Annotated in this window: 98 protein-coding genes, 3 pseudogenes and 1 riboswitch (1 of these 102 cut by a window edge); of the genes and pseudogenes, 57 read left to right on the top strand and 44 right to left on the bottom strand. The window is 72.7% G+C overall.

The window, feature by feature from the left end; genetic code table 11:
- On the bottom strand, positions 1–1,075 hold the 5' portion of the coding sequence (locus tag ACIBSV_RS34625; protein WP_331770560.1) for a PucR family transcriptional regulator ligand-binding domain-containing protein. It extends 581 nt beyond the left edge of the window; only the first 1,075 of its 1,656 coding nucleotides appear in the window; it begins with the start codon at positions 1,073–1,075; its stop codon lies beyond the left edge, outside the window.
- Positions 1,076–1,482: 407 nt separating this feature from the next.
- Between ACIBSV_RS34625 and ACIBSV_RS34620 the strand changes: the two genes are divergently transcribed.
- From ACIBSV_RS34620 to ACIBSV_RS34610, 3 genes are read left to right on the top strand one after another with little or no spacing between them, the layout of a single operon-like run.
- A complete protein-coding gene (locus ACIBSV_RS34620; protein ID WP_395870179.1) occupies positions 1,483–2,430 on the top strand; it encodes a DUF2877 domain-containing protein in 948 nt (315 codons plus the stop codon).
- Positions 2,414–3,892, top strand: a complete 1,479-nt coding sequence (locus tag ACIBSV_RS34615) for an FdrA family protein (RefSeq protein ID WP_395870177.1) — start codon at positions 2,414–2,416, stop codon at positions 3,890–3,892. The genes ACIBSV_RS34620 and ACIBSV_RS34615 overlap by 17 nt, the downstream gene beginning before the upstream one ends.
- Entirely contained in the window at positions 3,889–5,310 is a 1,422-nt protein-coding gene (locus tag ACIBSV_RS34610; protein ID WP_395870175.1) for a DUF1116 domain-containing protein, read from the top strand. Before ACIBSV_RS34615 ends, ACIBSV_RS34610 begins: the two co-directional genes overlap by 4 nt.
- Before the next feature lie 124 nt (positions 5,311–5,434).
- On the opposite strand, the gene ACIBSV_RS34605 is transcribed toward ACIBSV_RS34610, so the two are convergent.
- The 4 genes from ACIBSV_RS34605 to ACIBSV_RS34590 all read right to left on the bottom strand — a co-directional run bounded on the left by ACIBSV_RS34605 (position 5,435) and on the right by ACIBSV_RS34590 (position 9,161).
- Entirely contained in the window at positions 5,435–6,544 is a 1,110-nt protein-coding gene (locus ACIBSV_RS34605; protein ID WP_395870173.1) for an XdhC family protein, read from the bottom strand.
- 6 nt (positions 6,545–6,550) lie between these two features.
- The gene (locus tag ACIBSV_RS34600; protein ID WP_395870171.1) at positions 6,551–7,720 is read right to left on the bottom strand and encodes a VWA domain-containing protein; all 1,170 of its coding nucleotides are present in this window, start codon (positions 7,718–7,720) and stop codon (positions 6,551–6,553) included.
- A gap of 1 nt (position 7,721) precedes the next feature.
- The gene (locus tag ACIBSV_RS34595; RefSeq protein ID WP_395870169.1) at positions 7,722–8,639 is read right to left on the bottom strand and encodes an AAA family ATPase; all 918 of its coding nucleotides are present in this window, start codon (positions 8,637–8,639) and stop codon (positions 7,722–7,724) included.
- Positions 8,640–8,840: 201 nt separating this feature from the next.
- Positions 8,841–9,161: a hypothetical protein gene (locus tag ACIBSV_RS34590; RefSeq protein ID WP_395870167.1), complete on the bottom strand. Its 321-nt coding sequence runs from the start codon at positions 9,159–9,161 to the stop codon at positions 8,841–8,843.
- Between the two features lie 227 nt (positions 9,162–9,388).
- On the opposite strand from ACIBSV_RS34590, the gene ACIBSV_RS34585 reads away from it, so the two are divergent.
- Positions 9,389–10,675: a sensor histidine kinase gene (locus tag ACIBSV_RS34585; protein WP_395870165.1), complete on the top strand. Its 1,287-nt coding sequence runs from the start codon at positions 9,389–9,391 to the stop codon at positions 10,673–10,675.
- Between the two features lie 36 nt (positions 10,676–10,711).
- Positions 10,712–11,386: a response regulator transcription factor gene (locus tag ACIBSV_RS34580; protein ID WP_331770552.1), complete on the top strand. Its 675-nt coding sequence runs from the start codon at positions 10,712–10,714 to the stop codon at positions 11,384–11,386.
- A gap of 30 nt (positions 11,387–11,416) precedes the next feature.
- Here the strand turns inward: ACIBSV_RS34580 and ACIBSV_RS34575 are convergent, their stop codons facing one another.
- Together ACIBSV_RS34575 and ACIBSV_RS34570 are read right to left on the bottom strand one after the other, a co-directional pair.
- Positions 11,417–12,157 carry a nucleotidyl transferase AbiEii/AbiGii toxin family protein gene (locus ACIBSV_RS34575; RefSeq protein WP_395870162.1) on the bottom strand — a complete coding sequence of 247 codons (741 nt, stop codon included), beginning with the start codon at positions 12,155–12,157 and terminating at the stop codon, positions 11,417–11,419.
- 371 nt (positions 12,158–12,528) lie between these two features.
- Positions 12,529–13,848 carry an aromatic acid exporter family protein gene (locus ACIBSV_RS34570; RefSeq protein WP_395870160.1) on the bottom strand — a complete coding sequence of 440 codons (1,320 nt, stop codon included), beginning with the start codon at positions 13,846–13,848 and terminating at the stop codon, positions 12,529–12,531.
- 762 nt (positions 13,849–14,610) lie between these two features.
- On the opposite strand from ACIBSV_RS34570, the gene ACIBSV_RS34565 reads away from it, so the two are divergent.
- Positions 14,611–14,895, top strand: a complete 285-nt coding sequence (locus ACIBSV_RS34565; protein ID WP_395870158.1) for a hypothetical protein — start codon at positions 14,611–14,613, stop codon at positions 14,893–14,895.
- 135 nt (positions 14,896–15,030) lie between these two features.
- On the opposite strand, the gene lanL is transcribed toward ACIBSV_RS34565, so the two are convergent.
- Positions 15,031–17,643, bottom strand: coding sequence for a class IV lanthionine synthetase LanL (gene lanL, locus ACIBSV_RS34560; RefSeq protein ID WP_395870156.1), 2,613 nt, complete (start codon positions 17,641–17,643; stop codon positions 15,031–15,033).
- 176 nt (positions 17,644–17,819) lie between these two features.
- A complete protein-coding gene (locus ACIBSV_RS34555; protein ID WP_331770546.1) occupies positions 17,820–17,990 on the bottom strand; it encodes an SflA family class IV lanthipeptide in 171 nt (56 codons plus the stop codon).
- Positions 17,991–18,401: 411 nt separating this feature from the next.
- On the opposite strand from ACIBSV_RS34555, the gene ACIBSV_RS34550 reads away from it, so the two are divergent.
- Together ACIBSV_RS34550 and ACIBSV_RS34545 are read left to right on the top strand one after the other, a co-directional pair.
- Complete coding sequence (locus ACIBSV_RS34550; protein WP_395870154.1) at positions 18,402–21,221, top strand: AAA family ATPase; 2,820 nt, start codon at positions 18,402–18,404, stop codon at positions 21,219–21,221.
- Positions 21,222–21,301: 80 nt separating this feature from the next.
- Positions 21,302–22,123 carry a phosphatase gene (locus tag ACIBSV_RS34545; RefSeq protein ID WP_395870152.1) on the top strand — a complete coding sequence of 274 codons (822 nt, stop codon included), beginning with the start codon at positions 21,302–21,304 and terminating at the stop codon, positions 22,121–22,123.
- Positions 22,124–22,187: 64 nt separating this feature from the next.
- On the opposite strand, the gene ACIBSV_RS34540 is transcribed toward ACIBSV_RS34545, so the two are convergent.
- Positions 22,188–22,616, bottom strand: a complete 429-nt coding sequence (locus ACIBSV_RS34540; RefSeq protein ID WP_395870150.1) for a DUF5997 family protein — start codon at positions 22,614–22,616, stop codon at positions 22,188–22,190.
- A 58-nt stretch (positions 22,617–22,674) separates the two neighbouring features.
- Between ACIBSV_RS34540 and ACIBSV_RS34535 the strand changes: the two genes are divergently transcribed.
- The gene (locus ACIBSV_RS34535; RefSeq protein WP_395870148.1) at positions 22,675–23,445 is read left to right on the top strand and encodes a LysR family substrate-binding domain-containing protein; all 771 of its coding nucleotides are present in this window, start codon (positions 22,675–22,677) and stop codon (positions 23,443–23,445) included.
- 85 nt (positions 23,446–23,530) lie between these two features.
- On the opposite strand, the gene ACIBSV_RS34530 is transcribed toward ACIBSV_RS34535, so the two are convergent.
- Positions 23,531–24,787 carry an MFS transporter gene (locus ACIBSV_RS34530; protein ID WP_395870334.1) on the bottom strand — a complete coding sequence of 419 codons (1,257 nt, stop codon included), beginning with the start codon at positions 24,785–24,787 and terminating at the stop codon, positions 23,531–23,533.
- Positions 24,788–25,243: 456 nt separating this feature from the next.
- On the opposite strand from ACIBSV_RS34530, the gene ACIBSV_RS34525 reads away from it, so the two are divergent.
- The 3 genes from ACIBSV_RS34525 (at position 25,244) to ACIBSV_RS34515 (ending at position 27,059) form a co-directional block, all read left to right on the top strand.
- Positions 25,244–25,750 carry an LAETG motif-containing sortase-dependent surface protein gene (locus tag ACIBSV_RS34525; protein ID WP_395870146.1) on the top strand — a complete coding sequence of 169 codons (507 nt, stop codon included), beginning with the start codon at positions 25,244–25,246 and terminating at the stop codon, positions 25,748–25,750.
- 260 nt (positions 25,751–26,010) lie between these two features.
- A complete protein-coding gene (locus ACIBSV_RS34520; protein ID WP_395870144.1) occupies positions 26,011–26,490 on the top strand; it encodes an RNA polymerase sigma factor in 480 nt (159 codons plus the stop codon).
- Positions 26,487–27,059 (top strand): hypothetical protein, encoded by a 573-nt coding sequence (locus ACIBSV_RS34515; RefSeq protein WP_395870142.1) that lies wholly within the window; start codon positions 26,487–26,489, stop codon positions 27,057–27,059. The genes ACIBSV_RS34520 and ACIBSV_RS34515 overlap by 4 nt, the downstream gene beginning before the upstream one ends.
- Before the next feature lie 12 nt (positions 27,060–27,071).
- Here the strand turns inward: ACIBSV_RS34515 and ACIBSV_RS34510 are convergent, their stop codons facing one another.
- Positions 27,072–27,425 carry a LysE family translocator gene (locus ACIBSV_RS34510; RefSeq protein ID WP_395870140.1) on the bottom strand — a complete coding sequence of 118 codons (354 nt, stop codon included), beginning with the start codon at positions 27,423–27,425 and terminating at the stop codon, positions 27,072–27,074.
- Positions 27,426–27,556: 131 nt separating this feature from the next.
- Positions 27,557–29,311, bottom strand: coding sequence for a glycoside hydrolase family 3 protein (locus ACIBSV_RS34505; protein WP_395870331.1), 1,755 nt, complete (start codon positions 29,309–29,311; stop codon positions 27,557–27,559).
- Positions 29,312–29,490: 179 nt separating this feature from the next.
- On the opposite strand from ACIBSV_RS34505, the gene ACIBSV_RS34500 reads away from it, so the two are divergent.
- From ACIBSV_RS34500 to ACIBSV_RS34485, 4 genes are all read left to right on the top strand, one after another.
- The gene (locus tag ACIBSV_RS34500) at positions 29,491–30,558 is read left to right on the top strand and encodes an Lrp/AsnC family transcriptional regulator (RefSeq protein ID WP_395870139.1); all 1,068 of its coding nucleotides are present in this window, start codon (positions 29,491–29,493) and stop codon (positions 30,556–30,558) included.
- Positions 30,559–30,822: 264 nt separating this feature from the next.
- On the top strand, positions 30,823–31,146 hold the full coding sequence (locus ACIBSV_RS34495) for a helix-turn-helix domain-containing protein (RefSeq protein WP_395870138.1): 324 nt from the start codon (positions 30,823–30,825) through the stop codon (positions 31,144–31,146).
- The gene (locus ACIBSV_RS34490) at positions 31,143–31,646 is read left to right on the top strand and encodes a hypothetical protein (RefSeq protein ID WP_395870137.1); all 504 of its coding nucleotides are present in this window, start codon (positions 31,143–31,145) and stop codon (positions 31,644–31,646) included. Before ACIBSV_RS34495 ends, ACIBSV_RS34490 begins: the two co-directional genes overlap by 4 nt.
- Before the next feature lie 143 nt (positions 31,647–31,789).
- Positions 31,790–31,975: a YegP family protein gene (locus tag ACIBSV_RS34485; RefSeq protein WP_395870136.1), complete on the top strand. Its 186-nt coding sequence runs from the start codon at positions 31,790–31,792 to the stop codon at positions 31,973–31,975.
- A 67-nt stretch (positions 31,976–32,042) separates the two neighbouring features.
- Here ACIBSV_RS34485 and ACIBSV_RS34480 read toward each other — a convergent pair whose 3' ends face one another.
- Positions 32,043–33,593, bottom strand: coding sequence for an MFS transporter (locus tag ACIBSV_RS34480; RefSeq protein ID WP_395870134.1), 1,551 nt, complete (start codon positions 33,591–33,593; stop codon positions 32,043–32,045).
- Between the two features lie 227 nt (positions 33,594–33,820).
- Here ACIBSV_RS34480 and ACIBSV_RS34475 point away from each other — a divergent pair, with 227 nt between their 5' ends.
- The 3 genes from ACIBSV_RS34475 to ACIBSV_RS34465 all read left to right on the top strand — a co-directional run bounded on the left by ACIBSV_RS34475 (position 33,821) and on the right by ACIBSV_RS34465 (position 36,140).
- Positions 33,821–34,813 (top strand): Lrp/AsnC family transcriptional regulator, encoded by a 993-nt coding sequence (locus tag ACIBSV_RS34475; protein ID WP_395870132.1) that lies wholly within the window; start codon positions 33,821–33,823, stop codon positions 34,811–34,813.
- 137 nt (positions 34,814–34,950) lie between these two features.
- Positions 34,951–35,109: a hypothetical protein gene (locus ACIBSV_RS34470; RefSeq protein WP_395870130.1), complete on the top strand. Its 159-nt coding sequence runs from the start codon at positions 34,951–34,953 to the stop codon at positions 35,107–35,109.
- 74 nt (positions 35,110–35,183) lie between these two features.
- Positions 35,184–36,140, top strand: a complete 957-nt coding sequence (locus ACIBSV_RS34465; protein WP_395870128.1) for a zinc-binding dehydrogenase — start codon at positions 35,184–35,186, stop codon at positions 36,138–36,140.
- On the opposite strand, the gene ACIBSV_RS34460 is transcribed toward ACIBSV_RS34465, so the two are convergent.
- Together ACIBSV_RS34460 and ACIBSV_RS34455 are read right to left on the bottom strand one after the other, a co-directional pair.
- The gene (locus ACIBSV_RS34460; protein WP_395870126.1) at positions 36,135–37,034 is read right to left on the bottom strand and encodes a LysR family transcriptional regulator; all 900 of its coding nucleotides are present in this window, start codon (positions 37,032–37,034) and stop codon (positions 36,135–36,137) included. The genes ACIBSV_RS34465 and ACIBSV_RS34460 overlap by 6 nt on opposite strands.
- A 146-nt stretch (positions 37,035–37,180) precedes the next feature.
- Positions 37,181–38,146, bottom strand: coding sequence for an NADP-dependent oxidoreductase (locus tag ACIBSV_RS34455; protein ID WP_395870124.1), 966 nt, complete (start codon positions 38,144–38,146; stop codon positions 37,181–37,183).
- Positions 38,147–38,783: 637 nt separating this feature from the next.
- Between ACIBSV_RS34455 and ACIBSV_RS34450 the strand changes: the two genes are divergently transcribed.
- Both ACIBSV_RS34450 and ACIBSV_RS34445 read left to right on the top strand, forming a co-directional pair.
- Positions 38,784–39,008 (top strand): hypothetical protein, encoded by a 225-nt coding sequence (locus ACIBSV_RS34450; protein ID WP_331770523.1) that lies wholly within the window; start codon positions 38,784–38,786, stop codon positions 39,006–39,008.
- A 253-nt stretch (positions 39,009–39,261) separates the two neighbouring features.
- Positions 39,262–40,368: a glutamate--cysteine ligase gene (locus ACIBSV_RS34445; RefSeq protein ID WP_395870122.1), complete on the top strand. Its 1,107-nt coding sequence runs from the start codon at positions 39,262–39,264 to the stop codon at positions 40,366–40,368.
- A 132-nt stretch (positions 40,369–40,500) separates the two neighbouring features.
- Here the strand turns inward: ACIBSV_RS34445 and ACIBSV_RS34440 are convergent, their stop codons facing one another.
- The 3 genes from ACIBSV_RS34440 to ACIBSV_RS34430 all read right to left on the bottom strand — a co-directional run bounded on the left by ACIBSV_RS34440 (position 40,501) and on the right by ACIBSV_RS34430 (position 43,453).
- A complete protein-coding gene (locus tag ACIBSV_RS34440) occupies positions 40,501–40,812 on the bottom strand; it encodes an NIPSNAP family protein (protein ID WP_395870120.1) in 312 nt (103 codons plus the stop codon).
- A 146-nt stretch (positions 40,813–40,958) separates the two neighbouring features.
- Positions 40,959–42,602 carry a GMC oxidoreductase gene (locus ACIBSV_RS34435; RefSeq protein ID WP_395870118.1) on the bottom strand — a complete coding sequence of 548 codons (1,644 nt, stop codon included), beginning with the start codon at positions 42,600–42,602 and terminating at the stop codon, positions 40,959–40,961.
- A 320-nt stretch (positions 42,603–42,922) separates the two neighbouring features.
- On the bottom strand, positions 42,923–43,453 hold the full coding sequence (locus tag ACIBSV_RS34430) for a GNAT family N-acetyltransferase (RefSeq protein WP_395870116.1): 531 nt from the start codon (positions 43,451–43,453) through the stop codon (positions 42,923–42,925).
- Between the two features lie 469 nt (positions 43,454–43,922).
- On the opposite strand from ACIBSV_RS34430, the gene ACIBSV_RS34425 reads away from it, so the two are divergent.
- Together ACIBSV_RS34425 and ACIBSV_RS34420 are read left to right on the top strand one after the other, a co-directional pair.
- Entirely contained in the window at positions 43,923–44,993 is a 1,071-nt protein-coding gene (locus ACIBSV_RS34425; RefSeq protein ID WP_395870114.1) for a LuxR C-terminal-related transcriptional regulator, read from the top strand.
- Positions 44,994–45,469: 476 nt separating this feature from the next.
- Positions 45,470–45,913: a hypothetical protein gene (locus tag ACIBSV_RS34420; protein ID WP_395870112.1), complete on the top strand. Its 444-nt coding sequence runs from the start codon at positions 45,470–45,472 to the stop codon at positions 45,911–45,913.
- A 77-nt stretch (positions 45,914–45,990) separates the two neighbouring features.
- Here ACIBSV_RS34420 and ACIBSV_RS34415 read toward each other — a convergent pair whose 3' ends face one another.
- Positions 45,991–46,248 (bottom strand): substrate-binding domain-containing protein, encoded by a 258-nt coding sequence (locus ACIBSV_RS34415; protein ID WP_395870110.1) that lies wholly within the window; start codon positions 46,246–46,248, stop codon positions 45,991–45,993.
- A 354-nt stretch (positions 46,249–46,602) separates the two neighbouring features.
- Here ACIBSV_RS34415 and ACIBSV_RS34410 point away from each other — a divergent pair, with 354 nt between their 5' ends.
- The 4 genes from ACIBSV_RS34410 to ACIBSV_RS34395 all read left to right on the top strand — a co-directional run bounded on the left by ACIBSV_RS34410 (position 46,603) and on the right by ACIBSV_RS34395 (position 49,120).
- A complete protein-coding gene (locus ACIBSV_RS34410) occupies positions 46,603–46,821 on the top strand; it encodes a hypothetical protein (RefSeq protein WP_395870107.1) in 219 nt (72 codons plus the stop codon).
- 173 nt (positions 46,822–46,994) lie between these two features.
- Positions 46,995–47,435 (top strand): GNAT family N-acetyltransferase, encoded by a 441-nt coding sequence (locus ACIBSV_RS34405; protein ID WP_395870329.1) that lies wholly within the window; start codon positions 46,995–46,997, stop codon positions 47,433–47,435.
- A gap of 386 nt (positions 47,436–47,821) precedes the next feature.
- The gene (locus ACIBSV_RS34400) at positions 47,822–48,670 is read left to right on the top strand and encodes an SMP-30/gluconolactonase/LRE family protein (protein WP_395870104.1); all 849 of its coding nucleotides are present in this window, start codon (positions 47,822–47,824) and stop codon (positions 48,668–48,670) included.
- Positions 48,671–48,796: 126 nt separating this feature from the next.
- Positions 48,797–49,120 (top strand): putative quinol monooxygenase, encoded by a 324-nt coding sequence (locus ACIBSV_RS34395; RefSeq protein ID WP_395870102.1) that lies wholly within the window; start codon positions 48,797–48,799, stop codon positions 49,118–49,120.
- Between the two features lie 68 nt (positions 49,121–49,188).
- Here ACIBSV_RS34395 and ACIBSV_RS34390 read toward each other — a convergent pair whose 3' ends face one another.
- Positions 49,189–49,503 carry a DMT family transporter gene (locus ACIBSV_RS34390; protein ID WP_395870099.1) on the bottom strand — a complete coding sequence of 105 codons (315 nt, stop codon included), beginning with the start codon at positions 49,501–49,503 and terminating at the stop codon, positions 49,189–49,191.
- Positions 49,504–49,517: 14 nt separating this feature from the next.
- A riboswitch (guanidine-III (ykkC-III) riboswitch) is annotated at positions 49,518–49,580 on the bottom strand.
- 105 nt (positions 49,581–49,685) lie between these two features.
- Entirely contained in the window at positions 49,686–50,270 is a 585-nt protein-coding gene (locus ACIBSV_RS34385) for a TetR/AcrR family transcriptional regulator (RefSeq protein ID WP_395870097.1), read from the bottom strand.
- A 71-nt stretch (positions 50,271–50,341) separates the two neighbouring features.
- Here ACIBSV_RS34385 and ACIBSV_RS34380 point away from each other — a divergent pair, with 71 nt between their 5' ends.
- Positions 50,342–50,782, top strand: coding sequence for a DUF1707 domain-containing protein (locus ACIBSV_RS34380; RefSeq protein ID WP_395870095.1), 441 nt, complete (start codon positions 50,342–50,344; stop codon positions 50,780–50,782).
- A gap of 35 nt (positions 50,783–50,817) precedes the next feature.
- Here the strand turns inward: ACIBSV_RS34380 and ACIBSV_RS34375 are convergent, their stop codons facing one another.
- Positions 50,818–51,807 (bottom strand): DUF5937 family protein, encoded by a 990-nt coding sequence (locus tag ACIBSV_RS34375; protein ID WP_395870093.1) that lies wholly within the window; start codon positions 51,805–51,807, stop codon positions 50,818–50,820.
- 70 nt (positions 51,808–51,877) lie between these two features.
- Here ACIBSV_RS34375 and ACIBSV_RS34370 point away from each other — a divergent pair, with 70 nt between their 5' ends.
- Both ACIBSV_RS34370 and ACIBSV_RS34365 read left to right on the top strand, forming a co-directional pair.
- Entirely contained in the window at positions 51,878–52,789 is a 912-nt protein-coding gene (locus ACIBSV_RS34370; protein WP_395870092.1) for an aldo/keto reductase, read from the top strand.
- 117 nt (positions 52,790–52,906) lie between these two features.
- Positions 52,907–53,515, top strand: coding sequence for a hypothetical protein (locus ACIBSV_RS34365; protein WP_395870090.1), 609 nt, complete (start codon positions 52,907–52,909; stop codon positions 53,513–53,515).
- Positions 53,516–53,555: 40 nt separating this feature from the next.
- On the opposite strand, the gene ACIBSV_RS34360 is transcribed toward ACIBSV_RS34365, so the two are convergent.
- A complete protein-coding gene (locus tag ACIBSV_RS34360) occupies positions 53,556–54,917 on the bottom strand; it encodes a cytochrome P450 (protein ID WP_395870088.1) in 1,362 nt (453 codons plus the stop codon).
- 269 nt (positions 54,918–55,186) lie between these two features.
- On the opposite strand from ACIBSV_RS34360, the gene ACIBSV_RS34355 reads away from it, so the two are divergent.
- Positions 55,187–56,515 (top strand): lipase, encoded by a 1,329-nt coding sequence (locus tag ACIBSV_RS34355; protein WP_395870086.1) that lies wholly within the window; start codon positions 55,187–55,189, stop codon positions 56,513–56,515.
- A gap of 685 nt (positions 56,516–57,200) precedes the next feature.
- On the opposite strand, the gene ACIBSV_RS34350 is transcribed toward ACIBSV_RS34355, so the two are convergent.
- Positions 57,201–57,527, bottom strand: a complete 327-nt coding sequence (locus ACIBSV_RS34350) for a nuclear transport factor 2 family protein (protein WP_331770504.1) — start codon at positions 57,525–57,527, stop codon at positions 57,201–57,203.
- 140 nt (positions 57,528–57,667) lie between these two features.
- Here ACIBSV_RS34350 and ACIBSV_RS34345 point away from each other — a divergent pair, with 140 nt between their 5' ends.
- A complete protein-coding gene (locus ACIBSV_RS34345) occupies positions 57,668–58,075 on the top strand; it encodes a glycosyltransferase family 87 protein (protein WP_395870084.1) in 408 nt (135 codons plus the stop codon).
- Between the two features lie 209 nt (positions 58,076–58,284).
- Here the strand turns inward: ACIBSV_RS34345 and ACIBSV_RS34340 are convergent, their stop codons facing one another.
- A complete protein-coding gene (locus tag ACIBSV_RS34340; RefSeq protein WP_395870083.1) occupies positions 58,285–58,512 on the bottom strand; it encodes a hypothetical protein in 228 nt (75 codons plus the stop codon).
- 127 nt (positions 58,513–58,639) lie between these two features.
- On the opposite strand from ACIBSV_RS34340, the gene ACIBSV_RS34335 reads away from it, so the two are divergent.
- The gene (locus tag ACIBSV_RS34335; protein WP_395870081.1) at positions 58,640–59,236 is read left to right on the top strand and encodes a TetR/AcrR family transcriptional regulator; all 597 of its coding nucleotides are present in this window, start codon (positions 58,640–58,642) and stop codon (positions 59,234–59,236) included.
- Positions 59,237–59,305: 69 nt separating this feature from the next.
- Here the strand turns inward: ACIBSV_RS34335 and ACIBSV_RS34330 are convergent, their stop codons facing one another.
- Entirely contained in the window at positions 59,306–61,570 is a 2,265-nt protein-coding gene (locus ACIBSV_RS34330; RefSeq protein ID WP_395870080.1) for a glycoside hydrolase family 3 C-terminal domain-containing protein, read from the bottom strand.
- A gap of 334 nt (positions 61,571–61,904) precedes the next feature.
- Between ACIBSV_RS34330 and ACIBSV_RS34325 the strand changes: the two genes are divergently transcribed.
- On the top strand, positions 61,905–62,375 hold the full coding sequence (locus tag ACIBSV_RS34325) for a nuclear transport factor 2 family protein (protein ID WP_395870078.1): 471 nt from the start codon (positions 61,905–61,907) through the stop codon (positions 62,373–62,375).
- 121 nt (positions 62,376–62,496) lie between these two features.
- On the opposite strand, the gene ACIBSV_RS34320 is transcribed toward ACIBSV_RS34325, so the two are convergent.
- Positions 62,497–63,282 (bottom strand): SDR family NAD(P)-dependent oxidoreductase, encoded by a 786-nt coding sequence (locus tag ACIBSV_RS34320; protein WP_395870076.1) that lies wholly within the window; start codon positions 63,280–63,282, stop codon positions 62,497–62,499.
- Positions 63,283–63,433: 151 nt separating this feature from the next.
- Between ACIBSV_RS34320 and ACIBSV_RS34315 the strand changes: the two genes are divergently transcribed.
- Entirely contained in the window at positions 63,434–64,075 is a 642-nt protein-coding gene (locus ACIBSV_RS34315) for a TetR/AcrR family transcriptional regulator (RefSeq protein WP_395870327.1), read from the top strand.
- Here ACIBSV_RS34315 and ACIBSV_RS34310 read toward each other — a convergent pair.
- Positions 64,052–64,984 carry a hypothetical protein gene (locus ACIBSV_RS34310; RefSeq protein ID WP_395870325.1) on the bottom strand — a complete coding sequence of 311 codons (933 nt, stop codon included), beginning with the start codon at positions 64,982–64,984 and terminating at the stop codon, positions 64,052–64,054. The two genes, ACIBSV_RS34315 and ACIBSV_RS34310, sit on opposite strands and share 24 nt — an antisense overlap.
- A gap of 140 nt (positions 64,985–65,124) precedes the next feature.
- Between ACIBSV_RS34310 and ACIBSV_RS34305 the strand changes: the two genes are divergently transcribed.
- From ACIBSV_RS34305 to ACIBSV_RS34295, 3 genes are all read left to right on the top strand, one after another.
- Positions 65,125–65,508 carry a MerR family transcriptional regulator gene (locus ACIBSV_RS34305; RefSeq protein WP_395870074.1) on the top strand — a complete coding sequence of 128 codons (384 nt, stop codon included), beginning with the start codon at positions 65,125–65,127 and terminating at the stop codon, positions 65,506–65,508.
- Positions 65,509–65,584: 76 nt separating this feature from the next.
- Entirely contained in the window at positions 65,585–66,391 is an 807-nt protein-coding gene (locus tag ACIBSV_RS34300; RefSeq protein WP_395870072.1) for a CmcI family methyltransferase, read from the top strand.
- Positions 66,392–66,902: 511 nt separating this feature from the next.
- On the top strand, positions 66,903–68,138 hold the full coding sequence (locus tag ACIBSV_RS34295; RefSeq protein WP_395870070.1) for a sensor histidine kinase: 1,236 nt from the start codon (positions 66,903–66,905) through the stop codon (positions 68,136–68,138).
- Between the two features lie 224 nt (positions 68,139–68,362).
- On the opposite strand, the gene ACIBSV_RS34290 is transcribed toward ACIBSV_RS34295, so the two are convergent.
- From ACIBSV_RS34290 to ACIBSV_RS34280, 3 genes are all read right to left on the bottom strand, one after another.
- Complete coding sequence (locus ACIBSV_RS34290) at positions 68,363–69,856, bottom strand: amidohydrolase family protein (protein ID WP_395870068.1); 1,494 nt, start codon at positions 69,854–69,856, stop codon at positions 68,363–68,365.
- Between the two features lie 142 nt (positions 69,857–69,998).
- Complete coding sequence (locus ACIBSV_RS34285) at positions 69,999–70,985, bottom strand: aldo/keto reductase (protein WP_395870066.1); 987 nt, start codon at positions 70,983–70,985, stop codon at positions 69,999–70,001.
- A 204-nt stretch (positions 70,986–71,189) separates the two neighbouring features.
- Positions 71,190–71,993, bottom strand: a complete 804-nt coding sequence (locus tag ACIBSV_RS34280; protein ID WP_395870064.1) for a peptidoglycan-binding protein — start codon at positions 71,991–71,993, stop codon at positions 71,190–71,192.
- A gap of 1,010 nt (positions 71,994–73,003) precedes the next feature.
- Here ACIBSV_RS34280 and lanKC point away from each other — a divergent pair.
- The 3 genes from lanKC to ACIBSV_RS34265 all read left to right on the top strand — a co-directional run bounded on the left by lanKC (position 73,004) and on the right by ACIBSV_RS34265 (position 79,720).
- On the top strand, positions 73,004–75,727 hold the full coding sequence (lanKC, locus tag ACIBSV_RS34275; RefSeq protein WP_395870062.1) for a class III lanthionine synthetase LanKC: 2,724 nt from the start codon (positions 73,004–73,006) through the stop codon (positions 75,725–75,727).
- Positions 75,728–75,981: 254 nt separating this feature from the next.
- Positions 75,982–77,784 (top strand): ABC transporter ATP-binding protein, encoded by a 1,803-nt coding sequence (locus tag ACIBSV_RS34270; protein WP_395870059.1) that lies wholly within the window; start codon positions 75,982–75,984, stop codon positions 77,782–77,784.
- A gap of 10 nt (positions 77,785–77,794) precedes the next feature.
- Entirely contained in the window at positions 77,795–79,720 is a 1,926-nt protein-coding gene (locus ACIBSV_RS34265; RefSeq protein ID WP_395870057.1) for an FAD/NAD(P)-binding protein, read from the top strand.
- 162 nt (positions 79,721–79,882) lie between these two features.
- Here the strand turns inward: ACIBSV_RS34265 and ACIBSV_RS34260 are convergent, their stop codons facing one another.
- The 3 genes from ACIBSV_RS34260 to ACIBSV_RS34250 all read right to left on the bottom strand — a co-directional run bounded on the left by ACIBSV_RS34260 (position 79,883) and on the right by ACIBSV_RS34250 (position 86,832).
- Positions 79,883–82,708 (bottom strand): BTAD domain-containing putative transcriptional regulator, encoded by a 2,826-nt coding sequence (locus tag ACIBSV_RS34260; protein ID WP_395870055.1) that lies wholly within the window; start codon positions 82,706–82,708, stop codon positions 79,883–79,885.
- Positions 82,709–83,198: 490 nt separating this feature from the next.
- Positions 83,199–84,875, bottom strand: a complete 1,677-nt coding sequence (locus tag ACIBSV_RS34255) for an FAD-binding dehydrogenase (protein WP_395870053.1) — start codon at positions 84,873–84,875, stop codon at positions 83,199–83,201.
- 715 nt (positions 84,876–85,590) lie between these two features.
- Complete coding sequence (locus ACIBSV_RS34250) at positions 85,591–86,832, bottom strand: sensor histidine kinase (RefSeq protein ID WP_395870051.1); 1,242 nt, start codon at positions 86,830–86,832, stop codon at positions 85,591–85,593.
- 503 nt (positions 86,833–87,335) lie between these two features.
- On the opposite strand from ACIBSV_RS34250, the gene ACIBSV_RS34245 reads away from it, so the two are divergent.
- The gene (locus tag ACIBSV_RS34245; protein ID WP_395870049.1) at positions 87,336–88,721 is read left to right on the top strand and encodes an aminotransferase class V-fold PLP-dependent enzyme; all 1,386 of its coding nucleotides are present in this window, start codon (positions 87,336–87,338) and stop codon (positions 88,719–88,721) included.
- Between the two features lie 42 nt (positions 88,722–88,763).
- The gene (locus ACIBSV_RS34240) at positions 88,764–89,546 is read left to right on the top strand and encodes a GNAT family N-acetyltransferase (protein ID WP_395870047.1); all 783 of its coding nucleotides are present in this window, start codon (positions 88,764–88,766) and stop codon (positions 89,544–89,546) included.
- A 94-nt stretch (positions 89,547–89,640) separates the two neighbouring features.
- On the opposite strand, the gene ACIBSV_RS34235 is transcribed toward ACIBSV_RS34240, so the two are convergent.
- Positions 89,641–90,570 carry a helix-turn-helix domain-containing protein gene (locus ACIBSV_RS34235; RefSeq protein WP_395870046.1) on the bottom strand — a complete coding sequence of 310 codons (930 nt, stop codon included), beginning with the start codon at positions 90,568–90,570 and terminating at the stop codon, positions 89,641–89,643.
- A 255-nt stretch (positions 90,571–90,825) separates the two neighbouring features.
- Here ACIBSV_RS34235 and ACIBSV_RS34230 point away from each other — a divergent pair, with 255 nt between their 5' ends.
- Positions 90,826–91,659, top strand: coding sequence for an aminotransferase class IV family protein (locus ACIBSV_RS34230; protein ID WP_395870322.1), 834 nt, complete (start codon positions 90,826–90,828; stop codon positions 91,657–91,659).
- A pseudogene (locus ACIBSV_RS34225) lies at positions 91,556–91,957 on the top strand (hypothetical protein); the annotation flags it as partial. The gene ACIBSV_RS34230 and the pseudogene ACIBSV_RS34225, both read left to right, overlap by 104 nt.
- Before the next feature lie 216 nt (positions 91,958–92,173).
- On the opposite strand, the gene ACIBSV_RS34220 reads toward ACIBSV_RS34225, so the two are convergent.
- The 5 genes from ACIBSV_RS34220 to ACIBSV_RS34200 are packed head-to-tail and all read right to left on the bottom strand — an operon-like array spanning position 92,174 to position 96,793.
- Positions 92,174–93,700, bottom strand: coding sequence for an NAD(P)/FAD-dependent oxidoreductase (locus ACIBSV_RS34220; RefSeq protein ID WP_395870044.1), 1,527 nt, complete (start codon positions 93,698–93,700; stop codon positions 92,174–92,176).
- Positions 93,700–94,122: a (2Fe-2S)-binding protein gene (locus tag ACIBSV_RS34215; protein ID WP_395870042.1), complete on the bottom strand. Its 423-nt coding sequence runs from the start codon at positions 94,120–94,122 to the stop codon at positions 93,700–93,702. Before ACIBSV_RS34215 ends, ACIBSV_RS34220 begins: the two co-directional genes overlap by 1 nt.
- A complete protein-coding gene (locus tag ACIBSV_RS34210) occupies positions 94,115–95,284 on the bottom strand; it encodes an NAD(P)/FAD-dependent oxidoreductase (RefSeq protein WP_395870040.1) in 1,170 nt (389 codons plus the stop codon). Before ACIBSV_RS34210 ends, ACIBSV_RS34215 begins: the two co-directional genes overlap by 8 nt.
- Positions 95,284–96,204 carry a dihydrodipicolinate synthase family protein gene (locus ACIBSV_RS34205; RefSeq protein ID WP_395870038.1) on the bottom strand — a complete coding sequence of 307 codons (921 nt, stop codon included), beginning with the start codon at positions 96,202–96,204 and terminating at the stop codon, positions 95,284–95,286. The genes ACIBSV_RS34210 and ACIBSV_RS34205 overlap by 1 nt, the downstream gene beginning before the upstream one ends.
- A 52-nt stretch (positions 96,205–96,256) precedes the next feature.
- Complete coding sequence (locus ACIBSV_RS34200; RefSeq protein WP_331770475.1) at positions 96,257–96,793, bottom strand: XRE family transcriptional regulator; 537 nt, start codon at positions 96,791–96,793, stop codon at positions 96,257–96,259.
- 465 nt (positions 96,794–97,258) lie between these two features.
- On the opposite strand from ACIBSV_RS34200, the gene ACIBSV_RS34195 reads away from it, so the two are divergent.
- The 8 genes from ACIBSV_RS34195 to ACIBSV_RS34160 all read left to right on the top strand — a co-directional run bounded on the left by ACIBSV_RS34195 (position 97,259) and on the right by ACIBSV_RS34160 (position 106,120).
- Entirely contained in the window at positions 97,259–98,881 is a 1,623-nt protein-coding gene (locus tag ACIBSV_RS34195) for an ABC transporter substrate-binding protein (protein WP_395870036.1), read from the top strand.
- Positions 98,862–99,983 carry an ABC transporter permease gene (locus tag ACIBSV_RS34190; RefSeq protein ID WP_395870035.1) on the top strand — a complete coding sequence of 374 codons (1,122 nt, stop codon included), beginning with the start codon at positions 98,862–98,864 and terminating at the stop codon, positions 99,981–99,983. Before ACIBSV_RS34195 ends, ACIBSV_RS34190 begins: the two co-directional genes overlap by 20 nt.
- Positions 99,980–100,894 carry an ABC transporter permease gene (locus ACIBSV_RS34185; protein WP_331770472.1) on the top strand — a complete coding sequence of 305 codons (915 nt, stop codon included), beginning with the start codon at positions 99,980–99,982 and terminating at the stop codon, positions 100,892–100,894. Before ACIBSV_RS34190 ends, ACIBSV_RS34185 begins: the two co-directional genes overlap by 4 nt.
- Positions 100,895–100,899: 5 nt before the next feature.
- Positions 100,900–101,928, top strand: coding sequence for an ABC transporter ATP-binding protein (locus tag ACIBSV_RS34180; protein WP_395870033.1), 1,029 nt, complete (start codon positions 100,900–100,902; stop codon positions 101,926–101,928).
- Positions 101,925–102,929, top strand: a complete 1,005-nt coding sequence (locus ACIBSV_RS34175; protein WP_395870031.1) for an oligopeptide/dipeptide ABC transporter ATP-binding protein — start codon at positions 101,925–101,927, stop codon at positions 102,927–102,929. The genes ACIBSV_RS34180 and ACIBSV_RS34175 overlap by 4 nt, the downstream gene beginning before the upstream one ends.
- Entirely contained in the window at positions 102,926–104,119 is a 1,194-nt protein-coding gene (locus tag ACIBSV_RS34170; RefSeq protein ID WP_395870030.1) for an amidohydrolase family protein, read from the top strand. The genes ACIBSV_RS34175 and ACIBSV_RS34170 overlap by 4 nt, the downstream gene beginning before the upstream one ends.
- A 98-nt stretch (positions 104,120–104,217) precedes the next feature.
- Positions 104,218–104,661, top strand: coding sequence for a DUF4440 domain-containing protein (locus ACIBSV_RS34165; RefSeq protein ID WP_395870028.1), 444 nt, complete (start codon positions 104,218–104,220; stop codon positions 104,659–104,661).
- Positions 104,662–105,115: 454 nt separating this feature from the next.
- A complete protein-coding gene (locus ACIBSV_RS34160) occupies positions 105,116–106,120 on the top strand; it encodes a LysR family transcriptional regulator (RefSeq protein WP_395870027.1) in 1,005 nt (334 codons plus the stop codon).
- Here ACIBSV_RS34160 and ACIBSV_RS34155 read toward each other — a convergent pair.
- Both ACIBSV_RS34155 and ACIBSV_RS34150 read right to left on the bottom strand, forming a co-directional pair.
- Positions 106,094–106,693: a GNAT family N-acetyltransferase gene (locus ACIBSV_RS34155; RefSeq protein WP_395870026.1), complete on the bottom strand. Its 600-nt coding sequence runs from the start codon at positions 106,691–106,693 to the stop codon at positions 106,094–106,096. The genes ACIBSV_RS34160 and ACIBSV_RS34155 overlap by 27 nt on opposite strands.
- 137 nt (positions 106,694–106,830) lie before the next feature.
- The gene (locus tag ACIBSV_RS34150) at positions 106,831–108,036 is read right to left on the bottom strand and encodes a hypothetical protein (protein ID WP_395870025.1); all 1,206 of its coding nucleotides are present in this window, start codon (positions 108,034–108,036) and stop codon (positions 106,831–106,833) included.
- 469 nt (positions 108,037–108,505) lie between these two features.
- Between ACIBSV_RS34150 and ACIBSV_RS34145 the strand changes: the two genes are divergently transcribed.
- The 3 genes and pseudogenes from ACIBSV_RS34145 to ACIBSV_RS34135 all read left to right on the top strand — a co-directional run bounded on the left by ACIBSV_RS34145 (position 108,506) and on the right by ACIBSV_RS34135 (position 111,162).
- Positions 108,506–109,906 carry a 2-oxoadipate dioxygenase/decarboxylase family protein gene (locus tag ACIBSV_RS34145; RefSeq protein WP_395870024.1) on the top strand — a complete coding sequence of 467 codons (1,401 nt, stop codon included), beginning with the start codon at positions 108,506–108,508 and terminating at the stop codon, positions 109,904–109,906.
- A 53-nt stretch (positions 109,907–109,959) separates the two neighbouring features.
- Positions 109,960–110,539, top strand: a pseudogene (locus ACIBSV_RS34140) (aldehyde dehydrogenase family protein); the annotation flags it as partial.
- A 65-nt stretch (positions 110,540–110,604) separates the two neighbouring features.
- The gene (locus tag ACIBSV_RS34135; RefSeq protein ID WP_395870022.1) at positions 110,605–111,162 is read left to right on the top strand and encodes a GNAT family N-acetyltransferase; all 558 of its coding nucleotides are present in this window, start codon (positions 110,605–110,607) and stop codon (positions 111,160–111,162) included.
- Between the two features lie 120 nt (positions 111,163–111,282).
- Here the strand turns inward: ACIBSV_RS34135 and ACIBSV_RS34130 are convergent, their stop codons facing one another.
- On the bottom strand, positions 111,283–111,471 hold the full coding sequence (locus ACIBSV_RS34130) for a DUF397 domain-containing protein (RefSeq protein ID WP_395870020.1): 189 nt from the start codon (positions 111,469–111,471) through the stop codon (positions 111,283–111,285).
- 593 nt (positions 111,472–112,064) lie between these two features.
- On the opposite strand from ACIBSV_RS34130, the pseudogene ACIBSV_RS34125 reads away from it, so the two are divergent.
- Positions 112,065–112,846: pseudogene (locus ACIBSV_RS34125) on the top strand (Fe-S oxidoreductase); the annotation flags it as partial.

Raw genomic sequence — 112,846 nt, 5'->3', positions numbered from 1 at the left:
CGCGCACCACGATGCCCCACGCGGTGGCGAAGCGTTCGTGGGCGGGCCGCAGGTCGTCCGACTCCGGGTCGAGGCCCTCGCCGGGTTCCAACTGCGCGACCACCACGGTCAGCGGGCGGTCGATCGCCCAGCCCAGCGACGCGCAGTGCCGCACGGTGTGCGCCGGGTCGCCGGCCCGGCCGGCCAGCAGGTCGCGCATGAAGTCGCCCTGGTACTTGCTCTCCACGGCGGCGACCGCGAGTTCCTTGGTGATCACCAGTGCCGCTGTGGCGGCGGCCCGTTCCAACACCTGGATGTCGCTCTCGTCGAGCGTGCGCCCGGCGGAGATCAGGACGACCCGGCCGTGGTCGAGGGCACCGGCCAGGATCGGCACCAGGGCCACCCCGGTGGTCGGGTCCTCCAGGGCCCGCGCGCCGTGCTTGAAGCGCTCCACCCGGAAGCGGCCGGTGGCGTCGAACACGCCGCGCCCGCTGGATGTGGCCGCGACCTGTTCGGAGGCCGACGACGCGAGCAGTCGCCCGTCGGGTGTGGTGACCATGACGGTGCCGCCCAGCAGGCGGCTGAGTTCGTCGGTGATCGCCTCCAGGCCGCCGCCCGCGAGCACCACACTGACCAGCGCGCGGTGCGCCTCCTCGGAGCGGGCCAGCACCGCGGCCTGCCGGTTGAGGATATCGGTGAGCACCTGGTTGAGAATGTCGTCGAAGGCGACGTCGTCGGGCAGCCGGATGATCGGCAGGCCGACCCGGTCGGCGGCCTCCAGCATGTCGGCGGGCAACTCGTCCAGGTAGCGGCCCAGCTTGATGCCCACCGCGGCGAGTCGGCGCGACTCCAACTCGGTCACCAGATCGCACAGGGACTGCGGGGTCTCGCGCAGCGGGTAGCCGGTGGTCAGCAGGAGTTCGTGCGGTTTGGTCCAGGGCAGGATGTCCGGGACCTCCATCACGTTGAGCCGCTGCACCACGCGGTCCAAGCCGCGCTCGCCGGCCATCAGCCGGGCGCCGGACAGGCTGGACAGGCTCAGCACGTCGCGCACCGCGACGCCGCGGACGAGCGTGCCGGTACTCGCGGTTCGCACCCCGCCCGGACTTCCACCAGGGCTTGGCAAATTACGCGAATTATCTGCGCCAAGGTTGGCAACTTGCTCCATTCGAGGACCATAGCCATTGGATTACGTTCACAACAGACATTGAGCCGGTCCGATTTGAGTGGCACCGGATGACAGGTCACACCGGGGCCCACCGCCCCGGAGACCTCGGCCACACCGTGTCGATCATCGACTCCGCACCGTTTCGACCAGGGGCGTCGTCGGGCCCGGCACCGGTGGACCCGGCGCCACTCGACCCGGCATCGCTCGACCCGGCAACACCCGGCACGGCAACACCTGGCACGACAGCACTCGGCACGACAGCACGTCGATCCCCGTACCACTTCGCGTCCGCTCCACACCACCTCGATTCCGCACCGTTCCCGGGAGGCACCACCGTGGTAGACCCGGGAGACAATGGCGATCCGGCGACGGTGACGATGCCGGGCTCGGCCTCCGAGCGGATCCGCGCGGCACTGTGCGCGTCGACCCGGCCCGCGCGGGTTCTCGGCGTCTTCCCGGCCGCGATCTACCTCGCCGACCCGGACGACACGGTCCTGGCCCTGTGCACGCACGACGCGGTCCGACTGCCCAACGCCCTCGTGGTCGCCGGCCGCAGCAGCGCGTCCCCCTTCCCCGCACTCGCCGGCCACCGGCACGCCCACATCGGCGACGGCCGCGTGCGCATCGGCCCGCTGCGGGTGCCGGCGGCCCGCTGGTGGACCCCGCCGCGCCCGCCCGCGCCGGGCGACACCGACACCCGCCGGGCCGGGCGCGCCACGCTGCGCACCGCACTGGAGCCGGTACGCACCGGCCTGTCCGCCGACGCGCGTGCCCACTTGGCCGAACTGGGCCGACACGTCGCGACCGACCCCGATCGCGCGTACGCCGCCGCGCTGCGACTGATCGGCCTGGGCCCGGGACTGACCCCCAGCGGCGACGACGCGCTGTGCGGCTTCCTGCTCGCGCTGCGCCTGCTCGCCCCCGACCGGGCCGGCGGCCGGCACGCGAGCGCCCTCGGCGCGCGCGTCACGGCACACGCCCCGGGCCGCACCACCGACCTGTCCGCCGCGCTGCTCGGCCACGCCGTCCGCGGCGACGGCTGCGGGCAACTGATCGACCTGATCGGTGCGGTGGGCCGGGACACCGACGTCATCCCTTGCCTGCGCCGCCTGTTGACGGTGGGTCACACCTCCGGCGCGGACCTGGCCCACGGCGTCCTGGCCGGGGCCGAGGCGGCCGACGCAGATCTCGCACCAGCGATCGCCGGAGCCCCTCGCGGCTGCGGCGGTCCCACCGAACTCCCGTACCCCGAAGGAAGGAGCGCCCGTGAGCAGCGCGCTTGAGCTGCGCCGCGGAACATACCGAGACTCGGTCAGCCTGATGCAGGTGAGCCGATCGGTATCCGCGGTGGACGGGGTCACCAAGGCGCTCGTCGCCATGGCGACGGAACTCAACGTCGGCCTGTTGGCGGGCATGGGCTTCGAGACCCCGGACGGCGCCGGACCCAACGACCTGATCGTGGCGATCCGGGCCGACGACGACGACGCGCTGCGGCGCGCCGTCGAGGTGCTCGAACAGGCCCTGGTCCTGTCCACCGGCGGCGGCACCGGGATCGGCTCCGCCGCCGGCGTCCCGCCGCGCACGATCCGTACCGCCGCCGGTGCCACGCCCGACGCGAGCCTCGCGCTGGTCTCGGTACCCGGACCGCACGCCTTCGCCGAGGCGATGGACGCCCTCGAAGCGGGCCTGGACGTGCTGATCTTCAGCGACAACGTGCCCGTCGAGCAGGAGATCCGACTCAAGGACGTGGGCCGCGAACGCGGCCTCCTGGTGATGGGCCCGGACTGCGGCACCGCGCTGGTCGGCGGCGTCGGCCTCGGCTTCGCCAACTCCGTGCGCCCGGGACCGATCGGCATCGTGGCCGCCTCCGGCACCGGATCGCAGGAACTGATGTGCCTGCTGCACGCGGCCGGCAGCGGCGTCAGCCACTGCCTGGGCGTGGGCGGACGCGACCTGAGCGAGGCGGTCGGCGCCCGCTCGACGCTCCAGGCGCTGGCGATGCTGGACGCCGACCCGGCCACCGAACTGATCGTGGTGGTTTCCAAGCCGCCCGCCGACTCGGTCGCGGCCGAGGTCGAGCGCTACGCCTCGACGCTGTCCACACCGGTGCAGTTGGCCTTCCTCGGGCAGGGCCGCGAGGACCTCACCGCCGCCGCGACCAAGGCGCTGGCCGCCATCGGACACGCCGGCGTCCAGGACCGGACCTGGCGTCCCGAGCGGACCGTGCCCACCCGTACCGGCGCGCTGCGCGGGCTGTTCTGCGGCGGCACGCTGTGCGACGAGGCGATGATCATCGCCGCCGACCGGCTCGGCCCGATCGCCTCCAACATCCCGTTGCGGGCCGACTGGGCGCTGCCCGCCGACCTGCGCACGGCCGGGCACCTGATGATCGACTTCGGCGACGACGGCCTGACCGCGGGCCGCCCGCACCCGATGATCGACCCGAGCCTGCGCCTGGAGCGGCTCGCCGAGGAACTGGCCGACCCGGCCACCGCGGTCCTGCTCCTGGACGTCGTCCTGGGACACGGCGCGCACCCGGACCCGGCCGCCGACCTGGCCGAGGTGCTGCGCGCCGCCGGACCGGACGCCCCCGCCGTCCTGATCTCGCTGTGCGGCACCGACCTGGACCCGCAGGACCTGGACGCCCAGGCCCGCACCCTGACCGCCGCCGGCGCCGAGGTCCACCTGTCCAATGCCGAGGCCGCCCGGCGCGCCGTGGCGATCGTAGAAGGGCTCGACGCGTGAGTGCTCCCAACCCCCGAGGCGGCACGCTGCTGACCCGGGACCCGTCCGTGGTGACGGTCGGCGCCGATCTGCTCGCCGACGCGCTGGCCGCGCAGGCCGTACCGGTGACCGCCGTCGACTGGCGCCCGCCGCTGCCCGGCACCGCCGACGCGCTGGCCGCGGTGCTCGCCGACGCGCGCCGCGAGGCGGCCAACAAGGTCGCGATCGAACGGGTGCTGGCATCCACGCCGCACCTGGTGGACGTCAAGCCCGCGAGCGAGGCGCTGGGTCTGAAGGCCGGCCAGTTCCGGCACGCCGGACCGCCGATCGACTGGGCGCGGGCGTCCGGGCCGATGCGCGGCGCGCTGATCGGCGCGGTGCTCTTCGAGGGCCTGGCCGACACCCCCGAGGCGGCGGAGAAGTTCCTCGCCGAGGGTCACGCCGAACTGGACTCGTGCCATCACCACCACGCGGTGGGGCCGATGGCGGGCGTGGTCAGCCCGTCGATGTGGATGTTCGAACTCGAGGACACCACGCACGGCACCCGCGCGTGGTGCTCGCTGAACGAGGGCCTGGGCAAGGTGCTGCGCTACGGCGCGTACGGGCCCGAGGTGATCGAGCGGCTGCGCTGGATGTCCGCGGTGCTCGGTCCGCTGCTGCGCACCGCGGTGCGCGCGGGCGAGGCGATCGACATCCGGGCGATCATCGCGCAGATGTTGCAGATGGGCGACGAGGGCCACAACCGCAACCGCGCCGGCACCCTGATGCTGCTGCGCGAACTGCTGCCGAACATGATCGACAGCGGCGCGCCGACCTCGGACATCGCCGAGGCGGCCCGCTTCGTCGGCGGCAACGACCACTTCTTCCTGAACCTGGACATGCCCGCCTGCAAGCTGGCGATGGACGCGGGCCGCGACGTGCCCGGCTCCTCGCTCGTGGTGGCGATGGCGCGCAACGGCACCGACTTCGGCATCCAGGTCTCCGGCACCGGCGACCGCTGGTACACCGGCCCCGCCGAGGTCCCGGACGGTCTGTACCTGGGCGCGTACGGCCCGGACGACGCCAACCCGGACATCGGCGACTCGGCGATCACCGAGACCGCCGGCATCGGCGGCTTCGCGATGGCGGCGGCACCGGCGATCGTGCGGTTCATCGGCGGCGAGGTGGACGACGCGCTGGCCGCGACCCGGCGGATGTACGAGATCACCCTCGCGGAGAACCCGGCCTACCAGATCCCGGTGTTGGACTTCCGCGGCACGCCGACCGGGATCGACGTGACCAAGGTGGTGCGCACCGGCATCCTGCCGCAGATCAACACCGGCATCGCGGGCAAGGTCGCGGGCACCGGTCAGGTCGGCGCGGGCCTGGTCACCCCGCCGGCGGACTGCTTCGTCGCGGCGGTCCGGGCGCTGGCGGAGGCGATACCGCCGATCGGCTGACCTTCGGCACCACCCGGCACCGCAAGGAGCCCGCCGCGCGAATCGCGCGGCGGGCTCCTTGCGGTGCCGGGTGGTGCCGCACGTGCGGCACGTGTGCGGCTCGGTCGCGGCGGCCGCGTGGTGCTCAGCGGTGGATGCGGCCGTCGGTCAGCGACAGCGGGCGGGCGGAGCCGCCGTGGCGGGCCCGGACGATCTCGGCGAGTACCGCGATCGCGGTCTCCTGCGGAGTGCGCGCACCCAGGTCCAGGCCGATCGGGGAGTGCAGCAGCGCCAACTCGGCCTCGGTCACGCCCGCCTCGCGCAGCCGCGACAACCGGTCCTCGTGCGCCCGGCGACTGCCCATCGCGCCGACGTAGGCGACCGGCATGCGCAACGCCCGGACCAGGACCGGAACGTCGAACTTGGGATCGTGGGTGAGCACGCACACCGCCGTGCGCCCGTCCACCCGGGTGTCCGCGAGGTAGCGGTCGGGCCAGTCCACCACCAACTCGTCGACGTCGGGAAAACGCTCCGCGGTCGCGAACACCGGGCGCGCGTCGCACACCGTCACCCGGAACCCGGCGAACGCGCCCGCGCGGGCCACCGCCACCGCGTAGTCGTTCGAGCCGAACACCAGCAACCGCGGGCGCGGCAGGTACGAGCGCACGAAGACGATCTCGTCCTGTCGTACGCCGAGCGCCTCGACCGGAACCAGCGCGTCGCCGTCCGGCCGGGCCAGCGTGGTGCGATCGTCCGCGAGCAACGCGCGCAGCGCGGGCACGAACGGACCGCTCCCGGCCTCGCCCGCGCCGTCCTCGTCCGCGCCGACCACCACCCGGGTGCCGAGCCGATCCGGGTCCGGGGCCGCGACCACGGTGGCGACCGCGATCGGCCGGCCCTCGCGCAGCGCGGCGATCAGCTCGGGAAATTCCGGATAGCGCGCCGGGTCGATCGGCTCGACGTACACCTCCAGGGTGCCGCCGCAGGTCAGGCCCACCATCAGCGCGTCGTCGTCGCTGATCCCGTACGCGGCGGTCCGCGGCCGGCCCTCGGCGATGACCTCCCGCGCGAGTTCGTACACGTCGCCCTCGACGCACCCGCCCGAGACGCTGCCCAGCGCCACGCCGTCGGCGGACACCGCCATCACCGCACCCGCGTCGCGCGGGGCACTGCGCAGTGTGGACACCACGGTCGCGAGCGCGAAGGTGCGCCCGTCCCCGTACCACGCCTCCAGGTGGTCGAGCAGTTCACGCATGGCCGTTCACCCGGTCCCTCGCTCGTCCACCAGCAGTGCACACAGTTCCTCCAGGGCCGCCAGGCTGTGCCCGGCGACAAAGTCGTCAACGTATGGAAGAGCCGCGGCCATACCCGCCGCCAGGGGTTGATACCCCTCTCGGGCACGGTGCGGATTGACCCAGATCACCCGATGCGCGAGCCGGTGCAGCCGGGCCATGCCCACCGCGAGCCGGTCCGGGTCGCCGCGCTCCCAGCCGTCCGAGGCGATCACCACCACGGCGCCCCGGGCCACGCCGCGCCGGCCCCAGCCCTCCAGGAAGGCGTGGAGCTGATCGCCGAGCCGGGTGCCGCCGCTGAAGTCGGGTACGGCGGCGGACGCCGCGGCCAGCGCCCGGTTCGGGTCGGTGTGGGCCAGCTCCCGGCTGATCCGGGTCAGCCGGGTACCGATGGTGAACACCTCGGCGCCGCGGCGGCGCCGAACCGCGGCGTGGCCGAAGCGCAGCAGCGCGTCCGCGTACGGCGCCATCGAGCCGCTGACGTCGAGCAGCAGCACCAGCCGGCGCGGCCGGACGACCCGGTCGGTGTAGCGCAGCCGGTCGAACTCTCCGGTCCGCAGCGCGGCGCGCACCGTGCGGGTGCGGTCGATCCGCCCGTGTCGGGCCGGCCGCCGGCGCCGGGTGCGCCGGGTCGGCGCGGCCGGGCGCAGCAGCGCGAGCAGTCGGCGCAACTCGGCACGCGCGGCCGGATCCAGCGCGGCGATGTCGCGCCGGCGCAGGATCTCGGTGCGGTCGGCGGCGGCGATCCGGGGTTCGTCGTCCGACTCCTCCCGGCGGGGCGGCACTTCGTCGGGGCCCGGCAGGCCCACGGCGCGTTCGACGTCGACGTCGGGTCGGCGGCGCCCGGGCGGCGGTTGTTCGCAGTCGAAGTACGCGGTGAACGCGGCGTCGTAGCGGGCCAGTTCCCCGGGCGTGGAGCACAGCGTGAGCCGGCCCGCCCAGTAGGTGGCCGGCCGCGCGTCGGCGCCCAGCTCGGCCGCGGCGGTCAGGAACGCCTGCACGCGCCCCGGGTCGGCGGGCACACCGGCGGCCCGGACGGTGCGCGCGAAGGCGACCAGCGTCTCCACCCCGTCACGCCGGGTCGGCGCCGCGGCCGCGGCGCGCACCGTATCCGCGTCCAGCGGACCGCGCCCGGCCATCTCAGCCGCCCGCCGCGAGCAGCCGAACCAGCCCGGCCGCCCGTACGCCGTCCAGGTCCTCCCGGTGCTTGAGCACCGCGCCGAGCGTGCGTGCGGCACTGTCGGGGTCGAGCTCGCGCACGCCGAGCACGAGCAGCGCGCCGGCCCAGTCCAGGGTCTCGGACACGCCGGGCGGTTTGACCAGGTCGGCCGCGCGCAGCCGCCCGACGGCACGGACCACGTCCTCGGCCAGCCGGGAGCTCACCTCCGGCAGTCGGCGGCGCACGATCGCCACCTCCTGCGCGTGGGCGGGGTGGTCGAGCCAGTGGTAGAGGCAGCGTCGCTTGAGCGCGTCGTGCAGCTCGCGGGTGCGGTTGGAGGTCAGCACCACCAGCGGCGGCACCTTCGCGGCGATCCGGCCCAGCTCGGGCACGGTCACCGCGAAGTCGGAGAGCACCTCGAGCAGGAACGCGTCGAACTCGTCGTCGGCCCGATCCACCTCGTCCACGAGCAGCACCGCCGGCGCCGCCTCGATCGCCTGCAACACCGGCCGGGCGATCAGGTAGCGCCGGTCGTACAGCCCCGCCTCCAGGGCCGCGGCATCGGTCTCGCCCGCCGCGCCGGCCGCCCGCAGGTGCAACATCTGGCGCGGGAAGTCCCAGTCGTAGAGCGCCTGCGAGGCGTCCAAACCCTCGTAGCACTGGAGCCGGAACAGCGGCACGCGAAACGCGGCCGACAACGCCTGGGCGAGCGCGGTCTTGCCCACCCCGGGCTCGCCCTCCAGCAGCAGCGGCCGACCCATCCGCAGCGCGAGGTAGGCGGCGGTGCCGATGCCGTCGCCGGCCAGGTAGTCCACGCCGTCGAGCCGGGCGACCACATCCTCGGGCCCACCCAGGCCGCCCGCGTCGACGCCCTCGTCGTCCCACCACGCCTGCGACACGGCACACACCCCTCGACACCCGTACTGCCCGGCTCGCCTCGACCCGGGGCCGTGACCGGCGACATGCACCCGCCGCGGCACCGGTGATCGTGTTCAGTACACGCTGTACCGGCCGAGCCCTCGACGGCAACATTTGCCAAACCGCCGGCCGATCGCTGCGTATCCGTGACCGCCCGGCGCGCGGCGCGCGGGTCGCGGCGATCAGCGCCAGGTGCGGACGTCGGCGAGACCGCCCGTCGCCAGGTCCGGTCTGCCCCAAAAGTCGCCGGAGCGGGTCGCGACCACCAGGATCGGCTGCCCCTCGGCGTCGAGGTGGGCGAGATGGAAGCCGATCACCCACGACGGCTCCGCGACCAGGTCCCGCGGTGGACGCAACCGCACCGACGCGGCGCCGTGCGCGGCGAACACGACGGCGTTGTCCGTGGGTGTGCCCGGTTCCGGATCCAGGGCCTCGACCACCAGGACCCGGTCCGCCCACACCACCACCGAGCGCGGCGGCCGATCCAAGGCCACCTCGACCACCCGCCCGTCGTGCCTTCAGCGCACGAGTCGGTCGTCGCCGGTCCCGTCGGGGACGATCGCGGGGTCGGTATCGGCGGGCACACGAACCAGTCTCGCACCACCGCCTCCGCCCGCGGTCGGCCGTCCACCCGCGTGGCGCTCGCCGTAGCGGTCTACAACCAGCGTGGTAGACGGGTGTGGACCGTCGGTTTGACGACGGCCCGTCGATCACGGGCTACGCTGCGCCGATGCGGGCCCGAACGGTGCGGAGCAGGCTGTCCGTCAACCTCCCCACGACGGTGGTGGACGCGATCCTCGCGCTGTCCTACATCGTGGTCAGTCTGCTGTTGGCCCACGAGGATCCCACCGGGGACTGGCGCGAGACCGACACGCTCGGTTTCGCGCTGATCGTGGTGATCAACCTGCCGCTGATCCTGCGCCGCCGCGCCCCGGTCCCGGTCCTGCTGGTCATGCTCGCCCTCCAAGTGGTCTACATCGCGCTGGGCTACTGGCCGGTGGTGAACTCGCTCGGCACGCTGATGGGGATCTACACGGTCGCCGCGCACCGATCGATCCGGACCATGGTCGGCTGCGTGGTGGCGGTGGGCGCCACCTGGCTGTACGCCGGACTGGCCGCGGACGGCGGTTCGATGACCACCGTCGTCGCCCAGATCCTGGTCATCCCGCCGGGCATCTGCTGGTTCGGCGTCGCGGCCCGGCGACTGAGCGAACGCAACGCGCAGTACGCGATCTTGACCGCCCGACTGGCCCGTGAGCAGGAGGCCCGGGCCCGCCGGGCGGTGACCGACGAGCGGGTGCGGATCGCGCGCGAACTGCACGACGTGGTCGCCCACCACGTGTCGGTGATCTCCGTGCAGGCCGGCCTCGCCGAGTACGTGCTGACCTCGGATCCGCCCACCGCCGAGGCGGCGTTGCGCACCATAGGCGAAACCACGCGCGAGACCCTGGACGAGATGCGCCGGATGTTGATGCTGCTGCGCGCGGACGAGGAGGACACGTCCGACGTCGACGAGGAACCGCCGGACGCCGCGCGCGGGCGGACCGCCGACGACCGGCTGGATCCGGCGCCGGGGCTGGCCCGACTCGGCGAGGTGGTGCGCCGGATCAGGGCCGCGGGAGTGGACGTGCGCTCCACGACGCTGGGCGTCGCGCGCCCGCTGTCCCCGGGCATCGAGCTGTGCGCGTACCGGATCGTCCAAGAGGCCCTGACCAATGTCCTCAAACACGCCCGTACCGCCCGGGTCGACCTGGTGGTGGACTTCGGTCCACACCACTTGCGGATAACCGTGACCGACGACGGGGGAGACGGGACCGCGAGTACCGCCCCGCAGGGGTTCGATCCGGGCACAATCGGTGGGGTGGCGGCGCACGGGTTGATCGGCATGTCCGAGCGCGCCAAGCTCTACGGCGGGACGCTTGTTGCGGGACGGCGGCCCACCGGGGGATTCGAGGTCGGTCTCGTCCTGCCGATCCCGGCCGAGCCCACCGCGTCGGCCGAGAGCGGGGATGCCTAGGCCGCCTCGTACCGACGTGACGAAGGGACCGACGGGGTGACCAAGGTGTTGGTGGTCGACGATCAGATCCTGATCAGGGCGGGCCTGGCCGCGTTATTACGCGCGGCCCCGGGGATCGACGTGGTCGGCGAGGCGTCCGACGGGGCCGAGGCGATCGACCTGGCCGCGAAGCTGCGCCCGGAGCTGATCCTGATGGACATCCGGATGCCCGAAGTGAGCGGCGTGGAGGCCACCGAGCGCATTCTGGCCGCCGCCGAGGGCACACCGCCCCGGATCGTGGTGCTGACCACGTTCGACCTGGACGAGTACGTCTACGCCGCGCTGCGCGCCGGGGCGTCCGGTTTCCTGCTCAAGGAGATCGGCCCTCAGCGGCTGTTGGCGGCGATCGACGCGGTGATGGCGGGCGACATGCTGTTCGCGCCCAGCGTCACCCGGCGGCTGATCGAGACCTACGTCGCGTTCGCGAGCGCGCCGACCGGCGACGTGCCGCCGGACCTGGAGACGCTCACCGGGCGGGAGTTGGAGGTGCTGCGCCTGGTCGGGACCGGGATGGCCAACAACGAGATCGCCGGCACCCTGGTGGTCACCGAGTCGACGGTCAAGACCCACTTCAACCGCGCGCTGGCCAAGTTGAACCTGTCCAGCCGGGCGCAGGCGGTGGTGCTGGCGTACGAGACCGGGCTGGTCACACCCGGCGGCCGACGCGGCTGAGCGACCGTGCGGCGGGGCGGGCGGCGCGATTCACACCGGTCCGCCGCCGGGAGCGTGCTCGTCCGGCTCGGCCAGCGCGGCCAGTTTGGCCAGTACCTCGGGGTCGAGCGCGGCGGCGATCGGGCGGCTGTGTCGGGCGGAGAGTTCGGTGAACCAGTTCTGGAACCAGGCGCGGACGGCGGCGGCCCGCGCGGCGGGCGGGCCGAATTCGGCGTCCTCGCGCTCGGTGACGTGCTTGAACGCGGTCAGGAAGTCCTCCGCGCGCAGCTCGGGATCGTGCGCCAGGGCCAGTTCGAGCAGCCGGCCGGTGTCGTAGCGGTCGGCGAGCGCGAAGACGTCGAAGGCGTCCCGCACCTCCGAGCGCAGACCCAGGGTGACCACCTTGGCCGCGACCAGATCGTCGGGGTGCAGCACCGGGACACCGTCCACGACGGTGGGCTCGTGCGTACGGGACGCGACGTGCAGGGTCAGCGGTGTGCCCTTCCCGCCCCCGGCCGGCCGCACGGTCATCCGGACGAAGGTCTTGGTGCCGGCCCTGCCGTCGACGCCGACCCGGCAGCCCGCGTCGGTCAGCGCCGCGACGATCGCGCCGCGGGCGGCGGAGAGCCTCCCGGCGTCGCGCGCGGCCAGGGCGAAGTCGACGCCATCGCTCTCCCGGTCCGACAGACCGCGCAGACGAAGACCGCGAGCGCCGGCCAGGGCGACCCCGAAGGGCTCGCCGGCCGCCGCGACGATATCGATCGTCGGTGGTGCTTCGGGGTTGTGTCGCACGATGTCCGGTCCTTGGCGTCGGGGCTCATCAGGGTACGTGCCGACCGGCGCGGTCACGGCGTCGGCTGGGCTACTCCGAGGGTTGACCCCACCGCGGCGAACTACCACGTCGGTTCGACCGACTCTTCCACCCGGGACGGGATGTCGTGGCGGACCTCGGCTGCTTGGCTTCACCCATGGCCGCTTGTCGGGGGTTGCCCCGAACACCCGGCAAGCGGCCGTTTCGACATGAGCTCGTGCACGGGGGTGGGCTCATTTCGGATCCAGGGGTGGCCGGGGCGCGGCTTGCGCACCGGCCACCCGGGCCGGGCTCGGGGCGGATCGGGGGGCGCGGCGAGCACGGGTCGCGGGCGGGCCCGGGCGGCGACCGGTCACCCGCGCCGTCGCAGTGTGTGTCGGTGCAGCCGGCGCGGGACCCGCAGCAGGCGATCGGTCGGCGTCACCACCCACCGGATGCCCTCCCGCAACACCGGACCGGGTCTGGCCACCGCGGCCCGGAGCCGGCGCTCCTGGGCCAGACGCCGGCGACGCTCCTCGATCCGCTGCGCCAGGTCGCCCGGAGTGCCCGCCGGCCGGGTCTCGTCGACCAGCTTGTCCACCGCGGTCAGCAGCGTCCCGTACAGCTCCCAGCGGTCCGGGTTGGTGATCGAGTCGGCGAGCAGGATCGCCTCGGTACGCAATCGGTCCTCCTCCGCCTCGGCCAGCCGTTCGCGCAGGGTGACCTCGGCCTGCGCGGAGTCCTCCGGACGGTCCTGGCCGTGCAGCACCAGCAGGTGGCCGTACGCCGCGAACAGCGCCGCCAGCGAGTGGAACAGGCTGCGCAGCGACTGTGCGGTGGCCAACGGGATCTCGGTGTACGCCGGTTCGCCGTGCTCGCCCGGCGCGTACAGCCCGCTCAGCGACCGGCACACCATGCGCAGCGCCACCGCGCTGATCTCGGCGGTGTCCAGGCCGCTGCGCAGCGCGAGCACGCGCACCGTGGCGCGTCGGCCACGCGGGTTGAATCGGGTGCCCTCCTCGGCCGTGGACAACGTCGCGTCCACCCGCACGATGTCCCGGTCGATCCGGCGCGCCTCCTCCAGCCAGCCGTGCGCCCGGTCGTGGGTGACGTCGTCGCCGATCTCCCGGGCCATGGTGTCCAGGAGCCGGGTCAGCGCGTCGAAGGCGGACATCACCGCCTCGTTCGCGGGCCGCACGTGCACGGGCGGGGCCAGGACGAGCGAGAACACCATGCCGACGGCGGCCCCGATCAAGGTCTCCGCGACCCGGTCCCACGCGGTGTCCCCGACCTGGCTGACGCCGAGCACGATCATCGCGCTGATCGCCACCTCGTTGATCGAGTCGCCCAGCCGGATCAGGTGCCCCAGACCGAGCGAGGCCAGCAGCAGCAGGGTCAGACTCCACCAGTTCAGCCCCACCGCCTCGCTGAAGAGCACCGCGATGAGCACACCCGAGACCACGCTGGCTACCCGCTGCACGCCGGTGGTGAACGTCGCGTACGAGGTGACCTGGACGACCAGGAGCGCGGTGAGCGGGGCCAGGATCGGCTGCGGATGGGCGCCGGCCAGGAACAGGGCGGCGACGTAGGACGTCACCGCCGCCACGGTGGTCCGCAGCACCTGCGCGACCAGCGAGGTCTCGCTCTCCTTGACCCTGGACAGCGCCGCGGCGAGATCGACTTCCGACGGCATTCGGCTCCTTCCTCCTCGGTCCCGCGCTCGGGCGGATTCCCCTTGTATGCCCTGTTCCGCAGCCGTACACCACGTGCCGTCGGGGTGGTGGAGGCAATCCGCGCGGCCGATGCCGATCCGGCGGGCGGGTGGACGCACCGCCGTGCGGCACCGGCCCGGCGGTCGGGGCCGGTCGGCGAACCGGCGCGGGATGCGCGGAGCCGCCTGGATTCCGGAGGGGGCGGTGGGGGAGGTCGCCGAGGTCGATCAGGGTCGGGTCGGCGCCGCGTTCGGTGAGTTCGGCGGCGCAGGCGAGGGAGTCGGCGAAGGGCACCTCCCGGTCGTCTCGGGCGCCGAACAGCGCGACGGGTACTCGCGGAGCCCATCCGCAGGTCGTGCCGTTCTCCCGCATGGCGGCGAGGAAGCGGCCGGCCTGCGCGCCGCGGCCGGCCGCGAACTCCGGGCGGAACAGCGCCTCGAGCCGGTCGGGCAACTCGGCCGGGATCTGCGGTTCGTTGTGCCGGCCATCGAACAGGCTCAGCACTCGGGCGACTTGGTCGTCTTGGAAGACGTCGGGGCGGTGGTACGGGGGTCGCGCGGAGTTCCGGACCGGTACCGGGTAACTCGGCGCGAGGTTGACGCCGCGCGCGTCACCGGTCGTGCCGAGCGCGGCCGGAACGCCGCCGGTACCGGCGGCCGTCCCGGTTGCGGGTCGTGCGTGAACGGCAAGGATGGGAGGTGATGCCCTCCCATCGAAGGCGTCGGCACGACTGGAGGACCGTGATGGCCATTCTCATGCAGATCGATCTGCCTGGGGTCGAGAAGGAACAGTACGAGCAACTCTCCGCGCGCGTGCGGTCCGGCGAGATCCCGGCGGAGGGATGTCTGGCCCATGTGGCGATCCCGACGGACGACGGCGTACGGATCATCGACCTGTGGGAGTCGCGGGCGGCGATGGACGCGTTCAACACTCGGCTGATGCCGGTGGCCGAGGAGTTGGGCTTCCCGCCGAGCCCGGCTCCGCCGCAGGTCACCGAGGTTCACGGCTACTGGGTCCCGGGCGCCTAGGGCGTGTCTTCAATCCCCCGCCGACCTCCACGACGCCCGGCACCGCATCCCCCTTCGGGCTCCTCGCCGCGCTCACGCCGCGGAGCCCGACGGGGGATTGAAGACACGCTCTGGAACCGAGACCCGTCCCGGTGGTCAGGACCCGGAGGCGGCTCTCGGCGGCGGTGCGCACAGGCGCTCGCCGCCCCGGTCGCGCAGCCGGCGCAGAAGCGACAGCACGCCCGTGCCGCCCCCGGCCCAGCCGGGGTCGGTACCGGCGAGCGTGTTGTCGGGGAACAACGGGCGCCGCGTGGTGCCGCCGCTGCGTGCCAGGATCAGCGACACCACATCCTCGGCGGCCCGCCAGTGCTCGTCGTCGCCGGTGACGAGCGCGGCGTCCACGAGCAGTTCGCCGACCCCGGAAAGACCGCAACATTGCGATACCAGGCTCATCCGGGGTGCGAGCGAATGGCACAACCGGGCGCAGCGCAGCCCGAGTTCGACCAGCTCGGGCTCCTGTTCGCGCGCGCCCGCCGCGAGCAGGACGGTGCCGATCCCGGCCATTCCCCGACACCAGGACGCGAAGTGCCGGGCGGCGCCCGGGCGAGCCGCCTCCGCGAGCAACTCGGGTGTGTGCGCGGCGAGTCGATCCAGACCCTCGCGTGCGGCGAGCCCGACCTCCGGGTCCGGGACCGGGTTTGTGCCCGCGCGGGTACGAGTGTCGTGGCAGGCGTGGAGGAAGTGCACGATGCCGGCCTCGCCGTGGGCGTAGCCGTGCGCGTAGGCCGCCCGTGACGAGGCCGGGGGCAGGTCGTCGGTCCCGGGCCACGCGTCGCGTGGTCGCTCCAGGAGGGCCTTGGCGCAGGAATCCGCCGCGGCCAGGTGCCGGGCGGCCTGCTCGATCCGTCCCGCCGCGTGTGCCTGGCGCGCCAGCAGCAGGTGGCCCGTACCGGTGCCCGCCGCACCACCTATCTGGTCGCCGGTGTCGTCGTACGGCAGGGGATCGGGCGGGAAGACCGGCAGGGGAACAACGCCGCCCGGCTGCGCGGCGGCGGCGCGCAGGAACAGCTCGACCCCGGTGCGGCCGGTGTACAACGCGCCGGAGAGCGCGTCGAGTTCGGGGTGTGTCGCGGTGCGGCGGGCGAGTTCGGTGACCGCCTCCGCGACGCCCGGGTGGTCGAGGTGGTGCAGCAGTTCCAGGCCCACTCCGGCCGCGCCCGCGTAGACCGTCAGCGTCGATCCCGGACGCGCGCCCGACGCGGCGGGCAGCGCGGCGGCGGCGGGTACGCAGCCGGCCACCGTGTGCGCGATCACGTCGTCCAGCAGGTCGGCGTCGACGCGAGGCGGCGTCGGCGAACGGCGGCCGTGCGCCGGCTCCGGCAGGCCGGCCCGCAGGCGCCGGGCGCAGGCCAGCCGCTCCTCGCGATCGAGGCTGAGCAGCCCGGCGACCAGGGCCCGGACCGGTCGGTGGGCGGCGCCGGGAAGCGCGGCGGCCAGGCAGGCCAGCGTACGATCGCGGTCCACCGCGCGGTCGGGGTCGACGATCACCGGATCCATCCCGGTCAGCGCGTAGTGCAGTGTCGCGCCCAGCGCGTACAGGTCGTCCGCCGGATCGGCCGGGCCGTCGGCGGGGTCCACCGCGAGGGTGTAGCCCGGCGTGCCGCCGGCCGGGCGGTGCGCGCGCAGTGCGCTGATGCCGAAGTCGACCAGTCGGCAGGTGCCGTCCGTGTCGAGGACCACGTTGCCCGGTTTCAGATCGCACATCACCACGCCCCGGGCGTGCATCGCGTCCAGTACGGTCAACAACCGGCGGGCCAGCGCGGACACCCGGCGTCCGGGCCGCGCGTCGCCCGGATAGGGGCCGTGTGTCAGGACGTCGCGGCGCAGGTCCGCGGGGCCGCAGTCGGTGGTGACCAGGTATTCGTCCTCGCCGTGGCGCACGTGGTCGACGACCCGGGGCACCCCGTCGAGATCGGCCAGCGCGGCCAGCACGGCGCGCTCGTGGCGCAGCCGGCCCCGGGCGTCCACGCCGTCGCCGTCCTCGCCCGCGTAGGCCCTGGCCTGCTTGACCACCACGCGTTCGCCGGTGGTGGTGTCGAGGGCGCGGTAGACGTTTCCGTGCGGGGAGCGGGCGATGCCGGAGGTGAGTCGGTATCGGCCGCCGACCAGCCGTGCGGCCCGCCCGGGGGCGGGCACGGCGGCACCGAACGGGTCTGCGGCCCACGGGGGTTGGCGGTATCGAATGCTCGCCCGGCCGGGGAAGCGCTGCCCGTCGGGGCCGGTCATCACCAAGTCGGCGGCGCCGGATCCGGTGGCCCGGAAGGGGCCGTAGCGGTAGTACACCGGCGCGTCCGGCCGAACCCGGCGGTCGCCGAGCACGCGCGGGCCGGCGCGACCGACCAACACGTCGGCCAGTTCCCGGCCCAGGACCGGTACGTCCTGTTCGCGCGGATACACGGTGGCCGCCTTGCCGACCACGGCCGGATCGCGCACCCCGGAGTTCAGTTCCTCCAACACGGTGGCGCTCACCGCGAACTTGGCCAGGCAGCGATAGCGCAGCAGCACCGGGACCACCAGGTCCAGGGTCTCGGGGAAGTCCTCGGGCCGGGCCGAGACGTGCAGTTTCCATCCGTGGTCGGGCACGGGCATGTTCGGGTCGAACAGGTGCAGCCAGACGTCGTCCGCGCTGCACCGCCGGGCGTGGCCGGCCACGAGCGCCTCGAGTCGCGTGCGCAGATCCTGCGCGGATCCGTGGGGGATCGACCGCACCAATGCCACCCCTCCCGCCGGCTCCTGCCGTTCCCGCGATTCCTGCCGTTCTGTGGTTCTCGCCGTGCTTGGATCCGCCGCGGGCAGGGGGTGCCGCGCGTGGGTGCCCCGGCGCGAGCCCGATCGGGCCGATGGGTGCCGATCGGGCCGTGCGCACCGGGTCGGTCGGGTCCGGGTCAGACCTTCCAGTCACATCCGACGCGCGTCGTCGCGGTGGGCCAGGGCTCGGGCAGACACGCCTCGATCCGCCGGTCCGGGTTCGACTCGTCCTCGAACTCGACCGCTTCCTCTTCCACCTCGACGTCGAGCGGTCCGGCGTCGCGGATCTCTACCTTCACGGGGCTCATATCGATCCTTCCTGCAAAAAGGCGGGCAGATCATTACACGAACCGAGCGACTTTCTGTTGTTCGGGGCCGCCGCGCCCACCTGTGCCCCCCGGTGCGGATGGGGCGGGTGGGCCGTCGTACCGCGCCAATAGTCTCCTCGTTGGACAACGAAAGGAGAACGTGCCGAATCGGCCGGCTTGTGGCGGGATTTCGCACGCGTGAACGGGATCGGCACAGGACGCGGAGCGGCGCTCGGTCGGGGCCGGGTGGCGGGACCGCGAGGGCGCTCGATGGCGGCCCGGTGGTGGCGCGCGAGGGGGTGGGCGCCGACCGTCTACGGTGAACCCGTGCCCGGGCCGGTCCCGGCCGCCCCACCCGCGGCGAGAGCCGGTGCGTGGGCGACCCGCACCTGCCCCCGGAGAGTTCCGCCGATGACCAGCACACCCCGCTCCCGGATCACCGACGCGTCGCGGGTGCGATTGTGGGGGCGAGAGGTCGAGCGGGCCGAGATCGCGGCGGTGATCGCACGTGCCCGCCTGGGCCGCAGCGCGGTGCTGGTGTTGCGCGGGCCGGCCGGCATCGGCAAGTCGACGCTGCTGGACGGGGCCGCGCGCGACGCCGACGGTCTGCGGGTGCTGCGCACCGCCGGAGTCGCGGCCGAGGCCGGCCTGCCGTTCGCCGCGCTGCATGGCCTGCTGCGGCCGGTGCTGCACCGACTGGACACGCTGCCCGATGTCCAGGCGGCGGCGCTGCGCGGCGCGTTGGGTCTGGCCCAGGCGGGTCCGGACCGGTACCTGGTCGGCTCGGCCGTGCTCGGCCTGCTCTCCGACCTGTCCCGCGAGCGGCCGCTGTTGTGCCTGATCGACGACGCGCACTGGTTGGACGTCGCCTCCGCCGAGGTGCTGCTGTTCACCGCCCGGCGGCTGGACGCCGAGGGCGTCGGGATGCTCTTCACCGCACGGGACGCCGCGGAGGGCTTCCCGTCCCGCGCGCTGCCCGAACTGACGCTGTCCGCGTTGGACCACGACCCGGCCGGGGCGCTGTTGGCCGAGCGGGTCCCGGATCTGACCCCGGCGGTGCGCGAGCGGATCATCGCCGAGTCCGCCGGAAACCCGTTGGCCCTGCTCGAGTTCGCCGCCGGACTCGACGCCGACGTGCGCACCGGCCGGGTCGACCCGCCCACCGCCCTGCCCGTCACCGACCGGGTGTCGGCCGCCTTCGGGGACCGGATCGCCCGGCTGCCCGAACCCGCCCGCGTGGTGTTGACCGTCGCCGCCGCCGAGGGCACCGGTGACCTGGGCACAGTGCTCCGGGCCGCGCGGGCGCTGGGCGCCGGCGCCGAGGACCTCGACGCGTGCGTGGCGGCCGGCCTGCTGCGCGGCACCGGCGCGACGATCGCCTTCCGACACCCGCTGGTGCGCTCGACCGCCTACCAGCGGGCCGGGGTGGCCGGCCGCCTGGCGGTACACCGGGCGTTGGCCGCGGCCACCGACGGCGAGCGCCGACTGTGGCACCTGGCCGAGGCCGCGGCCGGGCCCGACGAGAGCGTCGCGGCCGCGTTGGAGCGGGCGGGCGTGGACGCGCACGAGCGCGGCGCGACCGGGGCCGCCGCGCCGATCCACGAACGGGCCGCCCGGCTCAGCCCGGAGCCCGCCGACCGGGCCCGGCGCAGCGTCCTGGCGGCCCAGATGGCCGTGGTCGCGGGGCGTACCGAGCACGCGGCGGAGTTGGCCGAGCGGGCCCTGGCCGGGATCGAGGACCCGTTGCCGCGAGCCGGATTGGCCATGGTGCGGGCGACCGCGGCGAGCGAACGCGGCACCCCGCGCGGGGCGGCCCGACTGCTCATCGAGCACGCCCGGCCGATCGCGCCCACCCACCCGGAACTCACGCTGAGACTGCTGATCATGGCCGCCGGCAGCGCGTGGTCCGCGGCGGAGGACGTCGAACTGCGCGAACTGGCCGCCCTCGCGGCCGAGTCGGAGTCGGCCGCGGCCGCATTGCGGCCGACCGCCGGCGCCTCGGCGAAGCACGCCTCGGCGAAGCACGCGTCGCCGGCCGCCGCGATCACCGCGCTCGCGTACCTGGTCGACGACGATCCCGAGCGTGCCCTGCCGATCCTGCGGTCCTTCGTCACCGGTGTGCGGGTGAACCCGCCCGGCCTGCTGCTCACCCGGATCCTCGCCGGCAACCTCGCGGTACTGCTCGGCGACGACGACGCGGCCCTGGACCTGTCCACCACCGACGCGGCACGCACCCGGGCGCGCGGACAGGTCGGCGCGCTGCCCGGCGCGCTCCAGGTCCAGGCGCACGCCCAGGCGATGGCCGGCCTGCCGCACGACGCGGCGGCCACCATCGCCGAGGCGCTCACCTTCGCGCGCGACACCGGTCAGGTCTACCGGATGGCGCGACTTCGTGTGATCACCGCCCGGATCGCCGCCGAACGCGGCGACGAGGACGGGTGCCGCGCGGCGCTCGCGGCCGACGCCGACCTCGCCGGAGCGCCCGCGTTCGCCGGGGTCGCCGAGACGACGGCCGCTGCGGACTGCGTACACGCACTGCTCGATCTCACCCTGGGGCGCTACGAATCGGCGGTGCGTCGGCTGACCGAGTGCACGCGCGGGCCGGCCCGACACACCGCCGCCGTCGTGGCCGCGAACGCCGATCTGGTCGAGGCGGCCGTCCGGGCCGGCACCCCGGAGCGGGCCCGGGAAGCGGCGGCGCGGTTCGAGCGCTGGGCCCGGGCGAGCGGGACCCCGTGGGCGATGGCGGTCGCGCTGCGCTGTGGTGCGCTGCTTGCCGAACCGGACGCCGCCGACGCGCTCTACGTCGCGGCGATCGGTGAACACGAGCGGGGCGGGCGGCCGTTCGAGCGGGCGCGCACGGAACTGCTGCACGGTGAATGGCTGCGCCGGGCCCGGCGGCGCGTGGACGCGCGCGCCCCGCTGCGCTCCGCGCTGGCCGGCTTCGAGCGGTCGGCGGCGAGCCCGTGGGCCGATCGGGCCCGGAGCGAGCTGCGCGCCACCGGCGACGCGGCACCGGCCGACACCGGCGACGCGGACGTACTCGCCCGGCTGACGCCGCAGGAACTGCACATCGTTCGACTCGCCGCCGAGGGTGTGAGCAACCGGGACATCGCAAGTCGCCTGTTCCTGAGCCCGCGCACGGTCGAATACCACCTCTACAAGGCCTATCCCAAGCTCGGCATCGGCTCCCGCGGCGAGTTGTCCCGCTTCCGAACCTCGAGGTGCTGAATCGCTGGGCGCGCGGGGCACCGGTGGTGAGGGGGACCCCGCCCACCACCGGGCGGTTGTCGGGTGGGCACAATGGCGGCATGACGACGCCGAACACCCCTCCGTCCCGCGACGAGCTGATTCGGCACCTGGAGACGACCCGCATCGCGGGCCGGGTGGCCACACCGCGAGAGGTCAATCTCCGGCACTACGCGGAACTGGTGAAGGGCAACCGGCGGTTCTGGCTGGGTCTGGACCTGGGCGACCGCTGGAAGACCGAGGACGACGTGCTCGACGTGATGGTCGAGCGGGTGGGCGTGCGGGCGGACCCCGAGCACCGCACCGGTCAGGACACCATCGACGCGCGACTGACCCTGGACGGGCTCGATCGTATGGCCGCCGTCCTGCGCGACGCCGCCGCGCGCCGGCTGCGCGTACTGATCGCCACAGGACACCCCGGCGGACTGTTGGACGTACATCGGGCCATCGGTCGCGCGTTGCGGGCGGCCGGCGCCGAGATCCTCGACATCCCCCGCGGACTGCACACCACCGAGGGCGACGACGACACCAACGGCAGCGTGCGGCAGTTCGGTGGTGTGGCGGTGCTGGAGCGCGGGGCCACGCTGTGGCACACCCACGCGCCGCAGCCGATGAGCGCGATCCTGGACGCGCTCGCGGCGGCCGGGCGACCCTGGCCGGACCTGGTCGTCGCCGACCACGGCTGGGCCGGCCGTGCCGGGCAATACGGCATCCCCACGGTCGCGTTCGCCGACTGCAACGACCCGGCGCTGTTCCTCGGCGAGGTCGAGGGCACCGTCACGGTCACCGTCCCGCTCGACGACCACGTCGTGGACGCCCGCGACTACGAGCCGATGACCGCCTACCTGCTCGCGACCGCGGGCCTGGACCACGACACGCGATAGGGCCGGGCGGGCCACCGCGACGGCCGGGAACCGGTGTTCGGCTCCCGGCCGCGGTGCCGGTGGGTCAGGAACGCGCTCGGCGCGGCTTCGCGGGGCGCTCCACGGGCCGCTCCGCGCTCTTCTCCTTGTTCTTCTCCTTGATCCGGATCGTTTCCTTCCGGACCTCGGCCTGGGTGGCGCGCTCCTGCCGCAGCCACTCCGGGCCGTCCTCCTTCAGCGCGTCGATCTCCGCGGTGGTGAGCGCCTCGGTGATGCCGCCGCGGGCGAGGCCGGCGATCGAGACGCCGAGCTTGTTCGCCACGACGGGCCGGGGGTGCGGGCCGTTGCGGCGCAGCTCCTGGAGCCACTCGGGCGGGTCGCTCAGCAGCGCGTTCAACTCGTCGCGGGAGACGACACCCTCTTGGAACTCTGCGGGGGTGGCCTGGAGGTACACGCCCAGCTTCTTCGCCGCGGTCGCGGGCTTCATCGTCTGGGTGGTCTTGTGCGACGTCATGGTGTCAAGAGTAGCGACCGTGTGCGGTGCCTCCGATCATGGCCGCTAACCTGACGTGGTGACAGGCTCGCAAGTACCCACCCCGTTCCGGCTCGCGTACGTTCCGGGGGTGACCCCCACGAAATGGGTGCGGGTCTGGAACGAGCGGCTGCCGGAGGTGCCGCTGACGTTGATCCCGGTGTCCGCGGCCGACGCGGCCGACGTGCTGCGCGCCGGCGACGCCGACGCCGGGCTGGTGCGGCTGCCGATCGACCGGACCGAGTTGAGCGCGATTCCGCTCTACACCGAGACCACGGTGGTCGTGGTGCCCAAGGACCACGACGTCGCGGGGGTCGACGAGGTGCTCGCGGAGGATCTGGCCGACGCGCTCGTGCTGCATCCGCTCGACGACACCCTGGAGTGGGAGCGCCGGCCGGGGGTGCCCGCCAAGGAGCGGCCGGCGACCACGGCGGACGCGGTCGAACTGGTGGCGGCCGGGGTGGGCCTGTTGGTCGTCCCGCAGTCCCTGGCCCGTCTGCACCACCGCAAGGACCTGACCTACCGGCCGGTGTCCGACGCTCCCGAGTCGCGGGTGGCGCTGTCCTGGCCCGAGGCGCACACCACCGACCTGGTGGAGGAGTTCATCGGGATCGTCCGCGGACGCACCGTCAACAGCTCGCGCGGCCGGGCCCAGACGCCGGCCCAACCGAAGGCGAAGTCCCAGCGCCCCGACGCGAGCGGCGCCAAGCGCAAGCCCGGCGCCGCCGGTGGGTCGACCGGCAAGGGTGCCCGCGGCGGCCCCGGCGCCGGCAAGGGCGCCAAGCGCGGCAAGCCCCGCCGCCGCTCCTGACCTCCCGACCGGCCGCCGCGGTCCGCGGCGCGATCGGTCCCGAGCGCGTGGGCTTCGTAGCGTGCCTCACGCCTCGTAGCGTGCCTCACGCCTCCGCGGCGACCGCGCCGGGACGTACGACCGGTTCCTGCGAGCTCTCCGGGACCACGCGGAACAGCGCGATCGCGCCGACCAGGCTGACCAGACACATCGCCGCCAGATACCAGGTCACGCCGGTCGAGGAGGCGCCGGAGTTCAACAGCGCGGTGGAGATCGTCGGAGCCAGTCCGCCGCCGAGGACGGCGCCGAGTTGCAGGATCAACGAGGACCCCGAGTACCGGACGTGGACGGGGAAGGTGTCGGCGATGATCCCGCCCTGGACACAGTGCGTGATCGGAATGATGAGGCCCATTCCGGCGAGGGCCAACACGGCGAGCGCCGAATTCCCGGTGTTCAGCAAAGGGAAGAAGGCGAGACACCACGCCAGGATCGCGGCCGAACCGCCGATGAACATGGTGCGTCTGCCGTATCGGTCGGCGATTCGTGTCCACAGCGGAATACTCGCGAACCACAACACGGCGGCGGCCGAGATGCTCAGGATCAGGAATCTCTTCTCATAGCCGAGATGCTTGGTTCCGTACGACAGCGTGAAAACCATGAATACGTACGCGACGGCGGAATTGGCGACCACGGCGAGCAGCGTGAGGCCCAGGCGTGGGAAGCCGACCTTGAATGCCTCGGCGAGCGGAAAGCGGACCACCTCGCCCTGTTCCAGAGCATGATCGAAGGATGGGGATTCGGTGACCCGTAGCCGGATCACCAGGCCCACCGCGACCAGGACGAAACTCATCAGGAACGGGACGCGCCAGCCCCACGAGGTGAATGCGTGATCGCTCATCACCGTGCTGGTGGCGAGGAAGATCATGTTCGCCAGGACCAGGCCGGCGGGTGTTCCCATCTGGGGGAATCCCGCGTACAGGTTCCGCTTGCCGGCCGGGGCGTGCTCCATCGACATCAGTGTCGCGCCCGCGCCCTCGCCGCCCAGACCGATGCCTTGCACCACGCGCAGCACGACGAGCAGCACGGGCGCCCAGTAGCCGATCGCGTCGTAGTTGGGAATGGCGCCGATGAGGGTCGAGCCGATTCCCATCATCACCAGCGACACCACCAGGGTCGCCTTGCGGCCGATACGGTCGCCGAAATGACCGAAGACCAGTCCGCCCAGCGGTCGGGCGACGAATCCGACGGCCAGGGTGGCGAACGAGGCGAGAGTACCCGCCGCGGGGCTCAGCGACGGGAAGAACTGCTTGTCGAAGATGAGTGCGGCGGCGGTGCCGTAGAGAAAGAAGTCGTACCACTCCAGGGTGGTTCCGGCCAAAGTCGCGACGGCGGTTCTTCCCGCCGTCTTTCCACCGCCGTCGATGCCCTCTTTCGGAGCCGAATTACTCATGGGTGACCTATCCACTCGGGGGCGGGCGTTCACTCCGCAAAGCCGCTGCGGCGGCCGGTGTTCACAGTGCGTCACATGGATCCTGACCCCGGCGGACATGACATACAAATGCCGAATCCGAGGTCAGCCATATCCGTTCGGGTATGTGGCGCCCGTCTGTTCGCGCAGTCGTCGATGGTCCACGCCTCGATCCACCGAACGGATACGTGCCGAGGAGGGCGAACCGCGACGGGCGGCTCGGCGGCGGGTGAAAAAAGTTCGGCGCAATCGGGAACCCGGCGAGGGTCCGCGCGTCTGGATGTCCGTCACCGAGTGGTGGCGGCCGGCGTGTGCGCACGGCGGTCCGTTCGATGCTCGACAAGGAGAACGGTGTTCATTCCCTCCCCGCGTGTCCCTCCCCGCACGACCGCGTCGCCGCCCGCCGGCCGGGCCCGGGTTCGCGCCGGTCGCGTGCACGGCGCCGGTTTCGTTCTGGCGGCCTCGGCCGTGCTGCTGACGCAGAGCCCGGCGATGGCCGACGACACCTCGCCGGCGAGCCCGGCGCGCGTTTCGGACTCCCGGGCGGTCCCGGCCACGCAGCCGCCTCGGGACGCGGCGCCCGAGGCCCGCACCCCCAGCGTGCCCCCGACCGCGCGTCCCGGCGTCGGCACCGTGCCCCCGGCCGCGCGCCCCGGTGTCGCCACCACGCCGCCGCCCGCCGAGGCGCCCGGGCGGGCCGGCAACCCGGCGGCCACCCCGGCGCCGGCGGAACGCCGCCTCGCCGAGACCGGCGGTGACGACAAGACCGCGCTGTACATCGGCGGCGCCGCGGGACTACTCCTGCTCGGCGGCGGTGCCGTCGTGCTCGGCCGGCGTCGCGGCGGTACCGCGAGCTGATCGGTGCGTGGAACCGGCCGGTGGCCCTGGGACGTCGACGCCCCCGGGCCACCGGCCGGCCGCGGCGCCGACCCACGGCATCGGCAGTCCATCGGTACGCATCCGAGGAGTTCACGGCCATCCAGGAATCCCACGTCCGGGTCCACCGCGACCCGATCCCGGCCCCCCGGACGCCGCCCACCCCGGACGCGGCGCCCCGCCGGCGTGCCTTCGGCCTGTTCCGCCGGCGGACCCGGGAGGCCGGCGAGCCGCCGCCGACCATGACGCAGCTCTACCACGCGCACCGGATGCGCCTGGTGCGCCTGGCCACGCTGCTGGTGGACGACCAGGAGACCGCAGAGGACGTCGTACAGGAGGCCTTCACGGCGGCCTTCCGTCGGCACGGCGCGCGCCTGGGCGAACTCGACGACCCACCCGCCTACCTGCGGCGCTGCGTGGTCAACGGCGCCCGGTCGGTGCTGCGTCGACGGCGGACCGCGCGGGCCTGGATACCGCCGGTGCCGCCGCCGGTGGCCTCGCCCGAGGACGACGCGCTGCGCGCCGAACGCGACCGGCGACTGCGCCACGCGCTGGGACGGCTGACCCGACGGCAACGCGAGGTGCTGGTGCTGCGCTACTGGGAGAACCTCAGCGAAAGCGAGATCGCCGGCACGCTGGGCATACCGTCCGGCACCGTGAAATCCACCGCGAGTCGCGGGCTGACCGCACTGCACCGGCTGCTTATGGAGGACGAGGCGTGACTCGACACGGCGGTGAACCCCTGCGGTCGGGGACGCCCGAGCACACGGCCCTGGAGGCCGAACTGCGCGACTGGCTGGGCCGACGGGCCGACGCGGTGACCCCCGCGACGGTGCGCCCGCGCGAGGTGCCGTTGCCGATCGCACCGGCGCGGACGCGGCGCGTCCCGCTCCGACTGGCGGTGCCGGTGGCGGCGTTCGCGCTGGCCGCGGCCGGGTGGGCGGTGGCCGGCTCGATCTCCGCCCCGGACGCCCCGCGCCCGGTGACCGTACCGCCGGCCGGGCCCGCGCCGGAGACCGGCGGGCCGACCACGACCGCGCCCGCCTCGACGCCGGAGTCCCCGGCGGGCGTGCCCGCGCCGAACCCGAGTGCCGTCTCGACCGTGCCGCCCAGTGTCCCGCACGGCGGCACCGCGCCGCCCAGTGTCCCGCCCCGCACCGCGCCGCCCGATACCTCGCCCGATACCCCGCCCGGCATCGCGCCGGGCGGGCGCCGGGGTTCGCCCGTGGACAACCAACCACCGAGCAACGCACCGCCACCCGCGACCGGCGAGGGTCGGCGCCTGCGCTGAACGGCACCCCGGTCACCGCGCGACCAACAGTCCCAGCGCGAGGTAGACGCCGCCCACCAGGTACCCGGCCAGGTCCCGCCCGGGACGCCCGCCGCCCACCAGGTGCCGGGCGGCGTCCGCGGCGAACGTGTAGCCGAGCCCGACGAGCAGGCCGATCGCGGACACGCTCGCACCCAGGCCCACCATCCACACCCTGGCCCGGGTCGGCGACGCCCCCGAGGGCACGAACTGCGGAAGGAACGCGAGGAAGAAGAGCACGACCTTGGGATTCGGCACGTTCACGAGCACGCCGTCCAGGAAGACCCGCCGCAACGACCGCGCGGGCCCGCGACCCTCCTCGGGCACCTCCGTCGAACGGCGCAGCACGGTGCCTGCGCGTCCCGTTCGGCTTCGCGGACGACGTGCTGCACCGCATCGTGGACCGACTGACCTCGGCGTGGGCGGAATCGGCCCGGTCGTGAACACCGAAGCGACAGCCGGAGCGGCATGCGGCAGGGTCAGCGCACCGGGCCCGTGCTCGGCTCGCTCGTCCCGGCCGGCGGCGGCCCCGGGTGGCCGCAGCGGAACAGGGGGTCGCGGGTGTCGAAGGGCACGTCCTCGCGGGACTCCTCGACCGCGCGCATCGACGACGGCAGGTCGAACGGCAACCGCCCGTCGACCGGGGCGCGGCCGAACACCGCATCCAACACCAGGTCGTCGTCCGCGCCGAAATCGGCGAGCAACACGGATGCCACGTCCGCGAGTTCGGTGAGCACGGCGGGCCGGTCCAGGAACACGCAGACGGCGAGCGGGACGAGCGCGGCCAACTCGCGCAGGCGGGCCGACTCCGGCGCCGGGAACTCCAGCGAACCGGCGTGGAAGTACCGCTCCAGCAGTCCCTCGCGCGGCTCGTACGGGGCGTTCAGGCGCAGCACCGCGAGGTCCGCGTCCGCCGGCCGGTCCACGACCGTGCCGTAGCGCGATGCCGACTCCGGATCGATGTTCTCCACGTACACCTTGCGGTCCGGGCCGTGCGCCGGCACCTCGCCGTGCAACCGGACCAGGGAGCGCCGCTGCGCGCGACGACCCAGCGCACGGGTCCGCGGCCGGCCGACCAGTTCCTCCGCCGCGTCCGGGTCGACGTAGGGGTCCTCGAACAGGCCCAGGCGGAACTTGTCGCGCAGGATCCGCCGGGCCGACGCGTCGATCCGGGCCTCGGCGACCGCACCGGAGCGCACCGCGTCGACGATCAACCCGGGCCGGATCTCGCCGCCGAACTGGTCCACGTCCGCGTCCAGGAGCAGCCGCACCTGCTCGGCGAGCGGCAGGTGCTCCACCCCCCAGTTGCGCGCGGGCAAGTCGCCGACACCGGGAACCGGCATACCCCGCAACAGATTGAAGTCGGTGCACACCACGCCGTCGAAGCCGTACCGGCCGCGCAGCAGCCCGGCGATCACGTCCCGGTTGAAGCCCGAGCCGACCTCGGCGAGCCCGACGCCGACCGGGATCCCGTACGCCGGCATCACCTGGGCGACGCCCGCCGCGAGCGCGGCCTCGAACGGCCGCAGGTGGTGCTCGAATCGGCCACCCGGATAGACCTGGAGCCGGCCGTACGCGAAGTGCGGGTCCTCGCCGCCGGCCACCGGGCCGCCGCCGGGAAAGTGCTTGACCATGCACGCCACGCTCTCGGCGCCCAGGGCCGCGCCCTGCATGCCGCCGATGTACGCGGCCAGCATCCGTGACACCCTCTCCGCGTCCTCGCCGAAGGTGCCCGCGATCCGCGCCCAGCGCGGCTCGGTGGCCAGGTCGGCCATCGGATGCACCGCGACCCGGATGCCCACCGCGCGCAGCTCGCGCGCCGCGGCGGCGGCGAACTCGCGAACCAGCCCGGGATCGTTCGTGGCGGCCAGACCGATCGGCTCCGGCCCGCGCGAGAACCCGCCACCGGTGTGCGCCGCCGCCGGGTTGTCGCCGAACCCGTGCCGGGGGTCCGAGGACAACGTGACCGGGATGCCCAACCGGGTGCCGGCGGCCAGATCCTGGAGGTGGTTGTTCCACCGCGCCATCACCGGGGCGGTCGGGGCGGACATCACCAGGAAGTGGCTGACGCCGAGCCCGGTGAGTGCCTCGCAGTCGGTCGGGAAGGCGTCCGCCCGCCTGCCGGCGATCCGCCCGTGGCACATCAGCGCGGCCTTCTCGGCCAACGTCATCCGGGCCAGCAGGTCGGCGACCCGCTCCTCGATCGGCAGGCCCGGGTTCTCGTACGGCTCCATCGTGCCGTTGTGGTTCAGGTCCCGGAACAGGGTGCCGTCGTGCCGTCGGAGCGGTTTCACCGTACGTCCTCACTGCAGTCGTGGGCCGTCCATGGCACCGCCACGGACCCCCACCAGGGTTGCCGCCGTACGCGTGCCGGCATCGTGGATGCCGAAAGTGATCCCGAGAGGCCCGGCTGATGCAGGAATCGAAAGCGGCGCTCGGCCCGGAAGCGCTGGACGAACTCGACCTCGCGCTCGTCCACGCGCTGCAACTGTCGCCGCGCGCGACCTGGACCGAGCTGGGACCGGTGCTCGGCGTCGACCCGGTCACCCTGGCCCGCCGTTGGCGCCGCCTGGAGCGCAGCGGCGCCGCGTGGATCACCTGCCACCCGGGCGGCGGTCCCGGGGCACTCGGCGGCACGAGCGTCGCGCTGGTCGAGATCCGGGTGGCTCCGGGCCGGATCCCGGAGGTCTCCGCGCGCCTGGCCCGGCATCGACACGCCCTCAACGTCGAGTACCTCACCGGCAACCGCGACCTGTTGATCACCGCCGCCGCGGCCGACGCCGACGCGCTGGCGCAATACCTGCGGATCCGGCTGCCGTCCGTCCCGGGCATCACCGGCATCCGGGTCCAGCTCCCGCTGCGCCTGTACAAGGACTCGGGCGCGTGGCGGCTGCGCGCTCTGGACCGCGAGCAGCGCGACCTGCTGAGCGGCCCGCCGCGCATGTCGAGCCGGCCCACCCGGGCACTGGACGACGCGGACCGGGCGTTGCTGCTCGAACTGGGCCCCGACGGGCGACTGGGTACCGCGGAACTGGCCCGCCGACTGGGCACCAGCGGCGTCACGGTGGCCCGCCGGCTGGCCCGGCTGACCGCCGGCGGGCAGGCCGGATTCCGGGGTGAGGTGGCCCGCTCGCTCACCGGCTGGCCGGTCTGCGCGACCTGGTGGCTGCGGGTGCCGGCAGCCGAACTGGACGAGACCGCCGCCCGGTTGACCGCGTCGGCCGACGTGCGCATGTGCGCCGTGGTCACCGGCACCGCCAACCTGGTCGTCGTGGTGTGGTTGCGCCGGGCGGCGGACGTACCGACCCTGGAGGCCGAGTGGTCCGGGCGTTTCCCCCGGGTCGAGGTGGTGGACAGCGCGGTCACCATCCAGGTGATCAAGCAGATGGGCCGCGTGGTCGGCCCGAACGGGCACGCCACCGGTTTCGTGCCCCTGGACATCTGGTCCGACCCGCTGGCGGACACGGAGGTGCGGCCATAGACCCGCAGGCCGGTTCCGCGCCGGGCCCCGACGACCCTTCGACCGGGTCCGCACCCGGTTCCGAAGATCCGCAGGCGGGCTCCCCACCGGCTCCCGAAGACCCGCAAGCCCGTTCCGGACCCACCCCTGAAGATCCGCAAGCCCGTACCGGACCCGGTTCCGAGGTTCGACGCGTTCGTGTGACGCGGCAACTTTCCCGCACAGAGGGATGATTGTCCTCCTTGTGCTCTACCGCTCCCGCAAGTGGCGATCTACTCTGCGGAGATGAGAGATGTTGCGCCTGGGGTGCGTGGGACGAGAACGGCGGAGCCGATATCCACCCGGGACTCGGATTCGAACGAACCGATCCGGATGATCGTGGTGCGCAACGTGCGGATGCTCGCACGGCGCGACGGCTACACGGACGGTGCGATCGGCGAGGCACTGGGACACGGCCGGTCCTGGGCGTGGCGTCGCTTCACCGGTGAACTCCCCTTCGACCTCAACGATGTGGAGCGTTTGGCCCAACTGTTCAAGGTGGAACCCGCGCACCTGCTCGCCCCCGCCCACACGTGGGCACCGGACCCGGCCCGAAGGGTTGTCTCATGAGCACCGATCGTCGCCCGAGCAGCCGGCGCAACCGGAACGACGCCAAGCACCGCGGCGACCGGGTCACGGCGCGCCCCACCCGCCACACCGACGGGGCCTCCGTCCCGGCGATGTCCTCGGAAGTGATCGAGGCCGCGCTCTACCGCGCGGCCGAGGGCAGCCACGCGGACCAGGCGACCACGTACATCCTCACCGAGGAAGGCTCGTTCGTGCGCCGCCCCGAGTTGTACGCGGTATGCCTGGACTGGTCCGACGACGGCCGCTACGCGGCGGTGCGCTGGCGGACGCTGCGCGAGGTGGTCACCGCCTCCGACGCGCAGTTCCCGCCGGGGGCGTTGCGCACGATGCTGCTCCTGTGCTGTTCGCTGCACGACGACGGTCCCGCGCCGCTGTCCCGACTGTCCATGCTCGACTCGACCAACGCGCGGATCGTCTCGCGCGGAATCCACATCGCCACCGGCGCGCTGCCGCTGCGCCAGGCGCTGGGCAACGCACCGTGACCCCGAGATGACACTCCCGATCGAGGACCCGCGACCGCCCGAGGCGGCTGCCACGACCGGGGCCTCGACGGGCCGGTGCGGATGCCGGCGGGCGCGCGTAGCGAGACCATGGTAGGGGCGACGCGATCACGGAGGTGTGTGTGATGGCCGCCAAGTTCGAGATGTACACCGACAAGGCAGGCAAGTTCCGGTTCAGGCTGAAGGCCGGGAACGGGCAGATCATCGCCGTCGGTGAGGCCTACGAGACCCGCGCGGCGTGCATGAACGGGATCGACTCGGTCAAGCGCAACGCGCCCACCGCCAAGGTGGTCGAAATGGCCCACGCCTGACGCCCGCGGACGGCCGCGAACACGCGCCGCCCGGGGCACTTCCCGGGCGGCGCGTGCCGGTGTGACGTCACCGCGACGCGGATGCGGGTGCGGTCTCGGAGTCGGGTGCCGGCCGCCGGTCCGGGGGCGCGGCCGCGGTGGCGGGTGCGGCCCGACCGGTCAGCAGGACCAGTGCGCCCGCCGCGATCCCGAGTACCCCGCAGAGCACGAACGTGCGGTCCATTCCCGCCGCGAACGCCTCGCGCAGGGTGCCCAGTACGACATCCCGGGAGTCCGCGGGCGCCGCCGCCGCGATCTCCTGGGCCCGGCCGCCGCCGAGCGCCTCGGCGGTGGCGTGCGGGTCGCCGCCGACCGACCCGGCCTCGCGCAGCGTGTGGGCCGCGCCGTCGCGGAAGAGCACACCCACCACGGCGATGCCGAGCGCGAAGCCCAACTGTCGGAAGGTGTTCAGCGCGCCGCCGGCCATCCCGGCGCGCGCGGGCGGGACGGCGGCCAGCGCCGCGCCGGCCAACTGCGGCATGACCAGGCCCACTCCGACCCCGCCCAGCACCAGGCCGGGAGTCAGAGCCGCCCAGCCCGATCCGGCGTCGACCAGGGTCAGTGCGAGGCTGCCGACGCCGATGAACACCGCGCCGATCCCGATCGACCATGTGGGCGCCACCCCGAGCAGGAACCGGCCCGCCAGCGCGGACACCACGAACGAGGTCGCGGCCAGCGGCAACAGTGCCAGTCCGGCCTCCACCGGGCCGTACCCGAGCACCGACTGGAGCCACACCGACATCTGCGGGAAACCGGAGAACGCGGCGAACTGGATCAGCAGGCCGGCGGCCATGATCGCGCCGAACGACGCGCGGCGGAACAGCGCCAGGTCGATCATCGGCTCGGCGACCCGGACCTCGGTCACCACGAAGACCACGAACGCGAGCGCGGCGCCGGCGAACACGGCGAGGGTCCCGCCCTCGGTCCAGCCGGCTCCGCCCGCGCGGACGAACCCGTAGGTGAGCAGTGCCGCGCCGAGGGTGAAGGTGAGCATGCCGATCGGGTCCAGTCGCGCCGAGCGGTTCCCGTGCGACTCGCCGAGCACCCGCCAGGCCATCAGCGCGGTCGCCACCCCGATGGGCACGTTGATCAGGAAGATCGCCTCCCAGCCGAGATGTTGCGTCAGCAGGCCGCCCAGAATGGGCCCCATCGCGGCGGCGGCCCCGCTGATCGATCCCCACACGCCGAACGCGACGCCTCGGTCGCGGCCCTGGTAGGCGTGCCCGAGCAGGGCGATCGTGGTGGCGAACATCGCCGCGCCGCCGACGCCCTGCAGTGCCCGCGCCGCGATCAGCGTCGCCGTGTCCAAGGACAGCGCGCACAGCAGCGACGCGGCGGTGAACAACATCGTGCCGAGGACGAAGACCCGCCGTCGGCCGACCCGGTCGGCGAGCGACCCGGCGCCGAGCATGAGCGCGGCCAGGGCGAGGGAGTAGGCGTCCAACACCCACTGCAGGTCGGTGTACGAGGAACCCAGGTCGGCGCCCATGTCCGGCAGGGCGACGATGACGATGGTGACGTCGACGAGCAGCATGAACGATCCGAGACAGACCGCGACGAGCGGTCCCCATTTGCGCACGATGACTCCTTGGCGGAACGAGCCGAAGCGACCCGATGGGTCGGATGGGCTGCATGGCTTTGCTGAGGGTCGCGTCGGATCCCGACCGGACGGGGTCGGGCGAGACGCGGGCGGCGCGGGCCGTCGTCCGCTCGGCGCCGCTGACGGAAACAGTCGCGTATTCGCGTGACCCGGTCGAGTGCGAAGCTTCGATACGGCGGATTCCCATCATTGCTAGGCTTCGGGTGATGGGATCCATCGAATTCGACGCCGTCGACCTGGCCATCCTGCACGCGCTCGACATCGACGGTCGTGCACCCTTCGCGCGGATCGCCGAAGTGCTGTGCGTCTCCGACGCGACCGTGCTGCGGCACTATCGCCGCATGCGCGCGAGCGGCGCGATCCGGGTGGTACCGATCACCGATACCCGACGCACCGGTCAGACGTCGTGGGTCCTGCGGGTGCGGTGCGTGCCGGACGCGGTGGACGCGGTGGCCCAGGGTCTGGGCCGGCGACCGGACGTGTCCTGGTTGCAAGTGCTGGCGGCCGGCACCGAGGTGATGTGCGTGACCCGAGCGAAGGGCCCCGAGGCCCCGGGGGGCGAACTGTCCCGGCAACTGGGCCGCGCGGCCGGGGTGATCGGGTTGGAGATGTACTGCCTGCTGCGCGTGGTCGTCGGTGGGCCGACGACGTGGCAGGGGCAGAACATCGGCCTCACCCCGGCCCAGGTCGACGCGTTGACCCGGGCCGCTCCGCAGCCGTCGTGGGACACGCCGGTGCCCGCGTGGGTGGACGGCGACCGCGAACTGTTCGCGGCACTGGCCCGGGACGGCCGCACCTCGTACGCGGAACTCGCCCGAGCCTGCGGAACCTCGGAGTCGGCGGTGCGCCGGCGGGTGGAACTGCTGCGCGGCACGGGCGTGCTGTTCTTCGAGGTGGAGACGGACGCGGCGAACCTGGGCTACGGCCTGTGCGCGTTCCTGTGGATGAATGTGCGCCCGTCCGCCCTCGACGCCGTCGCCGAGGTCGTCGCGGCCGACCCCCGGGTGGTGTTCGGGGCCGCCGCGACCGGACGCGCGAACTTCCTGGCGAGCGTGCTGTGTCGCGACACGGCGGACCTGTACGACTTCATCGCGGAATCGCTGGGCTCGGTCGAGGGCATCACGAGCGTGGAGACCACGCCGATCGTCGAGACGCTCAAACGCGAGGGCCCGATGCCCGGAGCGCGTGCGCGCCGCTGACCGGGCGCGGATCGTTTAGCGCGACGCGCCGTTCCTTGTCGGATCCGGCGTTGTTCGGTTCGCGCCGGCCGACGAGGGTTGAGGGGTGCCTCCGTCACGACCGCGACGGGGGTGTCTTTCCGCACAGGAGCGTCCTCATGCCCGGATATTTCGAACCCCTCACCGTCGGCAAACTGGAACTGCCCCATCGACTGGTGATGGCACCGATGACGCGCAACCGCGCGAATGACGCGGGGGTGATCTCCCCGGCCGTCGCCGCGGGCAACCGACCGCACCTCGCCGACACCCACCGGTGATCGGCGTCCACCCCGTCCCCGGCGCGCGCTCCCCGCGCGCCGGGGACCGACCGGGAAGCACACGGGAAGCACACATGCGAGCACTCATCCACGGCCCGCAGGGCCTGCACGCGGCCGACGCGCCGGACCCGCGCCCGCGAGAGCACCAGGTACTGGTCGCGGTCGCCGCCTTCTCGCTCAACTTCGGTGAGATCGCCTATCGGCCGAGCGGCGAACCGACCGGACACGTCCCCGGCTGGGACGCCGCCGGGATCGTCGCGCGCGCCGCGGCCGACGGCTCGGGACCCGAGGTGGGCACCCGCGTGGTCACCTTCGGCTGGGACGGCGCGTGGGCCGAACTGCGCGCCGCCGACACCACGAACCTGGCCGTCGTCCCCGAGGCGGTCGACCTGGGCGTCGCCGCCGCCCTTCCGGTCGCCGGCGTCACCGCTCTCCAGGCCGTCCGCCGACTGGGCTCCGTGCTCGGCCGCCGAGTCCTGGTCACCGGCGCCTCCGGCGGCGTCGGCCGGTTCGCCGTACAACTCGCCGCGCTCGCCGGCGCGCACGTGATCGCCTCGGTCGGTTCGCCCGAACGGGCCGAAGGACTGCGGGAGTTGGGCGCCGCCGAGATCGTGCCCGGACCCGGCGCGTTGTCGACTCCCGTGTACGGCGTGCTCGACAACGTCGGCGGGCCGCAACTGGCCGAGGCGTTCTACCGGCTGGAGGCGGACGGGGTGGTGCAGGCGATCGGCCGGGCGGCCCGGCAGCCGACCACCATCGACTTCGAGGTGGCCGGTACCAACTCCGCGCGCGGCCGACTGGAGAACTTCAACGTCGCGACCCCCTTCGCGGACGACCTCGCGGTGCTGCTCGGGTTGCTGGAATCGGGTCGACTGAGGCCGCAGATCGGCTGGCGGGGCCCGTGGCAGCAGGCCGAACTCGCCGCCGACGCGCTGTTGTCCCGCCAAGTCCGGGGCAAAGCGGTGCTGGACGTCCCGATCACCGGGCAGTGGGCGGCGCAGCAGCGGGGAGTGCGGGACGCCGGGTCATGACGCGGTACGGGTGCGGCTCAGCGCGACGGCCCGGTCGTTGAACGCGCGCACCCGTTCCGTCTCGTGGGCCTTGCGCCAGATCAGCCCCCATTCGATCGGCGGGGCGTCGGCGATCCGGACGTAGCTGACGTCGGGACGGACGTAGAAGCGGTTCACCTGGTCGCCCACGGTGAACGCGCCCTCGCCGGCACCCACCAGGGCGAGTGCCTCCAGGAAGGTGGTGGCGGGCCGGCCGTGGGCGATCGGCCGGCCGGCGGGGGTGCGGGAGGGGACCCGGTCCTCGGCGACCGAGGACGGGCAGTTGGCCGGCATGCGCAGCAGCGTGACATCGGCCAGATCCTCCTGCCCGATCTCGGCGCGGGAGGCCAACGGATGCTCGCACGGAAGCGCCAGGTAGCGGGTCTCGGCCCACAGGGTGGGTCCGATCACCAGATCGGGATCGGCGAACGGGCGGGTGACCAGCACCAGATCGGAGTTGTGCGCGCGCAGCCCGGCGATCGAGGTGTTCATCTGGAACTCCTGGAGGTCCACCTCGGAGGTCGGGTGCTCGGCGCGGAAGGCACGGATCACCTCCAACAGGAATTGGCCCCCGGCGGCGCCCAGGAAGCCGACGTGCAGCGGGCCGTCGAAGCCCCGGGCGGCCATGATCGCCTTCCCCACGGCCCGCTCGATCTGCTCGTGGCCGGGCCGCAGGTCGTCGTGGAACCGGCAGCCGATCGGGGTGAGCGCGACCCGGCGGCTGGTGCGCTCGAACAGCCGGGCGCCGATCCCGCGTTCCAGCTTCGCGATGGTCTGACTCATCCGGCCGGTGGAGATGCGCAGCCGCTCGGCGGCACGGCCGAAGTGCAATTCCTCGACGAGGGTGAGAAAGGCCTCGATTTCGTAGCGTTCCACGGATCCTCGTCCAGATCGTCGTGCAGGGCCCGAGCATGATCTCAGGTGGGCTCGGCGGGCGGTCGTCAGGGCGTGTCCGCGATCGCCCGGCGGGGATCGCGGGCACGCTCCGGGCCGTCGCGGGTCGGCGCGCGACCGTGCCGGCGTCAGTGCTCCAGCCGTACCAGCATCTTGCCGATGTTCTCGCCGCGCAGCAGTGCGATCAGCGCCTCCGGGGCCCGCCGCAGGCCGGGGAGCACGGTGTGCCGGGTGCGCAGGGTGCCGTCGGCCAGGAGGGGCGCGGCCAACTTCGTCCATTCCTCGGCGAGCCCGAAGTACGAGGTGACGGCCATGCCGCGCAGGGTGAGCTCCTTGGTGGCGGTGGCGAAGATGTTGGTGGGTCCGGGCAGTGGTCCGGTGGCGTTGTACCCGGAGATCGCTCCGACCACGGCGATCCGGCCGCCGACCCGGGCGGCGTCGATGGCGGCCTCCAGGTGCGCGCCGCCGACGAGTTCCACGGTCAGGTCGACGCCGTCGGGGGCGGCCCGGGCGAGGTCCTCGCGCAGTCGGCCCCGGGTGTGGTCGATGCCGACGTCGAAGCCGAACTCCTCGGTGAGGAGTCGGGTCTTCTCCGCCCCCTCGGTCGAGCCGATCACCGTGGCCGCGCCCAGTCGGCGGGCCGGTTGTCCCGCGACGCTGCCGGTGGCGCCGGCGGCGGCCGAAACGTAGACCACGTCGCCGGGTTGCACGGGCAGTACCCGGGTCAGCGTCGCGTAGGCGGTCAGGCCGGTACTGCCCAGCGCACCCAGGTGCGTCTCGACCGGGGCGAGCGCGGTGTCCACCGCGGCGACCGCGTCGGCGCCCAGCACGGCGTACTCGCGCCATCCGGCGAAGTGCGACACGGTCGTGCCGACCGGGAGGCCCTCCGCGCGCGAGGCGACCACTTCGCCGACGGCGCCGCCGGCGAGCGGCTCGCCGATGACGAACGGCGGCACGTACGCGTCGGCGTGCATCCATTCGCGGGTGAACGGATCCACCGACATCCAGGTGTTGCGCACGAGGACCTCGCCGGCTTCCGGCTCGCGAACCTCGATCCGGGCGAACTCGAAGTCCTCCGCGCGGGGTTCGCCCACGGACGACTCGCCAGGCGTACTTCGAGGCCGTCGCGACGGTGGGTGGGGGAGGGCATGCTGCTCCGATGCTCGAATGGGGTGGGGGCGGGCCAGTCACCGATCCCGACCGGGCCGCGCCGCCGACGTCCTCAACTCTCCACCGGCGCACCCTCCCGATCAACGTCGATCCGCCGCGCCTTCGTTGACCCACGCTCAACGATCGCGTGGGCCCCGACACCGACGCCCCGGACGCAGCCCGACCGGTCCGCTTCGAGCGCGCGAACCGGGACCCGGCGGGGAGTGGGAGCTCCGGCCGGGACGCGGAGGCGCCGCGCCCGGCCGGGGTGTGTCTGGCCCGAGAGTCGACCCCACCTCGATCGCCTCCCGGTACGCCGCCGGGTCACCCACCGAGATCAGCCGCAGGTCCTCGCTCTCGGCCACGCCGTGCCGCGTCGTGTCGCGCGTCACCGAGGGTGAGCCGGGCGTACCGAACGGGGGTGGCGTTCACCCGCGCGGCCCAAGCCGTCGACCGGGATTGTGCCTGATCGGGTGCCCGGAGCCCCGGATCACCCGCCGTCCGGGAAGCGCTGGGCGTGCGGGCCGAGCCCACAGCGGATTACATGGTGAGGTCGATGGATCTCACGACACGGGAGCGGACATGCACGTGATGAGAGCGGTCCAGGACGCACAAAGCGTGGTGTGGCACGCGATGGAGAGCGAGGACGTCGCGATGTGCGGGGTGACGTTGCCCCCCAGCCGGGATGTGGACGGCGCCCGGCGACGGGAGACGTTCTGCGGCCCGTGCATGAGCGAGGTCGAGCGGACCATAAACCCCGTCGCGAAACTCTCCGACGACTGTGCCGACGAGGGGACGCCGGTCTGAGTCACGAGTCCGACCAAGGGCGCCGCGCCTGCGGCGCCCTTGGCGTGCGAGTCGCGGATCCACGCGTCGAGGCGGGGACGCGGCGGATGGGCGTCGGGTGGACGCCGCTCGGCCGACGGGGGCGGCGGGGCGTCGTCGGTGGTCACGGTTGGAAGGAGTCCACGATGGTGTGCTCGACCTCGGGGCAACGGGTGGCCCCCGTACGCCGCACGCTCGCTCGCGGAGCCGTGCCCGTCGTGGTCGGGGGGCGGCCGTGATCACGCTCGGCGTCGAGGAGGAGTACCTGCTCGTGGATCCCGTCGACGGCCTGCCGGTGCCGATGGCCGAGACGGTTCGGGCGGCGGCGGACCTGCAACCGGCGGTGGCCGGCGGCGAGATCCAGCCCGAGTTGTTGCAGATGCAGGTCGAGGTCGCCACACCGGTGTGCGAGACGCTCGACGAGGTCGGCGGCCACCTGCTGCGGCTGCGTCACTCGGTGGCCGCCGCGGCCGAACAGGCGGGATGCGTCCTGGTCGCGTCCGGGTCCTCGCCCTTCGGCCCCGGCCCCCCGGCCGAGGTCACCGACCGGATCCGCTACCGGTCGCTGCATTCGGACGCCCCGCGCCTGGTCGACGAGATGTTCATCAACGGGATGCACGTCCATGTCGCGGTCCCCGATCGGGACGCCGGCGTGACCGTGCTCAATCGGCTGCGCCCGTGGCTGCCGCTGCTGGTGGCGATGTCCGCGAACTCTCCGCTGTGGGAGGGGGGCGACACCGGCTTCGCGAGTTGGCGCACGATCGTCTTCGGCCGCTGGTCGGTCAGTGGGGTCCCACCAGCCTTCGTCGACGCGAACGACTACGACGCCAGGATCGACGACCTGCTGAACGCGGGCGTGCTGCGCGACCGGGCCCGGGTCTACTGGCAGATCCGGCTCTCCGACCGCTATCCCACGGTCGAGGTCCGGGCGATGGACGTGCAGCTCAGGGTGGACGACGCGGTGATGCTCGCCGGCATCGTCCGGGCCCTGGTGACCACCGTGCTGCGGGAGGCGACGGCCGGGCAGCCGTCGCCTCGACCCGCCCCCGAGCTCGTCGCGGCGGCGCAGTGGTACGCCGCGCGGCACGGTCTGACCGACGTGCTGGTCGACCCGTACACGCCGCACCGCCTCAAGGCCGGTGAGCTGGTCGGTCGGTTGATCGAGTACGTCACCCCGGCTTTGGCGGATACCGGGGACGCCCGTCAGGTCGACGCGCTGGTGCACCGGCTGATGCGGGAGGGGACTGCGGCCGATCGGCAGCGGGAGGCCTTCCGGCGCGGGGGACGGGACGAGTTGCTGCGGTTGCTGGTCTCCGAGTCGACGATGTCCCACCGGCACTGAGAGGCGATGTCCCACCGGTGCTGAGATCGGGCGCCGTCGGTCCCCGGCGTGACGCCGCATCTCGTCGCGGGGCCGGCCCGGTGTGGCACGGGAGCTTCCCGACGGTGGTCGGTCGACGCCGCGATCGCCGGGTCAGGAGCCGGCGTCGAGCGGGCGCAGGAAGCGGCGTTCGTAGCGCTTGATGCAACCGGTCTCGCGGGCGAGTCGGATCGCGTCCTGGCACTCGGGGTCGGTCGCGCTGTCGACGCGGTATTGCTCGTAGGCGGCGAAGCCGGGGAAGGAGAAGAGCGCGTAGGCGATGTCGCTGTCGCCTTCGCTCGGCAGGAAGTAGCCGTGGTGGGTGCCGCCGAAGCGGTTGACCAGGCCGACCCAGCGCCGGCCGTACTCCTCGAAGTCCGCCAGTTTGTCGGCGTCGATCTCGTACTTCAGATGAATGGTGATCACGCGCACATGATGCCGCGTGCCGCGGGGCGCCGCGACGTCGGCCGCGCGGTGTGTGGTCCGGGGCCGGCCGGAGTGCTCCGGACGGCCCCGGGAGTGTGCTCGCACCGGGGGGTGAGGGCTCACCGGGGCGCGCGGTCAGGCCGGCGTCACAGGTCGGTGGCGATGATCTTCTCGATGTTGCGTTCGGCGAGGGCGGTGATGGTGACGAACGGGTTGACGCTGGTGTTGCCGGGGATCAGCGCGCCGTCGATCACGTACAGCCCGGAATAGCCGTGCAGGCGACCGTAGTTGTCGGTGGCCTTGGTCAACACCGCGCCGCCGAGTGGGTGGTAGGTGAGGTGGTCGCCCCAGATCTTGTACGTGCCGAAGAGGTCGGTCCGGTAGATCGTCCCCTCCTTCGCGTTGATCTTGTCGAAGATGGTCTTGGCCATGTCGATGGACGGCTGTTTCCAGGAGGACTGCCAGTTCAGGTCGACCTTGCCCGTCGCCGCGTTCCAGGAGAACCGGGCGCGGTTCGGGTTCTTGGTGATCGACAGGTAGAACGAGGCGTAGGTCTCGATGCCGGTGGGCAGCGGGGCCACCTCGGCGAACGCGCCGCCGGCGTTCCAGTTGTCGATGCCGCCGGTGGGGATGGAGGACTGGAGGGAACCGGTGGGATCCCACAGGTGGTTGGCCCGGCCGCACATGACGTTGCCGTTGTCGCCCCAACCCTGGCCGATCTCGCTGTTCAGGGCGGGCAGTGCTCCGGTGGCCTTGAGCCGGACCAGCAGCTTGCTGGTGCCGACGCTGCCCGCGGCGAAGAAGACCTTGTCGGCGACGACGGTCTTGGTGACCGTGGTGGCACCGCCGGTGTCGATCCGGTCGATCACCACGGTGTAGCCGCCGCCGGCCGCCGGGGAGACCGAAGTGACCTTGTGCAGTGAGGAGATGGTGACCCGGCCGGTGTCCCGGATCCGGGCGAGGTAGGTCTTCTGCAGGGACTTCTTGCCGTAGTTGTTGCCGTAGAGGATCTCACCGGCCAGCGCGGACTTGGGGACGACGCCGGCGGCCTCCTGCTTCATGTAGTCCCAGTCGTACACGGTGGGCACGAACACGAACGGGAAGCCGGAGCGCTGGGCGTGTTTGCGGCCGACCCGGGCGTACTGGTAGCAGGCGGTGGTGTCGAACCAGGCCGGGTCGATGGTGGCCACGCCCAGACCGGCGTTGGCGCGCGGGTAGTAGGTGTTGTACATCTCGTCGGCGTTCACCGAGGGCAGGATGGCGCCGAAGTTCTCCCGCTTGGGGGTCACCGCCATGCCGCCGTTGACCAGCGAACCGCCGCCGACGCCTCGGCCCTGGTAGACGGTGATGCCGGCGAACTCCTCGGCGTCCAGGATGCCGGTGTACCTGGGGATGTCCCGGTCGATCGGGAAGCCGAGGAAGTTGCTCAGCGGTTGCTTGGTCTTGGTGCGGAGCCAGAAGGAACGGGCGTCGGGGGAGGTGGTGTTGGCGAAGATCTTGCCGTCCGGGCCGGGGGTGTCCCAGGACATTCCCATCTCGATCATGTGCACGTCGACGCCTGCCTGGGCAAGACGCAGTGCGGCGACACAGCCGCCGTACCCGGTGCCGATCACCAGGGCCGGGACGCGTGCCCCGGAGGGGATCGAGGCGGTGGAGGCAGCTGCCGTCGACTGGGCCGCGCCGGCGCGGCCGGCGAGGGCCGCGACGCCGAGGATGGAACCGGTTCCAGTAACGAAAGTGCGGCGCGAGAAACCCTTGGAACTGTTGCTGTGCATGGCGGAATCGCTCATGTGACGTTCCTCACTCTGGGACGGAGTGGGAACAAGTTCTAGGCGTGATCGCGTGACAAGTCACGGCATACTCGTGAGTAACTTCCGCGTGGTTACCGGTACTTGCCCACGGGTCGCGCAGCGTCGATCGGTGGTTACGCAAGCGGCCGCACGGGCGGCCGTGCGAGCGGCGGGGCGCCCGGTTGCGCGAGTGGCGGGCACGCGGTCGCACGGGCGGCCGAGCCGGGCGCGGGGGAGTCCGGGCCGGGGTCGTCCCCCGCCTCAGGGTGTGTTCGCGGTCGCGGTCGCGGTCGCGGATCGCGAGTCGCGATTGTGGAGCGTTACGGCTGCCGGGAGTTCAGGCGCAGCCCGAGCAACCGGCCGGGCCAGGGGGGCTGTCCGGGGCGGTCGACCTCGAATTGCGAGAGAGGAGTGAAGCCGAGCGCCTTGTACTGCTCGACGAGCGCAGCGTCGCCGCCTGCGTAGCAGTCGACCCGGATCAGGTCGACGGCGCGACGGGTCGCCTCACGGCGTACGTCCTCGATCAGCGCGGCGCCGACGCCCGCTCCGGAGAAGCGCCGGTCGGTGACCAGGAGGTTGACGAACCACTCGGGTTCGTCGGCCGCCGGGATGTACTCGGAGGGTGTGTCGGAGGCGACGCAGCCGCCGGCCGGTTCACCGTCGATCTCGGCCAGTCGGGCGTGGCCGTGGCGCAGGACCTTGTCCACGCGTCGCACGGCCTCGGGACGGGTGGACCACGGTTCGGTGCCCCATTGGCCCTCGCGACCGGAGGCGGCCGGCCAGGCCACCGCGCGGTCGAGCATGGTGAGGAAGATCGGCAGCGCGGTCGTGTCGACCGTGCGGATGCGCACCCGACGCGGGGTGGGGGTGGTGTGCTCGCGAGTGATGGGGGACCTCCGACTCCTCGTTCCGGTGGCCGGGGTCGACCGACCGACCGGGCATGGGTGGGCCAGGCCGCCGCGCGGGTCGCGTGGCGCCCGAGGATCGCCTCAGGGGGTCGCTGGTGGCGGCGAGTGTGATCGGGCGATGCCGCGGTCGGGGACACGGGCGCGGCCGGGTGTCGCCGTACGACGAAGGCCCTGCGGATCCCGGTCCGGGGCGGGGATCCACAGGGCGGCTCGGCGTCCCGGGGGAGCGCGCGGTCCGGTCCGAACCGGACACGGTGTCGCGGAACACGTGTGGACATCCTCGCGATCGTCATCGGTACGGCGATATCCCAGATCCCTGGGAGGTTTGCGGGAGACCGCGTGTCGACCCCCGGCGTCCGCCCCGACGGCCGCTCTGCGGACGCGGTCGTTGCCTGCGTGTTACGTTCGCGCCATGGCATCACGTGGCGTGAGTGCGCGGCGGGCGATCGAGGGCCTGCGTGAACTGGCCGGGGCGGGCCTGGAGGCCGACGCGATCTTTCGCCGGTCCGACGAACTGCTGCGCGACGTACTGGAGTTCGACGCGGTGTGTTGGCATACCGCGGACCCGGCGACCGGATTGGTCACCTCGGTGCTGAGTGACGATCTGAGCCTGGAGGGCTTCCACGCCGCGGTGCGGTTGGAGGTCTGGCACGACGACGTGAGCACCTTTCCCAAGATCCGGCACAGCGGGCTTCGGGCCGAGACGTTGGACCGGGCGACCCGGGGCCGGCCCGAGCGCAGCCTTCGATTCCGGGAACAGATCGCACCGGCCGGCTTCGGGGACGAGATGCGCACCGTCTTCGACACGCGGGGCGGCATGTGGGGCTGTGCGGCGTTCATGCGGGCGGCGGATCGTGGTCCGTACCTGGGCCGGCAGCGGGATCTGGCGGACGTCGCGGCCCGGCACATCGGCAACGCGCTGCGCGCGTGCCACCGGGTCGCCGCGCCGGCGGCGTCGGGCGATCAGGCGCCCGCGATGGTCGTGCTCGGGCCCGGGAACGGTCTGGTGGCCGCCGACGAGCGGGCGCAGTGCCTGCTCGCCGAGCTCGCCGACGACGCGGTCGGCGCGCTCTCGGTGCCGACCGCGTTCGCGGTGGTCTCCGAGCACGCCCGGTTGGCCGCATCCGGGGTGCCCGTCTCGTCGGCCAAGGTCCGGGTGCGCACCCGTGACGGACGCTGGTTCGTGCTGCACGCCTCGCTCCTGGACGGCCTCGCCGACGGCCACGTCGGAGTCGTGGCCTCGCCGGCTTCGCCGGCCGAGACGATGCCGCTGTATCTGGCCGCCTACGGGTTGACCGGTCGCGAGCAGGAGGTGGCGCTGCTGGCCGTTCGCGGCTGCGACACCAAGGAGATCGCCCGTGCCCTGGCGATGACGCCGTACACCGTCCAGGACCATCTGAAGGCCGTGTTCACCAAGGCCGGGGTGACCAGTCGCCGCGAGTTGATCGCGCGGATCGTGATCGGGGAGCGGGCCACGGGGTGAGCGCCCGGCATCCGGGCCGGATCGTGGTTCGGGCGCGGGTTCCGGGCGCGGGTTCCGCGCGCGGGTTCGGGGTGCGGGCCTTGGGTGAAGCGGAGGCCGGGGCGGCCGTCCGGGTCGATGTTCTCCGTGGCGGTGAATTCCGTTCGGGCCGGGCCGGTTCGCGAGCCGACGTGGTCGAGGGTGGCGAGCGCGCACAGCGTGCGCGGGACGTGGTCGGTGCCGGCCGGTGCGCAGACCTCGGGGACGGCCGCCGTGGCGAGCTCCCGCCGGCGGCCTGTTCGGCGACCCTCCTGGGCTTTTCCGGGGACCGGAGGCCGCCTCGCGGGTGAGCGGCGGACGACTCCTGCAACGCGAGCTGCAACGCGAGTCGCAACGGAATCCACAACGAAATCTGCAACGGAATCCGCGACGGAACCTGCAACGGAGCAGCGGACGGGACTCAGGGCATCCGGGGCTGGGAGGTGTTGGACTGCGCGGTGACGCTGACCCGGACCGGGTTCGCGAGCCCGCTCAGCGCGGCGGGCGACTTCCGGAACGTCACACCGCTGGTCGTCGGCGACGCGCTCAAACGCGCGGGCACGCGGGTGTTCGAACCGACGCACCGGTTCGAGCTGGAGGCACCCGTGACGAGCGTCGGGGCGGTCTCGGCGCTGCCGGCGGGTGCGCGGGCGGTGCCCGAGGAGCAGTCCACGCGGGGCGACCGCTGCCTGGTACGGGGCACGATCCCGGCCGCCGAGCTGCACGGGGTCACCCGGCGGCTGCCCGAGTCGAGCCGGGGGGAGGGGGTCCTGGTCAGTGAGTTCGAGGGATATCGCGCCTTCACCGACCATCCGATCCCGATCCGGGCCCGGACCGGGCCCGATCCCTACGACCGGGATCGATACATGCTCCACACGCTGGGCCGGGTGCGGGGCTCCTGACGCGCGATCCGCCGCGGCCGGGCCTGGAAGCCCGGCCGCGGCGGATCGTGTAGTACGTCGGTGCTCGCGCTCGGGGGTCAGTCCCGGTGCGGCGGGGCGGCGGCCGTGGAGTCGCGCGCGACCGGACGGGGCGCGAAGCGGTGGTCGACGTGCGGGGTGTGGTAGCCCTGGAGCCGTTGCCACATCGCGGTCGCGATCGCGGTGGACATCTGCTCGATGGGCTGTTGCACGGTGGTCGGCGGGTCGCTGTGCGCCGCGAGGTAGGAGTCGTCGTAACCCACCACCGAGACGTCGTGCGGGACCCGCCGGCCGGCCTCGCGCGCGGCCGAGACCACGCCGAGCGAGTGGTTCCGCCGGGGCCGGGCCGAACCGGACTCCGCCGAGGCGGGCTTCTACTACTTCGACGCCGAGAACCGGGGCCAATACGCGTCGTTCCGCCGTGTCGACACACTGCCCAGGTTCGACCACGCGTCCGCCGAACTGCGCGCGCGGTTGTACGACGGACCCGATTCGGTGGTTGCCCGCTACCCGCGCGACTTCGGCCTGGATGGCGCAGGACCGCAACGCCGAGGTGGCGCGCACGACGCGGCCACCCTCGACGCCGCCGTCCCGCGTCGCTGAATCCGAGCGAGACGCTGACCGGGTCCAACGAGGTGTTTTCGGACACCACTGGGACGCACCACCGGGAGTTGTTCGAGGATCCGCCGCACCCGTTCGGCAGGCTCGATTCGCCCGAGGGCACGTTGGTGTTCGGGCGCGGCGACGCGCTGGTGTGCGCGGTGAATTCGGGCGCGGAGCCGGTCCGGCTGCCCGAGTACGGCGCGGTGTTGCCGGCCGGCGGCGCGTTGCCCGGGGGCGGGATCCTGCCGGGCGACACGGCGGTCTGGTACGCGGTGGACGGCCGCTGAGGGTGCGTTCGGTCGGCGGTTCCGTGCGAGGCCCCCGACCGGCGGCCATGTGCCGGGCGGGGTGGGCGTGTTGCTGTGTCGTGCGCACGCGACGCCTTCGGACGCGCACTCGCGACGCCGTCGGACGGCGCACTGTCGTCGTGGGCCGTGCGTCCGGCTAAGGTGAGTGCGTGGTGCAGTTCGAAGCGAATGTGGACGCGGAACGCCGAGCCTGGCTCGGGCAGCAGCTCGGCGACACCAATGTCGCGGCGTCGCCGCACTTGGCGAGGCTCCAGGGGACCGATGCCGAGGACGAGGTGGCATTGCACCTGTTCGCCCTCGACGACGACGGCACGATCATCGGCGGTTTGGCCGGATACACGTGGGCCTACTGGCTGCACGTGGACCTCCTGTGGGTCGATTCCACCCGGCGCGGCACCGGGCTCGGCGGGGAACTGCTGGCCCGGGCCGAGAAGATCGCGCTGACCGAGCGCGACTGCCGGCATGTGCGGTTGGAGACCTGGGAGTTCCAGGCGCCGGAGTTCTACCGGAAACAGGGCTACGAACTCGTCGGCACGGTGCCGGACTACCCGCCGGGCAGCACCGAGTACATCTTCGCCAAGCGCCTGGCCTGACGATTTCGTCCTCCCGGCCGGCCCGGAAGGGCCCTGCGGCCGGGCATTGTGCCGGGACTGCCGGGACGTCGGTCGCGCGTCATCGGTCCCGGGATTCGTCGATGTCGGCGAGCGGCGGATTTCTGCCGTGCTCTCCATGCCGGGACAATCGGTTCCTCGGGCGGTCGGTACGCGGCGGCGTTCGCCGATCCGCCCCCGCGCGGTCGCGGCGGCAGGCTCTTCGACGGTCCTCGGCGGCCTTCCCGGAGGTGGCTTCGGGTACGACGCGCGGGGCGCTTCCCTCGGCGATGAGTTCTCGGGTGTGTCGGGGTCTACCCCGGGAGAGCGGGTATCCGCCGTCGACACCGACGGCGGCCCGCCTCGGGTCGACCTAGGAGTCGTGACGCATGTCCGAGTGGACCGTCCTGTGGGAGAACATTGCTTTCGGTGAGTCGGCGCGGTGGTTCGAGGGCCGGTTGTGGTTCTCCGACTGGGGTGCCCAGGAGGTGCTCGCGGTCGCGCCCGACGGTGTGGGCGAGGTGGTGGTGCGGGTGCCGTTTCCGTCGATGCCGATGTGCATCGACCGGCTGCCGGACGGGCGGCTGCTGATCGTCTCGTCCAGCGAGGCACGCGTGGTGACCCTCGAGGCGGACGGGTCCTTGCTGGAGTACGCCGATCTGGGCGCGGTCGGGGACGGTTTCAACGAGATCGTGGTGGACGGACGGGGCAACGCGTACGTCAACGGGATCGGGTTCGACCTGTCGGCGGGGCAGGCGTTCCGGCCGGGGTTCATCGCGGTGATCGCCACGGACGGATCGGTCCGGCGGGTGGCCGACGACGTCGCCTTTCCCAACGGCATGGCGGTGACCCCGGACGGCTCGACGCTGATCGTCGCCGAGTCGTACGGCAACCGCCTCACCGCGTTCGACATCGCGGTCGACGGCGGGTTGTCGAATCGCCGGGTGTGGGCAGACCTCGGCGACGGCGTTCCGGACGGGATCTGCGTCGATGCCGAGGGCGCGGTCTGGTACGCGGACGTGCCCAACGAGCGGTGTGTGCGGGTTCGGGAAGGGGGCGAGGTGCTGCGGACGGTCGAACTGGACCGGGGTTGCTTCTCGTGCGTTCTCGGCGGTCCCGACGGGAGGACGCTGTTCGTCGTCGCCACCGAATGGCACGGCATGGCCGACGCGACGGAGGGTCCGCGCACCGGCCGGCTCGTCGCGGTCCCGGTGTCGGTGCCGGCGGTCGACCGGTGAGCGCCGGTACGCCCGCGCGGGTCGGTGCGGCCGAATGGGTCGGCCGTTCGCGACGCGTTCCGCGGGTCGCCGCCGGGGCGGTGGTGTACGCCCCTGTGCGCAGGCGCGATGACCTAGAGTTACCCAATGATTTTCATCGTGGTGAAGTTTCCGGTGAAGCCCGAACACGCCGACGAGTGGCCGCAGCACGTCGAGGCGTTCACCCGGGCCACCCGGGGCGAGCCGGGCAACCTGTGGTTCGAGTGGTCGCGCAGCGTCGAGGACCCCAACACGTACGTGTTGGTCGAGGCGTTCCGTGACGACGCTGCCGCGGCGCACGTGAACTCCGACCACTTCAAGGCGGCCCTGGAGCAGATCCGTCCGCTGATCCGGCACACGCCGGAGATCGTGAGCACGGTGATCCCGGACGCGAACGGGTGGAGCGCGATGGGTGAGTTGCGGATCGACTGACCGGGACACCGGGCCGGTGGGTGGGGCCTCGCGTGGGCGAGGCCCCACCCACCGATGCCGGACAGGGCCTAGTGCAGGACCTTCAGGCCGATCACGCAGCCGACGATGCCGGCCAGCAGCAGGACCTTGACGACGGAGAACGCCTCGCCGTCGAAGAGCATCGCGTAGGTGACGGTCAACACCGCGCCGATGCCCACCCACACCGCGTAGCCGGTGCCGACCGGCAGCTCGCGCAGGGCGTAGGCCAGGCCCGCCATGCTCGCGGTCAGGCCGACGCCGAACACCATGGTCGGGAAGAGTTTGCTGAATCCGGCGGACTTGCCGAGTGCCGTCGCCCAGACGGCTTCCAGGACACCGGAGATGATCAGGACGATCCAAGCCATGACAGGCACGCTCCCTGACACCGTCTTGTCTCAACCGGGTACGGCGTGCCTCGTCCGGGAGCCGGTTCGGGCTCCGTGAACCACTCTCGCACGCGGCACTCGGCGCACAAAATCCGGGATTCGGCCACCCTTCGGGCGCACGATTCCGGTGGTGCCGGTCACCCTGCGGGCGGGGTCGGCGATCAGTGGTCGCCGAGCAGGGCGCGCAGGGCGTTGTCCAGGGCGGGGAGCAATTCGGCCTCCGCGTCCGGCGTGTAGAGCATGCGCATGGCCAGGCCGTCGGACAACGCGATGATCGCGTCGGCGATGCGTTCGCACGCGTCCCGGCCGTGCGCGGGCAGCGCGGCGGAACCGAGCCAGTCGGCCAGCGCCGCGCGGATGTCGGTGTCGATCTCACGCTGGGTCGCGGCCAGGCCGGGGTGGTGGACGGCGCGGGTGACGAAGGCGAAGCGCACGGTCGCCTCGGCGCGCCGGGCGGCGTCCAGCGGGAGGGTAGTCAGCACCAGGCGGCGCAACACCTCATGCGGCGGCCCGGTGGGATCCACCTCGGCCCACCGCCGCTCCACCGCCTCGCCAGCCAACTCGGCGGCGAAGCCCAGCATTTCGTCCTTGGTGCGGAAGTACTTCTGGACCGCGCCGGCGGAGCGCCCGGCGGCGGCGGCCACCGTGCGCACACTGACCTCGTCGAGGCCGTTGCGGGACACCAACTCCAGCAGCGCGGCCCCGATCGCCCGCCGTTGCGCGTCGCGGTCCACGATCTTGGGCATCGATCCCCCCTGACAAGTTTTGGATACGACTGTATTCTAAAGACTCGGTGTCCGCCCGGAAGGAGATTGTCGTGGATGCTCGACTCGATCACGCCATGCGCGCGTCCGATCACGATCGCGACACCACACTGGCCCGGCTCGCCGCCGGCTACGCCGAGGGTCGACTGGACCGGAGCGAGTACGACGAGCGCGCGACGCGCGCCGCGGCCGCCTCCGTGCTCGGTGAACTCGCGGAACTCACCGCGGACCTGCCCGCCGCGCGGCCACGCGCGGCCACGGTCGCGACCACGCGGGCCGAGCGGGATCGCCGGGACCTGCGCGAGTGGCTTCAGGAGTGGCGCTACTGGCTGGGCGGCGCGGTGATCCTCACCGGTGTGTGGGGAACACGCTGCGTGCTCAAGGGGGAGCTGATCGGCTACTGGCCGATCGTGCCGCTGGGCGTGTGGGCCGCGGTTCTGATCGCGATCGCGGTCTGGCCGCGCGGCGACGCGGACGACGAAGCCGAACGCTGACCGAGGGCGCCCGAGTGGACGCCCGCCCCGGTCGGTCACCGGGACGTGGCGGTCAGGAAGGATTCGGCGATCGTCGTGCGGGCGTACAGGACCGCGCGGCCGGCCCGGTGCGCGGTGACCAGGCCCGCGTCGCGCAGCGCGGTCAACTGCTGGGACACCGCCGCCGCGGAGAGCCCGGTTCGCCGGGCCAGTTCGGTGGTCGAGGCCGGAGTGTCCAGTTCGCTCAGCAACAGGGTGCGCGAGCGGCCCAGGACGGCGGCCAGGGCCTCGGTGCCGGTGACCGGACGCGGGGTCCACAACCCGCCGATGCCCCGGGCCGGATAGGCCAGTTGCGGTGGCTCGGGCGGGGTGACCCGGGTGAACGGGTCCGGTCCGGTGAACACCGACGGGATCAGCAGCAGTCCCGCGCCCGCCGTGCGCCGGGACAGCGCCCGCTCCCGCCGACCCAGCCGCAACGTGTCGTCGTCCCAACTGACCGACGGGTGCAGCTCGTTGAGGAGCCGACCGGCCCCGCGTTCGGCGACCTGCCGGGCCCGGTGGAAGACATCGGCGTCGAGTACCGCCCGGATCCGCGCCCAGTAGGGCGCGAGCGCCAACTCCCAATAGGTCTCGATCTCCTCCGCGACTCGGGCCAGCCGGGCACGCGGATCGGCGTACAGGGCCTCGGTCCTGGGGCCCAGCCCGCCGCGCTCGTGGCGCAGCCGATCCAGGTCGCGGCGTACCGAGGCGACGGGAGTGGCCACGATCTCGGCCAGTTCCGCCGCCAGGGTGGAGGTCGGCCCGGTGGGCGCCGGGTTGAGGAAGTCGGGCACGTAGCCCGACGGCGGGATCAGCTCGGCGAGTCGGCCCCGGTCCAGCCCGGCGGCCGCCACGCGAGGGCGGACCTGCTCGATCCAGGGCCGGTGGATCGCGTGGGCGGCGCCGGAGCACAGCAGCCGGAAGCTGGGGCCGACCTCCCACATCGGCGAGACGGCGAACCGCATCCGGGCCAGATCACCCGCCGAGAACGCCAGCTTCGCCGACATCTCCACCCCTGAGGATTCGGATATACCTTAATCGATGGTGATCAGCCTAGCCCCCGAGGATCATGCCGCCATGACCACACAGACGATCACCGCGACGGAATCGGGCACCTGGACGCTCGGCGACCTGACGATCAACCGGATCGGATTCGGCGCGATGCGCCTGACGCAGGACGGCGAGGCGCTCGCGGCCGACGCGGTGCCCAGCGATCGGGAGCGGGCGATCGGCGTGCTCCGCCGCGCCGTCGAACTCGGGGTGAACCACATCGACACCGCCGCCTTCTACTTCTCGCCGCTGCGCTCCGCCAACGAACTGATCAACCGGGCGCTCGCCCCCTACCCGGACGACCTGGTGATCACCACCAAGGTCGGACCCGGCCGGGACGCGGCGGGTCACTGGGCGCCGCACGCGAGGACGCCGGCGCAACTGCGCGGCCAGGTCGAGGAGAACCTGCGCCAACTCGGCCGTGATCACCTCGACGTGGTGAACCTGCGTGTCCTGGGCACCGACTCGATCGCGGAGCGCTTCGGCGCACTGGCCGACCTGCGTGCGGCCGGTCTGATCCGACACCTGGGCGTTTCCAACATCCACCCCGAGCAACTGGCCGAGGCACGCGCGATCGCGCCGGTGGTGTGTGTACAGAACCCGTACGGCATCGGAATGCGGGCCGACCAGGGCGAGTTCGTCCGCACCTGCGGTGAACAGGGCATCGCGTTCGTACCGTTCTACGCCATCGCCGGTACCGGGCGCCAGGTCGGAGCAGTCAACACCGAGGCGGCCGAGGTGCTGGAGGTGGCGCGAGCGCACGGGGTGAGCGCGGCGCAGGTCCGGATCGCCTGGACGCTGCACCAGGGGCCGCACATGCTGGCCATACCCGGCACCGGCAACCCGGACCACCTGGTCGCCAACGTGGCCGCCGGCGCGCTGCGGCTGACCGAGGCCGACTTGGCGGTACTGGGGGACCTGCACCGACGCGAGGCGTGAGCGAGGCGGCCGGCGGCCGAGCCGCGTGCGTCGACCGGCCGCGCACGCCGGGTCGCGGGGCCGCGGTGGCGCGGGTCGGGGGCGGCGGCGTCGGTGATCGTCGCTACCGTCGTCGACATGAACCCCGATCCCGCCAGGCGCTTCGACCCGCTGCCCGGACGAACCGGCCATGTGGCCGGCATCGAGTCGCTCGTCCTCGACGGGCGGCGCCACTACTTCGGCTTCGACGGCACGAGCGACATGGTCGTCTCGCCGTTGATCGACGACCCGGACGCGATGGCGGTGTTCGCGAGCGAACACATCCGGCAGACCGACGGCCTGCACGAACCGGCCTACTGGATGGACCTGGTCGCCTGGGCCGTTCAGGGTTCGGACCTGGTGGCGCAGGACGCGGACCGGGAATTCGACACGGCTCGACTGCGTGGCGAACTCCCCGCTCCGGGAAGTCACCTGCTCTACCTGCTCGACGCGGTGGCCGGGTGGGACGAGTCGCTGTCCATGCCGGACCACGTGCGTCGGGCCTACGCGCGACTGGGGTTCGACGAGGACGACCCGGTCGAGTGCCTCGACCACGCCCTCGAGGTGGTGCGTGCCCACGGCGCCGGCGCGCACCCCGACGAGTGGGCGGTGGTCCGCTTCCAGTTGACCTTCGCGGTACGGCGCGTGCCGGCCAACTGGACGCTGCTGTTCGATGCCGTGGGGGAGTGCGTGGCCGCCCACGGTTGAACGAACGACCCTGCCGGCTACGGGAGTCGGGCGGTGCGGCTCAGCGGCGGATCAGATGCATCGGGAGGGCGCTGGGGGTCAACACGCTGCGCGGGGTGGCCCGGACCGGGGTACCCGAGGCCGGGCGCAGGCGCCAGCGGCCCGCGATGGAGGCCAGCGCGAGCGTGGCCTCGGTCAACGCGAACGTGTCGCCGATGCACTTGTGCGGACCCGTACCGAAGGGCACGAAGGAAGCGCGCGACCAGGCCCCCGAGGCGAAGCCGTCGGCCTGGTCGCGTTCCGGGCAAAAGCGCTCCGGCTCGGGGTGGAACTCCGGGAGACGATGCAGGATGTACGGGCTGAACACGAGCGTGCTGCCGGCGCGCAGCCGGCGGCCGGCCACCTCGATCTCGCGCGTGCTGGTGCGCGGGAGCACCCAGGCCGGTGGGTACAGCCGCAGCACTTCGCGGATCACCCGGCCGGTCCACTCCAGTCGGGGCAGGTCGTCGGGACCGGCCACGCGCCCGTCGAGGACGGCGTCGACCTCGGCGTGCAGCGCCGCCTCCGCCTCGGGATGCGCGGCGACCAGATGCAGCGCCCAGGACAGTGCGGACGACGTGGTCTCGGCGCCGGCCAGGATCAACACCGCGACCTGATCGTGCAGTTCCCGCTCGGTGAGCGCTCCGCCCGCCTCGTCCCGGGCGGCGATCAGACGACCCAGCAGATCCCCGCCGTCGGCGTCGTCCGCACGGCGCTCGCCGACGATCCGCGTTACGTGGGTCCGCCATGTGGCCAGGCCCCGGGTGTAGCGCCGGGCGCCCGGGGTGGGCAGGATGTCGACGGCGGGCAGCAGCGCGCGCAGGTAGACGCCCTTGAGGAAGGTGTCCAGACTGTCCCGCAGTTCGGCGATGTCGCGATCGGTGATGCCGCCGCCGAACAGGGTGCGGACCGCCACGGTCGTGGTGAGCGCGAACATCTCGTCGACCATGTCGAGCACCCGGCCCGGTCGCCAGTGCTCCAGCGCCACGCCGATCTCCCGCCGCATCGCGTCGGCGTAGCCGGGCAGGTGTTCGGACCGGAACGCGGGTTGCATCAGCATGCGTTGCCGCCGGTGGTCGGCGTGCGGGCAGGTGGCCAGACCGTTGCCCAGGGCCGCGCGCGAACCCTCGTACAGCGGCCCGACCCGATCGAAGGTGCGGCCGTCGCTCATTACCTGCCGGGCGAGTTCGGGATGGCACAACACGAACGCGGGGCGTGGGCCGAGCCGGATCTCGACCAGTTCACCGTGCGCGGGCAGCGAGCCCAGGAAGCGCAGCGGGGCGTGCAGCAGGTGCGGGAGGTGCCCGAGTACGGGCCAGGCCCCGGGCGCCCGGCCGGTGCGCGCGGTGGACGTGGTCCGCCGGGGCGGGTGTCGGGTCGTCATGGGTCGCTCCCTCGTGTGCCGGACGGCGGTGCTCGGGCTCCGCCACCGCGCAGCGCGGTGTCCGCTTCCATTCCAGCAGCGCCGGACCGGGCGCGGGGGGACGTTTCCGACACCGGCGTGTGTCGTCGCGGGCGGCCGGGCCCGGTCCGAGCACACTTCGACCCGCGCGTCCATCGGGTATGCCCCCGGGTTCGGCCCGGGCGTGCCCGGATCCCGCCCTCCCCGCTGTCCGGATGTTCGCCCGCTCGCCGAATGCCTAGCGTCGAGGCATGGGAAATCGAGGGTTCGACACACCAGGCAGGAACTCCCGTACGGCACCGCGCGCCGGTGCCCCGACCTCCACCGCCGGCTCTGCCACTCGCCGGCTCACGGCGGCGCTCGTCCTGGCCGGCCTGCTCAGCGCGACGGTCACCGCGACCGCGGGGGCCGCAGCGCCTGCCGCGCCCGCCACGCCTGCCGCGTCGCAGGCGGCCGTCGACCGGCTCGGGCGCGGCACGCTCGTGGACTTCGTCGAGTTGCGGACCGTGACCGCCGGGCAGGCCCGGCAGGAACTGCGCGACGACCGCTGGGATCCGGGCACCGTCCGCGACGACGTCACGTTGTACCGGCTGGTCTACCGCACCGTGGACGCGACCGGCCGACCCACCACCGCGACCGGTCTGTTCGCGCTTCCGGCGAGCGCGGATCGACGGCTGCGCGTGGTGTCGTTCACGCACGGCACCGAGTTGTACCGGCGCGACGCGCCGTCCACCGCCGAGGACACGTGGGGCATTGCGCCCGCGCTGACGTTCGCCTCGGCCGGATTCGCCGCCACCATGCCCGACTACCTCGGTCAGGGCGAGGGCCCGGGCCCGCACCCGTGGATGGACATCCCGTCGGAGACCACCGCCTCGCTCGATCTGCTGCGCGCGGCAAGGTCGTTCGCCGACTCGCGCGGACGAAGTCTGGAACGGGAGGTGTACGTCAGCGGGTTTTCCCAGGGCGCCTCCGCCGCACTCGGACTGGCCCGTGCGCTCCGGTCCGGCGCGGACGCGTTCTTCCGGGTCGGCGCGATCGCGCCGATCAGCGGTGCCTACGACTTCCGCCGCGCCGAACTGCCCGCGCTGCTGCGCGGCGACCTGGACGAGAAGGCGAGCGTGATCTACGCGAGCCTGCTACTGGTCTCCTACAACCGCCTGCACCACGTCTACGACCGACCGGCCGACGTCTTCCAGCCGCTGTACGCGGACACCATCGAGGGCCTGTTGGACGGCTCGCACACCCCCACCGAGGTCTTGCGGGGGACCCCGGAGAACATCGACGCCCTGCTCACCGGACCCGGGCGGGCCCTGTTGGAGCGACCCACCGGCGCGTTCGCCGCCGCGCTGCGGGAGACCGACTCGGTGTGCACGAATTGGCGCCCGGGGGTGCCGGTACGGCTGTACGTGGCGGTCGACGACCAGGAGGCCGCACCCGCGAACACGGCGCATTGCCGGGCCGCGTTGCGCGCGGCCGGGGCGGACGTTCGGGTCACCCGCTTCGGCCCCGAGGTGACGCACTCGGACTCCAACCGCCTGGGCACCGCCGCCGTCGTCCGTTGGTTCCGCGAACTGGGTTGACCCGCGCGGACCGTGGTCGACGTCAGGGCCGGGCCGGGGGTGCGGCGGACAGGCTGCCGGCCCGCCGAGCGCGGGGCCGGCGGTGCGCGGTCGGGCGGGTCAGGCGGCGCACTGTACGCCGTCACCGCTCCGGCACACGTCAACCTCGCCGAGTTGCTCGTGCTGCCCACCGTGCGGGCCTGACGACGCGGAGCCCCGGCCGTGGGGCTCGGGCCCGGGGCCGGGCAGAGGGCCGCCCGGGCCTCGAATCCGAATCCGAATTGCGAGTCCTGAATTCCGGAGGCCCCGCGCGGATGAGGAGGGAAGGGGTGCCGGTGCCCCCACGACCGGGGGCCGGGCGGATCCGGCAGCGCGAGCAGCGGCAGGCGGCGCAATGGTGCGGGCTCGCCCGGCAGCCCGAGTCCGTACCAGTGCGCGCTCCGGGCGGCGCCGACGCCGACGGGTGGGCCCGATGAGGAGCATGTGGCACCGGCCCGGAAGTGGAACCGTCGTGTTCCCAGCGGTGCGAAGGCGCATCTCCCCCGGCCGTCGACCTTCGAGCGGTTCGTCGGCTCGGCACTGGAGTCCTTCGAGTCGTGGGATCCGGCGGCGTGGATCGAGCGGTGTCGGGCGGGCCGTTGTGGCCTGTTCCTCGACGCGTGATCGGTCCGCGGGACGGTCCGCGACGGGTGCGGACCCGGTGGGGCTACGCCTGGCCCGTTTCGAAGCGGCTGATGCGGCCGTCGGGGGTCACGGTGAAGCGCCACGCGGTGCGCATCTCGCCCCAGGTGTCGTTGCGGTAGCCCACGATCAGGGCGTGGCCGCCGGCGGACTCGGTCACCACGTCCATGTGGCCGTTGGAGGAGAAGATCTCCCGATCCACCCAGTCGTGCAGGTCGCGGTCCGAACCGTCGTCGGACATCGTCGCGTCGGCGGTGAGGAGCGCGGCGAAGGCGTCCCGGTCGTGCGCGTTGACGGCGGCGACGAAGGCGCCTACGGCCGGGTCGGACAGCTTGCCGGGAGCGATGGCCACGGGGATCTCCTGAACGGGCGGACGAACGGGGGACGAACCGACGAACGGCGCGCGTACGTTCCGCGCGACGTGCACGGTGGGTGCCCTACCAGGGAACAACACGACCGCCCCTCGGACGTCGACCCTCACTCGTTTGCCGCATGGCGGCGTGTCAGAGCGGGTTCGCGCACCCGCCGTCCGGGCCCGGGCCCGCTCCCGGCGACGTCGCTCAGGCCGTGTTCATCGTCTACCTCCTGCGCACCGGACGCCGCCGCGTAGGCGTCACCGCGATCACCACCGCGGGTGCGACGGTGGCGCTGTCGGCACTGGTGCTGCCCGGGGCCGCCCGGCGGTTCCGGACCGACCGGGTCGTCACCCCCGAGCGGGTCGGCCGGGCGGAGAACGCCGCGAACCAGTCGGTGCGCGGGTTGCCCACCCGAGTGACCGGCTTGTTCGATCCCGGGATCGGCGGGACGTTGACCATCGTCATTGTGGGTGTGCTGGGCACGCTCTGCGCCGTGGTCGCCCACCGCTGCCGACGGCTTCGAGCTGTTGCGTTCGTCCTGTGACGTGGCCTTCGGGGTGGCCTTCCTGTGCGTGGCAGCGCGGTTCGGTCCGGAACCGGCGAGGGCCGCGGTACCGGCATCCGCCCTCGGGGTCTCGTGAACTCGCGCATAGAGGTGGGTTGTTCGTCGCCCATCGGCGAGGAGGGCGGGCGCGACGGCGGTTCTCGCGGCTCGCCTCGGCGAGGCGATTTCGTGACCTGCCCGGCCGGCGGTCAGTGGTGCAGGGCGTGCCGCAGGGCGTGGACGAGGGCGTCCGGGTCGATGGTGGGATCCAGGTGCAGTATCGGTACGGCCTGATCGGGGCCGTCGGGGATCGGTCGAGGGCGAGCGGGTAGCCGCTCGCCCTCGGGGGTGGGGGTGGGGTCGAGGAGGTCGAGAATCTCCTCGATCGCGCCGGCGAGTGTGCCCAATGCCTCGTCGAGCGACGTGGATGTGGTCATGACGGATCAACGAGTCCCCGCCGCCGGCCGCAACGGCGTGTGCCGGCACACCATCCGATCGACTGCCTTTGTGTCACTCCCACCGGGCCCGGCGGCCGGGGTGTGGGCGCGGACTAAGGTGGGTGACATGGCGAAACGCGGCCCGTACGAGAAGGGCGAGGCGAAACGGCGGGAGATCCTGCGGGTGGCCCTGGAGGTCTTCGCCGAGGAGGGCTATCGGGGTACGTCGCTGCGCAAGGTCGCGGCGCGGTGCAACCTGAGCCTGCCGGGCCTGATGCACTACTTCGCGTCGAAGGAGGACCTGCTGACGCAGGTGCTCCGTGCCCGCGACGAGGAGAACCGCCGGTTGTGGGAGGACTACGACGGGCCCGATCCGCATCTGGAGATGGTCCGCGCGGGAGCGCGCGCGGCCGGGTTGATCGAGCTCTACGTGTCGATGGCCGCGGCGGGCAGCGATCCCGAGCATCCGGCCCACGCGTTCTTCGCCGAGCGCTATCCACGCTCGCGGGAGTCGGTGCTGGCCGCGATGCGATCGCGCGTCGAGGACGGTTCCATCGACAGTGTGATTCCGCCGGAGCGGCTGGCGGTGCTGCTGATCGCGGTCGCGGACGGCATCCAGTTGCAGTGGCTCAACGACCGCTCGATCGACATGGAGCAGGCGATCAAGGACATCCTGACCCTGGTGGAGCCGGCGCCGGCACCCGCTGCGACGGGCCGCGACTGAGCCGGATTCGGGCCCGGCGGGTGCGGCGTCCTCGTGGCACCGCACCCGCCGGTCGGCTCGGGTCCGACCTCAGCCCGCGGCCTGCGCGACCCGCTCGGCGAGTACCGCCAGTTCGTCGCGGCCGATCAATCCGCCGGCGAAGTCGGCGACCACCTCCAGTGGGACGTTGTGCGCGGCGCGCTGCAACATCGGGTCCTCCGCGAGCCGTGAGGTGAGGTCGGAGCTCGCGCGGGCCAGTCGCTCCAGGAGCAGCGGGCCGCCCACCGGGTGGGCCAGCCACTCGCCCAGCGTGCTGTGCACGTTCAATTCGGCGCCGGCGTCGTCGGCGGTGACGGCCAGGTCGACGGACAGCCGGATGTCGCGAGAGGACGCGGCGGCCTCGATGCGGTAGGTGCCGCCCTCGACCCGCCAGCCGTCGTTGCGCACGCTGTAGTACGCCAGGTCCGCGCGGTCGAACTCGACCAGCACCTCCCGGCTCTCGCCCGGCTCCAGACGCACCGACGCGAAGCCGCGCAGTTCCCGGATCGGCCGCTCCACCGTCGAGCCGGCGGGTGCCGAGGAGTACACCTGCACCACCTCGCGACCGGCGCGGTCGCCGGTGTTGGCGACGGTGACCCTTACGGCGAACCCGGTGTCGTCGGCGGTGGGCGCCACGGTCAGGTCGCGGTAGGCGAAGGTCGTGTAGGACAGGCCGTGGCCGAACGCGAACGCGACCTCGCGGCGGGCCGCGTCGTAGCCCCGGTAGCCGACGAACACGCCCTCGCCGTAGCGCACGTGGCCCTCCGCGCCGGGGAAGGTGAGGAAGCTGGGGGAGTCCTCCAGGCGCAGCGGGATGGTCTCGGCGAGCTTGCCGGAGGGATTGACCGCGCCGAACAACACGCGGGCGAGCGCGCCGCCGCCGGCCTGGCCCAGCAGCCAGCCCTCGACGAGCGCGGGCACCCGCTCGTGCCACGGCGCGGTGCGCACGACGCCGCCGTTGGAGAGCACCACGGCCACCCGGGAGTTGACCGCCAGGATGCGCTCCAGCAGCGCGAGTTGCTCGGCGGGCAGGTCGATGTGGTCGCGGTCGAAGCCCTCGGACTCGTCCTGTTGGGCCAGGCCCAGGAAGAGCACGACGGTGTCGCTCGCGGTGGCGAGGCGGACCGCGCGGTCGGCGGCCCCGACCGGGTCGGCGTCGGGTTCGGGGCCGTCCGCGAGTGGGTAGCCGGGCTCGAAGTCGACCCGGGCGCCGGTGGCGAGTTCGCGGATGTGGTCGAGCGGGACGTCCACCCGGGTGGGTGTCACCTGGGAGCTGCCGCCGCCCTGGAAGCGCGGGGTGCGGGCGAGTTCGCCGATCACCGCGACGCTGCCCGAGGCGGGGTCGAGCGGCAGCAGCGGGCCCTCGTTCCGGAGCAGCACGACGCAGTTGTCGGCGACCTCGCCAGCGAGTCGGTGGTGCTCGTCGTACGGCGCGGTCGAGCCGTCGCCGGCGGGTCGCGCGGCCAGGTGGGCGAAGTGCACGAGCCGCTCGACGGCTTGGTCGAGCACGACCTCGTCGAGCTCGCCGGCGGTGACGGCGGCGACCACCTCGCGGTCGGTGCGCCCGCCGGTCGGCGGCATCTCCAGGTCGAGTCCGGCGCGCAGCGCGGCGACCCGATCGCGCACCGCGCCCCAGTCGGACATCACCAGGCCGTCGAAGCCCCACTCGGTGCGGAGGATGTCGGTGAGCAGCCGAGTGTTCTCGGACAGGGTCACGCCGTTGACGCCGTTGTAGGCGCACATCACCGCCCAGGGCCGAGCGCGGCGGATCACGCGTTCGAACGCGCGCAGGTAGATCTCGCGCAGGGGGCGCTCGTCGATGTCGGCGCTGACCCGCATGCGGTCGGTTTCCTGATTGTTGGCCGCGTAGTGCTTGAGGGTGGCTCCGGTGCCGTGCTCCTGGAGGCCGCGGACCAGGGCGCCGCCGAATTCGGCCGAGTGCGTCGGATCCTCGGAGAAGTACTCGAAGTTGCGCCCGCACAGCGGCGAGCGCTTGATGTTGATGCCGGGGCCGAGGAGGACACCGATGCCGTGCGCGGCCGCCTCGACGGCGAGCGCGGCGCCGACGCGGTGGGCGAGTTCGATGTCCCAACTGCTGCCCAGCGCGACGGCCGGCGGGTAGCACGTCGCGGGGGCGGCCGGGCTCAGGTCGAGTTGACCCGGCTCGCGATCGGGACGTTGCAGGCGTAGCCCGTGCGGGCCGTCGGACATGGTGATCGACGGGATCCCCGCGTGCTCGATCGCCTTGGTGGTCATCTGGCCCAGGCCGCTGGTCAACGCGGCCTTGTCGGTCAGGGTGAGGTCGTGCGCGGCCATGGCGACTCCGATCGGTGGGTCCCGGGGCAGTCCGGGCTACTGCCCGGTTCAAAAACCATATGGTGATTGGTTTTGATGGTCAAGGGTGACCCGTCGTGTGCCGTGACGCGATCACTGGGTCGGATGGCCGACGTTGCGGCCGCGCCCTCGACGACGATCGGACGCCGTCCGGGGTGACCGCGGGATCCGAGCGGGCTGCCGGTCATTCCCTGCCGGGAATTGTCCGGTCCCCGCGAGGGTCGCAAGATTGTTCCCACGGCGCCGCCGAGACCGGCGGGCCGGACATCGTCGACGAGTTCGGGAGAACTCGTCGGAACACACGGGAGACACGACCATGTCGCGGACCACGACGACCATCGAGACCACGACCGGGACCGCCGGGACGACCGGGACCGGCACGTCCGGCGAGACCGCCGGGACCATGACGACCGCTCAGGTCATCGAGCGGTTCAACGAGGCGTTCACCGCGCACGATCCGACGCTCCTGGCCGGTCTGGTCGCCGACGAGTGCGTGATGGTGAGCGTGCAGCCGGCGCCCGAGGGCACGCGGTACGAGGGGCTGGACGCGTGCCTGGGCTTCTGGCAGGAATTGGCCGCCGACACGAACACCGCCTTCCGGCCCCAGGAGGTGTTCGTCTTCGGGGATCGCGCGGTGATCCGCTGGAACGTGTACTTCGGCGGGGGCGAGGTGAACGAGGTGTTCGGCGACGCGCACGCGGGGTCCGCGTGGGTGGCGGGCGTCAATCTGATGCACATCCGCGACGGACGCATCGTCGAGGCGCTGGGCTACAGCAAGTCCCCGTGACTGGGCGGCCTCCGCTCGTCCGGCGGCAGTGGGCCACGCGGGCGGGCCGCGCGGGCGGGCCACACCGGCCACGCGGGTCGCCCGGGGACATGCTCCGGGCGACCCGCGGCGGCGGGCCGGGTCAGGCGTTGGAGCCGGCGTCGACGGTCAGCGCGCTGCCGGTGATGCCGCCGGCACCGGGGCCGGCCAGGAACGCGACCGTCGCGGCGACCTCCTCCGGGTCCAGGAAGCGTCCCAGCGCGCTGAGTTGGCGTTGCGCGTCGGCGTCGGGGCCGACCGCCGGGTTCATGTCGGTGTCGGTCGAGCCCGGGTGCACCACGTTCGCGGTGATCCCGCGCGGCCCCAGCTCGCGGGCCAGGCCCCGGGTCAGGCCGCCCAGCGCGGCCTTGCTCATCGCGTACAGCGCGATGCCAGGGAAGGGCACCCGGTCGGCGAGGCAACTGCCGATGGAGATGATCCGGCCGCCCTCGGGCAGGTGTCGGATCGCGGCCTGGGAGGCGAGGAACGCGGCGCGTACGTGGATGGCCAACGTGCGGTCCAGCTCGTCCAGGGCGACCTGCTCGATCGGGCCGTTCGGGAAGACGCCCGCGTTGTTGACCAGGATGTCCAACCGCCCGAACTCGGCGTGCGCCCGGTCCACGGCCTCGGTCACCGCGTCGGCGTCCGCCACGTCGGCCCGAATCGCCAGGGCCCGCCGGCCGGTCGCCTCGACGGCGGCCACCACCTCCTGGGCCTTCTCCTTGCCGGTCGCGCTCACGTAGGTGAACGCCACGTCCACGCCGTCGTGCGCCAGGCGTCGGGCGATTGCCGCGCCGATTCCCCTGCTGCCACCCGTGATCAGCGCGGCCCTGTTGCCCGCAGTGCCCGCGGTCCCCGTCGCGTCCGTCGTGTTCGTCGGCTCGTGCATGCCCGTCCCCCGGCTCCGTATGGATGTTCTTCCGTGGTTGCCGATTTCTGTGTCGATCGGCACAGAAATAATCACAGGGCCGTCCGGGCAGGTCAAGGCATATATTGAACGAACGACACAGAAATGAATGGGCGAAGGGCGGTGGCCCGGCTTGGCCGGACGCGGACGACCCAGGGGATTCGACCGGGAGGCGGCCCTGGAACGGGCGATGCGGGTGTTCTGGGATCTGGGCTACGAGGCGACGTCGATGACCGACCTGACGTCGGCCATGGGGATCGGTTCGCCCAGCCTGTACGCGGCGTTCGGTTCCAAGGAGGAACTGTTCCGCGAGTCGCTGCGGCTGTACGGCGACACCGAGGGCCGGACGGTGACGCGGGCCCTGGTCGAGGAGCCGACCGCGCGGGCCGCCGTCGCGGCGATGCTGGCCGCCAACGCGCGGGCGTACACCGAGGAGGCCAAGCCGCGCGGCTGCATGATCGTGCTGTGCGCGACGAACTGCTCCGAGGCGAACGCGCCCGTGCGCGAGCACGTGGCCGGCGTGCGCAAGGAAGGCATCGACGACCTGACGCGGAGACTATGCCAGGGCGTGCGCGACGGCGACGTCCCATCCGGCGTCGACGCCGCCACCGTCGCCTCCTTCTATAGCGCGGTGATCCAGGGCATGTCCGTGCAGGCCCGCGACGGCGCGTCGCGCGCGGACCTGGAGCGGCTCGCGGCGTGCGCGATGGCGGCGTGGGACGCGGTCGTCGGCGGCGCGGCGGGCCCGGGTTCAGCCGACGAGGGCACGCCCTAGCTCTCGACCGAGTTCCGGGTAGGTGGGCGCGAGTTCGCGCAGGCCGGCCGCCAGCGCCCGGTCGTTCCCGGCCACGAGCGGATACTGCAACGCCCCGACCGACGCGGCCTGTCGGCCGGCGATCCGCGCCGCCTCGTCCAGACCCAGCCCGGCCAGACACCCGGCCGCGTCGTCGAGCCTGCGCGCGCCGACCCGGACGGCGAACGACGCCAGCAGGGTGCGCACGTGCGGGGCGAGTCCGCGCGCCACCGCCTCGGCCAGCCCGTACAGCGCTTCGGCGCCGCCGAGGGTGCCCGGCGGCACGGGCAGGTCCGGCCGGCCGGCGAGCCACTGTGCGGCGGCGGGCAGCGACCCGCGCAGCGCGTCGGCGACGGCGACCTCGCGGACCCGGACGAACCCCGTGCGCAGCACGAACGGCTCGTCCAGGTAGGCGATCGACGCGCCACGCCACGCGGCGGCGAACTCCCGGGCGGGCAACGTGGCGTACGGGTGCCCCTGCGGGTCGTGCAGGAGCACGGTGTCCGCGTCGGCGGCCAGCACCACCACGTAGTGGTCGCCGCCGTCAGCCACCGGCGTGCCGGGCCGATACGTCAACAGTCCCAGATCCAGCGGCCCGGCCAGGACCGGTCCCCGGGCGCAGGCGGCGCGCAGCCGGTCCAGGGCCTCGTCCGCGGTGCCGCCGCACTCGCGCTCGCAGGTCCAGCCCAGCGCGGTGACCGCGGCGGCCAGTCCCAGCTCCGGATCCCAGCCGAACGGGTCGAAGAACGGCGTTTCGCCGCCGACCAGTTGCACCCCGAAGGGCGACCCGGTGAGGGTCTCGACCACGGCCGGATCCGGCGCGTACGGGCCGAGCATCATGCGCAGACAATGCGTGTAGCAGTACGGCCCGGAGCCGTTGTAGGCGATCATGCGACCCAGCACAGCGCCTGACACGGTGTCAGGGTCAACCGGCCCGCCGGCCCCGCCGCGCACGCGCCGTCGGCGCGAGGCCGCCGCCCGGCTCGAAAAAGTGAGCGCGTTCCGGGGCGGACGGCGGGCAGAATGCGGTCATGACCAGCACCGCGACGAGCTACCTGACCCCGGCCGAGACGGCGGAGCGATCCGGCTTCAGCCTGGACACCCTGCGCTACTACGAGCGCATCGGCCTGCTGGCCGACGTGGGCCGGGCGCCCAGCGGCCACCGCCGCTTCACCGAGGACGACCTGCAATGGCTCGGCATACTGCGCTGCCTGCGCGACACCGGCATGCCGATCGCGGACATGCGCCGTTACGCCGAACTGGCGCGCACCGGCGACCAGGAGTCGCTGGCCGAGCGCATCGGGCTGCTGGAACGGCACGACGACGCGGTCGAGGAACAGATCGCGCTGCTGCGCGCCCAACAGGGACATCTGCGGGCCAAGATCGACTGGTACCGCTCGATCCTGCCGGACTGAGCGGCGCCCGCTCCGGCGACGGCGCGACTTCACGCTTCCGGCTGCCGAAACCGGGGCCGGCCTCTTCAATGGAAGGATGGCGGCCACCCGGAACGACCCGAACAGCGCAGGTCCGCCGCCCGAACCCGTCGAGTCACCGGGACAGGAGCGGATCACCATCACCGATCACATCGAGGGCGGACAACTGCCGCCGACCGTCACCGCCGACCACCGGGCCAGCCTCCTGGAGTACCGGCGGGCGCGCGGGCGCCAACACGTCCGCGATTGGTATGCCGGGCTGCGGATCAAGAAGTTCCCCGAGGACCTGCGTGTGTTCGAGCACGTGTTGTGGGCCTCGCGCGCCCAGGTGGTGGTGGAACTGGGCACACACCTGGGCGGCTCGGCGCTGTGGTTCCGCGACCGGCTGCGCACCCAGGCCGGCTACGGTCGCGTCCCGGACGGGATCCGGGTGATCTCGGTGGACCTGGACCAGGACCGCGTCGCCGCCCTCCTGCACGACGCCGACCCGTCCTTCGCCCGCGAGATCACCCTGGTGGCCGGTGATGTCACCGATCCGAGCGTCGCCGACCGGGTCGCGGACCAGGTCCCACCCGGTGCCCGCTGCCTGGTCGTCGAGGACACGCTGCACGAGTACGCCACGACGACGGCCGCGCTGCGCAACTTCGCCCGACTGGTCCCCGACGGCGGATTCTTCGTCGTCGAGGACGGCATCGTCGACGACCCCGACCTGTGTCCGCCCGGCATGCCGGGCGGTGTGGTGCCCGCGGTCACCGACTGGTTGGCCACCGAGCAGGGCGGCGCGTTCACCACACGCCGCGACCTGGAGTTGTACGGCGTCACCAGCAACCCGCACGGCTGGCTCCAACGCACCGCGCGGGAGTGACCGGCTCGTCGGGTTCCGAGCGAGTGGACGCGGCGGGAATCGCCGACACGGCCCGGGCGGTTCGGTGCCTCGGTGCCTCGGTGCCTCGGTGCCTCGGTGTCGATCCTCGTCCGGGCCCGGCGGGTGGGCGCGACTACCGCGGTGGGTGGAGCGGGCGCCGCGTATACCGCGGAAGTTCCATTCGCTTCTCATCCGGTGAGGGAATGTCCTGGGGCCGCCGGATTCGTAGCGTTGTCGGGGGTCGACGGCACAGGGCGGTCGACGGGGAGACGGAGCCGCGATGGGTGCGGTAGGCGGCGGTGGCACGCGCGCGGGGCGCGGTGTCGGGCCCGGCCAGGGGAGATCCATCGTCGGCTCCGTCGCGCGTCGGTAGAGCGTGCGCGAACGGGTACCGCCGGTGGGCGGCAGAGCCGGAGGCCGGGTGGTCGGGGACCTGCCACGGGGCTCGGCGGGCGCCGCGCCCACGGGTGAATCCGCGCGCACGGTGCGATGGCGCCCGGATCATCGGCTGGTGGACGTGGTGGCGGCGGTGGCGATGGCCGCGGCGGGCTGCGTGGCGGGGCAGCAGTTCCACCCGGACGGGTGGGCGCGCTACGACACCACCGCGTACCTGCTCACCTGCGCGCTGAGCCTGCCGCTCGCGCTGCGCCGGCGAGCCCCGGTGCCGGTGCTGATCGCCTCGGCGTCGATGTACGTGGTGTACCTGGCCGCCGGCTATCAGCCCTCGCTGAACTTCTGGGCGCCGGTGATCGCGCTCGTGACCCTGGCCGGTCAACGACCGCCGCGGGTCGCCGCGGCGGGGGCCGTGCTCGTCGGCGGGGTCGTCGCGTTCAGCGGCACGCAGGGACGGCTGGGGCCGGCGCTGGTACTGGCCCAGGCGGTCCTGGTACCGCTGATCGCGGTGGTGATCGGCGACGCGATGCGCAGACTCGCGCAGCGCAATCGGCAATTGGTCCAGCTCACCGCGCGGCTGGAGCGGGAACAGGAGGAGCGCGCCCGGCGCGCGATCGTGGACGAGCGGGTGCGGATCGCCCGGGAACTGCACGACGTGGTGGCGCACCATATGTCGGTGATCACCGTGCAGGTGGGCCTGGCCTCGTACGTCTTCGACTCCGATCCGCGCGCGGCCCGCGCCGCGCTGGACGTCATCGGCGACGTGGGCCGGGACGCGTTGGACGAGATGCGGCGCCTGTTGGCGCTGCTCCGGGTCGACTTCGACGAGGGCGGCGGGGTCGACGGCGAGCGGACCGGAGACACCGGCGGCGACGGTGCGGCCGGTCCGATGCCGGGGTTGGAGGGACTCGCGGATCTGGCCGAGCGGATGGGCACGGTCGGGGTCGTGGTGGACCTGACCACCGAGGGCGTCGCCAAGCACCTGGCCCCGGGCCTGGAACTGTGCGTCTACCGCATCGTCCAGGAGGCGCTGACCAACGTGGTCAAGCATGCCGGGACCACCCGCGCCGAGGTACGGGTCCGGCATCTCTCGGATCGGCTGAGCGTCAGCATCGCCAACGACGGTCCGCGCCGCGACGCGGTCCGGGCGCGAGTCGGCCCGGGGCCGAGCCCGAGCCCGGGGCCGGTGGCGGAATCGGGTCCGAGCGCGGGTCCCGGCCACGGTCTGATCGGTATGCGCGAGCGGGCCAAGATCCTGGGCGGCACGTTGTCGGCCGGCGAGCGCCCCGAAGGCGGCTTCCGGGTCCACCTCACGCTGCCGCTCACCGCCGGATCGCCGGCGGGTGGCGGCTGACCGCCACCGTCGCGATACGGGGGCACGACCACCGGGCCGTGTGGCGCACGGAAGCCGGTATCCGAACCCTCCTGCCGGGCAGCGCCTGCCCGCCGCCGAAAGGGCGGGGCAGGTGCGCCGGGGCGGTGCGGGGAGGGTGATCGCACGACGGTCCCCCGGTCGTGGGAAAGCCGACGGACCGCGCCCTCGCCGAGGGCGCGGTCCGTCGGGGTGGGCGGGTTCGGTCAGGCGCGTACGGCGGTGCCCGGCAGGGCGTCCAGGCACAGGACGCCGTCCTGGACCACGGGGACGCCGCCGACCAGGACGTGCGCGTACCCGATGGAGGGGCGGGTGCTCTGCTCGTAGGTGGCCTGGTCGGAGACGGTGTCGGGGTCGAAGACGATCAGGTCGGCGTCGCATCCCGCCTGCACCCGGCCCTTGCGGCGCATCACGGGCACGCTGTCCTGGAGGAGCCGCGCGGGCGCGAAGCTGCTGCGCGCGACGGCGTCCATGAGGGTGAGCGCGCCGAGTTCGCGGACGTAGCGGCGCAGTACCTTGGAGAACGTGCCCGCCGTGCGCGGGTGGGTGACCACGTTCGGCGGCAGCGGCCATGCCATCGGGTCGGCCGTTCCGTTCATCCAGGTCAACGGCATCGCGTCGGAGCCGATCACGCTGCCCGGATGCAGCAGCGCCCGGTCCACGAACGCGCGGTCGTTCGGGTCGTTCTCGTCGAGGAAGTGCACGATCGCCAGACCGCCCGGATCCGCCGCCCGCAGTTCGAGCAGCCGCGCGGCGTCGGCCGGACGCTCGCCGGTCGGGGCGTAGACGATGTCGGAGGGTTTGATATTTGCCGTGCCGAGCTTCTCGGGCGCCAGGAAGGACGCGCCGATGGCCGTCATACCGGCGCCGTAGGGGTACGCCTCGGTGGAGACCCGGCCGCCTTCGGCGCACACGTCCTCCATCAGCCGCATCACCCGGTCGGTGTGCCGGAGCGACGTGGACGGGACGTGGCAGTAGTGCGCGTGCACGCCGGTCTCCGCCGCCGCGCGGGCGATCTCCTGCGCGCCGTCGATGGGAGTGTCCTCCTCCACCTCGATCAGTTGCCGGGCGTGCGTGTACGTCGGGCGACCGGCGGAGGCGGCGAGTTGCGACACGGCGAGGTATTCCTCGGGTTTGATCCGAGGCGCGTAGCCGACCACGATCCCGATGCCCAGCGCGCCGGCGGCGAGGTCCCGGCGCAGCAGTTCGAGCAGCGCGTCCAGCTGCCGGCCGTCGCCCTCGAGCTGCCAGGCCGGGTGGCCTAGCTGCGCGAGCGCGACGGCGATGCCGCCACCGTGCGGGAGCCCGCCGACGGCGGTCATCCGGGCCTGGCACCAGGACGCGGAGAAGCCGTAGTTGAGCGGGCGCCCCTCGGCGGCGGCCTGCCGGTAGCCCTCCTCGACCGGCGACAGGCCGGCCTCGAGGTCGAGCGCGGTGGTGACTCCGTCCAGGGCCTGGAGGCGGTGGCCGGCCACATCGTGCGAGTGGCTGTGCATGTCGATGAAGCCCGGCGCGACCACCAGACCGCGCACGTCCACCGTCCGCAGGGCCCGGAGCGGCTCCCGGGAGACGGCGCTGATCATGCCGGCGGTCACTCCCACGTCGGCCACCCCGTCGAGCCCGGTTTCCGGATCGAGGACCCGCCCGCCGCGCAGTACGAAGTCGTGGGTCCCGAACGGCAGCGCGGCTGAATGTGTCATGGGACCACAGACTAGGCAGCCGATGCCCGGGCGGATCCGTTCGGCCGACCCAATTCCGGGCTCCGTCTTCGTTCGGTGCGACCAGCACGCCACGGGTGCGATCGCGATAAGGGTCCCGAATGGTTGGGCGGGCTGCCCGGTGTCAGTGGGCCGTGTCCAGTCGGGTGCGCTGCTCCGGGGTCAGTTCCAGGTCCACCGCGGCCAGGTTCTCCTCGAGTTGTTCGACCGAGGACGCGCCGGCGAGCGGGACGATCGGGAACGCGCTGCCCAACTGCCAGGCCAGCACCACCTGGTTCACCGTGGCCCCGGTCTCCTTCGCCACCTCGCGCAGGACCGCCAGCCGGGCCGGCGTGCCCGGGTGGTCGTAGTCCGGCGGCAGCGGCTTGTCCTCGCGCACGTACGCGCCGCCGAGCAGCGGCGAGTAGGCGACCAGGGTCAGGTCCGGCTCGGCCCGCAGGTAGCTCAGCAGATCGGGCCCGACATGACCGAGGCTGCCGTCCTCGAACAGCGCATCGGAGATGTCGTAGCGCGGGCGCAGCAGGCTGTGCTGGTACTGCAGGACCTCGTAGCCGGGCACGCCGGCCGCCGCCGCCAGCGCGCGGGCCCGCTCGACGCGCCACGTGGCGTGGTTGCTCACCCCCAGCAGCCCGACCGTACCCTCGAGCACCAACGCGCCGAAGCCCTCGACGGTTTCGCGCAGCGGGACGGTCCGGTCCTCGATGTGCGCGTAGAGCACGTCGAGCCGCTCCACGCCCAGACGTTCCCGGCTGCGCTCGGCGGCCTCGCGGATGGTCTTCGCGGACAGCCCCTCGGGGTTGTCGATGAATCCGGTGCCGGGTGCGAGCGGGGCCGCGCCCAGTTTGGTGGCGATCACTATCTCGTCGCCGACACCGCGGCTGCGCCGCCAGCGCCCGAGCAGCGCCTCGCTCTGGCCGCCCTGGCCGCCGTCCTCCCAGTAGGCGTAGTTGTCGGAGGTGTCGATGAAGGTGCCGCCGGCCTCGACGTAGCGGTCCAGTACGGCGAAGGAGGTCTTCTCGTCGGTCCGGGTGCCGAAGAGCATCGCGCCCAGGGCGAGCACGCTCACCTCGCGGCGGGTGGTCGGATCGGTTCCGATGGTGCGGTACTTCATGATGTTTCCCTCCGGTTCGGCCCGTGGTCTCCGAGCCCCGAACGGGAGTCAACAACCTGGAGCGCGCTCCAGGTCAAGCGCTCGGGCCGGTTCGGTGCCCGGGGTCGGGCGCCTCGCCGGCCGGGGCGGGTCGGGTGGGCGTGCGGCGGCGCGCGCCGTACGCCCACCCGCGGTGGTCGGTGGTCGCTGGTGGGGGCTCGGGAATCAGCCCACCCTGAAGCCGTGTTGGTTGCCCAGTCGGGTCAGCGAGGTCCGCCCCGGGACGCCGTCGGCGTCGGTGCCGGAGTAGCCCAGGCGGCGCTGGTAGGCCGCGTAGGCGCGGATCGTGGCCGTGCCGAAGGATCCGTCGACCAGCCCCGAGGCGAGCAACCCCTCGGCCTGGAGCGCCTGTTCGACCAGAAGCACGTCGGTGCGGTGCGCGGCGGAGCCCTGCGGCGCGGGTGGGTCGCGCCGGGCCGAGTCGAGCACGTTCGCGAGGTCGACCGTCGGTCTCCCGCCGCCCGAACCGCCGCCGCGCGGGTCGTGCGGGTCGGCGGTGGGTGGGCAGCCGTCGGGAAAGCGGGGCGCGAAATAGCCGGTCACCTTCGGGTCCGTGCGGCGAGTCGTATGCGAGTACACGCCGTTGCCCTGACCCGCGTCGCCGCCGGTCGGGATGGTGTTGCCGCCCTTCGTGTACACGTGCGTGTCGTCGAAGCGCACCACGATCTCGGTGTGCGCGCCGTTGCCGAAGTCGACCCACGCCCCCCAACTCGGATACTCCGACCACTGGCCGTGCCCGCGGGCCCAGTCGGCGAACGCGGACACGTTGTCGACCTTGGGCACGATCCGGGCCAGGCCGACGTCGTTGTACATGCACCAGTCGAAGATGACGCACCACGCGACGCCGTCCTCGCCGAACTCCCGACCCCATTTGGTGTGATTGTCATAGCCATCCCGGGCGTTCCAGCCCTCGTACACACCCTCGGGAACGGCTTGCAGATGTGCGATCAGGTCGTCCCATGTGGCCATGGGCGCCCCCATTTCACGCCGTGCGGAACGTACACACGATGGCCGGGGTGGCGGGCCCCGTTCCGGTGGACCCGCACACACCCCGGGTGCGCCTCGCGACCGGCACGAGGCGCACACTGACGTCGATCGAAGGCATACCCCGTGACCTGCGGCGTGTACCACGAGTATGTGTTCGACGACACAGCGTGGTCGGATTATCGTATGGTCGTATCGAGGGGGTGGTGATCTACTCGCGGGTGTTGCGTTCCGCTGCCGGGCAGTCCCGCAAATGCTCCCAGAAATATGGGATATCGCCGGACGCCCGATGCTCGCGAGGATGGTGCGAGCGCGTTCCGCGTCAGGCGGATCGCGCGAGTCGCCCGTACGAACGTGCCACGCGTGCGGCTGGAGGGGAGCACGCCGAGTCACCGGTGGGGCGACTGGGACGAGGATGGACACGAATGCCGCGGCGTGTGCGGCCGGTACCGGTGTGCTGGGGGCCACCGAACCGCCCGATCCGCGCCGCCTCGTGTCCGCCCTCGTCCCCGAAACGCCCGAACCCCCCGAACCGGCCGTGAGCTCGCGCATCGACCGTCATCGGCCGTTCGTCGCGGAACCCGCCGACCCGGCGACCCCCATCCCCGGCACGATCCACGACCGGCCGAGCGTCGCGCCGGTCCTCGGGATTGCCCATCCCGCAGCCTGAACCACGCGCCCGGCCCGGTGGATCGCCCGGCCGGGCTCGCGCATGCCCGCCCCGCCGGCGACGACCCCGACACCGGGCACCGGCCACCGGCCACCGGGCACCCGGCACGGCCGTGCGTCTCCGGTCGCCCGCCCGCCGACCAGCCGATTCCAGCTTTGCTCAAGGCCTGTTCAGGGTTTGTTCAGGGTCGATCCCGCATCGTCGTGTCCGTCGCTCCGGCGCCGACCCGGCGGATAGGCCGAGGCCCCCTCGGGGCCGACCAATCCGCCGGTGCTCGCGCCCCGTCCGGTTGCCCGTGCCTCGCCAAGTTCGAGAGGAGACCCCGATGGACGTTCGGTATCCGGCCTTCTGTCTGGCGGACCCGAGGTTCTACGACTCTCCGGATCGGCTGCGGCCGGATGCCGGCCAACTCGACTACCGAACCCTCGTCGACACCCCGCCCGGGTGGGAATTGGTGGCCGCGGGGCCGTGGACCCACCTGCGGCCTCCGCCCGATGCGGCCCCACTGCCCGCTCAGGGCTGGAAGATCCACGTCTCGGCCACGCTCGACAACGCGGCCGAACTGCTGGAGAAGGTGACCGCGTACTGCTTTCGGCACGTGATCGCGGTCAAGTTCCTGCCCAACTCGCTGGTGCTCCAGGCGCGGAACGGGAAGTACGCCGCCCGTGAGGGCAGCGGAAAGTTCCTCACCCTCTACCCCCGGGATGTCGAGGAGCTGCGCCGCACCCTCGTCGACCTCGATGCCGCGATCGGCGGGTCGCCCGGGCCGTACATCCTCAGCGATCTGCGTTGGAACGAGGGGCCGTTGTACGTCCGCTACGGCGGATTCACGCTGCGCCACGTCTACGGGCAGGACGGCACGAGGACGCCCGCCGTCGAACGGCCGGACGGCGTACTGGTGCCCGATCATCGCGAACCTCGGTTCACCGTGCCGGAGTGGGTCGAGATGCCCGACTTCCTCGCCCCCTCGGCCACGCCGCGGATCAGTCGTGAACAACCGGAGGAGTTTCCCTACGAGATGCTCTCCGCGCTGCACTTCTCGAACGGCGGCGGGGTCTACCGGGTTCGCCGCTTCCACGACCGCGCCGAACTGGTGCTCAAAGAGGGCCGACCACACGCCGGCCTGGACCGCCTGGGTCGGGACGCCCCCGCGCGGTTGCGCCTCGAACACGCGGTCCTGGTCGATCTGAAGGGCATCGCCGGTATCCCGCTCGCGCACGACTACCACCTCTTGGGCGGCCACGAGTTCCTGGCCATGGACCACGTCCCGGGCATCTCGTTGCAGACCTGGGTCACGCTGAACTACCCGAGCCCGGACAACCCCGGCGAACACGGCTCGGCCGCGGAGTACGCGGCGACGGTCGAGCACATCCTCGAGCGATTGGAGCGCACGGTGCGAGCCGTGCACGCCCGGGGATACCTGTTCAACGACCTGCATCCGGGCAACGTGCTGATCGACGACGAACTGAACGTGTCGCTGATCGACTTCGAGGCGGCGCAGCCGCAAGGCACGCCCGGACCCCGCCCGCTGGGCGCCCCCGGGTTCGCCGCCCCGGACGTGCTGCGCGGCGAGGCCGCCGACCTGTACTCGCTCAACGCGATCCGGCTGTTCCTGTACCTGCCGTTGAACAGCCTGCTGGCGCTGTGCCCGGCCAAGGCCCACGTGCTCGTCGCCAAGGCGCAACAGCGCCTGGGCCTCCCGGACGACGTGGTCCGTCCGCTCACCCGGGCGCTCACCGTCGCCGTCGAACCGGCCTCGGGACTGCGTCCACCGGACGCGCGGCTGGCCTTCACGGAGGTTGCCGGATCCTGGGAGCGGCACACGAGTGCGCTGACGGCGTCCATCCGTGCGGGAGCCACGCTCGATCGGCGGGATCGACTGTTCCCGGGCGACATCAACCAGTTCTTCCACGGCGGCGGCGGTATGGCGTTCGGCGCGGCCGGGGTGATCGACACGCTGTACACCGCCGGCGTGGGCGCCGGCGAACTCGCGGGCGCCGCGGATTGGCTCGAACGCGACCTCGGCGCGGGCCGCGAGCCGCGCCTGGGCCTCTACGACGGCGCGGCCGGCATCTGCCACGTGCTGTACAACCTGGGCCGCACCGACACCGCCCTCGCGTTCCACGATCGGTGCCTGATCCACGCTCCGCAGGTGTACGGCATCAAGCTGTTCGACGGACTCGCCGGCATCGGACTCTCCAGCCTGGACTTCCATCGCAGAACCGGCGACCCGAACCTGCTCGAGCACGCCGAGCAATCGGCCGCGACCGTGGAAACGGCCGTCGGCCAAGGGGTGTTCGGCGTCGGAGAGCACGCCGCCGCGGCCGGCTCACTACTGCGCGACCGGACCGGGAACGCCGTGGACAACTTCTCCGGCGGCCTGATGTACGGCTGGACCGGCCCCGCGCTGTTCCTGCTCCGGATGTTCGAGGTCACCGGTCGAAGGCGTTGGCTGCAAGCGGCTGTCGCGGCACTGCACCGCGACCTCGACCAGTGCCGATCCCTGCCCGACGGCAGCCTCCAGGTCAGGAACGGCGGGCGGGTCCTGCCCTACCTGGCCACCGGCAGCGCGGGTGTGGCACTGGTCGGCGACCTGATCCTGGGCCACGAACACGACGACCGGATCGCCGCCGCCGTACCGTCGCTGGCCCTGGCCTGCGCGGACGACGTGTGCGTCGGCGCCGGGCTGTTCAACGGCAGGGCCGGACTGGTCGGCGCGCTGCGCGAGTCGGGCGCGCGACCGGACCGGGGGCACCTCGCCGAGCGTGTCGACGCGGGTGTCGCGGCGCTGGACCTGTACGCGCTCGCCGACGAGCACGGCCTCGTCTTCCCCGGCGAGCAGAACCTGCGCGCCTCGCTCGACCTGGCCACCGGATCCGCAGGTGTGTTGCGCCTGATCAACGTGCTTGCCGGACGAACCGCCGAGCTGTTGCCCTTCCTCGGCTCCGCGTCCTGGGCGAACGCCCACCCCGAACTCTCGGCCGAGGTCCCCGATACGACGGGACACCGGTTCGAGGACACCATCACCGCGATTTCCGGAGGGAGGTGAACCCCATGTCGAACTTCGTGCTGGGACTGCAGGAGATGCAGTCCGAAATCGGCTCCGAGGACGGCTTCGCGAGCGGCTGGACCTCGGTCTGCTGCGCGTGCAGCTGGGCGAGTCTGGGTTGTTGATCGAAGCGTGACCGTGTCGGGGTGCGGGATCCAGCGATCACGCACCCCGGCCGGTGACGCAACGGACGAATGCTCCCTGGGGACGAAAGCGGGTGGATCGACCATGCCAATCCTCGCGGTGGACCCGCGATGAGCCGGACCCCTCGGGTCGGGCCCCGGGAACTGCTTCGGTACCTGCGCGGTCACGTGGGCGTGATGGCTGTGGCCGGCCTCCTGTCCCTGATCGCCGCGGCCGGGACCCTGCTGCAACCCCTGCTGATCCGATCGGTGATCGCCGCGATCGAGGAATCCCGCTCGACGGTAGCCCCGGCGCTGGTGCTGGGCGCGCTGCTCTTGGGAGCCGCACTGGTCAACGGAATTCGGGAATACCTGCTGGTGCGCACCGCCGAGCGGCTGGTGTTGTCGGTACGCGAACGGCTGACCGCGCACGTGCTGCGGTTGCCGGTGGCGGACTACGACCGGCTCCGCACCGGTGACCTGCTGTCTCGGATCGGTGCGGACAGCGCGCTGCTGCGACTCGTGGTCACCGCGGGCCTGTTCGAACTGGCCACCGGCGGGCTGATGATCCTGGGCGCGGCCACCGCGGCACTGTTGGTGGACCCCGTGCTGTTCGCGGTCACCTGCGGTGGACTGGCGGCGGCTCTGCTGGGTGCGATGCTGATCAGCGGCCGAACCCGCCCGGTGTCCGAGCAGGCCCAGGCCCGCCTCGGCGAGATGGCCTCCGGCCTGGAGCGGGCCATCGGCGCGGTCCGCACCATTCGTGCCGCCCGCGCCGAGCAGCGCGAGACCGAGGCGATCAACCGCAGCGCCCGGCTGGCCTACGCCTCGGGGCTGCGGCTGGCCCGGCTCCAGGCGCTGGTCGCGCCGATCGCGCACATCGCGACGCACGGCGTGTTCCTGCTGGTGCTGGGCGTGGGCGGGACCCGGGTCGCCGACGGCACGCTGTCGGTGGGCGATCTGGTGGCGTTCGTGCTGTTCCTGTTCTTTCTGGTCGTCCCGCTGGGCCAGGTGATCACCGCGTACACCCAGCTCCAGACCGGCTTGGGCGCGATCCAACGGGTCGAGGAGGTGTTGCGCCTGCCCACCGAAACGGCCGGCGACACACACGTCACCATCCCGTCCGCACAGGTGCCCACCGGGCCGGTCGCGGCACGTGCCCACACGATCGAACACCCGGGTGCCCCGCTGCCGGCCGCAGGCACGTCGGTGATCACCTTCGAGGACGTCACGTTCGGGTATCGCGCCGCCGAACCGGTGCTGCGCGACGTCTCCTTCGACATCGCGCCGGGCACCCGGACCGCGCTGGTCGGACCGTCGGGCGCGGGCAAGTCCACCGTGCTGGCGCTGGTGGAGCGCTTCTACGACGTGGACGCCGGTGCGATCCGCCTCGACGGGGTCGACATCCGTGAGCTGCCGCGCGACCTGCTGCGCGCGCGACTGGGCTATGTGGAGCAGGAGGCGCCGGTCCTGGCCGGCACGATCCGCGACAACCTGCTGCTCACCGCGCCCGAGGCGGACGACGCGCGACTGCTCACGATCCTCGACGCGGTCAACCTCGCCGGCATCGTCGAACGTTCGCCGCTGGGCCTGGACGCCGAGGTCGGCGAGAGTGGTGTGCTGCTGTCCGGCGGCGAACGTCAGCGGTTGGCGATCGCCCGCACGCTGCTGACCGCCCCGCCGATCCTGCTCCTCGACGAGCCCACCAGCAGTCTCGACGCGCGCAACGAGTTCGCCTTCCGCGAGGCGATCCGGGCCGTATCCGCCGAGCACACGATGCTGATCGTCGCGCACCGGCTCGCCACCGTGGTCGACGCCGACCGGATCGTGGTGCTGGACCGGGGGAGGGTCGCGGCGGTCGGTCGGCACCACGAACTGGTCGACACCAGCCCGCTGTACCGCGACCTGGCCGCCCGCCAACTGCTCATCGCCTGAAGGAGCCGCCATGACAGACGCGCCGGACCGCGCGCACGTGCCGAGTATCGCGATCATCGGCGCGGGACCGCGCGGGACATCGGTCCTGGAGCGGATCGTCGCGAACGCGGCGCGGTGCGTGCCGGGCCTGCGCCCGGACATCCACGTGATCGACCCGTACCCGCCCGGCGGCGGGCGGGTATGGCGCCGTCGCCAGTCCGCGCTGCTGTGGTCGAACACCAGAGCCGACGAATGCACGCTGTTCACCGACGCGAGCGTCACTTGCCGGGGCCCGATCGTGCCGGGCCCGACCCTGGCACGGTGGGCCCGCGACCTGGCCCGGGGCGAGGAGCCGCATCCGCGCGGATTTCGGCCCGGCCCGAACACGCCCGCGGAGGCGGCCCGCGTGCACGACGGCTGGTTCGCCACCCGCGCGCTGGTCGGCGACTACCTGGCCTGGGTCTTTCGCCGCACCGTGGCCGCCGCCGCGCCCGACGTGCGCGTACATGTGCACGCGGCGGCCGCGCTCGACGTCCGCGACCTGCCCACCGGGCGGCAGCGGATCTCGCTGGAGGGGCGCGACCCGCTGGAGGTGGACGTGGTCGTGCACGCGCAGGGCAACTTCCGGGTGGGCCCGTATCCGCAGGAGCACGCGTTGGCCGAACAGGCCGTGCGGCACCGGCTCACCTATCTGCCGACCACCTCCGACCCGGAAAGCGCGGCGTCCCGGATCGACCCCGGAGAACCCGTGCTGGTCCGCGGCCTCGGTCTGGCGTTCATCGACACGATGGTGCTGCTGACCGCGGGGAGAGGCGGGCGCTTCAGGCGCGACGTCTCGGGCGAACTGCGCTACGAGCCGTCCGGACGCGAACCCGTGATCCACGCCGGGTCCCGCCGGGGCGTGCCCTACCGGTCGAAGTTCGGCTACACCCTGCGCGGCCCGCTGCCGGGGGTCGGGCGCTGTCCGGTGCCCGAGGTATCGGGCGGGCGCGTACCGGACTTCGTCACCGACCTGTGGCCGTCGATCGCCCGTGAACTGGCGTGGGCAGGCTACCGCGAACTGGCGTGCTCGCATCCCGGGCGGCTGGCCACCGACCCCGGCGCCTTCCTCGCCGCGCTGGAGGGGGTCGCCTGGAACACCCCCGAGTACCGGGAACTCGTCGAAGCGGCCGTGCCCGACGAGCGGGACCGGATCGACCTCGAAGGCCTCGATCGGCCGCTCACCGGCCGCCGTTTCGCCGACACCGACGCTCTGCGGCGGTGGATGATCGACTATCTCGCCGCCGATGTGGAACGCGGGCGCGATTCTCGGCACAGCGCGCATCTGGCCGTCTATCACGCGCTCTCGGGGATCGCCGAGGCACTGTGGCCGATGGTGCGCGACGGCAAACTCTCGCCGCGTTCGGCCACCCACGGACTGCCCGAGTTCTTCGACTTCTGCCGCTTCCGCACCAGCGGCCCGCCCGGGCCGCGCCTGGAACAACTCCTGGCCCTGACCCGGGCCGGCATCGTGCACCCCATCGGCGCCGGGCTCGAGGTCACGGTCCGCGACGGAGTGTTCCAGGCCCGCTCCACCAGCGTGGACACGGTGTTGCGCACCCGGGCGCTGATCGAGGCCCGACTGCCGGGGCGGGACCTGGGCCGAGTGCACGACTCGCTGCTCGTGCGGCTGATCGAACGCGGTGAACTGCGCGAGCAGACGCGCGTCGACCCGGTACGAGGCACGCGGCATCCCAACGGCATGGTGGACACGATCGAGAACCGGGTCAAACGTCGCGACGGCAGCGTGCACCCCGCCCGCTTCTTCCTCGATCCTGGCGACTTTCCCCGTCCCGGGAGTGACGCGGGCTTCCTGCGCCACAGCGACGCGGTGGCCCGGCAGGCGCTGCACGAGCTGGGACGGCGGGCGGACACCGCGCGGGCATCCGCCGCGGCCGGCGTTTCGGCGGTCGGGTGAGTCGGTGATTCGAGTCCGGACGCCGGGTGGTGCGACGCGAACGCCGGGACGAGTCGCGCGGGTTCGGAACACCGGACCCGGGAGTCGCCGCGGCACGCGGGTCCTCCCGGGCCTCACGCGCGGCGTACACGGCGAGTCGGCCGCGATCGTGCCCCGGGTCGGTCAGGCGGTGTCGGTCAGGCGATGTCGGAGGTGGTCGGCGCTTTCGCTGCGCCGTTGGGTCCGGTACAGGCCCAACGCCTGCCGCCACGCGTCGTGGGCCTGGGGGATCCGGCCGAGGGCAAGGTGTACCTCGCCGAGCCGAGCCAGCGTGTCGGCCTCGCGGAAGGCGTCCAGGAGTCGCCGGCGCAGCGCCAGTGCCCGACTGTAGTGCTCCAGCGCGAGCGCGTACTCCCCGTCGTGTTCGGCGAGCCCGCCCAGACTCTCCCGGGCGTCCGCCTCGCCGTCGGGAAAGTTGTGCAGCCGGCAACGAGTCAGGGCCCGCTCGCAGTAGGCCCGGGCGAACCGGGTGTGTCCCAACCGGGCGTGGCACCGGCCGACCGCGCCCAGCGCCGCCGCCTCCCCGCGCGGATCCGCGGGCCGGCCCCGGGTACGCAGACACGCCTGGGCGTGCGCCCGGTGGATCCGCAGGCCCTGCTCCGCGTGTATCAGCGCCTGCCGGTGGTCGCCCTGCCGCTCCCACGCCCCGGCCAACAGGAGATGGGCGTTCGCCCGCCCGGCCTCGTCGCCGATCGTCACCGACAGCGCGAGTGCCTCCCGCAGCCGGCGCAGCGCCTCGGTGTGCTCGCCCGCCGGAACGTGCGCGCGGCCCGACAGTCGATGCGCGTGTGCGCGAGCGGCGAGGTCGTCCGGGACACCGGCGGCAAGCGTGGCCCGCAACATCTCGCGTCGCTCGGCCAGATGGCCCAGGCGCCAGTGAAACGTGTCCAGGAACAGCGCCAGTTCCCAGGCCCGATGCGGCAACTCGCGCTCGATCGCCAAGGCGTGCGCTTCCCGCAGGCACGCGTGTTCGGTGTCGAACCAGCAGATCGCGGCGGCAGCGTTCCGGAAGACGACCGGCTCGGCCGCCTCGGGGCGGCCCGCCGAGCGTGCGGGCCGCGACGCGGACAGCCGCCGATCGGCCGCGCGTGCGGTGTCGACGTAGAAGTCCACCAGTCGGTGCAGCGCCGGCTCGCACCGCTGCCCGGTCGAGCCGTGCCGACCCCGCTCGATGGCGTACAGCCGGATCAGGCCGTGCAGGCGGTGTCGTCCCGCGACGTGTTCGCGGACCAGGTGCGCCGCCTCCAGCGTGCGCAGGTGTGTCCGGGCACGGGCGATGGTGAGCCCGGTGAGCGCGGCGGCCGCCGGTACGCCGATGTCCGGCCCGGGCGCGTGTGCCAGCAACTCGAACACGCGCGCCGTTGCGGGAGCCAGCGCGTGATACGAGGAGGAGAACACCGCGCGCACGTCCGCGGTGGGGTCGTCCACGTCCAGAGCGTCCAACCGGCCGGAGCGATCCCGCAGTTCGGCCGCCGCCTCGGCCAGGGGGCGACCCGGACGGGCGGCGGCGCGGGCGGCGACGATGCCGAGCGCCAGCGGCAGGCCGGCGCAGTGCTCGACGAGCGCGGCGACCGCGTCCGGCTCGGCGTCCGGTGCCGAGCCGAGCTGCCGGCGCAGCAACTCCCGTGCCTCGGTCGGGTCCAGCTCTTCCAGCGAGAGCGGCCGGCCACCGTGTGCGGTGAGCAGACCGGTGAGCCGGCGCCGACTGGTGACCAACACCGCGCAGGACGGCCCACCCGGGAGCAGCGGTCGGACCTGCGCGCTGTCGCGGGCATTGTCCAACACGATCAGCATGCGCTTGTCGGCGATCAGGCTGCGGTAGAGCGCGGCGCGTCCCGCCTCGTCCGGTGGGATCGCCGCGGAGTCGACGCCGAGGGCCTCCAGGAAGCCGCCCACCGCGACGCCGGCCGACACGGGTTGGCCTCTGGGTACGAAGCCACGCAGATCGACGTACAACTGTCCGTCGGGAAAGGCGTCGGCATGATGGTGTGCCCAGTGCAGCGCCAGCCAGGTCTTGCCGATGCCGCCGGAGCCGCCGATCACCGCGATCGCGACGGCATCGCCGGGTCGACGCGGCTCGCCGAGCGCCCGGTCCAGGTCGGCCAGGGCACGGGCTCGCCCGATGAATACCGCCGGGGCAGGGGGAAGTTGCCGGGGAATCGGGGTCCGGGTCGTGGGTAGGGGTGCCTCGGCGTCGGCGGGCGCCGGTACGGCGAGGACGGGCGACGCAGTGAGGATCCCCTGGTGCAGCCGCCGCAGGTCCCGGCCGGGGTCGGTGCCCAACTCGTGCGCCAACCGCCGGCGCAGGCGCTGGTAGTGCGCCAGGGCGTCGGCGGGACGGCCGTTGCGGTACTGGGCGAGCATGAGTTGCCCGGCCAAGCGCTCGTCCAGCGGATCCGTCCGTGCCCGGGTGGCCAGCCGAGGCAACATCGCGGCGTGATCGCCCAGTCGCAGGCGGAGGTCGTCGAGGTCCAACTCGGCCTGATACCGCTCGCGATGCAGGGCCTCGCGGAGCGCGCTGAACCAGGGCGTGTCGACGGTGGTGAAGGCGTCCCCGCGCCACAGGTCCAACGCCTGTGCCCAGGCCGAGGCGGCGCGGCCGTCGTCGTCCGTGCGCCGGGCCAGGGCGATCAGGTCGCGGAAGCGGTGCAGGTCGACGGCGGACGTGTCGGCCTCCAGCAGATAGCCGCCGGGACGGCGGGCGATGTGTACCTCCGCGACGGCCAGTCGTCGGCGCAGCCGGGACAGGTAGCTGTAGAGCGTCTCGCGGGCCCGGTGCGGCGGGCTGTGGCCCCAGACCCGCTCGACGATGCGCTCGATCGGTACGAGGCGGTTGGCCTCGACCAACAACACGGCCAGCACGCAGCGTTGACGCACGTGGCCCACATCGACCGGCGTTCCGTCGACCCGCACCTCGATGCCGCCGAGGAGCCCGAATTCCGGGGTCATCCGCGCCTCCCGGGTAACCCCCGGCCGACGACGCCCGCGATGCCGCGGACGCCGCCGGTACATGTACGAGGGGTCGGACGGGTTCTGGTGGGCGGACACCCGCGGTGGGGTGGACGCGCGTCGTCGGGGGCGGACGGGTCGGGTGGGTGGGAGGCGCCGTGCGGGGTGCGCGCCATCGATGCGAGGTCTCGGGTCTTCGAGGTCATGGGGTTCTCCGGATCGGTGAACGAGTCGGTCGTGCGTTGCCGATCCTGGGAGTGAACCCTGGGTCCGAGGAAGGCCGGAGCCCCGTCCCGAACATGTCCCGGACAGCCCGGGACGGCCGTGCGTCGGTGCACGGCCGGGATCCCGGCGGTCGCGAAGGACACCCGGCCGACCCGGCCGGGACACGGTCGCGCGCCCGGTGCCGCGCCCCGGCCTCGGGTATCGACGTCGAGCAGCTGCCGAGCATCCGGTGTCGCGAGCGGGAACGGCGGGCGCGGCCGCGGTGCTACGTGGCGGTGGCGCGGGCCGCGGCGCGGCCCGCGTGGCGGCCGCTGAACAGGCAGCCGCCCAGGAACGTGCCCTCCAGGGCGTTGTAGCCGTGCACACCACCGCCGCCGAAGCCGGCGACCTCGCCGGCCGCGTACAGGCCATCGACGGGCCGGCCGTCCGGGCCCAGGGCCCGCGATTCGAGGTCGGTCTGGATGCCGCCGAGGGTCTTGCGGGTGAGGATGTGCAGCTTGACGCCGATCAGCGGGCCGGCCGCGGGGTCGAGGACGCGGTGCGGCGCGGCGGCCCGGCCCAGCCGATCCCCGAGGTAGCGGCGGGCGTTGTGGATGCCCTGGACCTGCGAGTCCTTGCCGTACGGGTTGGCGATCTGGAGGTCGCGGGCCTCGATCTGGCGGCGCAGCAGCGCCGGGTCCAGCAGCGGTTCGGGGGTCGTGCGGTTCATCCCGGCGACGAGCTCCTCCAGTGTGTCGGCGACGACGAAGTCCTCGCCGTGCCGCTTGAACGCCTCCACCGGGGCGGGCGCGCCCTTGCCGAGCAGGCGGGTGCGCAGGAAGCCGACCCGGTCCTTGCCGGTGATGTCGGGATTTTGTTCGGACCCGGAGAGTGCGAACTCCTTCTCGATGATCTTCTGGGTGAGCACGAACCACGAGTGGTCGTGGCCCGCGAGGTCCTCGGTGGTGCGCAGGTGCCGGAGCGTGGCCAGGGTGTCGTAGCCGGGCAGGCAGGGGTCGGGCAACCGCCGTCCGAGTGCGTCGAACCACAGGGAGGAGGGGCCGGGCAGGATCCGGATGCCGTGGCCGGGCCAGATCGGGTCCCAGTTGCGCAGGCCCTCGGTGTAGTGCCACATGCGGTCGCGGTTGACCACCCGCAGGCCGCCGGCGGCGGCGATGTCGAGCATTCGTCCGTCCACGTACGCGGGCACGCCGGTGACCATGCTCGCGGGCGCGGTGCCCAGCCGTGCGGGCCAGTGGCGGCGGATCAGGTCGTGGTCGGCGCCGATCCCGCCGGTGGTCAGGACGACCGCTTGGGCGGTGAGTTCGAAGTCCTCGATCTCGTCCCGGTTGGTCGGCATGCCCCGGCGCGCGCGGTCCGGGGCGAGCACGCAACCGCGCACGCCTCGGGCGCCGCCGCCGTCGATGATCAACTCGTCCACCCGGTGCCGGTGGTGGAAGGTGAGCAGTCCGTCGGCGGCGGCCTGCCGGGCGAACCGGACGAAGGGTTCCAACACCCCGGGGCCGGTGCCCCACGCGACATGGAAACGGGGTACGGAATTGCCGTGCCCGTCGGCGCGCAGGCTGCCGCGCTCGGCCCAGCCGACCGTGGGCAGGAACGAGATGCCGAGCCCGGCCAGCCACGAGCGCTTCTCGCCGGCCGCGAACTCGACGTAGGCGCGGGCCCAGCGCACCGCCCAGGCGTCCTCGTCGTCGAGCCGGTCGAACCCGGCGCTGCCGCGCCAGTCGTTCCAGGCCAGTTCGAAGGAGTCCCGCACGCCCAGGCGCCGTTGCTCGGGCGAGTCGACCAGGAAGAGCCCGCCGAAGGACCAGAATGCCTGCCCACCCAGGTTGGCCGGACTCTCCTGGTCGACCAGCGCGACCCGCCTTCCCCGCGCGGTGAGTTCGTGCGCGGCCACCAGACCGGCGAGCCCGGCCCCCACGACGATGACGTCAGCGTCCACTGTGCGATCTCCTTGGGTCGGTGCCGCCGAACCGGCGACCCGGACGGGGTGTTCGGCGGTGCCCCGCTCCATCCGCCGAAGTTCCCAGGAGGGTACCCGCGCCGCGGCCTCGCATGGCGGTGCCGAGTACACCGGGCCGGTCCGGGCACCCGGCGTCGCCGCTCGTGCCGCGCCGGTGGGTCCCCATGGGATGCGGCCCGTATCCCGTATCCCGCTGGGCGGATCGGGGAGCGGACGGGGGAAACCAGGCGGATGACGGCTCGGGACCTGGCGCAACGGTACGAACTGACGACCCTGCTCGGTACCAAGCCGTTCGGCACCGGTGAGCCGATGGCACCGATGTACGCCCACCTGCGGACGGCGCCCGAGCCACCGAGCCGGGTCCGCCCGAAGGTGCCCGTCGCGCTGGACGCGCTCGTATTGCGGATGTTGGCCAAGAAACCCGCCGACCGCCCGCGCGACGCCGCCGAAGTGGCGCGCCTCCTCCAGCCGCTCGCCGACGGTACGGACGCCCTCGCACCGACCGTCGTGCTGCGGCCGCGGCTGCTTTCACGGCGCGGGGCGCTCCTGTCCGGACTCGGCGTCGCGGGCGCCGCCGTGGGGCTGGGCATCTACAACCATGACACCGACCGGACGGCAGCGGCCCGGCTCGGGTCGTCTCCGGCGGGTGGGCCCGGATGGACGGAGTCCCGTCCGGGGCGCGCGCCGTCCGGCCTCAGCCGACCCACTCGCGCTCGTTCCCGGGCACCGGCACGTCGGCGACGACCCGGAACCCGCCCTCCGGGCGGCGTCCGGCCTCCAGGGTGCCGCCGTGCAGGGTCACCCGCTCGCGCATGCCCATCAGCCCGTATCCGCTGCCGGTGATGCCGGCCGAGGACGACCGACCGCCCGCGCCGTCGTCGACCACCTCGACCACGACCCGATCGGGCAGATGCCGCACCCGCACACACGCCCGCGCGTCGCCCGAGTGCTTGCGCGTGTTGGTCAGCGCCTCCTGGATCACCCGGTACAACGTCAGACCGGTCGCGGGCGACAACGGCCGCCGCTCGCCGATCTCTTCGTAGTCGATCGGCAGGCCCGCCGCGCGCGACTCGACGATCAGCCGATCGATCTCCCGCATGCCGGGCTGGGGTTCGGAGGGCGCCTCCTCGGGAGCGTCGGTGCTGCGCAGTACACCGAGCAACTGGCGCATCTCGCCCAGCGCGGTGCGGCCGGACTGCTCCAGCGTGAACAGCGCCCCCTTGGCCGTCTCGGGGTCGCGGTCCAAGGTCGCGCGAGCGCCACCCGACATCAGATACATCGTGGTGATGTGGTGCGCCACGATGTCGTGCAACTCGCGGGCGATCCGCCGCCGTTCCTCGGTCACCGCCCGATCCGCGAGCAACTCCCGGTTGATGGCCAGCTGTTGCTGCCACGCGGCGGTGCCGACGCCCACCGCGATCACCAGACAGGTCGCCCCCAGGGTCCCGGCGACGGTCGCCGCGAAGGCTTCCGTGCCGCGCGCCGCCCGCACCACCTGGACCGTCATCGCCGCGGCCGCGGCGAGCCCGATGTCGAGGGGGCGGCGATACCGGGCCACCGTGTACACCGCGATCATCAGCGCGCAGCCGTAGCTGTGCGCGGACGCGTCGGTGAACAACGTGAAGAGCAGTTGCACCACCGTCACGGCGGCGAGCACGGCCGGCGGGTGCCGGCGGCGAAACGGCAGGAACGCGGAACCCAGGATCGCCAGCGCGATCCCGGGGCCCAGCGAGGCCGGGGCGGGGTCGAACTCCTCGGCCGTGACGTACGCGAGTACATCCAGCGCGGCGGAGGCAATCGCGAGCAACAGCTCGTTGCGGTGCGCGGACAAGGCCGTGACCTCGCGCCGGATTCGCGCGTACCGCCCGGCGCGTCGGCGCGCGGTGGTGCCGTCGCCGGCCGCTGCCGGGAGCGCCGGCGGGTGATCGGACCCCATCCTCGGGCCTCCTTGGCTGGTTGTCGGTGGTCGACGGACAGGAGAGCCGTTCGGCCGGTCGGCCGCGTGTCGACGAGGAGCGGTCGTCGTGAGAACGCAGTCGTCTTCCATTCCACCGCCTTCGGCGGCCCGTGCGGACCGCCGCATTGACGATCTCGACCCCGGACCCGAGTCCTGCCCCACCGACCGGCCCGGACCGAGGTCCCGGGTTCCGGTACTTCCCGCTCGCGACGCCGTGGGCGGGGCCGGCGACCCGCGCGCCCGGGAGGGGATGGGCCGCCGGCCGGCCGGGTGCGCGTCGGCGGCCATCCGGGTGCGAGGCGTGTGCATGATCGCCCGGCGGGTCGGGAACTCTCGCTGTCCGGTTTGCGCCGGTAGTGCGGCATTCTGCGTTCCGCTCGACCCGATCCTCGCGCGGTTGTCCCGACGCGTGGACGACGGGCGCGTGGCGCGGCGGCCGAACCGCCGGGCGCCCCGTCAACCGCTGCATCCGGAGGGACATCATGGATACCCGTGGCCGGCTGACCGAGGCATTCGACACGTGGTCCGCGTGGGCCGACGCGCAGGCCGGCGACGACTCGCGGCACGCGGTGCTGGCGGAGCACCTGCGGGCGGGCCGGCCGTTCTCGCATCCGGCCTACGCCGGGCACCTGGTCCGGCCGCCGCTTCGGGCCGCGCTCCTCGGTCTGCTGGCCGCCACGCTGGTCGATCCGGAGGATCGGGCGTGCGACGACGAGTCGACCACCGCCGCGCTGGAGGACGAGGTCGTCGCCGGCCTGGCCGCGATGTTCGGCCCTGCCACGTGGCACGGGCAGCTCACCTCGGGCGGCGACATCGCCGCCCTGGAGGCCCTGCGGGCGGCCCGCGAGGCCCACCCCGAGGTCGGCATCGCGCACAGTGCCGACGGATACGGTGCCCACGAACGTATGTGCGAGCTGCTGCGTGTTCCGGCGTACTCCGTCTCCGTCGACACCGCCGGCCGAATGGACCCGGACGCGCTGGTGACGGTGCTGCGCAGGGAACGCGTCGGCACGGTCGTGGTCACCGCCGGCACCACCACGCTCGGGGCGGTCGACCCGATCGCCGACATCCTGCCGCTGTGCCACGAGCACGGCGTGCGCGTGCACGTGGACGCCGGCTACGGCGGGTTCTTCACCCTGCTGGCCGACGCGGAGGAACTTCGCGGCACGCCCGCCGCCCGGCACCTGCGTGCCATCGCCGACTGCGACTCGGTGCTCGTGGACCCGCACCGACAGGGCCTGCACCCGAACCCGTGCGGCGTACTGCTGGTGCGTGCCGGCGACGGCGACGAGGACGGTGAGGAGCAGCCCGGGTCCGTTGCGCGGCGACTCCCCGGCGTGTTCGACCCGGATCGTGCCCGGTCCGGCAGCCCGGCCGCCGCGCTGTGGCTGACCCTGCGCGCGCTGCCGCCGACGACGGACGGCTTGGGCGAGGTGCTCGTGACCGGCCTGCGCGGCGCCCGCCGTTGGCGCGACCTGATCGACGCCGAGCCGGAGCTGATGCTGTATCAGGAACCCGAACTGGACGTCCTGACCTTCGTACCTCTCACCGGCGAGCCCCACCCGCGGATGTCATCGGTGACGGCGGCCGGCCGGCACATGCTGCGCGCGGACACCGGAGGCGCCCAACACCCGGCCCACCTGAGCACGTCGTCGGTGCGCGTCCTGGACTTCGTCCGCCGACACCCCCGCGCGGTCGCCGATCGCAACGAGGCCCACATCCTGCGCGGTGCCCTGCTGCGCCCGGACGCCGCGGCCCACGTCGAGCGGGTGCACGAGCGGGTCACCGCCCTGGCCGCGGCGGCGCCACGCCGGCCCCGGCCGCCCGGTCCGCCACCGCACCCCCAACCGGTCGAATCGGCCGTCTGAGCTTCGGCGTGCGCCGTAACATCCCGAGGTCAGGATGGGCCCATGACCCTGCGAAGTCCCGCCGTACCGGCCGATCCCGCCTACACCGTTCCGTCCGTGCCCGACGCGCCGCCGGGAGGCGTGGCCCGGCTGCGCGCGTCCGTGGCGCGGTTCGCCTCCGGCGCCGCGCACGAGCGCCGACGTGCCCTGGCTGTCGCCGCGTCGGCCCGCGTCGATCCGCAGGCGCTGTCGGAACGCGCGTCGGCGGGCGCCGCAGGCCCGGTCGAGGTGCTCGCCGAGGCGCTCGGCCTGCCCACCGACGTCGCGGACGACGTCGCCGTTGTCGACGCCGACCGGTTGCGGGGGCTTTTGCCCGTTCTCGACCTCTTGGGCCCGGCCTCGCTCCTGTATCTGGACCGCGCGGCTTTCCAGCCCAACGGTGGCGACGCCGAAGTCGAGGAAGTGGCTTGCGACGATGCCGAGATGACCGCACTCCTGGCCCGGGTCGACACGCTGGACGCGGACGAGAGTGGTTTGGCGGACGTCAGATCCCCGGTTTTCGTGGTCCGTGAAGGTGTTGAAGTGGTTGCGGCGGCCGGCTACGAGGTCTGGCCCCGGGCCGTGGCGCAACACGGTGTGTTGGTGGCACCGGGGAGTCGAGGCCGCGGCTTGGCGCGGACGGTCGCATCGGCCGCGGTGCACCATGCCCTGGCCGCCGGCCTGCTTCCGCGATGGCGAGCGCGGCCCGAGCCATCCCAGCGAGTGGCGCTCGCGCTGGGCTTCCGGGATGTGGGCTCCCAGGTGAGCATTCGGCTCGGCACGGCACCGGCGGTCGGACTCCGGTAGTCGGCCTTCGGCGCGGTCCTGGTGGCCGGTTCCCACGGCTCACGGCACACCGCGGCCGGGGCGGTCGGCTCCGGCTCGGGATGTCCGCGGGGAATCAGGAGCGCGGTGCCGGTTCTTCCCTGGTCGCCGTGTCCGCGCCCCAACTGGCCAGCAGGCGCAGGTTCTCCGCGGTGGGCGAGGTCGGTCGGGCGTGGTACATCGTCAGCGACTGCTCGGTGTCGTCGGGCAGGCGCAGGGATTCGAAGGACAGGGCCAGGTCGCCGACCAGCGGGTGCCGCAGGTGCATCGCGCCGTGGTGTTTTTCCTTGACCTCGTGCCTGGCCCAGAGGGAGCGGAACTCCTCGCTCTTGACCGAGAGTTCACCCACGAGCGCGGACAGTTGCGGATCGTCCGGGTGGCAGCCGGCGTCCAACCGCAGGGCGCCGACGATATCGGCGGCCTTGGCCTCCCAATCCACGAACAACCCGCGCTGGTCCGGCCGCAGGAACACCAGCCGCGCCCAGTTGCGCTCCCGGGCCGGCAACCGGTCCCAGTCGCCGAACAGGGCCGCCGCCATCGGGTTCCAGGCGAGGATGTCCGTGCGCTGCCCGGTCACGTACGCGGGCACCGTCTCCAGCGAGGCCAGCAGCCCCCGCAGCGCTGGACGCACCTGTTGCCGTTCCGGCGGCGAGGCGCGCTTGCGGCGCTGGCAGTGGACGAGGTGGTTCAGGTGCGCGTGCTCGGCGTCGGTCAGCCGCAGGGCGCGGGCGACCGCGTCCAACACCTCCTCCGACACGTTGTGGCCCTTGCCCTGTTCGAGCCGGGTGAGGTAAGCCACCGATACGCCGGCCAACTGGGCCAGCTCCTCGCGGCGCAGTCCCGGTACGCGCCGGTGCCGCCCGGTCGAGCCGGTCAGGCCGACATCCTCCGGCCGCAGCCGGGAGCGGCGGTTGCGCAGGAATTCGCTGATCTCGGCACGCGGATCGATCGGCTCGCCGCCGAGATCCGCCGCCTCCGCCGCCGTGTTGTCGGGCCGATCGTTCATGCCGCCCATTATCTCCGGTGGTAGGACCACGAGGGTGGGCGAGCCTGACCCTGCCAGTGGTAGGACCACCGGTCGTAAGCCGAACAGGGCTCTGGGTGACCCGGCCGAGGTGCGGCAGGCTCGTGGCCACCCCCTCCGAGCGAGCCGTCGGCGGGGGCGACCGACCACGATGCGGGGAGACTTCAGATGAGCACCGACACCGTCCCGACCGCGCCGTCCGCCACGACGACACCCCAGAACGAGACCCTCCGGCACATGACACCCGGCGGCACGACACCACCGGTGCGTGCGACCCCCGTCGCACACCGCAACGGCCGGCCGGCGACCGCCGAGGAACTCGCGCCGCTGGCCTTCGCCGGCTACGCCCACTTCACCGCCATGCAGGTCCGCGGAAGCCGGATCCGGGGCCTCGACCTGCACCTGGGCCGGCTGCGGAGCGCCTCGGCGAGGCTGTTCGGGCGGGCGCTGTCCGACGATCGGGTACGGTCCCACCTGCGCGCGGCGCTGGCGGCCGGTCCGGCCGACGCCTCGCTGACGGCCACGATGTACTCGCCGGTGGGCGAGTTCACCGCGACCGGGAGCGACGCGGACCCCGAAGTGCTGGTCCGTGTCGACCCGCCCGCGACCGGCCCGACGGGGCCGTTGACGCTGGACGTGGTCGAGTACGAGCGGGTGCTCCCGGAGATCAAGCACGTCGGCGAGGTGGCCAAGACCCACTACCTGCGCCGAGCCGTCGCGCGCGGCTTCGACGACGCCGCCTTCGTCGACCGGCGGGGCCGGCTCGGCGAGGCGACGATCTGGAACCTGGCGTTCTGGGATGGTGCCGAGGTGATCTGGCCCGAGGCCGAGGTGCTGGGCGGGACCACGATGGCCATCGTCCGTCGGCAACTGGATCGCCTCGGAGTGCCGCAACGGGTCCGCGAGATCACGCCCGCCGACCTGCCGACACTGACCGCGGCCGTGGTGATGAACTCGTGGACGCCGGGTGTCGAGGTGCTCCGCATCGGCGACGTGTCCCTGCCCGGGTCGCCGGCCTTCATGGATCTGCTGCACCGCGCCTACCGGGCCGAGCCGCTCACCGCGCCGTGAGGAGGACCGTGAAGTCCCCGCTGCCGGCGCTCTGTCGCGGCCCCGCGCTGCGCCTGCCCAGCCGCGCGGCGATGGCGCCGATGATCCCGCGCGGGCCGACGACGACACCGGTGTGCCCACCCCGATCACGACCGAGTACTACACCCGGCGCGCCGGCGCGGGCCTGATCGTCGGCGAGGGAATTCGGCCGCACCGGCCCGGCAAGGGCGGCCCCGGCGTTCCGGGGCTGACCGAGCCGGCGCAGGTCGAGGGGTGGCGCCGGACCACGCGGGCCGTGCATGCCGCCGGAAGCCGGATCTTCGCCCAACTGTGGCACGTGGGCCGGGTCTGTCACCCCGACCTCCTCGACGGCGAGCAGCCGGTGGTCCCCTTCGCCGTCGCGATCTCGACCGGCCGGTATGTCGGCCTTCGCACGCGGTGTGAAGCCGGGTTCACAGGCGAGTTCGTACCTGGACCGCCTGCACGACAACTGGTCCGGCTCCGGCAGAGAGGTCCAGGGCTGACGCCGGGGTGCCTAGGACATGTCGGTGTCGGTGTCGATCGGCGGTGCGGCCGTGCGGGTGGTGGTGGCGTGGGCCTCGGCGAGGGCGGCGAGCGGGAGGGGCTTGATCGGGGGGCGGGCGGTGAAGGGGCCGAGGGTTTCCCGGGGGATGTGGGTTTCCTGGTGCAGGAGTTCGACGAGGGCGGGGCCACACATGCGGCCCTGGCAGGGGCCCATGCCGGCGCGGGTGAGAAGTTTGACCGCGTCGGCGGTGCCCAGGCCGGGGTTGTCCCGCATGGTGCAGCGGATCTGCCCGTAGCTCACCTCCTCGCAGCGGCACAGCGGCGTGTCGTCGTCGGCGAGTGCGTTCAGCGCGGCGCGGTCGGGGGCGCAGGTGGATTCCAGCAGCTTGGCCATTCGCATGGTCGTGGCCAATTCACGGTCCACGGCGGTGAGTTCCCGATCGTGGTCGGCGGTGGTGAGGATGCCGAGGCTGAGGCAGATGTCCAGCGCGGCGCGTTTGCCGGTGGCGACCGCGTGTTCGGCGCCGGCGACGCCGGTGAGTTCGCCGGCGGCCCAGATGTGCGGGAGCGTGGTGCGCATGGCGTGGTCGTGGACCAGGACCCAGCCGCCGGCCGGGCCGTTCCAGGTCGCGGCACACCCGGCCTGGCGGGCCAGCTCGGTGGAAGGGACGAAGCCGTAGCCGGTGCCGACCGTGTCGCAGGCGACGGTGCGTTCCGTGCCGGGTATGGGCCGCCAGTTCCGGTCGACCCGGGCCAATACGGCGCCGGTGACGTGGTCCGCGCCCTCGGCGCGCAGGATCAGGGTGTGGGTGCGGATCGGTACGCCGGCCTGCCGCAGGGTGCGCACGGCGGTCGTACCTTCGGTGACCTTGGCCCGGTTGCCGGGCAGTGCGGCGAGTGCGCGGGTCAGCTCGGCGGGGCCGGGCAGACCCTGAGCGAAGGCGACTTCGGCGACGTCGGCGCCGGCCCGGACCAGTTGCGCGGCGGCGATCAGCAGCAGCGGGTGCGCGCCGGCCAGCACGATGCGGCGCCCGGCGAGCGTGCGGTGGCCCTTGAGCAGGGCCTGGATGCCGCCGACGGTGAAGAAGCCGGGGAGGGTCCAGCCGGGCATGGGCACGGGCAGGTCGTAGGCGCCGGCGGTGAGCAACAGCGCCCGGGGGAGCAGGATTTCCACTCCGGCGGGGCCGTGCACGGCGACCCGGGGACCCTCGGGCACGGGCGTACCGGGGGGCGCGGCGAAGCCGTCGGGCGTGGTGCGCGTGCCGAAGACGCCCCATGCGGTGGTGTCGTGCGCGAAGGTGATCCGCGGATGGGCGGCGGCCCGGGCGAGCAGCGTGCGGCCGGCGGTGTAGGCGGGACCGGCGAGCGGGTCGGGGCCGCCCGCTCCGGGGTCGGGTCGGCGCCAGATCTGCCCGCCGGGGCGGGCCTGTTCGTCGACGACCAGCACCTGTGCGCCATGGTGGGCGGCGGTGACCGCGGCGGCGAGCCCGGCGGGACCGGCACCGACGATCAACACCTGCGGTTCGACGGCGCTCATCACACGTCCTCGGGGCGGGCGTCGCCACGCGTGTCCGCGCGGGCGTCGCGGCCGGTTTCGTCCCGCGTCTTCGTGTCGCCGTCGTCCCGCGCACCCATGACGGCTGCATGGCCGCTTTCGTCGCGCGTGTCCGTGTCGCTCTCGTCCGGCGTGCCCGCGCGCACCCCGCGGCCGGTGTCCACGCGCATGCCCGAACGGACGGGTTCCTGGCAGGCCCGGACCAGCGGGGTGCCGTCGACGGTGACGGCGCAGTCGAAGCACACGCCCATCCCGCAGTAGGGGGCGCGGGGGCGGCCGGCCCGGTCGTAGCGGGTGACGGGTCGGTCGGTGGCGATCAGGGCGGCGGCCAGCGAGCGGCCGGACGGCACGGTGTGCGGCCGGCCGTCGAGCGTGATGGACACCTGCGCCGGGTGGTCAGACAAAGTTCAGTGCTCCGAACCGTGCGGGGGAGTAGTCGTCGAGGGGCAGACCGGTGCTGCCGGTGAGCACCTGCTCGGCGAGCAGTCGGCTGTAGGTGGGGCCGAGGGTGAATCCGGATCCGCCGGTGGCGACGTAGAAGTCGGGACGACGGGTGACGGGGCCGAGCAGCGGGAGCTGGTCGGGGGCCAGCGAGGTGGCGCCCGACCACACGCGCAGCACCGGCAGGCGCTGTACGGCCGGCACCACCCGGGCGGCGTCGGCGCCGGCGAATACCGAGTCCAGGCGCAGTTCCGGGCGTGCGTCGAGGTCGAGGGCACCGGCGTGCTGGACGAACTTGGCGGCCCGGCCGCCGCCGATGAGTATGTTGCCCTCGCGGGTCTGCTTGAGCGAGAGTCGGCGGCCGGCGTGCTGGACCAGGTGCGGGATCAGCGGCGGCGCGGCGGCGGTGACCGTCATGGTGAGCGCGACGGGTACCACGGGCAGGCGGATGTCGGCCATCGCGGCGACCTCGCCGGTCCACACGCCGGCCGCGACCACGACCGCGTTCGCGGCCAGTCGGCGACCGCCGGCGCTCTCGGCGAGCCACCGCCGCCCGTCGTGGCGCAGAGCGGTCAGCCGTACGCCGGTGTCGATCCGGGCGCCGTGCCGGCGGGCGGCGCGGGCGTAGGCGTGGGTGACCAGGCGTGGGTCGGCCTTGCCCTCGCCGGGGCACCAGGCGGCGCCGATCACCCGGTCGGAGAGGTAGGGGGCACGTTCGTGGGTGGCGCGCGCGTCGAGCAGTTCGACGTCGAGTCCGTGGGCGTGCTCCAGGTGGGCCTTGTGCGCGAGCAGGGCCATGTCCTCGGGGGATTCGGCGAGCATCAGGCCGCCGCCGCGGCGCACGCCGCACGGTTCGCCGAGTTCGTCCTCCAGAGCGGCCCACGAGCGCATGGCGTCCAGATGCAGCGGCAGGGCCTCGGCGGCGCGCGCGGCGACCGCGGGGCCGTGTTGGATCATCCGGTACTCGAGTTGGAAGTGCAGGCTGCCCGCGTTCTGGCCGGAGGCGTGCCGGTTGAGCTGATCCTTCTCGATCACCCGCACGTCGGCACCCGCGCGGGCGAGGTGGTAGGCCAGCGCGCAGCCGAGCAACCCGCCGCCGACGACCAGGACTTCGGTGCGGTCCATCAGGCCAGGAGTCCGAGTTCGGCGACGGTGGTCCGTACCTGTTCGGCCTCGGCGACGCTCAGCGGCAGCAGCGGGCGACGGGGGTGACCGGCGGGCACCCCGCGCAGGGTCAGCGCGTGCTTGAGGATGGCGGGCGCGCTGCCGAAGCGGGGTCCGTAGTCGGCGGTGAACCAGGCTCGCATCAGCACCCGGTCGCGGGCGCCGACGGCCAGCGCGGCGGCCTCGTCGCCGGCCGCGAGGTGGGTGAAGAAGGCCGCGTGGTCGCGGCCGAGTACGGCGCCGGCGCCCATCAGGCCGTCGCCGCCGATGCCGCGCATCAGGGCCAGCCCGACCTGGTCGGTGGTGATGCCGAAGTAGCGCACCCGGTCGTGCAGCGCGATCAGGCCCTTGACGAAGGCGCCGAAGTCGCCCGTGGAGTTCTTGATCGCGACCACGTTGGGCACCTCGGCCAGCGCGCACAGGGTGTCGGTGTCCAGGTCCAGGCCGGTGCCGCGGGGCCAGTTGTACACGCAGATCGGGATGTCGACGGCGGCGGAGACGTCCTGGTAGAAGGCCGCGGTCTCGCGCGGGTTGGGCACCACGTACGGCGGCGGGGTGAGCAGGATGCCGTCGAGGCCGGCCGCCCGCGCGGCGCGGGCGTGGCCGATCGCGGCGGACGCGGTGTAGGCGTTGCAACCGCCGAGCAGCGTGTAGCGGCCGCGTACCCGGCGGGCCGCGCGGGTGAACAGGGCGGCGCGTTCGGTCGCGGTGAGGGTGTACCACTCGCCGGTGGTGCCGGCGATGATCACGCCGTCGACGCTTTCGGCGGCGAACCACTCCAACTGCTCGTCCCAGGCCGCGAGATCGAGGTCGCCCTGGGAGGTGAAGGGGGTTGTCACGGCCGGTATGTAGCCGTGCCAGTCGACGGTGGTGCGATCCATGCCCTGGGTCCTTTCGGGGCACAAACGCGGGATCCGGGCGACGCGGTGCCGGTTACGGCATCGGCGGCGTCACCGCGACGAGCAGCCGCGCGGGTGCGTCGGAGGAGTTGACGAACCGGTGCGGCAGACGCGAGTCGAAGGTGATCGCGTCACCCTCCTCGAGGTGGTGGACGCGGCCGTCCACCTCGACGTCGAGCCGTCCGGCGAGCACGGTGGCGCATTCCGTGGAGGGATGGCTGTACGGCTCGTCGGAGGATGCCTGGCCGGGCTCGATGTCGGCCTCCAGCACTTCGAGATCGCCCGATCCGGGGGTGAGCCTGGAATAGGTGATGTGCTGGCGGGCCGCGCCGAGCCGCATACGTTGCTCGCGCGTGGTCACGGCCACGCGCGGTACGTCCGGATCGTCGAACAGGGTCGCGATGGAGGTGTCGAAGACGCGGGCGAGCTTGCGCAGGGTGCTCAGGCTCGGTTCCGCGGCGCCGTTCTCCAGTTGACTGAGCATGCCCGCCGAGATACCGGCTTGGACGGCCAACTGACGCAAGGTCAGGTCGTGCGCCTGGCGCAGCTCGCGCAGTCGGTCACCCAGCATGGTCCGATCCCCGTTCGCTCCGGTGCCGAGCACCCTCGACTCGCGGATCCTGGCTTGTGCTTCATGACGTGTTCAATGTGGTTGAACGCTTCGGGGCGAACATAGGCACGAAGCTGACTCCCCGTCAAGATCACGGTGTCGTCCGGGTGATGGCCACCGGGGTGGGACCGGGTGGATCCCGCCGGCCGGGCACTGCGGTGAACGCCGCCGACGGGTGCGCCGGATGACGCCCGCGAGGTCCCGAGAGGGCTCTGAGCAGTCATCAAACCGTTATCAAGGCGAAAAATCGTCGCTCCACGTGGACGTGCGATCACGTTGAATGGATCTTTGGTCCCAAATTTCGAGACGGCCGAGAAAGTCATTGACCATCACGCTCGGCCACGCCTACTTTCGAGCCCACCGTTCAGCCAGATCAAACACTCGGTTCCGTCATCGGCCGATCGGGTGGCTCGAGGAAGGTGCGCCATGCAGGGCAATCACCCCATCGGGGACAGTCGCCGGGCCAAGGCCGTACGCCGGGCCGCCGCCCCACTGGCGGTCACCGTCGCCGCCGCTTTGATGCTCGCCGCGTGCGGCGGAGCCAAGAAGCAGTCCGGCGACGCGGAGGGCGGCGGCACGCTCGTCGTCGACACCTCGTTCAGTCTCAAGACCGCCGACCCCGGCCGCACGTTCGAGCCCACCGGGATCCTGGTCACCCGTCCCGTGTACGACACGCTGCTGACCTTCGCGGGCGGCGACGTGACCAAGCCGGTGCCGCTGCTCGCCGCGTCCTACGAGGTCGCCCCGGACGCCAAGACGTTCACCTTCCCGCTGCGCCCGGAGGCCAAGTTCTCCGACGGCTCGCCGGTGACCGCCAAGGACGTGGTGTTCTCGTTCAACCGGGTCAAGAACCTCAAGGGCAACCCGGCCTTCCTGCTCGACGGCGTCACCGCGACCGCCAAGGACGAGCACACGGTGGTGCTGACCACCGAGGCCGCCGACCCCGCGCTGCCGTTCCGCATCGCCACCCCCGCGCTCGGCGTGGTCAACTCCACGACCGTCGCCGCGCACGGCGGCACCGACGCGGCCGGCGCCGACCAGGGCGACAAGGCCGAGCAGTTCCTCAACACCGACTCGCAGGGCAGCGGTCCGTACAAGATCACCAAGTACGACGTGAGCAGTGAGGTCATCCTCACCCGCAACGACAAGTACTGGGGCGCCAAGCCCAAGTACGCCAAGGTCGTGGTGCGCAACGTGCCCGCGAACACCCAGCAGTTGAACGTGCTCAGCGGTGAGAGCCAGGTCTCCCTGGACATGTCGCCGGACCAGGCGGTCAAGGTCAAGGGCCAGGCGCAGGTGCTGCAACAGCCCACGCCCACCACCGCGTTCCTGTTCACCAACGACAACCCGGCCATCTCGCCGACCACCTCCAACAAGGACTTCCAGGAGGCGGTGCGCTACGGCGTGGACTACAAGAGCCTGCTGGACGTGGCCGGCGCCGGTTCCGCGCAGGCCGCCGGGATCGTGCCCGGCTTCTTCACCGGCGCGCTCGACCCGGCCAAGGCGATCGTGCGCGATGTCCCGCGCGCCAAGGCCGCGTTGGCCCGGGCCGGCCTGAACAACCCCAGCGTCGACCTGTACTACGCCTCCGACGTGACCATCAACGGGATAAACTTCGGCGACCTCGGCGCGCGGGTCCAGGCCAACCTCAAGGAGGTCGGCATCACCGTCAACCTCAAGCCGGCCCCCACCCAGACCGCACTGGACTCCTACCGCAACGGCACCGAGGCGATGGGCCTTTGGTGGTGGCAGGCCGACTACCCGGACGCCAGCGACTACCTCGCCTTCACCCCGGGTGAACTGGTCGCCAAGCGCGCCGGTTGGAAGGCGGACGGCAACGCCGAGGTGAGTGCCCTCGCCCAGCGGGCCAAGGTCGCCACCTCCGACGCCGAACGCGTCCAGCTCTACAAGCAGCTCCAGGAAGCGATGAACAAGACCGGCCCGTTCATCCCGCTCCTCCAGCCCGCACAGGTGATCGCCGCGAACAACTCGGTGAAGAACCTGCACTACAACCCGATCTGGTACATCGATGTCGACAAGCTCGGCTGACCCCACGGTCGAGCGCGGCACCCCCCGGACGGCCGCACCCCGCAAGGGTGCGGCCGCCGGCCCCCGGGCCGCGCGCGGCTCCCATCCCTTCGCCCGCTTCGTGCTGGTGCGGCTGTCCGTCGGTCTGCTGCTGTGCGTGGGCATCACGATCCTGGCCTTCGTGCTCACCCACTCCGTGCCCGGTGACCCGGTCGCCGCCAACCTCGGCGACCGCGCCCAGAACGACCCGGCCGCGGTCGCCGCGTTCAAGGCGAAGAACGGGCTCGACGAGTCCCTGCCCTCCCAGTACGGCACCTACCTGAACAACCTGCTGCACGGCGACATGGGCACCTCCCAGCAGACCCACCGACCGGTCTGGGACGACCTGGCCGACCGGGTCCCCGCCAGCCTCGAACTCGCCCTGGTGGCCATCGTGTTGGCGCTGGTGATCGGCGTCGGACTGGGCATCGTCGCGGCGGTCACCCGCAACCGCTGGCCGGACCGGATCATCCGTGTCGTCAGCCTCGCGGGTGTGTCCATGCCGGTGTTCTGGCTCGCCCAGGTCGCGTTCTACCTGTTCTCCTTCAAACTCGGCTGGATCCAGGCCGGCGGGCGACTGTCCCCCGGCGCCATCCCACCCCAGGACATCACCGGCCTGTACACGCTCGACTCGCTGCTCACCGGCGACACGGGCACCTTCGGCGAGGCCTTCTCCCGGCTGATCCTGCCCGCGTGCGTGCTGGCCGCGTTCAACATCGGCGTGCTCACCCGCTTCACCCGCGCCGCGGTCCTGGAAGCCCTCGGCAACGACTACGTCCGCGCCGCCCGGGCCAAGGGCCTGCCCGAGTCCACCGTGATCCGCCGGCATGTGCTGCGACCCGCACTCACCTCGATCCTGACCGTTGCCGGGCTCACCTTCGGTGGCATGCTCGCCGGCACCGTCCTGGTCGAGAACGTGCTGTCCTGGCCGGGCCTGGGCCAGTACGCGTACAAGAGCGCGCTCAACCTGGACCTGCCGTCCATCATGGGCGTCTGCCTGTTCGTCGCGGTCGTGTACGTCGTGATCAACCTCCTCGTGGACCTGCTCTACGGGGTCATCGACCCGAGGATTCGCCTCTCGTGAACGCCACGCGCCTCTTCCTCGGCGATCGGCTCGGAGCCGACCGCACCGGCACGGACGACCCCGCCCCGCGACGCAAGCGCCGCCCCGGCAAGTCGCCGTGGCGCAGCCCGTTGGCCATCACCGGCCTGGTCATCATCGGCGTCTTCCTGATCGCGGCGATCTTCGCGTCGGTGATCTCGCCCGAGGACCCGCTCGCCCAGAAATGGCCCAAGTACCAGTCGCCGTCCGGTGAACACTGGTTCGGCACCGACCAACTCGGCCGCGACATCCTCTCCCGGGTCATCCACGGCACCCGCATCTCGCTCCCGCTGGCACTGCTGCTGGTCGTGCTCGCGATGGTCATCGGCACCGTGCTCGGCGCGGTCGCCGGCTACTTCGGCGGCTGGATCGACATGGTCGTGATGCGCTGCGCCGACCTGGTGCTCGCCTTCCCGGCGATCATCCTGGCCATGGCCGTGGTCGCGGCCCTGGGCCCCAACCTCACCAACGCCGTGCTCGCGGTGGTGATCGTGAGCTGGCCCACCTACGCCCGCGTGGTCCGCGGACTGGTGCTGACCCTGCGCCAATCCGACTTCGTCCAGGCGGACCGACTCCTGGGCGCCTCCGGGTGGCGGGTGCTGGCCGTGGACCTGCGCCCCAACCTGGCCGGCCCGGTCGCCGTGCTCGCCGCGCTCGACCTGGGCAACGCCGTACTGCTGCTGTCCGGACTGTCCTTCCTGGGCCTGGGCGCACAACCGCCCGCCGCCGAGTGGGGCGCGATGGTCAACGCCGGCTCGGCGAACTTCGACGCGTGGTGGGTCGCGGTCTTCCCCGGCGCGGCCATCCTGCTCTCGGTGCTCGCCTTCAACTTCCTGGGCGACACCCTGCGGGACGCGCTGGACCCGCGTACGGCACGGGCGATCCGAAAGTGACGGACATGAACGACACCCCGACCCCGCCGGTCGCCGACGACGAACCGCTCCTGGCGATCCGCGACCTCGTCGTGGAACTGCCCGGACCCGACGGCGAACGACTGCGCGCCATCGACGGCGTCGACCTGACCGTGGGCCGCGGCGAGATCGTCGGCCTGGCCGGCGAGAGCGGCTCCGGCAAGACGATGACCGCGCTCGCCCTGCTCGGACTGCTGCCCCAGGGTGGCAGCGCGAGCGGGCGGATGCTCGTCGAGGGCCAGGACGTCCTGACCATGACGCCGCGTCAGGTTCGCGACCTGCGCGGCAACCGGGTGGCGATGGTCTTCCAGGACCCGATGACCTCGCTGCACCCGATGCTGAGCATCGGCAAACAACTCACCGAACACCTGCGCCACCACGAGAAGTTGGACAAACGCGCGGCCAACGCCCGTGCGGTGGAACTGCTCACCACGGTGCGCATCCCCGACCCCGAGCGGGCGCTGCGCCGCTATCCGCACCAGTTCTCCGGCGGCATGCGCCAGCGCATCGCCATCGCCATCGCGCTGGCCTGCGACCCGGCGCTGCTGCTCGCCGACGAGCCCACCACCGCGCTCGACGTCACCGTCCAGGCCGGCATTCTGCGCCTGCTGGACCGGCTGCGCCGGGAGAACGGCCTGTCGGTGCTGATCATCACGCACGACCTCGGTGTGATGTCCGCGCTCGCCGACCGCGTGAGCGTGATGTACGCGGGCCGGATCGTGGAGAGCGGGCCGCGCGCGGACGTGTTGCGCGAGCCGCGACACCCGTACACCCGGGGCCTGTTGGACGCGCTGCCGCACCCCGACGGCGGCACCGCGGCGCTCGTGCCGATCGTCGGGGCGCCGCCCAAGCTGGGTCAGGCGCCCGGCGGATGCGCGTTCCACCCGCGCTGCCCGCACGCGGTGGACGGTTGCCGACAGGAGCGCCCGCGACTGCTGGCGCTGACCCCCACCCACGCCGGGGCCTGCCCGATCGACCCGCTCGCCGTCGCCGCTTCGAAGGTGGATAGCCGATGACCTTGTCCTCCCTCACCTCCACCATCGCCGTCACCTCCAAGGACATCGGGCTGACGCTGCGCGAAGTGAGCGTGTCCTACCGTTCGCCGGGTCGGCCCGCCGTGCGCGCCGTGGCCGGAGTGAGCCTGAGGGTGCAACCGGGGCAGGTGGTCGGCCTGGTGGGCGAATCCGGCTGTGGCAAGTCGACCCTGGGCAAGGCCGCGGTCGGCCTGCTCAAGCCGTCCTCGGGCGCCGTCGAGTTCGACGGACGCCCGGTCGCCCCACTCGGACTGCGCTCGCGCCCGACGAGGCAACGCGGCCTCCAGATGGTCTTCCAGGACCCGTACGCGTCGCTGAACCCGCGCCGCCGGGTCGGCGAACAGATCTCCGACGCGGTGGTCCTGGCCGGCGGCACCCGCGACAAGGGCCGCGGCGTGGCCCGCGAACTGCTCGAACGGGTCGGCCTGCCGGCCGAGTTCGCCGATCGCTTCCCGCACGAGTTCTCCGGCGGCCAGCGCCAGCGCATCGCCATCGCCCGGGTGCTCGCCGCCGAACCCACCTGCATCGTCGCCGACGAGCCGATCGCCGCGCTGGACGCCTCCGCGCAGGCGTCGGTGGCCAACCTGCTGCTCGAACTGGCCCGCGAGCGCAATGTGGGCCTGCTGTTCATCTCGCACGACCTTTCCATCGTGCGGCAGATCGCCGACACGGTCGCGGTGATGTACCTGGGCACCGTCGTGGAGAGCGGCCCCACCGACCAGGTCTGGGCCGAGCCGCGCCACCCGTACAGCAAGGCGCTGATCGCGGCCGTGCCGCGCGCCGACGGCAGCGGCGAGTTGCCCGTGGACCTGCCCGGCGACGTGCCCGACCCGGCCTTCCCGCCGGCCGGCTGCCGATTCCACCCCCGGTGCCCGATCGCGGTCGACGCCTGCGCGGACGACGAACCCGTGCTGGTCGAGTTCCTTCCGCGCCGGCGCGCCGCGTGCTCCGTCCTGGCGCCGAACCTCAAGAAAGTCGGGTGAGCGCACTCATGTGGCTGACCAACTGTCACATCGTCGACGTGGTCACGGGCGAGGTGCTTCGCGACCGCAGCGTGCGGGTCGAGGACGCGACCATCGCCGAGGTACGCGCCGCACTGCCGCCGAACGCGAACGCGCACGACCTGGGCGGCCGGTACCTGCTGCCGGGGCTGATCTCCTGCCATTCGCATCTGTCGGTGGTCTTCCCGTTCTCCGACACGCGCGAGGACGAGTCGCCCGGTCTGACCGCGTTCCGCGCCGCCCAGCGCGCGCACGACGCGCTGCGGGCCGGTATCACCACGCTGCGCTGCGTGCACGAGCAGAACCAGATCGACCTGGTGTTGCGCGACGCGCAGCGGCGCGGCTGGATCCAAGCGCCGCGGATCTTCGGTGCCGGCCGTGCGCTGTCCACACCGCACGGGCACGGCGAGGGCGCGGACTGCTCCTACGCGAGCGGCCCGGACGGCTTCTACCGCGCCGCGCTCGGCGAACTGGCGGCCGGCGCCGACCACCTGAAGATCTTCATCAACTCCGGTCTGGCGCGCGAGGGGGAGGACTTCGAACACGCCGAGATGACCGACGAGGAGATCGCCGCCACGGTCAGGGCCGCCCACGAGCACGACGCGTACGTGGTCGCCCACTCCGGCGAGTCGGCCGCGATCCGCGCGGCCCTGGCCCAGGGCGTGCGCTCCTTCGAGCACGCGTACGCGCTCGACGACGACACGGCGCGGCTGCTCGCCGACCGGCGCGCGTTCGTGACCCCGACGTTGTGCGTAACCAACTCGGAGGGCTGGATGCGGGAGAACCGCTTCGAGGAGGCCTCGATCGCCAACGCGCAGAACGCGATCGAACCGCATCGGGAGAGCTTCCGCCGCGCGGTCGCGGCCGGCGTACAACTGGTCAACGGCACCGACATCCCGCCCGCCGACCTGGTCGAGGGCGTGCCGGCGGCGGTGTACGAGATGTTCCTGATGGCCCGGGGCGGCCTGGACAACCTGCGCGTGCTCCAGTCGGTGTCCACCACCGCGGCGCGACTGGTGAAGGCCGAGGACCGCCTGGGACAGGTCGCGCCCGGCTTCACCGCCGACCTGATCGCCGTCGACGGCGACCCGCTGCACGACATCTCGGCGCTCGGCCGGTTGTCGTTCGTCATGCAAAGCGGCCGGATCGTCCGCGAGGACCTGGCGGCCTGACCGTCGCGGGACGCGGTCCGGGGGGTACACCTCGCCGGCCCCCACCCGTCGCCGCGTCCGCGACCCGACCCACCCCCGACGCAAAGGACACTCGTGCCATGACCGACGCCGCCCCGCGCGACACGCACCGACCCGCAGGGTCGGCCGAGGACCGCGCCGCCGTGTGGAGCGCCCTGCTCGACATCTACGCCGGCTTCACGGCCGGCGACCGCGAGCGGATCGACGCCCGCATCCACCCCGAGGCCACCATCTGGGACTCGGCCGCGCCGGAACTCCTCTTCGGCCGGGCCGACCTGGACCGGATCCGTGCCGCGCGACCGGTCGGCCCGGACGCGCCCGTGGTCACCGGGATCCACGCGAGCGACGAGGTGATCGACGTCTGGGGCGACACCGCGCTGGCCCGCTACACCCTGCGGGTCGACTTCGCTCCCGCCGCCGACGGCTCGACGCCGCCCCCCGAACACATCCGCAACACGGCGGTGGCGCGACGGTTCGACCAGGACTGGTTGGTGGTGCACAACCACGAGGACCTGCTCGCGTAGTCGAGGATGCCCGGTCGGCGACGGGTCGTGGCCCGGAGCCGATCGGGCGCCCGCCCACGCGCTCCTCCCGAGCGCGCCGGCAAATCGGCCCGGAGCGCTGCGGCGCGGCGTGCCGCGCTCGGCCGGAGCGCGCCGTGCACGAACTCTCGGCCTGTATCGCCGACATGATCGTGCGCCTGGAACTCGTGGAGACGAACCGGCGCTACCGCACGGCGCTCGGAAGCCGACCGATCGCCCACCGGGTCGGCGCCGTACCGATCGCCACCACCCGTACCCGAGCCGAGGCGCGTCGGCGAGCCGGGTGGGCACCCCGAACGCGCGAGCACCGTGACCGTCGGCCGCCCCTGCCTCCCGACCGGTGCCCCATTGTTCAGGCGGTGTGAACGATGCGGGAGGATTGTCTACGTCAGGTGATGGATCCGGGGAATGGGTGGGGACGATGGAACGCGCGGAGATGGAGATATTTCTGACGCTTTCCGAGGAGTTGCACTTCGGGCGCACCGCCACGCGCCTGTATGTGTCCACTGCCCAGGTGAGCACCACGATCAAGAAGATCGAGCGGCGCCTCGGCGTCACCCTGTTCGAACGCACCAGTCGGCGGGTCGAGCTGACCACCGTCGGACGCGGGCTGCGTGACGACCTGGTGCCGCTGTACGAGGGCATCCAGCGCGCGATGGACCGCGCCGAACTCGCCGGGCGGGGCATCACCGGCACGCTCACCGTCGGGTTCATGGGAATTCAGGCCGGGCGCTTCGTGACCGCCGCGCGAGAGGTCTTCGAGCGGCGCAACCCGGACTGCGCGGTGCACGTCGTGGAGACCCTCCTGCACCACCATGTGGGACAACTGCGCGACGGCGACGCCGACCTGTTGCTGATCACGCTGCCGGTCGACGAGCCCGACCTGACGATCGGCCCGGTGATCACGCGCAGCGTCAGGTACATCGCACTGCCGGCGAAGCATCGCCTCGCGGGACGCGACATGCTCTCGTTCGAGGATCTGGCGGGGGAGGCGTTCGTCACGATGGCCGACTCGGTCCCCGGATCCTGGGCCGACTTCCATACGCCCCGCCGGACCCCCGCCGGGCGGGCGATCGGGCGGCGCGGCGAACCGTGCGCCACGTATCCGCAAGCGCTGGCGCAGGTCGCCGCCGGGCGGGCGATGGTGCCCGGTGACGCACAACTGCCGATGTTGTACCAACACCCCGAGATCCGCTTCGTCCCGGCTCCCGACATGCCGCCGATCGAGCACGGCCTGGTCTGGCGTTCCCGCGACGACGCGGACACACGCATCCGGGCCTTCTCCGACGTCATCCTGGAGATCGCGCCCGCGCTGGCGGTACCGGGCACGATCGCCGCTTTCCGCGGCGCCGACGACGAGCCGGAGTCGGCGGCGTCCCGAGTCGGGCGGGGCCGAGCAGCGGTCTCGGGTCGCTCAGCGGGTGAGCGGGCGCCGGGGTGATGAGCCCGGTCCGCCGGGCGTGGAGCCGCGCAGCACGACGTCGGGGCCGTGGCCGAGGGAGAGGGCCATCCGGATGTCGTCGAAGCGCTCGTTGTCGATCTCGATGACGTTGGGCAGGCGACCCCAGACGGTGAAGCCGAGCTCCTCGTACAACTCGATCGCGCCGTGGTTGTTGCCCCGGACGCCCAGCGCGAGGGTCTCGATCCCGGCCCGGCGCGCGTTGTCTATCAGGGCCGTCATCAGCAGGCGCCCCAGGCCCAGGCCGCGGCCGGCCGGGTGTGCCATCACCTTCTCCACCTCGGCGGTGTGCGCGAAGACCGGCTCTGCTCTGCGCCGCCACAGGCCGGTCGCCCGCACGGCGCCATCCACCAGGGCGACGATGAATGCGGCGTCGCCGGCCCGGACGGCGGCGAGGGCGTCCTCGAGCCAGGCGTCGGTGGCGGGCTTGGCCGGCGGTGTCAGGTAGCCGATCGCGCCACCGAGGCGCGCGACGTCGTGGAAGACGTGATGGACCTCGGTGCGCAGCCGAGCGTCGGCAGCGGTGGGCAGGAGCAGTTCGATCTTCGGTGCCATGGTCGCCCATTCTCGCGAGTCGACGTTCGCGGGTGCGCACCGGCCCGAGGCGCGGCGGCGGATGTCGGCCCGGCGCGTGCCGGGCGGCCCCGGGCGGTTGCGCCGGCGTGTTCGGGGCGACTCGGCGGCGGTGCCCGTCAGCGCGTTCGCCGGGTCGTCTGGCGCGGGATGTGCGGCCTGCGGGCGGCGAGTTGCTCGGCGAGTCGCAGGTTGCGGGCGTGGGTCAGGCATTGGCGCATCCACAACGCGGCCACGATGGAGCCGGCGACGCCCAGGGTGAACCGGTCGGGTCGGTGGCCGGCGAGCGTGTGGGCACAGACGATGGCCACGCAGGCGAGCACCGGGACGCATACGGTCAGCGCACCGGTGGCCGCCCGGCAGCGTACGGTGATCGCGGTTCGGGTGCCGGCGCACAGGCAGGCCCCGAACGTGATCATCAGCATCCCGGCGATCCGGGTCGCCGCCGAGAGCCGATCCGTGCAGGTGGCCGTCGCGTGCCCGAGCGCGTCGAGGCCCTCGACGCCGATCACCACGGCGGGTACGAGCGCGACCAGGGTCGCGGCGGCTCGGCGCCCCCGCACGGGCCGGGCGCACAGTACCGGCGCCAGGCAGAACAGCAGCATGTCGACGCACAACCACCCCACCATCACCCACGTCACCGTGGTGGGTTCGTGTCGGTGTTCGCCGGCGGCGCAGTGCCGGGCGAGGGCTTGGCCCAGGCCGACCACCGAGGCGCCGATCAACCACGTGTCCAGGGCCGTGCGCACCCGGCGCGCGCACGCGCCCTCGAAGCGGGCGAGGACGGTCAGTTGCCGGACCGCTACGCCGACGGTGATGGCGAGGGTGATCGCGAGGAAGGCGAGCAGCGGCCACAACAGGGCGCGGGAGGGCGCGGCCGCGGGCGGGAAGGACAGGGTCTGCACGGTCCCCACGGCGATGGCCAGGAGACCCTGGACGGTCAGCCGCGGCGGCGTCGATCCCAGGTCGGAGCGCGCGAGTACGACGAGGGAGACGGCGGCGAGAACGAGCGCGAGGGTGGCCGATCCCGGTTGGCCGGCGGCTCGGGTCCAGGCGACGGCGATGCCGACGCCGGCGACGCCGAGGGCGATGGCCGCGAGGACGACGGGGCGTGGACGGATGCGGCCCGCCCGGTTGGCGGCGGACCGTGGTTCGTCGTGCGGGGCGGGGCCGGATGCGGATTTCGACGTGCGTGGCGTGATCGGCTCCTGGTTCGTACGACCGCCGAAGTCGGTGCGTGCGCAGGCCGGCCCCGGGGTGCTTGTCGAAGCGTGTGGGTCGCGGATCGGCTTCGGAGCGGATAACGAGGCTTTCGTGCCCGGCACACGCCGACCCCCGGGTATTCATCCCAACGAGGAGAACCATCACCCTTGCGAGCGACCCTGCCGAAGTGTGGACGGATGCCCGATCAGGAGCATCGGGCCGTTGAAGAGCGAAATTGATCGATGATGCGCGAGTTTTTGCTTGCTCGAAGGTCTTCGGTGATTGTCTGGTCATCGCTGAAGCGACAAATCATCGTTGCGTAGGAGCGCACACTCCGTGTCTTGTCAAATCCGTGTAGCGTCGGCGCCGTGCATCCGCCGCGAAGCCGCCGCGTCGCGATCGCTTCGCCCGGACGGCGCACCACGGTCGGGCCCGCGGGCGCGGCGTGCGCCGGGGCGGGCGTGGCGGCGAGATGGTGGGAGTGCGCACGCCCGGCGCGTGGGTACGACTGGGAGGTCGAATGATCCACGGCGCGAGGTCTCGACCTCGACGCCGACCCGGCTCCGGCCGCCGACCGATCGAGGAGCACTCATGGGGACCGTACCCGCCTGGCGCTTGCGGGCCGCCTTCGCCCGCCGTCTGTCGGACATGTACGGGACCGAAGTCCCGGCCTACACCACGCTGTCGGCCGCCGTCGCGGAGATCAACGAGGACGTCTCGCGGGTCGACGGCGACGCCGGTCGACTCGGCGGCGTGGAGCGGGTCGCGGCGGAGCGGCACGGGGCGATCCGGGTCGGCACACCCGGCGAACTGCGGCAGGTCGCGGCGATCTTCGGCGCGATGGGGATGCGTCCCGTCGGCTTCTACGACCTGCGCGAGGCGAGCAGCAGTTCGGTACCGGTGGTGTCCACCGCGTTTCGGCCTACCGAACCGGCGGAGTTGGCGCGCAATCCCTTCCGGGTCTTCACCTCCCTGCTCACCAGCGCCGATCGTCGCTTCTTCGACGAGGATCTCCAGACACGTCTGGAAGCCTTCCTCGCCCGGCGTGAACTCTTTCCCGCCGAGCTCCTGGAACTCGCGGATCGGGCCGAGCGCGACGGCGGGCTCGATCCGGAGCCGGCCGAACGTTTCCTCGCCCTGGCCGTCGACGCCTTCCGGTTGTCCTCCGACCCGATCGACGGAGCCTGGTACCGGGAACTGGCCCGGGTGTCCGCGGTGGCCGCGGACATCGGCGGGGTGACCGGTACGCACATCAACCACCTCACGCCGCGGGTGCTGGACATCGACCGGCTCTACGCGGAGATGGGCCGGCGCGGGATCACCATGATCGACGAGATCCAGGGCCCACCCCGCTGGGACGGCCCCGACGTGCTGCTGCGGCAGACCTCCTTCCGGGCCCTGGAGGAGAAGCGGCGGTTCCGCACCGCCGACGGCGGCACGGAGTTCGGGACACTGCGGGTCCGCTTCGGCGAGGTCGAGGCCCGCGGCATCGCGCTCACCACGACCGGCCGGGCGCTGTACGACGACCTGATGACCGAGACCGACCGGCGGGCCGCCGGGGTCACGGCGGTGGACCGGGCCGAGCTCGCGCGTGCGGTCTGGACCGCGCGCTTCCCCCGCACCGAGCGCGAACTGGCCCTGAACGAGCAGGCGTTCTTCACCTACCGGGCGACGGCACCGGAGCGACGCCCGACGGAGCGGCAGCCGCCGCAGGACCTCGCCGCACTCCTGGACGAGGGCTGGATCGAGGCCGAGCCGATCGTGTACGAGGACTTCCTGCCTCGCTCCGCCGCCGGAATCTTCCAATCCAACCTGACCGACGCGGGCACTCGGGACGCCACCCGCTCCGGCACGCACTACGACCGGCCCTGGCTGGCGGAGACCATCGGCCGACCCGTACAGGACCCGATCGACCTCTACGCCGCGCAGCGGGACACCTCCCTCGCCGAGGCCCGCACCGAGTTGGCGGTGCCACCCTCCGCACCGGCGTGATTCCCGCACACCCGCGACGCCGCGACCGGCCGCGGCCCCGAGCAGGAGACGACATGCCCGATTCCGCTGCCCGCCTCCCCGACACCGAGGCGCAGCGGGCACGGGCCGACGCGTGCCTGCGTCGCTGTGGGGCCGCGCCCGGACCCGACGCCGGGGACCTGGTCGTGCGTACCCCGATCACCGGGGGGCGTGCTGCGCAGGCTCGTCTCCTCGACGCCGGAGCAGGTTTGCGAGGCCGTCACGGCCGCGCGGCGGGCCTGCGAGACCTGGCGTACGACACCAGCGCCGGTGCGCGGGGCACTGGCGAAACGCCTGGGCGAGTGGCTCGCCGAACACCGGGAGGACGTGGCCGAGCCGATCACCCTGGAGGGGGGCAAGATCCGGAACGAGGCGCGCGGCGAGGTACAGGAGATGATCGACGTCTGCGAGTTCGCGGTCGGCCTCTCCCGGCAGCTCTACGGGCGCACCATGCCCGCGGAACGGCCCGGGCATCGGCTGTCCGAGTCGTGGCACCCGCTGGGCGTGGTCGGCGTCATCTCCGCCTTCAACTTTCCGGCCGCGGTGTGGTCGTGGAACACCGCGCTCGCGCTGGTCTGCGGTGACGCCGTGGTGTGGAAACCGTCCGAGCCGACCCAAGATCGTCCTAGAATCCGCATGATCGATCGGCGATCCTGCACGGTCATTGCGGAAGGACGGGAATGTTCGCGCTATCCCTGGGCGACGGAGCCGAGTTGCGGCCGCTGGAGCCCTGGCGGGCCGAGGAGTTCCTCGCCCACATCGACCGCGGCCGGGATTTCATCGGTCGATACGTCGGCCTGCCCGACGTCGCGGCAGACCTCGATTCCGCCCGGAAGTGGCTCCAGGGCTACGCGGACAAGACCGCCGCCGACGCCGGTCGGGTGTATGGCATCTGGGTCGACGGACTCCTCGTGGGCGGCGTGCTGTTCCCGACCTTCGACGTGGCCGCGGGCAACTGCGAGGCCGGTTGCTGGCTGGAACCGACCGTCGCCGGCCGCGGGCTGGCCACCCGCGCGGCCCGGGTGATCATCGACTGGGCGATCCGGGAACGCGGCATGCACCGGGTGGAGTGGTTGGTGCCCGCCGAGAACACCCCGAGCATCAACGTGGCCAAGCGCCTGGGCATGAGCCGCGAAGGAGTCCAGCGGCAGAACTACCCCTACCGAGGCGTGCGCCAGGACACCGAGATCTGGTCGGTCCTCGCCCCCGAGTGGCGCGCCGCGCACGAAGCCTCGTAGCGGCGCGCCGCGCAAGCCTGGTAGCGGCGAGCCGTACGCGCGAACCCGAACTGGCAGCGTTCGCGAACCCCGGGCGAAGGCACCCGTGCGCGGGTGCCCCGCCCGGGCGACGGCCTCGGGTCAAGCGCGCTTGAGTCCGTCCACGAACGCCGTCCAGGCGGTTCGTGCCACCGGGATCTGCCGCCCGTCGGGGCCGGCCTTGGAGTCGGCGACACGGATGTCCCCGTCATCCGGGCTGCGCCACTGCACACAATTCTGATGCTGCGAATAACTGCTGGTGGTCCAATCAGCGGGGGGAGAGACGGCCATTCGGGACCCTTTCTCGTGAAGATCGGACGAGCCGGAGCGAAGTACCCGAATCGCTCCGCACTTTCACGATTTCTCGGAGTGACCGCCAGGTCAAGCGTTTGCGAGCGGCCATGCGGGGACGGTGCCGAGGTCGGTGCCCGGTGCACGTCCATACCCGCTGGTGGAGCCGGTCGAAGCCGCCCGGGAGCAGGTTCGGCGCGAACCCGAATTCGAACCGATCGGCACGACCCGACCGAGGACGCGCATCGCATGTGACGCTCGCAGTTCGGTTGAGCGCCGAGGGTTTCGATCCCGTGCCCGGATGACGACGGCGCGATGCCGGGACCTGTTGCGGATTTCGACGCTCCGACATGGCAGCATGCATGCTGACTGATCTGACGGTGCGTCACACAACTGGCGAGCCGGCCGGTCGGATCGGAACGTGCGGCGCGGTCGGGGCGAAGCGGGCGAAACCCGCGAGGTCGGCGGTGTCGGGCGGGCCGATATCATCGACGCAGTGGTCAAGTTACCAATGGGTAGGGCGCCCGAGCGGCCTTGCCCAGTCGGCCGATACACGCCCCGGAAGGGACGTCCCACCGGAGGAGCCGAACAGCATGCAACTCGCAGGGATCGTGATCTCGCTGCTGATCAGCGTGATCGGGTTCGCCCTACTCGGGCGCACCGCCGCCTACATCTACTCGTTCGTCAAACTCGGGCAGCCCGTGCGCGGCCGGACCAGCGCGGCCGGCACGCGTCTGCGCACGATGCTCACCGAGACCATCGGGCATACCCGGATGCTCCGTTGGGGCATCGTCGGTGCCGCGCACTGGTTCGTCATGGTCGGGTTCGGCGCGCTGATCCTGACCCTGGTGAACGCGTACGGCCAACTCTTCTCGCCAAAATTCGCGCTGTGGGGTCTCGGGCACTGGGACGTGTTCGAGGTCTTCACCGAGTTCATGGGCCTGATGACCATCGTCGGCATCCTGGTGCTGATCGCGATCCGGCAGTCCTCCCATCCGCGCCGGCCCGGTCGCAAGAGCCGGTTCGCCGGGTCCAGGTTCGGCCAGGCGTACTTCGTCGAGTTCGTGGTCGGCTCGGTGGGCGTCTGCATCATGATGCTGCGTGGCCTGGAGGGCGCGCTGGCGGGAGTCGACGCGTACGAGCCGGGCTACTGGGTGAGCTACCCGTTGGTGGCCGCGTTCGCGGACCTCTCCGACGGCACGCTGGAGAACCTGATCTACATCGTCGCCACGGTCAAGATCGTCATCTCGATGACGTGGGCGATCACCATCGGACTCAAGCCGAGTATGGGTGTGGCCTGGCATCGGTTCCTGGCGTTCTTCAACATCTATTTCAAGCGTGATGCCGATGGTGGTGTCGCGTTGGGTGCGTTGGC

Source organism: Embleya sp. NPDC050154 (assembly GCF_044460165.1).
In the GTDB taxonomy this organism is placed as follows: domain Bacteria; phylum Actinomycetota; class Actinomycetes; order Streptomycetales; family Streptomycetaceae; genus Embleya.
This window is presented reverse-complemented; position numbering and strand designations above follow the sequence as displayed.

What these genes read in the sequence shown, in the direction of transcription:
- ACIBSV_RS34335 (WP_395870081.1), top strand. Translation starts at nt 58,640, where the DNA reads ATGGCGAAACGCGGCCCGTACGAGAAGGGCGAGGCGAAACGGCGGGAG.
- ACIBSV_RS34395 (WP_395870102.1), top strand. Translation starts at nt 48,797, where the DNA reads ATGATTTTCATCGTGGTGAAGTTTCCGGTGAAGCCCGAACACGCCGAC.
- ACIBSV_RS34155 (WP_395870026.1), bottom strand. Translation starts at nt 106,693, where the DNA reads ATGGCACCGAAGATCGAACTGCTCCTGCCCACCGCTGCCGACGCTCGG.
- ACIBSV_RS34390 (WP_395870099.1), bottom strand. Translation starts at nt 49,503, where the DNA reads ATGGCTTGGATCGTCCTGATCATCTCCGGTGTCCTGGAAGCCGTCTGG.
- ACIBSV_RS34280 (WP_395870064.1), bottom strand. Translation starts at nt 71,993, where the DNA reads ATGGCCACATGGGACGACCTGATCGCACATCTGCAAGCCGTTCCCGAG.
- ACIBSV_RS34425 (WP_395870114.1), top strand. Translation starts at nt 43,923, where the DNA reads ATGGCATCACGTGGCGTGAGTGCGCGGCGGGCGATCGAGGGCCTGCGT.
- ACIBSV_RS34400 (WP_395870104.1), top strand. Translation starts at nt 47,822, where the DNA reads ATGTCCGAGTGGACCGTCCTGTGGGAGAACATTGCTTTCGGTGAGTCG.
- ACIBSV_RS34310 (WP_395870325.1), bottom strand. Translation starts at nt 64,984, where the DNA reads ATGATCGCCTACAACGGCTCCGGGCCGTACTGCTACACGCATTGTCTG.
- ACIBSV_RS34195 (WP_395870036.1), top strand. Translation starts at nt 97,259, where the DNA reads ATGCAGGGCAATCACCCCATCGGGGACAGTCGCCGGGCCAAGGCCGTA.
- ACIBSV_RS34250 (WP_395870051.1), bottom strand. Translation starts at nt 86,832, where the DNA reads ATGGGGTCCGATCACCCGCCGGCGCTCCCGGCAGCGGCCGGCGACGGC.
- ACIBSV_RS34205 (WP_395870038.1), bottom strand. Translation starts at nt 96,204, where the DNA reads ATGGATCGCACCACCGTCGACTGGCACGGCTACATACCGGCCGTGACA.
- ACIBSV_RS34340 (WP_395870083.1), bottom strand. Translation starts at nt 58,512, where the DNA reads ATGACCACATCCACGTCGCTCGACGAGGCATTGGGCACACTCGCCGGC.
- ACIBSV_RS34355 (WP_395870086.1), top strand. Translation starts at nt 55,187, where the DNA reads ATGGGAAATCGAGGGTTCGACACACCAGGCAGGAACTCCCGTACGGCA.
- ACIBSV_RS34360 (WP_395870088.1), bottom strand. Translation starts at nt 54,917, where the DNA reads ATGACGACCCGACACCCGCCCCGGCGGACCACGTCCACCGCGCGCACC.
- ACIBSV_RS34270 (WP_395870059.1), top strand. Translation starts at nt 75,982, where the DNA reads ATGAGCCGGACCCCTCGGGTCGGGCCCCGGGAACTGCTTCGGTACCTG.
- ACIBSV_RS34570 (WP_395870160.1), bottom strand. Translation starts at nt 13,848, where the DNA reads ATGCCGTCGGAAGTCGATCTCGCCGCGGCGCTGTCCAGGGTCAAGGAG.
- ACIBSV_RS34545 (WP_395870152.1), top strand. Translation starts at nt 21,302, where the DNA reads ATGACGACGCCGAACACCCCTCCGTCCCGCGACGAGCTGATTCGGCAC.
- ACIBSV_RS34135 (WP_395870022.1), top strand. Translation starts at nt 110,605, where the DNA reads ATGTTCGCGCTATCCCTGGGCGACGGAGCCGAGTTGCGGCCGCTGGAG.
- ACIBSV_RS34330 (WP_395870080.1), bottom strand. Translation starts at nt 61,570, where the DNA reads ATGGCCGCGCACGACCTCACCCTGACCGACAAGGCCGCGTTGACCAGC.
- ACIBSV_RS34305 (WP_395870074.1), top strand. Translation starts at nt 65,125, where the DNA reads ATGACCAGCACCGCGACGAGCTACCTGACCCCGGCCGAGACGGCGGAG.
- ACIBSV_RS34585 (WP_395870165.1), top strand. Translation starts at nt 9,389, where the DNA reads ATGCGGGCCCGAACGGTGCGGAGCAGGCTGTCCGTCAACCTCCCCACG.
- ACIBSV_RS34285 (WP_395870066.1), bottom strand. Translation starts at nt 70,985, where the DNA reads ATGAAGTACCGCACCATCGGAACCGATCCGACCACCCGCCGCGAGGTG.
- ACIBSV_RS34385 (WP_395870097.1), bottom strand. Translation starts at nt 50,270, where the DNA reads ATGCCCAAGATCGTGGACCGCGACGCGCAACGGCGGGCGATCGGGGCC.
- ACIBSV_RS34260 (WP_395870055.1), bottom strand. Translation starts at nt 82,708, where the DNA reads ATGACCCCGGAATTCGGGCTCCTCGGCGGCATCGAGGTGCGGGTCGAC.
- ACIBSV_RS34500 (WP_395870139.1), top strand. Translation starts at nt 29,491, where the DNA reads ATGCAGGAATCGAAAGCGGCGCTCGGCCCGGAAGCGCTGGACGAACTC.
- ACIBSV_RS34475 (WP_395870132.1), top strand. Translation starts at nt 33,821, where the DNA reads ATGGGATCCATCGAATTCGACGCCGTCGACCTGGCCATCCTGCACGCG.
- ACIBSV_RS34550 (WP_395870154.1), top strand. Translation starts at nt 18,402, where the DNA reads ATGACCAGCACACCCCGCTCCCGGATCACCGACGCGTCGCGGGTGCGA.
- ACIBSV_RS34290 (WP_395870068.1), bottom strand. Translation starts at nt 69,856, where the DNA reads ATGACACATTCAGCCGCGCTGCCGTTCGGGACCCACGACTTCGTACTG.
- ACIBSV_RS34540 (WP_395870150.1), bottom strand. Translation starts at nt 22,616, where the DNA reads ATGACGTCGCACAAGACCACCCAGACGATGAAGCCCGCGACCGCGGCG.
- ACIBSV_RS34465 (WP_395870128.1), top strand. Translation starts at nt 35,184, where the DNA reads ATGCGAGCACTCATCCACGGCCCGCAGGGCCTGCACGCGGCCGACGCG.
- ACIBSV_RS34505 (WP_395870331.1), bottom strand. Translation starts at nt 29,311, where the DNA reads ATGGAGCCGTACGAGAACCCGGGCCTGCCGATCGAGGAGCGGGTCGCC.
- ACIBSV_RS34235 (WP_395870046.1), bottom strand. Translation starts at nt 90,570, where the DNA reads ATGAACGATCGGCCCGACAACACGGCGGCGGAGGCGGCGGATCTCGGC.
- ACIBSV_RS34165 (WP_395870028.1), top strand. Translation starts at nt 104,218, where the DNA reads ATGACCGACGCCGCCCCGCGCGACACGCACCGACCCGCAGGGTCGGCC.
- ACIBSV_RS34230 (WP_395870322.1), top strand. Translation starts at nt 90,826, where the DNA reads ATGACACCCGGCGGCACGACACCACCGGTGCGTGCGACCCCCGTCGCA.
- ACIBSV_RS34245 (WP_395870049.1), top strand. Translation starts at nt 87,336, where the DNA reads ATGGATACCCGTGGCCGGCTGACCGAGGCATTCGACACGTGGTCCGCG.
- ACIBSV_RS34470 (WP_395870130.1), top strand. Translation starts at nt 34,951, where the DNA reads ATGCCCGGATATTTCGAACCCCTCACCGTCGGCAAACTGGAACTGCCC.
- ACIBSV_RS34175 (WP_395870031.1), top strand. Translation starts at nt 101,925, where the DNA reads ATGACCTTGTCCTCCCTCACCTCCACCATCGCCGTCACCTCCAAGGAC.
- ACIBSV_RS34450 (WP_331770523.1), top strand. Translation starts at nt 38,784, where the DNA reads ATGCACGTGATGAGAGCGGTCCAGGACGCACAAAGCGTGGTGTGGCAC.
- ACIBSV_RS34565 (WP_395870158.1), top strand. Translation starts at nt 14,611, where the DNA reads ATGGCCATTCTCATGCAGATCGATCTGCCTGGGGTCGAGAAGGAACAG.
- ACIBSV_RS34300 (WP_395870072.1), top strand. Translation starts at nt 65,585, where the DNA reads ATGGCGGCCACCCGGAACGACCCGAACAGCGCAGGTCCGCCGCCCGAA.
- ACIBSV_RS34145 (WP_395870024.1), top strand. Translation starts at nt 108,506, where the DNA reads ATGGGGACCGTACCCGCCTGGCGCTTGCGGGCCGCCTTCGCCCGCCGT.
- ACIBSV_RS34365 (WP_395870090.1), top strand. Translation starts at nt 52,907, where the DNA reads ATGAACCCCGATCCCGCCAGGCGCTTCGACCCGCTGCCCGGACGAACC.
- ACIBSV_RS34130 (WP_395870020.1), bottom strand. Translation starts at nt 111,471, where the DNA reads ATGGCCGTCTCTCCCCCCGCTGATTGGACCACCAGCAGTTATTCGCAG.
- ACIBSV_RS34435 (WP_395870118.1), bottom strand. Translation starts at nt 42,602, where the DNA reads ATGAGCGATTCCGCCATGCACAGCAACAGTTCCAAGGGTTTCTCGCGC.
- ACIBSV_RS34370 (WP_395870092.1), top strand. Translation starts at nt 51,878, where the DNA reads ATGACCACACAGACGATCACCGCGACGGAATCGGGCACCTGGACGCTC.
- ACIBSV_RS34210 (WP_395870040.1), bottom strand. Translation starts at nt 95,284, where the DNA reads ATGGACCGCACCGAAGTCCTGGTCGTCGGCGGCGGGTTGCTCGGCTGC.
- ACIBSV_RS34160 (WP_395870027.1), top strand. Translation starts at nt 105,116, where the DNA reads ATGGAGATATTTCTGACGCTTTCCGAGGAGTTGCACTTCGGGCGCACC.
- ACIBSV_RS34605 (WP_395870173.1), bottom strand. Translation starts at nt 6,544, where the DNA reads ATGCGTGAACTGCTCGACCACCTGGAGGCGTGGTACGGGGACGGGCGC.
- ACIBSV_RS34485 (WP_395870136.1), top strand. Translation starts at nt 31,790, where the DNA reads ATGGCCGCCAAGTTCGAGATGTACACCGACAAGGCAGGCAAGTTCCGG.
- ACIBSV_RS34375 (WP_395870093.1), bottom strand. Translation starts at nt 51,807, where the DNA reads ATGTCGGCGAAGCTGGCGTTCTCGGCGGGTGATCTGGCCCGGATGCGG.
- ACIBSV_RS34190 (WP_395870035.1), top strand. Translation starts at nt 98,862, where the DNA reads ATGTCGACAAGCTCGGCTGACCCCACGGTCGAGCGCGGCACCCCCCGG.
- ACIBSV_RS34325 (WP_395870078.1), top strand. Translation starts at nt 61,905, where the DNA reads ATGTCGCGGACCACGACGACCATCGAGACCACGACCGGGACCGCCGGG.
- ACIBSV_RS34490 (WP_395870137.1), top strand. Translation starts at nt 31,143, where the DNA reads ATGAGCACCGATCGTCGCCCGAGCAGCCGGCGCAACCGGAACGACGCC.
- ACIBSV_RS34555 (WP_331770546.1), bottom strand. Translation starts at nt 17,990, where the DNA reads ATGAGCCCCGTGAAGGTAGAGATCCGCGACGCCGGACCGCTCGACGTC.
- ACIBSV_RS34240 (WP_395870047.1), top strand. Translation starts at nt 88,764, where the DNA reads ATGACCCTGCGAAGTCCCGCCGTACCGGCCGATCCCGCCTACACCGTT.
- ACIBSV_RS34200 (WP_331770475.1), bottom strand. Translation starts at nt 96,793, where the DNA reads ATGCTGGGTGACCGACTGCGCGAGCTGCGCCAGGCGCACGACCTGACC.
- lanKC (WP_395870062.1), top strand. Translation starts at nt 73,004, where the DNA reads ATGGACGTTCGGTATCCGGCCTTCTGTCTGGCGGACCCGAGGTTCTAC.
- ACIBSV_RS34495 (WP_395870138.1), top strand. Translation starts at nt 30,823, where the DNA reads ATGAGAGATGTTGCGCCTGGGGTGCGTGGGACGAGAACGGCGGAGCCG.
- ACIBSV_RS34220 (WP_395870044.1), bottom strand. Translation starts at nt 93,700, where the DNA reads ATGAGCGCCGTCGAACCGCAGGTGTTGATCGTCGGTGCCGGTCCCGCC.
- ACIBSV_RS34520 (WP_395870144.1), top strand. Translation starts at nt 26,011, where the DNA reads ATGACGCAGCTCTACCACGCGCACCGGATGCGCCTGGTGCGCCTGGCC.
- ACIBSV_RS34345 (WP_395870084.1), top strand. Translation starts at nt 57,668, where the DNA reads ATGGCGGCGTGTCAGAGCGGGTTCGCGCACCCGCCGTCCGGGCCCGGG.
- ACIBSV_RS34320 (WP_395870076.1), bottom strand. Translation starts at nt 63,282, where the DNA reads ATGCACGAGCCGACGAACACGACGGACGCGACGGGGACCGCGGGCACT.
- ACIBSV_RS34600 (WP_395870171.1), bottom strand. Translation starts at nt 7,720, where the DNA reads ATGGCCGGGCGCGGTCCGCTGGACGCGGATACGGTGCGCGCCGCGGCC.
- ACIBSV_RS34265 (WP_395870057.1), top strand. Translation starts at nt 77,795, where the DNA reads ATGACAGACGCGCCGGACCGCGCGCACGTGCCGAGTATCGCGATCATC.
- ACIBSV_RS34180 (WP_395870033.1), top strand. Translation starts at nt 100,900, where the DNA reads ATGAACGACACCCCGACCCCGCCGGTCGCCGACGACGAACCGCTCCTG.